Origin of the sequence: Thalassospira sp. (assembly GCF_030690045.1) — a bacterium.
Taxonomy (GTDB): Bacteria; Pseudomonadota; Alphaproteobacteria; order Rhodospirillales; family Thalassospiraceae; genus Thalassospira.
In genome coordinates this window covers 1-115343 of sequence record NZ_JAUYHK010000001.1, presented here as the reverse complement: position 1 = coordinate 115343, position 115343 = coordinate 1, and the positions used below count along the sequence as shown (strand labels likewise).

Sequence of the window (115343 nt, the reverse complement as noted above, 5' to 3'; positions counted from 1 at the left end):
TTCAGCCAGCCGGGTATGGCCGATAAAGCCTTTGCGTTCTGCAATGCGGGCGGCTTCAAGGCGGGTATCGGCGCTGGCATTGCGACTGTTGACCAGCCCCAGAATGGAAACCGCGTCATCACGGTCCAGATTGCTGACCGGCAGGCTTTGCCCGGCCAGTTCCAGCATCGCGATATCAAGCGGTTGCGGATCGGTCAGAAGGTCGGCATCGATACTGGTATTGTTGCGGCTTGCTGCGACCAGTGCAAAAAACAGCCGGTCGCTTTCGCCTTCCATTTCGCGCACCAGATCAATGCTGAAGGCGGCACTGGATTGATCCGTGCTGCGCAATTGGCAAAATACGCTGGCCTTAAGCCAGAAAACATCGCGAAAACCGCCGCTATACCCATTAATGGCGGCGCAGGCCGCGTCATCCTGCCCGGCGAGCAGCAGGGCATTGACTTCGGCCCTTGCCAAATCTTCGGGGCGGTTGTTTTGCGGTGTTGCTGCTACAAGTGCGGCGGCGGCATCCAGTTCCCCCATCACAATCAGGCGGTTGACCCGTGCGGCCAGCAGATTGTCGTCCGTGTTATTACCGGCGGGGGCGGTGGCAATGGTTTGCAACAAACGGGCGGCAAGGTTGTGTGCCGTTGGGCTGGGGGTGGTGGCAGGCAGGCCATCGACCAAGCGTATGGCAAGGGCGCGGTTGATGCCCTGCCACATGTCAATATTCAGGCCGCTTCTGCTGCTGTCGATAATGCCGGTCGATTCGCTATCAATCGCGCCGAGTGACAGTGCTTGCACCGCATCGGGATTGCTTGAAAAATCGGGGGGGGTATCGGATTGAACCGGGGGCGGTGTCAGGATGATGGTGTCCGGTGCCGTGTTCTGATCGGCAGGGGCGGGGCGGTTCTGCATGAAAAGCGGCACCGGGGCCTGCTGGGCCAATGAAAGGGAAGCTGTGCCGGTCAGGCCCAGCCCTGCAAGGCCGACAGCCAGGCAGGATCGCATCAGCAGGCGGGTGCGCAAACGCATGTCAGTTGAACCTCGAATTGGGAATGATTTCTTCGATTTGCGATGTCGGGGCCGGTATGTCCCATGCAATCAGAAAAACAGCGCCGCCAACAATCGTGGCGAGAACAAGGAACAGAATGAGGCGTGACAGAAATCTCATGGATGTGAACCGCTTTGCTCGTGATGTTCAATTTGTTTTTTCAGGGTCAGAACCCTGCACTTTGTTACGCTTGAACTGCCATCCTAATTCGTCAGAACCAAGGCAGTCCAGACGGTATTGGCAAAATTGACCGTAACGTGTGCAGGCCCAGATTGCCCTATAAATACGGATAAGTTGTTAAGGTCCGGCCCCAAAATGACGACAATTGATGATTTTGCGATGTGGTTTACTTGCGTTCGAGGCAAGCGTGGCCTAAAGAATTGAACAACAGTGCAACGCACAGATATGGGTTGTTTGACCCTCACGACATGCTGAAACAGGACTGCAAACCGTTCATGGAAACCAACAAAACCGATTCGGTTTCGCATGAAGATGTGATCGCCAGAGTGCGCGCCCGACTGAATGGCAAGCCAATGGTTTTTATTGGTCTGATGGGGGCCGGCAAAAGCTGCATTGGCCGGATGGCGGCCAAGGTGCTGGATTTGCCTTTTGTCGATGCCGACCGCGAAATTGAAGAAGCGGCAGGCTGTAGCATCGGTGACATCTTCAGGCTTTATGGCGAAGAAGCGTTTCGCGATGGCGAAGAGCGCGTCATTCACAGGTTGCTGGATGACGGACAACTGGTGTTGGCGACCGGGGGCGGGGCTTTTATTCGTCCGGCCACGCGGTCGCTGATCCTTGAAAAAGGGGTGTCGGTCTGGCTGCGCGCCGATCTGGATTTGTTGTTGCAACGCACCGCCGGTCGGTCGCACCGGCCCTTGCTGAACAGTGGTGACCCCCGTCAGATCATGGCCGGGCTGATCGAACAGCGTTACCCGGTCTATGCCCAGGCCGACATTATTTTTGATTGTGATGACTCGTCGCAGGAAGAAACCCTGAATGCGGTCCTGAATACCATTGCGCAATCTGTTCCCCAACCGCGATCCCATGCAGAACACAGGAATTCCCCACGGTGAATACGCCCGAAACCCTTCGCGTCGAACTTGGCCCCCGCAGTTATGACATCGTGGTTGGCAGCAATATTCTGGCCGATGCCGCCGGTTTTATTGCGCCGTTTGTCAAACCGGCCGGGGTGGTGATCATCACCGATGCGGCGGTGGCAGCCCTGCATCTGGGAACTGTCGCCGCGTCGCTGGACAGGGCTGGGATTGTCCATCGTACAGTTGCCGTGCCATCGGGCGAAACATCCAAAAGCATGGCGCAGTTTGAAGATATCCTTGAAAACATTCTGGCCGCAGGTATCGAACGGTCCACCCTGATTGTTGCACTGGGCGGCGGGGTGGTGGGCGATCTGGCCGGGTTCGTTGCGGCGGTGGCGTTGCGCGGGCTCGATTTCGTGCAAATCCCGACCACTTTGCTGTCACAGGTGGACAGTTCGGTCGGCGGCAAGACCGGGATCAATTCAAAATCGGGCAAAAACCTGATCGGGGCATTTCATCAGCCGCGGCTGGTGCTGGCCGATAGTGCGGTGCTTGATACCCTGCCGCGCCGGGAATTGCTGGCGGGTTATGCCGAAGTTGCCAAATATGGCCTGATTGACGATCCGGATTTTTTTGACTGGCTGGAAATTCATGCTACTCAAATTCTGGATCATGATGGGCCTGAACGCCGCGAGGCAATTGTACGCAGCTGTGCCGCCAAGGCGCGTATCGTGTCGCAGGATGAACGCGAATCGGGCAAGCGTGCCCTGCTTAATCTTGGTCATACCTTTGGTCATGCCTTCGAGGCAGAATGCGGTTATGGCGGCCGGTTATTGCATGGTGAGGCGGTGGCAATCGGCATGGTGATTGCGCATGATGTCTGTGCGGCGATGGGTATGGCCCCGGCGGGTGACAAGGACCGCATCGTGCGGCATTTGCGGGCGGTGGGCCTGCCGGTTATGGCAAAGGAAATCAGTGGTATGCACTGGGATATCGACCGTCTGATCGGCCATATGGCGCATGATAAGAAAGTGCAGGACGGGCAACTGGTGTTTGTGATGACACGCGGGATTGGCAAGGCATTTACATCGCGCGCGATGGATGTGGAAAAAATGCGTGCCGCCCTGATGCGTTCCTGCCACGGTTAAATGACGTAAAACAGACTGATAGTGATTTATTTTTTGACGAGGATCCCTGAATGACGATCACGATCATCGTGATTTTTTTCCTGCTGATGCTGTCGGCGTTTTTTTCCGGTTCGGAAACGGCGTTAACGGCGGCATCGCGTTCTGTGATGCATCACAAGGAGCAGGACGGAGATCAGCGTGCCGGGATCGTCAACCGCCTGCGGGAACGTCAGGAACGGGTAATCGGCGCGATTTTGCTGGGCAATAATCTGGTCAATATTCTGGCCTCGGCGCTGGCGACATCGTTGATGATTACGCTGTTTGGTGAAAATGGCGTGGTTTATGCCACGGCAGCGATGACGGCACTGGTTCTGATTTTTTCGGAAATCATGCCCAAAACCTATGCCTTGCAGAATGCCGACAGTCTGGCCCTGCGGGTGGCCGCTCCGATGCGGATTCTTGTCGTTATTTTCGCCCCGATCACCGAAACCATTCAGGTGATCGTTCGGGCGACCTTTCGTCTGTTTGGCGGGGGGGCCGGGCCGGGTATGGATAGCGAACGCGAATTGCGCGGTGCGATTGAGCTGCATGCCGATGATGTGGTGGTTGGCGACCATCATGCCGAACGCGCTATGTTGCACGGTATTCTGGATCTTGAAGATGTCGGGGTTTGGGAAATCATGGTGCATCGGCGCAAGGTGCAGATGATTGATGTGACCAAACCGGTCGATGAAATCCTTGAAACCGTGATGGGCAGCCCTCACACCCGAATTCCGATTTATGAAAAAGACCCCGACAATATTGTCGGGGTGTTGCACGCCCGCGAATTGTTAAAGGCGGTGGTGCGCGGTGCGCGGCCACAAAATGCGCAGGAAGTTCTGGAACTGGCATCACCCCCTTGGTTCATCCCCGATTCCACGACGCTGGCCGATCAGTTGAAGGCCTTCAAGGAACGCCACGAACATTTTGCAATTGTTGTCGATGAATATGGCGTGTTTGAAGGTGTGGTGTCGCTGGAAGACATTCTGGAAGAAATCGTCGGCGATATTGCCGATGAAACCGATGTCGAAGTCGTGGGCGTTCAGCCGCAGGCTGACGGGTCGGTCATTGTGCGCGGCGATGTCACCATTCGCGATCTTAATCGCCGGTTTGGCTGGCGTCTGCCGGACGAAGAAGCCGCGACCATTGCCGGTTTGCTGTTATATGAAGCGCGCCGTATTCCCGATGTCGGGCAGCAATTTCGCTTTCACGGTATGGAATTTGAAGTGTTGCGACGGGTGCGTAATCAGGTAACGCGGATCAAGATGCGGCAGGTTGGCGATCAACCGGTTGATGGTACGGTGACGGCCTGACTGGCAGGGCTATTTTTCTGCCATCGCGTTATATGGTCGTCTTCATTCTACTTTTGCGGTAAGATTCCGATTAAGGTTTGGGTGGGGCAGGCCATTGCCCCGCAATAACAACAACGATCCGCAGAGAGAGAACATGGATATAAAAATCGTTCCGGGCGTCGTTAAAGAGCAATCCCTTGCGACACTGATCCCGACCGACACCGTCGCCGATGCCGTTGCCCTGATGTGTGAACGCAAGATTGGCGCGGTCATTATTCTGGACGAAGATGCCCGTCTTGCCGGGATTTTCACCGAACGCGACCTAGTCAACCGGGTGGTTGGCAAACATCGTGATCCGACGAAAACCGCGCTTCAGGAAGTCATGACCAAAAGCCCCGATACTTTGGCCCCGACCGATACGGCGCGCAATGCCCTGGAACTGATGAGCGCACGGCGGTATCGCCATTTGCCGGTTGTGGAAAATGACCGGGTGATTGGCATGGTGTCGATTCGCGACCTGTTTGCCGTGGTCAAGGCGCAGTTGGAAGAAGACCTGCGGGAACGCGAAAAATTCATCTTTGGTTCAGATTACGGCGTCGCCTGATTGGACCTTGGGAGTTGACAGGACAAGCGGTTCCGGCTTTACGTTTACGTAAAGGAGAGAATCATGCCCCTGTCAGCCCCGACCGACCGTGCGCATCTTCATACCCGAAACATTACCTGTACCGGCTATCGCCGTGCCGATGGGTTGTGGGATATTGAAGGCCATATTACTGATGTCAAAACCTATGGGTTTGAAAACAACGACCGTGGCGAAATTCCGCCGGGGGTGCCAATCCATCAGATGTGGCTGCGCATCACGCTGGGCGATGACATGGTGATTACGGCGGTCGAGGCCGTCACCGACCACGCGCCTTTTAACGCCTGCGATGAAATTGCCCCGAATTATACAAAACTTGTCGGCCTTAAAATCGGCCCCGGCCTAAAACAGCAAATCCGCGAACGGGTTGGCGGTATTTATGGTTGCACCCATCTGACCGAATTGATGGGGCCGGTGGCGACCACGGCCTTTCAAACGATTTTTCCAATCCGGGCGCGCGAGGCCGAAGACCGCCGCAAACAGGCCGCCGCCCAAAACCCGGATGATGCATCGGAACAGCCCAAACGCCGGTCCCCCCTTGTCAATACCTGCCACGGTTGGCGCAGTGACGGGGCGGCGGTCAAACGTATTGCCCCGGATTCCTATACGGGTGACTAAACGCCCGGCCTTGTAAGGCCGTGTGCGGTTGCCAATATCAGGTTCTACTTACCGTCGTTCAATGTCAGGTGATGTATGGACCGCTTTTCGGTCTCCGGCCATGAAATATCCAGACTGCGGACGGCCTTTATGGCTGTCGGGCGACGGGTTTTGCTGGTGGTGATCTTGATCGTTACGGGCGGGGTGCAGGCACAGGAAAACAACGATGATTTTGTCATGCTGCAAACCAATTTGCAGCCGCCCTACCAACATTTGCAAAACGGCCTGTTGCAGGGATATTCGATTGGCGTTTTGAATTGTGCCTTTGACCGCATCGGGGTGGATTATGGTATTGCGATTGCCCCGCGCCAGCGTAACCGTGAAATGGTGCGCAATGGACAGGCCGATGGGTTTTTTCTGGCGGAACTTTCCCCGACCATGAACGATCATGCTGAACCCAGTCTGCCGCTGGCGCTTGAAAAATGGGTTTGGATATCAGCCGGACAGGCCACGATTGCTGATGGAAGGTTTCCTGAACCGGGCAAACTGGTAACAGTTGGCGCGGTTTTGGGATCGAGTGAGGCGGAATGGATCACCGGGCAGGGATATGGGGACGTGGTGCGCCCGCCTTCTGTTGAAACCCTGATTTCACTGGTACGCAATCGCCGGATTGATTTTGCCCTGATCGACAACCAGACCTTTGATCAGGCCCGGATCGAAATGGGCTTGCCAATTGGTGGGTTTTCTCGGCGGTTTGAACGTTATGCGCCGCTGGTGGTGTATTTTGCCCGCGATTATGTTGCCCGTTATCCACAAATGCTGCGCAATCTGAATGCGGCGATTCCGTCTTGCGGGACCATGCCGATGGTTCTTGAAGACTGGGAACGCGGTGCCATTCTGGCCGAAGAAGCCGCGATGATCCGCAAATGGGCGGAACAGCCGGATCTGGTGGCCGCGGTGCGCGAGATGGTGACTGCCCCGGATGCAAAACACACGGACGCACAGATTTCCGATATCAACCGGCGCTGGGAACAGGTGGCGGATGAAGGTGAGATGTTGCCCGAAGCCCGGCAACTTGCGCAAAACCGTCTGTCGGAGATTTTGCGTGGCATGAATGGCGATCTGTCGCGCAGCATTGCCGAAATCTTTGTTTTTGACAAGCGTGGCCTGATTTTGGGGATGAACCGCCTGACCAGCAATTATGACCAGTCGGGCGAAGACAAATACAAAATCTATGCTGATACGGCACGCGACAAGGCCAGTGCCATCAGGATTGCCGATATCGCCTTTGATGCCTCGACTGGCAAGTTTCTATCGCAGGTCACTGTGCCGGTGATTGACGATAAAACCGGTGCCGTGATTGCCGCGATGACCGTCGGTCTGGATGTTTCCGCTGCTTTGCGCCCGCAAAGCTGACAGGTTATTGTGGCGCTATAATTTCAAGTTTGACCGCAGCATACCAGTCGGCAATGTCGCGAATTTCAGTGTCGGTCAGATCGGCGGCAATGGCCGACATGATGTCGTGACTGCGTTTGCCAGACCGGAATGCCTTTAACTGGGTATCGATATAGATATTGGTTTCCCCGGCAAGGTTGGGCGCATCATCGGTTTCGGCAATCCCGGTGACACCATGACAGGCAACGCACAGTTCGGGGGCGTCTTCGGGTTTTGCCTTGGCGGGCAGGGTGGCGGTGATATCAAAATGCCCGTACCATGTCGCAACGTTGCGGATTTGCGCATCGCTTAACCCCTTGGCGACAACGCTCATCATTTCATGTTCGCGTGCCCCCGACCGGAAGGCTTCCAGTTGGTTAATGATGTAATCAACCGGTTCGCCGCCGATATGCGGGGCAATGGGGATTGATGAAAACCCGTTCAAACCATGACAGGTGCGGCACATCCCGGCGACCTTGCGCCCGTCACGCACTTCATTCGGGGATTGGGGCAAGGCATCCCCGGCGAGGAAAACCCCGCCGAGGAAAACAAGCATGAACAGGCGCATCAATTGCCCTCATACCAGATGCGATACAGTGCGCCCGCCAAGTCATCCGATACCAGAATCGACCCGTCGCGCAATTGCGCCACATCGACCGGACGGCCCAGATATTCGCCGTTTTCATCGATCCAGCCTTCGGCAAAGGGTTCGCTGGTGGCGTTTCCTTCTTCATCAATATAGGTGACGATTACCCGTGCGCCGACCGGTTCTGTGCGGTTCCACGAGCCGTGCTGGGCAGAAAAAATTGCATTGCGGTATTTGGCCGGAAACATCTTGCCAGTATAGAATGTCATACCAAGGTCTGCGGCATGGGCAATGGTTTCGACCGCAGGCATGACGATGTCATAGGGTATTTCTTCGCCTGCATATTCGTTGGTGCGGACATCACCACCGCCATACCACGGATGGCCGAAATGTTGTCCGGCGGCGGTTTGGCGGTTGATCTCACCGGGTGGGATATCGTCGCCCATGCCGTCCACCTGATTGTCGGTCCACCACAATTCGCCGGTGACAGGATGGAAATCATGACCTACCGAATTGCGCACGCCATAGGTATAAACCTCGCGACCGGTGCCATCATTGTTGATACGAATGATACCGCCCATCCCGTGCTGGCGGTACAGGTCCAGTTTATCGGCCGGTGCAACGTTAAAGGGTTGCCCCAGCGAGATATATAATTTGCCATCCGGGCCAAGTTTACAGACCCGGGCAGTGTGGTTGTAACTTTCTTCGGAAGGCGGAACCAGTTCGCCCTGCTTGACGACGTTAAACGCCGCAACATCGGGGCTTTCATAGAAAAATTCTGCCGCCGGGAAGGTCAGGACCCGGTTTTGTTCGGCGATATAAAGCATGCCATCGGGCGAAAAACACGGCCCGTTGGGGATGGCGAATTTAAGGGATGGTGCGAAATCCTTGACCTCGTCCGCGATCCGGTCCTTGTTGCGGTCAGTCACCGACCACACTTTGTCCTTGCGGGTGCCGACAATGGTGACAATGCCCTGCGGACCGACTGCCATATGGCGGGCATCGGGTACGATGGCGTAAAGGCTGATTTTAAAGCCATCGGGCATCTTGATGCGGTCCAGCGTCTTTTTGATGCCGTCGGCATAGGGGCCGGTTTGCTCGATAAAGCTGAATTCGGTGGTGCCGGTTGATTGGAAATTGGACAGTTTTTCAAGATTGTCGGGTGCAGGGGCCTGCGCAGACGCAGTTCCGGCAGCAAACAGGGCGACAACCGCCCCGAAAAGGCGCGTTTTCATGGAAGTCCTCCCGTTATTTTGATTTTAACGGGCCGGGATTGTGCCAGCCCGCCAAGGCTGCATCGGGCTTTCTGCGGCTGTATGCGGCCTTTCAAATATTATAATTGTAAAAATAACGGTCTCAAAAGTTGATTTTCACGATGTGGAATAACCTTTGGGTTATTTGTCCGTAAGGACGGTATATTCCGCCGGAGTCAGGGTGCGTAGCGCCAGCGCATGCACCCGATCTTTCAATAACTGATCCAGCGCGCCATAGACCATGCGTTGCCGGTCGACACGGTTCTGACCGTCGAATTTTTCCGTAACGATGATGACGCTGAAATGGGATTCGCCACGCGCATCGGCCCCGGCGTGACCGGCATGTTTGGCCGAATCATCAATAATCTCAAGATGGATCGGGGCGAGTTCGGCGGTCAGAATATCGTTGATCTGTCGGGCAATCTGCATGAAAAAATGTCTTTCAATCTTTGGGAGAAATTAAAGAGGATATTTTATCGTTAAACCTGTTTTGGGGGATAAAATTCGGTTTTCAAGTCTTTCGTCACCGCAAAACCACTCGTATTATGTTGCGCTGGGCTATCGATCAGAACATATAGACCCCGATGAACAGAGCGCAACGCAACAAACGTAAAACCCTTTATTACAACGAGCCCCCCCGGCGCGATTGTGACTGGCCGGGCTGTGAAGGCCACGGGGAATTTCGTGCGCCCAAAGACCGGAAATTGAAGGAATATTATCTGTTCTGTCTGGAACATGTCCGGGAATATAACAAATCCTGGGATTATTTCAGTGGCATGAAAGAAGGCGATATCGAAGACCAGATTCGCAGTGATTCCCGGTGGCAACGTCCGACATGGCGGTTCGGTCGCAACCGTGCTGCCAAACGCCCGTTTGATTTCAAATTCAATGACGGTTTTGGCTTTTTCAACGAAGACGGCGAACAGACCCATCACGGGCCGGGTGAAAGCGCACGCGCCAAAAGCCAGCGCGACACCGCCGATGCCGCACGCCGTGCGGGAAAACTGGGCATGCCCGACGAACAGCAACAGGCAATGGCCACCCTTGATCTGGGCTGGCCGTTTTCCAAGGACGAATTGAAAAGCAAATACAAGGCCCTGTCGAAAAAACACCATCCCGACGCCAATGGCGGCGACAAGGCATCCGAAGAACGGTTCAAGGTGATCAGTGCGGCCTATGCCAGTCTGATGGGGTATATCCGCGATCTTGAGGCACGGGTGACGCTATAGCCCGGTAAAAGCGGCGCGTGATCTGACCTGATTTCCCGGCTTGGTCGTATGATAATCGTCTGATACGGTTTTTTTTAATCATCTTTCCTTTCAGCAGCCGATCTTACCCGTTATTAATGGCGGGATTAATGAATGGGCGGCCGGAAACAGCCGGTCCGAAAATTGCGCGAGAAGTCATGAGCCAAAGTTACGAAGCCACAGGTACTGCTGCCGAACATCCGCTGGATGCGCCCGATATCACAATTTCCGTGCGCGAAGCCTTCGGTATCGATTCCGACATGCAGGTTCCGGCCTTTAGTCTGGGCAGTGAACATGTGCCGGAAAAAGACCCGACCTATCGGTTCGATCGGGATACGACACTGGCGATTCTGGCCGGTTTTGCCCATAACCGCCGGGTGATGATTCAGGGCTATCACGGGACGGGCAAGTCAACCCATATCGAACAGGTTGCTGCCCACCTCAACTGGCCGCTGGTGCGGGTCAATCTGGACAGCCATATTAGCCGGATCGATCTGATCGGCAAGGATGCGATTGTTTTGCGCGATGGTAAACAGATCACCGAATTTCGCGAAGGCATCCTGCCGTGGGCGTTGAAACGTCCGGTGGCGATGGTGTTTGACGAATATGATGCCGGGCGTCCCGATGTGATGTTTGTGATCCAGCGCGTGCTTGAGGTGGATGGCAAACTGACATTGCTTGATCAGAACAAGGTCATTCATCCGCACCCGAATTTCCGGCTGTTTGCGACGTCAAACACGGTGGGTCTGGGTGATACCACCGGCCTTTATCACGGCACCCAGCAGATCAATCAGGCCCAGATGGATCGCTGGTCGATTGTGGCGACCCTCAATTATCTGTCGGTTGCCGATGAAACCAATATTGTGACGGCCAAGGTCGCAAGTTTTGACAATCCCGAAGGTCGCCAGAAGATCGAGGCGATGGTCGCCCTTGCCAATCTGACCCGCCAAGGCTTTGTCGCCGGTGATATTTCCACGGTAATGAGCCCGCGAACCGTGATTACGTTGGCAGAAAATGCCGAAATTTTCAATGACATCGCCTATGCCTTCCGGGTGACATTCCTTAATCGCTGTGACGAAGTGGAACGTCCGATTCTGGCGGAATATTACCAGCGTTGCTTTGGCGAGGAATTGCCGGAAAACGCGATTAATGTGATGATGCGCTAGCTTTTTGGCGCACCATTAACCCGCCCTGTCCTCCCGCCAGATGAGATATGTGATGAAAAACGACGAAGCGCTTTCCGGATTTTTGCGCGGTACAGCAGCGACCTTTCGCGCGCTGGCCGGTCGCAATGATCTGGAGGTCGGTTTTGTCAAGGGCGGGCGTCCGGGCGGGTATGGCGAACATGTGCGATTGCCGATGCCCAAACAGACCCTGCCCAAAGACGAAGTCGCCGATCTGCGCGGCATCGCTGATGGCTGGGCCTTGAAAATGCGGCATCACGATGAAGCCTTGCATCAAAAACGCATGCCCGAAACCGCCGAGGCCCAGTCGGTTTATGATGCGCTTGAAACCGCCCGGTGCGAGGCAGTTGGATCGCGTTATTTCCCCGGTGTGCGCCAAAATTTGCGCGATCATGCCGAAACCGAATGCCGGGCGAAAAACTACCATCGTTTGACGTCACGTGACGATGCGCCCTTTGCCGATGCCATTGCCATGCTGGCCCGCGAGGTTTTCACCGGCCAACCGGCCCCAGAATCCGCTCGGCCCCTGGTTGATTTATGGCGGACGCATATCGAACAGAAAGCCGGGCCGGATCTGGCCGATTTGGCCGGGATGGTTGATGATCAGGAAGCGTTTTCACGCGGGCTGCGCCGGTTGTTGGACCATTTGTCGCTGGAAGACGACATGTCGGACGAACCGCCGGAAGATGCGCCCGATGAAGACAATCCCGACGGCGAAACCGATCCGGATGCCCAGCAGGACAGTCAGGGCGGCCAACAGGGCGAAACCGACGATACCCAACCCGATGGCGAGGACCAGCAACAGGAAGCCGGAAGCGAAGATGCCGAAGCCAGTGAAGGTGATGTTGATGACCAGCAACTGGAATCGCAGGCCCAGCAGGAACAACCGGCTGGACCGGGTGAACATCCGGAATTTGATGGTCGCAATGAACCGCTGGAACGTGGTTATGAGCCCTTTACACGCGATTTTGATGAAATCGTCGGGGCAGAAGATTTATGCGATGGCATGGAATTATCGCGCCTGCGGGCCATGCTCGACAAGCAACTGGCGAATTTGCAAAATGTTGTATCGCGGGTGGCGAACCGCCTGCAACGCCGCCTGATGGCGCAGCAAAATCGCGGCTGGGATTTTGACCTTGAAGAAGGCATCCTTGATGCTGCCAAACTGGCGCGCATTGTTGCCACACCGTCAACGCCACTGTCGTTCAAACTTGAACATGATACCGATTTCCGCGATACGGTGGTGACCCTGCTGATTGACAATTCCGGATCGATGCGCGGGCGACCGATTACCATCGCCGCCCTGTCGGCCGATATTCTGGCGCGGACGCTCGAACGGTGCGGGGTCAAGGTTGAAATCCTTGGCTTTACCACCCGGCAATGGAAAGGCGGGCAGTCCCGCGAAAAATGGGTTGAAACCGGCAAACCACCCAAACCGGGCCGCCTTAATGATTTGCGCCATATCATCTATAAGGCCGCTGATACACCGTGGCGTCGGGCGCGCAAGAATCTGGGCCTGATGTTGCGCGAAGGATTGCTGAAAGAAAATATCGATGGCGAGGCGCTTTTGTGGGCGCATGAACGGCTGATTGGCCGCACCGAACAACGCCGGATTTTGATGGTGATTTCCGATGGTGCGCCGGTCGATGATTCAACGCTTTCGGTCAATTCCGGTAATTATCTGGAACGGCATTTGCGCGAAGTCATCGGCTGGATCGAAACCAGATCGCCGGTGGAACTGCTGGCGATTGGTATTGGCCATGACGTGACCCGTTATTATCAGCGTGCGGTGACCATCAACGACGCCGAAGAACTGGGCGGGGTAATGTTGCGGCAATTGTCCGACATGTTTGACGAGCAGGGCGCACGCCAGCCCAAACGCCCGATCCGCAAGGTGCCATCGGATACCGCCCCGCGCGACAAGGCCGTCGGAGATCGGGATCGCTGGTAACGCAGAACAGGCAGGGCAGGTTGGCATGACGGCATCCACCATCACCCGTTTCGCGCCCAGCCCGACCGGTTATTTACATCTGGGCCATGCGGCGTCTGCTTTGTTTGCCGTCCGAAATGCCGGGCCGGATGGGCGATTTTTGCTGCGGATTGAGGATATCGATCAGACTCGCTGCCGCCCGGAATATGTTGCGGCAATATACGAAGACCTTGCGTGGCTGGGTTTGCGCTGGAAAACGCCGGTGCGGGAACAATCGCACCATATGGCAGATTATCAGGCGGTACAGGATCGTCTGTACGAAATGGGGTTGCTATATCCGTGCTTTTGCACGCGCAAGGATATCCAGGCCGAAATTAACCGTATCGGCAATGCCCCGCACGGCCCGGATGGTGCACTTTATCCAGGCACCTGTCGTCATATCGGCGCGACAGAGCGTGCGGACCGCATCGCGGCGGGGGAAAGCTATGCCCTGCGGCTGAATATGGCGGACGCCTGTCGTTATGTTGCCGGTCCGTTATTCTGGCAAGATCGGGTTGCGGGCAAACAGATAGCCATCCCGGAAATCTTTGGCGATGTCGTGCTGGCACGCAAGGATACACCGACCAGTTATCATCTGTCGGTTACCCATGATGATCATCTACAGGGCATATCATTGGTAACACGCGGCGAAGATTTGTTCTTCGCCAGCCATTTGCATCGCCTGTTGCAGGAGTTGCTGGGGTATGACGTGCCCGACTATCACCATCACCGCCTTTTGACCGGGCCGGACGGCAAACGTTATGCCAAGCGTGATCAGTCAAAAACATTGCGGGCAATACGGGCAGAAGGCATTGCGGTGGCCGATGTGATGAGACAGGCTTCTCAGGTCTGACGGGTTTCCAGCAAATCAGGCCGGGCGTAAAACCAGTCGCGGATGAAATCGATCAGAAGGCGGTTTTTGACCGGTAGGCTGCCCTGAAACGGATAGACCAGATAAATCGGACTGCGTGGGGAATGCCAGTTTTCCAGCCGGGGTGCCAGCCGCCCGGCATGAATTTCAGGCAGGGCGATATAGCGTGGCAGGCGCGCCACCCCAAGACCCGCACAGGCGGCATTGCGGATCAGCGGGTAATGATTGAGGCGCAAGGTGCCTGACACCAAAACCGATTGCGGCCCGTTGGGGGCAAAGAAAACCCATGTGTTGTCCTTGCAGTAATGAAAATTGATCATGCAATTATGGGCGGTCAGATCTTGCGGGACCATGACCGGCGCATGGTTTTGCCAATAATCCGGGCTGGCGCAAACCAGTTCGGATAATTCACCCAACGGAAGAGCCACCTGATCGGGGTCGCTGGTCAATCCGGCGCGGATCGCGATATCAAGCCCGGATGATTTCAGATCGCGATAGCGGTTTTCCAGTTCCAGTTCGACCGTGATGCGCGGATGCAGATTTTGAAAACCGGTGATGATGTCATGCAGGAATATTTCGCCAAACGATACCGGTACGGTCAGGCGCACCGTACCTGCCGGGGTGCCGCGCAAGGCAGCGACAGCCTCGAATGCGTCATGGGCATTGCGGGTGATCTGTCGGCAATAGGGCAAAAAGGCAGCGCCGGTTTCGGTCAGTTCCTGTTTGCGGGTGGATCGAAACAGCAATTGCGCACCCAAAACCGTTTCCAGACGCCGGATCTGCTGACTGATCAGGCCTTTGGATACGCCGGTTGCCCGGGCTGCGGCGGTAAAGCCGCCATGATCGATCACGGCGGCAAAGCTGCGCATTTCGACAAGATATTCTTTCATTGTTTATCACATTAAACAAAGTGTTTGGATAATGCCAGATTATCGTGCCGAAGGTTTCATGTCAGGTTGTGTCCATCGCAAGTTTTTATAGATGGAGGCACAGGATGAAAATTTTACTAGTCGGGGCTTCGGGCATTATCGGGCGGGCTGTGGCGACCGAACTGGGCGCACGGCACGATATCATTACCGCTGCGCGAACAAGTGGCGATATTCAGATTGATGTCACGGATATCAACAGCATTCGCTCGGCCTATGCAAAGGCAGGTCGGGTTGATGCGGTGGTATCTACCCTTGGAAAGGTGCATTTTGGTGATTTCGCGGAAATGGATGATACCAAATACCGCATCGGCATTGATGACAAGCTGATGGGGCAGGTCAATCTGGTGCTGGTCGGGCGCGATTATGTCGCCGATCCGGCATCCTTTACCCTGACCACCGGGATTCTCAGCAAGGACCCGATCCGTTATGGCAGTTCTGCCTCGATGGTTAATGGGGCGCTGGAATCCTTTGCCCGTGCGGCGGCGATTGAAATGAAACCGGGGCAGCGGATCAATGTCGTCAGCCCCGGTGTGATCCTTGAGGCGATGGAAGGTTATGGCCCTTATTTCCGGGGTCATGACCCGGTGCCTGCCGCCCGTGCAGCTCTTGGCTATGCCAAATCGGTCGAGGGGCTGCAAACCGGTCAGGTGTTTGAGATTTTTTGAGGAATACCTCAAAAAAAACGGCCTGTCGCAAGGATATTGCGGCAGGCCGTTGATCTGATAGCAGGGCCGTATTTTTAGCGACTGAAATCAAACATGATCAAAAAGGCGACCGGCACCAGCGCCAGTGCGACATAAAGCCAGATTGAGGCGAATGGCACGCCGAAATGGCCAAGCACATAACCGGCGAGATACAGAACCAAGCCGATAACGGCGACCAGCAGAATGCCCAGCAATGGCAGGGCGACTTTAATATCGGTTTTCATGGTGCGCGGTGCTCCCCAAGGCGCTTGTCGATAAGGGGCATGCCCCTGAATTCGCACATATCCTAACACTGAAAGGGGCAGGGGGTTTTGACAAGGATCAATATTGGGGCTATGGCGTTCGGGCTTGCCGGGGAAGCTTGGTGGGTTTTGGCGGCCGTTGGGTGAAAAGATCCCTTTTCTGCGGTAAATTGATGCAAGAAGGCTTGACGCCTTATCTGCGACAGGCTAATAACCCCGCTCCAAGCGCGGGCCTGCATGTCAGGCCAAGCGTCATTTGCAAATTTCCAGACCAGGAGATCAGGTCATGGCACGTCGCTGCCCGGTATCCGGCAAAGGCGTTTTGGTCGGCATGAATGTGAGCCACGCTCACAACCGTACCAAACGTCGTTTTCTTCCGAACTTGCAGCCGACTTCGCTGCTGAGCGAAGCCCTTGGCCGTTCGGTGCGTCTGCGTCTGACCACCAATGCCGTCCGCACCATTGAAAAACGTGGTGGTCTGGATGCGTATCTGCTCGGTACGGCTTCTACCAAGTTGCCGCTCGAGCTGGTGAAGATCAAACGCCAGATCGTTACTGCTGCTGAGGCGAAGGCCGCTGCCTGATTAGCAGTCCTTCCTTTCAGAAGAATTCTACGAAGGTCCGCCACAAGCGGGCCTTTCGTTTGTCTGGACGCCGGATTTGTCCGGATCGGGTGGGACTCGCAAATGCCGGTCATGTTGCCGGATTGCAAACTCTTTGCGACTCGGCATAACAGGGCCTTTGCGCTTTTGCAAAAATACCCTATACTCAGTTCCATCAGTGGTTTAAGTGGCCGTGTCGCCTTATCTTGCGAATCGTCATTTTATCTTCATCAACGGCGATTGGCAAAACTGCTAAACAGACAGTGCGACTCGGTTAACACGGTGGAGCGGATGATATGTATATATCACCCAATGCGTGTCCGGCACTTGTCCTTAACGCCGATTTCAGGCCGTTAAGCTATTTCCCGCTGTCTTTGTGGTCCTGGCAGGATACGCTAAAGGCAGTGTTTCTCGACCGTGTCGATGTCCTGTCGGAATATGACCGCGAGGTTCATTCCCCCTCCTTTACCATGAAACTGCCCAGCGTGATCTCGCTTCGGGAATATGTCACACCCAAAAGCAGCCCGGCATTCACCCGGTTCAATGTCTTTTTGCGCGACCGGTTTAGTTGCCAATATTGCAATGATCGCCTGCCGACCAGTGAACTGACCTTTGATCATGTGGTGCCCCGGTCGCGGGGCGGGCGCACCAACTGGACCAATATCGTGACGGCTTGTGCCGATTGCAATCTGCACAAGGGCAGCCGTTCGGTGCGGGAATCAGGCCTGAGGCTGCACAGGCAACCCGAACAGCCGACCATGCACGAGTTGCTGCGCAACGGACGCTCCTTCCCGCCAAACTATCTTCATGAAAGTTGGCGGGATTTTTTATATTGGGATACCGAACTGGATTCCGATTTTTGATCACACGATACGCACTAAAAAAAGGCCGACGGAGCAATGCTTCGTTGGCCTTTTGTAAGGTCTGATGTAAGGATCAGAAATCGGCAGTCAGGGCCAGTTTCACCGTCAGCGGTGCGCCAGCTGTGATATATCCGATCGAGTTGCCCGCCGTTTCCCAATAATCATTGTTGGTCAGATTTTCGATATTGGCACGCAGTGTCACAGGATAATTGTGAACTTCGGTGACATAGCGTGCGCTGACATCCAGCCTGGTCCATGACGGTATTGAGGCCGTATTGCTGGCGGTAACATATTGTGAAGCCGTATGGATAATGCGACCCCCGATTGTTACCCCGTCAAGGAAGGGGAGGTCATATTCCGCACCGAGTGTCAGTTGATAATCCGGAACGCCAGGTGCGGTGTTCCCGTCATTGGTGCCGTCCTCTGTTTTGACAAGTTCGGCATCAATGAATGTGATGCCGCCCAGAATACGTGTGCCTGTGACCGGCTCACCATAGGCTGTCAGTTCAATGCCGCGATTTCGCTGTTCGCCATCGGTGGTAAAGACATTGCTGCTGTTTTCATAGGCAGAAGGTTTTTCGGCCTCAAACAACGCAATACCCGCGCCAAAGGTGCCGAAATCAAGTTTCGCGCCGATTTCATATTGTTTGGTCTTGTAGGGGGCGAGAGTTTCTCCCCGGTTGGTTGCTGTGGCGGAAGTAACGGTTTGGCCCTGTGACAGGCCTTCGATATAATTGCCATAGACAGACAAATCGTCGGTGACATTGCCGATCACGCCAACCATTGGCGAATTTGCGGATGAATCATAGGCCGAGCTTTTTGCGCCTGTCGTAAGGTCATAGTTTCTAACCTTGACATTCTGGCGGCGGATGCCGCCGGTCAGGTGGATTTTGTCTTCAAGGAAGGTCAGGGTATCGGCAAGGAAATAGCTGCTGAGGATATTGGTCGAGCTCAGTTTGGGGTCGCCCGGATCGCCAAAAGCGATGCCGGTCGGGCCCGAATTATAGATATTGCCGCTTTCGCCGGTCAGGGAAGCCCAGTTCTGGTGTACTTCCTGCCACATCCCGGTGGTTCCGGTATTGACTTCGTGTTTGACCGGACCGGTTTCAAATGTTTGCCGGATACCCAGCGTCCCGGTAACGTCGTCACGCTGATACACGTTCGCAAAGTTCCCAAAATCAGCGGAACCGTCAGAACCGCTCAGCGTTGCAGACGCATAGTTGTTGATTTCATCAGAATTATGACCGCCGATGGCTGTGTATACCATAGTGCTATCTGTCACATCATATTCAAGCCGGATCTGCGCAAACTTGTCTTCAAGGTCGCTATAGGTGCCTGCTGCGGCAAAATTGTGGGATCCTGATGGGGCACCGGGCAATGATGTTACCGTCCCCACTGATACGGTTGGGCGTCCGTTTTCGACACGCAGCTGGTTGATACCTGCATCAAAGGTCATGCGTGCATTGTCACCGCGAAAATCAAGGGCCAGTGCCGCCAGCTTCGTTTCGCGGTCTTCATCCTCGATTGCGCCTTCCCCGTCGCGATACATCAGGTTGGTTCTGACGCCGAACTGGTTGTCATTTCCAAACCGTCGCCCTGCATCAAGATGCCCGCCAAACTGGCCCGTGGAGCCATAGGTGCCGGTCACACTGGTCAGCGGGTCGTCCGTCGCGCGTTTGGGCACAAGATTGATGCTGCCGCCAAGTCCACCCGAACCGGGAGCCATACCGTTCACAAATGCGGAGGCTCCCTTGAGGACTTCGACGCGATCAAACATTTCTATGGCCACCGATTGACGCGGTGCTGTACCGTAAAGTCCGTCAATGGACACTTCGTCGGAAGTCAAATCGAAGCCGCGGATCGTAAAGCGGTTGGCAAAGTTGCCAAAACCCGATGTGTTGACGACAGATGGATCATTATCCATGACATCGGAAATATCTTGCGCCTGCTGATTTTTGATCAGTTCTTCGGTGTAGCTGGTGGTGGAAAACGGTGTATCCAAGATATCGCGGTTGCCAAGGGCACCAACCCTGCCACCTGTTGCAACCTGACCGCCAGCATAGACGGGTGGCGTCGGGTCACCTGCTCCGGACTCTGCGCTGTCCTCAATAACAACGGCCTCCGTCTGTGTTTCAGTCGCGTTCTCGACCGTTTCGGCCTCGGTTGCGGTTTGTGCCCATGCATAGGTTGGTACTGCGATGGCAAGGATGCTTGCCGTGCCGAGTAAAAGATATCTCGACGATTTGTGGTTTCTGAAACGCATTTGGGGGTTCCTGTATCGGTTGTCGTGCCGGACGACCTTTGCGATTTCGCGATCATCCCTGAACTCGACACATCCGATAACACGCAGGCGAAACCGGAATATTGAAGCATCTTTCGCTGTATTGAACGGATTTTGGATTAATTTCAGGCTGCGCGTTCGCGGCGCCATGCGCCTGGGGTTGTGCCGACAATCTGGCGGAAAACCCGTGTTAAATGGGCTTGATCGGCAAAGCCAGCATGGATGGCAACACTGGCCAGCGGCATGTCGCTGTTGGCCAGTTGTGCCTTGACCGTATCAATCCGGGCTTTCATTTGCCATTTATGCGGGGGCATACCGGTGGATGCCCGAAAGGCAGAACAGAAATAAGTCTGGGACAGACCGGTCAGTTGTGCCAGTTCGTCCAGACGAATGGTACGGGCGCAGTTTTGCGTGATGTAATCGACCGATTTGCGTAATTGATAGGGAGCCAGTTGCCCGCGCGATGGCGTTGTTTCCGGTTGCGGGCCAAGCAGGGCGGCAATCATGGCTGTGATCAGGCTTTCGCCATACAATGCATTGGTGTTGTCGGGATTGCGGCATTCATCGGCAATCAGCCGGGCCAATGTCATCAGGCGCGGATCGGTAAAACAAATGCGCGGTGTTTCCAGTGCTTGCCGGTCAATGTCATAGGCGCAATGTTCGACAATCCGTCGGACATCCAGATGAATGTCAAGATGCGTCAGTTCGCAGGCATCGCTGGTGTGTGATGACAGGGGCATACCAGCCGGAACATAAAACAGATTGCCGTTCGGGTTGCTGTCCTGTGATTGGTCGTGATCCGCACTGTGGGATACCTGAAATTCACCTGCGCCGGATTTCGCCAGTATCGCCACCAGTCTTGGCGCATGCGATACGTAGGACCCCGATGTGTGCCGGGCGCAGGACACATGCCAAAGATCGGTAATGGCTGAATTCCAGCGTTTATAACGCAAATTATCCAGTAACGTGACGCCTTCGACCCGGCTGGTCATGTGGGGGTGGAATGTCATTGTCGGCACTCCTGCGCAATCCTGTTCTATCTGGCCCGGTTGCCATAAATCGGCTGTTGCGTGCCACTGCCTTTGGTTTTGTTTTGCAATGCGGGACTATAGCGCAGAATGATATGCAAACAAGAGTTATTATCATTATCAACGGAAATGAATATTGTAGCAGCGAGATCAGAGAGCTTATGCGCATGTCAAACGACCCGCCCGACAGAATGCCGGGCGGGTCGTTTGATTATTTTCGACAAGGATGTTTCAGAAATGTCTGGAAACTGTTGCGGGCGTTTGCATCCAGCGATTGGGTGCGATAAAGCACAGGGTGGCCAGCAGCAGCGAAAACCCGACATTGATCATCGGCATCGTCACGCCAAACAGGGCCCAGTCTATTTTGTCGCAGCGAATGATCGGTTGCGCCATCAATTGCGCCTGTAGCGTCTCGATTGATGTTGCACCGCTGGCAACGCCGCCGCACATTGCCGGACCTTCCCACCATAAATACTGAACGCCGACATGATAAAAGGCGATGACCGCCCCGGCCAGAAACAAGGCCCCACACAGATAAACCAGCATGCGGGCCGCACCGGGGATGCGGAGCACCAACAGGGCAATAATGGCAATGCCACCGGCCGCGTAAAATGGCACGCGTTGATACAGGCACAGGACGCAGGGCATCAGTTTTTGGACATATTGCGCATAAAAGGCAAAACCGATGCTGCTTGCGGATGCCAGCAGAATGGCAATTGGGGGCAGGGCAGGAAGATAACGGCGGCGAAAAAACGTGGCAAGCATGGTCATATTCCGTGTGTGTTAGCGCAAACCGGTCAGGCCAGAAGTTTCAGGGCAGAAATTTAAGGGCAATGAACCCGCCGACAAGAGCCACGATAAATACGGTAAAAACAAGGCCCAGTCGCCGTTCGATAAATTCCTGGACCGGCGGGCCGAATTTCCAGATCAATCCGGCGACAACAAAAAAGCGCAAGCCGCGTGCCAGCACCGAGGCAATGGTGAAAACCCCGACATCAAGGGCGGTTACGCCCGACAGGATGGTGATGACCTTATAGGGAAAGGGTGTCACCCCGGCGATAAACACCGCCCATGCGCCCCATTCATTATAATAGGTGGCAAAATCGCCGAATTTCGCGGCATAGCCATACAGTTCCAGTACCGGCTTGCCGATGCTTTCAAACAGGAAAAAGCCGATCCCGTATCCGGCCATACCGCCCAGAACCGACCCGATCATGCAAATCAGGGCATAGCGCCACGCCTTGTCTCGGGCGGCAAGTACCATCGGGATCAGCAAAACATCCGGCGGGATCGGGAAAACCGAACTTTCAATAAAGGCGACAATAAACAGGGCAGGCGCCGCATGACGATGGGCGGCAAGACGAAGAGTCCAGTCATACAGGCTGCGTAACACGAAACCGACCTTTGGCTGAATGGGCAGGAAAGCTAACCGGCCTGTTGGCCGCAAAACGGGATGATCTAACCGCTTTTGCCCTGTTGCTGCAATGCCGTTGTCACCGGGCGGCAGAATGTGAAATTTTTGTATAAAGCCCCATTGACCCAGAAATTTTTGCAGCTATTATCCGCCCCGACGATGACAGGCGATTATTCGCTGGTGCGCCCCTGTGGCGGAATTGGTAGACGCGGCAGACTCAAAATCTGTTTCACTATGTGAGTGGGAGTTCGATTCTCCCCGGGGGCACCATCGTTCTTTCCGCAAAATAATATGATGACATGATACCCGGTGTTATGGCTCCGGGTTTTGTCGTGCCTTTTCCGTGCCTAAATGTCACTGACCCGGATGCAGGCGCCGCCCTGTGCGACCAGCGTGTCGCAGACATAGGTGGCCTCGTCTTCGGACAGGCCGACCAGTTGCGAGCGATACAGTTCACCCGATGATGTTGAGACTTTCCACATCTTGAATTCGGCGGTTTGCAAGACATGCAGGACCATTTCACGCGCCCGTTCTGCCGCACGGCGGCTGCCATCGGGTGAACTGAACGCCCCGACCTGAACACCCCATGTACGGGAGGCGGAAGACGTGGGGGCAGGCAGGCTTGCCGTTTGTGTCGGCTGCGGTCTGGTCAGGATCGGGGCCGCGGTTGTGGCCGGTGTCGGAGCCGGAAGCGGTGTGGCGCTGATGGTGGCCGCAGGGGGCGGTGTGCGTGATGGTGCCGTCGTTTGGGGCATTGCGGCGGCGACCACGGTGGTTTGTGGTTGGCCGGTGGCCTGCGCGATCAGGGTTTGACCCTTGATCAGATAATTTTGCGTTTCAAGCGGCAGGGAGCGTTCGCCAGCCAGATAGGAACCATAACATCCCGGCCCGCAATTATAGGCAGCCAGAAAACCCGGATAACCATAAATGTCGTGCATTTCGCGGATATAGGCTGTTCCGGCCAGAATATTGGCGCGGGGATCATGCGGGTCATTGCCCAGATTATGCTTGCGGCTGAGTTCGCGGAAGGTCGGGGGCATGACCTGCATCAGGCCCATCGCGCCGGAGCGGCTGGTGATCGGGCGGCCATTCATCATGGTACGCCCGCCACTTTCAATCGTCATGACCGAGCGGATATAGGTTTCGGGCACGTTAAAGCGCAGCGATGCCTCGCGGATATGATGTGACCACTGATCGGTGCCGGAGGTGGACATAACCGGGCTTTGTTGCGGTGCCGGGGCAACGAGCCGGGGCGATGACGAACATGCGGCCAGTAACATCAATGTCACCGTGCTGAAAACGATGTTTCTGAACTGGCGCATGTTGAAAATTCCGAACCCCGTTGTTTCTGGACTGTCCCGGGGTCGATTCTAAACCGTTTTCGTCAATAAAAAGCAAACGCGGCAGGGGGATGTGCAAATTCAAAGAATGCGGGCATAAATGGCGCGTGCATCGTCAAATGTCATGTCCCGTGGATTGTTGATCAACAGTCGTTCAACCTTCATGGCGTCGGTTGCCAGACGGTCCAGATCGTCCTTCGTTACGCCCACATCGCGCAACCGGTGCGCAAAGGGCATGCGGGTGGTCAGATCGGCGATAAAGGCGATAAACCGGTCACAGGCCGTCACATCATCGACCGCGGCAAGATCGGGCAAGAGGGCGCGACCCAATTCGCCATAAAGTGTTTGGGCGGCATCCCGGTTGAATTTCAAAACCTCGACCATGACAAGGGCATTGCTTAGCCCGTGGGGGACATGAAAATGCCCGCCCAGCGGATAGGCCAGTGCATGTATTGCGGCCACCGGCGCGTTGGCAAAGGCCATGCCCGCCATCATTGATCCCTGCAACATCGCCTCGCGGGCGTTGCGTCCGGGGTTGGCCGAAACCGCATCGTCAATATGGCGGGTCATCAATTGCAGGGCGCGAATCGCAAGGCCGTCCGACAGAACGTTCTTCTTGTGTTTTGTCGTATAGGCCTCGATCGCATGGACCATTGCATCAATCCCGGTCATCGCCGTGATCGGAGCGGGCAGGCCCATGGTCAGGCTGGCATCAAGCAGGGCAATATCGGGATATAGCAGCGAGGATACCACGCCCTTTTTTTCATGGGTGGGCGTGGTGACAATCGAAATCGGGGTGACTTCGGACCCGGTGCCTGCGGTGGTTGGTACCTGTATCAGGGCAAGGCGCGGCCCGTGCGCAAGGCCAATTCCATAAATATCGGCAAGGTTTTGCGGGCATCCGGCCAGCAGGGCAACCAGTTTGGCGGTATCCATCGAACTGCCACCCCCCAGCCCGATGATCATATCGGCCCCGAATGTGCGGGCATCTGCGACAGCAGAAAGAATGCCGGTTTCCGGTGGGTCGGCCTGAACCTGTGCCCACAGCAAACAGTCGATTCCGGCCTGTTTCAAGGCGGCCAGCGGGGCGTCAATCACCCCGGCCTTTACCAGCCCCGGATCGCTGATGATCATGGCGCGGTGTTTGCCGGTTTCGGCGCACAGATCGCCCAGTTTCAGGGCCCCTTCAAATGCACAGATCACGCGTGGTGTGGTTTCAAAGACAAAATCGGACATGGGGCCTCCCTGTATGTCGCCCTGTTGCCACCGGCTTTATTTCGCCGGATTATTGATATTGTCGATACACCGAACGTCCCGATTGCACCAGCTTTGGCACAAAACACCCCAAACAAAAACGGCGGGCCAAAGCCCGCCGCAAATGTGACTGATCCCGGATGGATCAGGAAAAATCAAGGGCCCGGTCGCCATTGGCATCTTTGATCCGGGTCGGGAGACCCATTTTGTTCAGAAGATCAAGGAACGGTTTGGGCGGCAATTCTTCGACATTGGCCATTTTTTTGACATCCCATGCGCCATTGGCAATCAGGAGGGCCGCGGCCACCGGCGGCACGCCTGCGGTATAGGAAATGCCCTGGCTGCCGACTTCTTCATAGGCTTCCTTGTGATCGGCGATGTTATAGATGAACACCTCGGCTTCCTTGCCGTCCTTTGTGCCCTTGACGATATCGCCAATGCAGGTCTTGCCGGTATAATCGGGGGCCAGCGAGGATGGATCGGGCAGCACGGCCTTGACCAGTTTCAGCGGCACAACTTCCAACCCTTCGGCGGTTGTTACCGGTTTTTCCGACAGCAGGCCCAGATTGTTCAGGACCGTAAAGACATTGATGTAATGATCGCCAAAGCCCATCCAGAAACGGACATTGGGCACATCAAGGTTTTGCGAGAGGGAATGAACCTCGTCATGGCCGGTCATGAAGGTCTGGCTGGGGCCGACAACCGGCAAATCCCAGACCTTTTTGACTTCAAACATCTTGTTGGTCTGCCAGGCATTGTCCTGCCAGGAATAGACCTGCCCGGTGAATTCGCGGAAATTGATTTCCGGGTCGAAATTGGTTGAAAAATAGCGGCCGTGGCTGCCGGCATTGATGTCGATGATGTCAATCGAATCGATTTTATCGACATATTCATCGCGGGCAAGGGCGGCATAGGCATTGACCACACCTGGATCAAATCCGATGCCCAGAATGGCCGTGATGCCGTTTTTCGCGCATTCTTCGCGGCGTTTCCATTCGTAATTGGCATACCATGGCGGCGTTTCGCAGATTTTGTCCTGTTCTTCGTGAATGGCGGTATCGAGATAGGCCGCGCCGGTGGCGATACAGGCAGACAGCACCGGCATATTGATAAAGGGCGATCCGACATTGATAACGATCTGGCAGCCGGTGGATATGATCAGCGCCTTGGTCGCGTCGATATCGGTGGCGTCAAGGGCATGGGCCGTAAATACGCCATCGGTTTTCAGGTTTTTTTTCTCATAGACCGAGTCAATGATCTGGCGGCATTTTTCGATGGTCCGCGAGGCGATATGCAAATCGCCAAGCACGTCATTATGCTGCGCACATTTATGGGCGACGACCTGTGCAACGCCACCGGCACCAATGATCAGAACATTTTTCTTCATCTCGGGTCAAAAACCCCCTTTGTTTCAGGTAAATCCAGACAATCCTGCCTTACGACAGGGCTGCCACGAAATCGTCAAACGTGAATTCCCGCACCAGTCGTTCGGTGCCGTCCAGTTCGCGGATGGCAATTGACGGCATCCGCACGCCGTTAAACCAGTTTTTCTTGACCATGGTATAGCCCGCCGCATCGTCAATCGACAGGCGGTCGCCAATCTTGATGTCGTCCTTGAAATTGAATTCGCCAAAAACGTCACCGGCAAGGCAGGATTTGCCGCAAATCATATAGCTGTGCGGGCCGGTATTCGGCGAGATTTTGGCACTTTCGCGGTAAATCAGAAGATCCAGCATATGGGCTTCGATGGAGCTGTCCACGATGGCAAGATGTTTGCCGTTATAAAGCGTATCAAGGACGCTGACCTCAAGGCTGGTGCTTTTGGTGATCGCGGCTTCGCCCGGTTCCAGATAAACCTGAACGCCAAACCGGTCGGAAAACGCCCGCAGCCGGTCGCAGAATTGATCCAGCGGATAGCCATCGCCGGTGAAATGAATGCCGCCGCCCAGGCTGGCCCAGTCAACCTGGGACAGAAGATTGCCGAATTTTTCCTCGATCTGGCCCAGCATGTTGTCAAACAGATCGAAACTGGCATTTTCGCAGTTATTATGGATCATAAAGCCGGAAATGCGGTCGATCACGGCTTCGACCTTGCGGGCATCCCATTCGCCCAGCCGCGAAAACGGGCGGGCCGGATCGGCAAGGTCAAAGCTGGAGGTGCTGACACCGGGATTAAGCCGCAAACCGCGCGTGATATGGGCCGAGGCATCGGCAAAACGATCCAGCTGGCTGATGGAATTGAAAATGATCTTGTCGGCATGATCAATGACTTCGGCGATTTCATCATCGCCGTAAGCCACGCTGTAGGCATGGGTTTCGCCGCCAAATTTCAGCTTGCCCAGCTTGACCTCATACAGAGAGGAGGACGTCGTGCCGTCCATATAGGGGGCCATAAAATCAAAGACCGACCAGGTGGCAAAGCATTTCAGCGCCAGCAAGGCCTTTGCCCCGGATTTTTCGCGCACATAGGCGATTTTTTCCATGTTGCGCACAAGCTTTGACTTGTCGATCAGATAATAGGGCGTTTTGAGCATGTATTGATCTCTGACATATTTTACCGGCACGGACAAAAGGCACGGTAAATCGGGATGGCCCAAGGGTGTCTTGGCGGCGATCACAAACAATTCGTGCGGCACCCAATATCAGTGCTGTTATGGCGGGTCAACAGCGGGGCGGTATCGGCATGCGGTGAAAACCGGGCCGGGCGGGCGGTTTGGCCGGAAATCCGGGCCGGTTTGCGATGCCACGAGCCGCTGTTTCCATAGTGTTTCAGCGCGAATGACGTTTATCGGTTGCGGTTCTGTTAAACCTTGCGGCGGGTGTGCCGTGGGGGCGTTACAGGATGCCGATAACTTTTTTTGATTTTTGGCAAAATAGTTCTTGATTTGTTCTTTTCGCTGTGGCATAACAGAAAAGTCAAGGGGATAAATCCGCCCGGTCCGAAACCCGCAAGGCCTTGTGTCTTGCGGTTTTTTTGCGTTTGGCGGCAGGTGAAAGAGGCGATGATGATGCAGCGATATAAACACAGACAGGATGGCGGGCGGACCACCCGCAAGAGGATGACCGGCAGATGGAAAAGCCATTACGGAGGCCCTGCGCGGGTCCGCTAACCCGGCCATTTGTCAGGACGCCCGAGTTGCGTCTTGTTGGTGGCGCGTCCTGCCCGGATCGGGGCGGGAGCTATCCGGCCATGCCGGGGGTGGCAGGAGCGGGGGACGGGTCCGTTGGTGAGGCTGACGGATGCCCAAGGTGCGCCTTGTGGCTGGCCGTGCCTGCCCGGATCGTGGCGGGAGCTGTCCGGCCTTGCCGGGGGTGTTGCACGGCGGGCGGAAGCCCGAGGTTTGCCCGGTTCCCGTGGTGACGGGAAAGGCGGACCATGGCTGGATTGCGGTTTTGTCGCCACAGCCCCGAAAGCGGGGGCATGGTGCGGCGGGGCTGGTGTGAGCGGGGTGGAAGCCCGACGACGGAAGGAAGACCCAAGCCTGCATTTTCGGATGCGGCTTGTGAGGCAGACGGGGGTATGGGCGCCATATCAGGTACCCCTGATGGAGCCTCGCCAAAATCCCACGGGGGTAGTCCGTCTTGTTTGCATCGGTCCTGCCGGGTTGGCGATTCGGGGGCCGTCACAGCCGTTATCTGGCGGTTCTCCGGGGCGGAGGGGTGTGGTGCGGCAATTTTTCCGGGTGTTTTCAGGGATCACGATTGATTGCTGAAAGCGAGTCGGCGAGGCCAGATTGTTTGATTTCATTAATCGGAAGTGATCATTGAAATGACAAGGCGGAAATATACCAGATCATTGAGATCAAGGCAGGAAGACGGAACCCGTCAAAAGATCATGGATGCAGCGTTGGAGCTTTACGGTCTTTGCGGCCCGCCCCCATGAGCAAACCCGAAGGCTCAAAAAGCATGTGTATGCTTTGGCATGCGTTCGGGTATCGGTATTGGGCGGGGATTGTGATAGGCTTTAGGGTGTGGATCCATAAATATGACCGCAATGGTCGATCAGATTTGTGCGGATACGCGAAGCGAAATTGCAGGAAGATATATATCTTTCAAGATTTCGCGACAAAGTAGCCCGTGCAAATCTGACCGATCCGTAGGACACCTGATATGACCGCGAACTCCGGCGTCAAATCCCTTGACCGGGATGGCAACCCGCTCTGCGGGCTTTTCCTTGGATTTCGCGGTCATATCAGGTGCCATTACGATCATATTTATGGGTCCACACCCTAAGTCCAGACAGTGACAAGGCAAGGAGGCGCATATGCCACCCGCACCGTTTCGTGTTGATCATCTGGCCTTTCCGGCCCGCGATCTGGCCGCGACCGATGATTTTTATTCCCGTGTACTCAAGGCCCGGCTGGTCCGTGCCGAAAGCGGTTACAGCCCGGCATGGAAAAGCGATTATTTGCTGATCACCTTTGCCCTGCCCGATGGCACGCGCCTGTCTTTTTATGACTGGCCTGCCGACAGGGGGCCGTATGCCGACGATCCCGACATGCCCGAAACCGTTTTTCACATCGGTTTGTGCTGTGGTTCGGCGCAGGATGTGATTGCGTGGCAGAACCATCTGTTTACACACAAGGTGGTTTATCACAACGAAGATGACGGCACGTCGCGCCGCCTTTATATCCGCGATCCCAACGGCATCCGGTTTGAAATTTTTGCCGATGGCACCCGGCGCGAACAGGCGGTTGTCGATCAGGATGACCGCGCCCGGGCGATTTACGAACAATGGCGGCAGGCCGGGGGCGGGTAGGCGAATCTTGCGTCAGATAGCCCTTCTTTTGCTTAATAACCTTAAATCAGATTCTGAAAGTTAGTTGGTGCTTTGGTGGTGGAGGGTGGCAATTGAAAATAGAGCGTCCGCAAGAGATTCTTGAGATTCCGACTGGTGTTAGAGTTTCAAAGAGGAATCTTTATGACCTCATACAGTATTCCAAGGTTGAAAATTCAGAGTATTGGGGAGGGGAAGACTTCGCAATAGGAAATACACCTCAGCAGGGCATCAATTGGATTGGGAAATTTCCCAACATATATGGCGCAATTATCAAAGTTCGACCTGGATCGTATGATCACGATGGTTGGTTGGACCAGTATCAGAATACATATCGATACTCATTAAAGGCACGGAATTCGGTAGTTTCATTCGAGGAGACGGCAAATCGAGTCCTCATCTCTCAGCCACAGTTTTCTTATCCGATATTGCTTTTTGTTGAGGAAAAGGCTGAATGGATATTCGAAGGTAGATTTATCGTGTCAGAGATAAAAGATGTTTTCGTTGTGTTGGAGAGGCATAACGAAATCGTGTATGAAGTAGAAGAAAACAATGACATAGCCTTTATGGAAGGTGGTCGCCGACATGCAACTCACCTCCTTGTTGAGCGGAGCAAGAGTTTAACAAATCTTCTAAAATTGGTTTCAGATTCTACTTGTGATATTTGCGATAGTGATTTTTTTAACCGATATGGTGTTGCTTACATAGAAGCACATCACAAAATCCCACTATCTACATTTGAGAAATCTTATCAAGTAAGGCTAGATGATTTGGCGCCGCTTTGTCCAAGCTGCCATCGAGCAACTCATATTTATATGAGGCAGAACGGACTGGAATATGAGGAAATAAAGACGTTGCTTCGTTCAAGAATGTGCCTCTAAGTTGCAGTAAAAACAATTTTAGCCTATGGCGATTGGTTGTTGAAGCGCCGGTCCGTGACTGTATTTCCGCTCAACGAGCCCGCGTCAAAACAAAAATGAAAATGCCATATTATGGCAACTCAGTTTCAAATATCTTCAGGGTTCAATAGGGTTATCTTTTAGCTCAATAGACCAAGTGCCTACGAATGTGCGCACGAATTCATTGAGGCGGAATTGTTGATAATTCCGGATCGCATCGACAGGTGTTTTATAGGACAAGTCGGGGCAAACACCTTATGTGCCATGCCTCTCTTCACCGTCTCGAACAGTTGCTGGCGGCCCGTTTCGGGACCGCGAAGCATAAAGAAGAGATTGTGAACATGATAGAAACAGCGATGGTGATCGGGATAGATGTGTTGTGTCCCGCGACTGGCTCGATGGAAGAGGCGTTCATATCTGAGCCTCCTTCTCCAGCAGCGCACGTTTGCGTTCGACGCCCCAGCGATAGCCGGACAGCGCGCCGTCCGTTCTGACCACGCGATGACAGGGAACCGCGATGGCGATCTTGTTGGCGCCGCACGCTTGGGCGACAGCCCGCACGGCTTTAGGTTCTCCGATCCGTTCGGCGATTTCGGCGTAGCTGACCGTCTGGCCGACGGGGATTTCTCTCAATACCTGCCAGACCCTTTGCTGAAACGCGGTTCCGCGAATGTCGAGCGGCAAGTCGAGGCCAATGCCGGGGGTTTCGACAAACCCCACAACCTGGGAGACCAACTGCTCAAATACAGCATCGCCACCGACCAGACGTGCCTTCGAAAAGCGATCCTGAAGGTCGCGAGCCAACGTATCCGGATCGTCTCCCAACAGGATCGCACACACGCCTTTCTCGCTACACGCCACCAGTATGGAACCGAGCGAACATTCGGCGATGGCGAACCTGATCTCCGCGCCGACACCGCCGTTCCTGTATGCGGTCGGCGTCATGCCGAGCGTCGCGGTGGATTTTTCGTAGAAACGGCTGCTCGAATTGTATCCGGCGTCATAGATCGCCTGTGTCACCGTGCTCTGCGGATCAGTTAGCGCCGCACGGACGGTTTTCGCGCGATGGGCGGCCGCATATGCTTTCGGCGTCAGTCCCGTGATCGCCTTGAATTGGCGATGAAAATGGAATGGACTGATGCCGACAGCATCCGCCAGCGTGTCGAGTTTTGGAAGTTCCTCGGAGGTTTCGATCAGGCGACACGCCTCGCTGACGGCTGCCGCGCTTTTCCCGGAAATTGAAACGCCATTGGGGTTGCATCGTTTGCAGGCTCGAAACCCAGCCGTTTCGGCAGCCTGGCAGTCTGAAAAGAAGGCGACATTCTCTCTTTTCGGAAGTCGCGACGGACAGCCTGGCCGACAATAGATGCCGGTTGATTTCACGGCATAGAAGAACTGGCCCTCGGATGCCGTATCCCGGCGAACAACTGCATCCCAATACTGGCTTTCATCAGCGTGACCAGATGGTCTGGTGCCGTTCTGTTTGACGGGCCGCATGTCCGTTCCCTCTGAAAAATCATTGTCCTGTCTTCAAATGCACATCGCCCGGCTCTGCTCGCAACCCGATTTATGCGCGTTTATCGCGTCTCTCTAGCAGCCGGCGAGACGACCGGAACTCCGCATCTTGCTTTCAAACCCCGCCCCGAGCGACCCACCGTCAGCGGCCCTGCGCGTCGCACGGCAAGCAATGTTTTGACCGCAAGAAGCGGAGTGGTTGGCGGATCAAGCCCGAGTATATCTCTGCCATTAACGAAAATAGAAGGGATGTTCGAGATATGAATTTACTTGAAGGCAAGGTTGCGATTGTTACCGGGGCGTCTTCCGGCATCGGTCGTGCGGTTGCGCGGATGTTCGCCGAGCACGGAGCGGCAGTCGTCCTGACCGCGCGACGCCAAGCTCGGCTGGATGAAGTGGTGGACGAAATCCGCACCAAGGGAGGCCGCGCATATGCGTCCGTCGGCGACATCGGTCTCCCCGAAACCCATGAACGCGTTGTGGCGGATGCGATACGCGAATTTGGCGGCCTCGACATCGCAATCAACAATGCCGGCACAGTCGGACCGGTAAAGCCGCTTGCCGAAATCGCGCCGGAAGACTGGCACCACACGCTGACCATCAATCTGACGGCTGCATATCTGGGTGCGCGCAGCCAGATACCCGCGATGCTTGAGCGCGGCGGCGGCTCTATCGTGTTCATGTCCAGCTTCGTCGGCACCAGCGTCGGTCTTCCCGGCATGGCCGCCTATGGTGCCTCGAAAGCTGGATTGATGGGCTTGGTGAAAGGCATAGCCGCCGACTATGCCGCCCAAGGGATCAGGGCTAACGCCCTTCTGCCGGGCGGCACGGATACCGAGATGGCAGGCGACCAAAGTCAGAAGGATTGGGCGGCCGGACTCCATGCGATGAAGCGGATCGCCCAACCCGAGGAACTCGCATCTGCCGCTGTTTTCCTTGCCAGTTCCATGGCCAGCTTCGTTACCGGGTCAGCTTTGTTCGCCGATGGCGGCAACGCCGCCGTGAAGTAGCAGGCGGTTAGCCTGGAATGCGGAGACGGCGCCTCAAGGGCACGCACCACCTGCAATCGTCTCCGCTTCTCCAGACGCATTCCTGTGTTCAGTCCCGACACGGGCCGGTGCTGTTGCGGATGATCAGTTCGGTCGGGACGATGACCGGATTGGCGCGGGCGGGGGCATGGGGCAGGCTGGTATCGAGGCGTTCCAGCAGCAGGGCAATTGCCTGTTCGCCCAGACGGCGGCGCGGCTGGCGCACCGTGGTCAGGGGCGGGTCGTAATTGGCCGCCAGGTGAATATCGTCAAACCCGAAAACCGAAATATCGTCGGGCACGCGCAGCCCCATTTCCTTGGCCGCCACAATCACGCCAATCGCCATGCCGTCACTGGCGCAGAAAAAGGCGGTGGGGCGGTTTTCGGGGCGTGACAACAAGGCCCGCCCCGCCGCAATCCCCGATTCAATCGAATAGTCGCCGCCATAGATCAGGCTGGCATCGGGGGTGATCCCGGCGTCGCGCAGGGCCTGTTGATATCCGGCGATGCGGTCCGTGGTCAGGATATTTTGCGCCGGGCCGGCGACATGGGCAATGCGGCGATGGCCCAGATCCAGCAAATGCCGGGTGGCGAGAAAGGCCGCCCGTTCATTGTCAATGATCACGGTCGGCAAATCGCAGCCGGGAATGCGTTCGCAGGCAATCACCACCGGGGGCCGCTGGCCGCGTCCGGCCCGTGCCAGCGGGGCGGGCAGGGTGCCATTCAGAAGGATCATGGCATCGGCCTGATTGCTGCGCAGATAGGCGGCATAGGTTGCCTCGCGTTCCGGGTCGTTCTGGGTGTCGCCGATCAGGACATTGTACCCGGCCTTGCTGGCCCCCTGTTCGATGCCCGACAGAATCGCCGAAAAAAACGGATTGCCGATATCAGGCACCAGCAACAGGATCATGCCCGACCGGTTGAGGCGCAAATTGCGCGCCGCCACATTGGCGGTATAGCCGGTGGCGGCAATGGCCGTTTGCACCCGTTCGCGGGCCTTGGCCGACACCATTTGCGGTTTGTGCAAGGCCCGGCTGACGGTGGCAATCGATACCCCGGCCTGTTGGGCAACGTCCTCTATTGTCGCGATTTTTTCGATCATGTCTTTTCCTACTCTGACGCTACCGGGCTGTCCAGCGGCATCACGGGAAGGGATTGAGGGTGATATTGCGGCCAAAATTGAGAATGTAAAGGTTTACATAAAAAATGAAAACGTTTACAAAAAGGATAATCAAGAGTTCACCGCGCAAAAGCGGGGCAGGGAGGTCCTATCCATGAAGAATGCGGCAAAAAATGCCGCTGAACCCGTCGTTTCGGGTCAGTTGCGACTGTCTGCACGCCAGATATGCAAATCCTTTGGTGCGGCACAGGTGCTGTTTGATGTTCCCATCGATCTTTATGCCGGTGAAGTGCATGCGCTTTTGGGGGAAAATGGCGCGGGCAAATCGACGCTGGTCAAGATCCTGTCGGGGTATCATGCGCCTGACAGTGGCGAGATCGTGCTGGACGGAAGCCCGGTATCCTTTGACAGCAGCGAGGATGGCGAGGCGCGCGGTATTATCCTGATCCATCAGGAATTGAACCTGGCCGATCAGTTGACGGTCGAGGAAAACATTTTTCTGGGTCGTGAAATGACCCGTGGCTGGTTTCTGGACAAGGCCGCAATGCGCGATGAGGCCGCCCGGCTTTTGGCCGGATTGCAGTGTGATATTGATCCTTGCACCCGTATTCGCGATTTGCCGGTATCGGACCGGCAAATGGTTGAAATTGCCAAGGCACTGTCGAAACAGGCCGATATTCTGATTCTGGATGAACCGACCGCCGTTCTGACCGGGCGCGAGGTGGATATTCTGTTTGACCAGATCCGCCGCCTGCGCGAGCGCGGGGTGGCGATCCTGTATATTTCCCACAAGCTGGACGAGATCAAGGCGATTGCCGACCGCGTTACCGTTTTGCGCGATGGCAGCCATATCACGACACAGGCGGTTGCCGGTCTTGAAAAGGACGATATGGCGCGGTTGATGGTCGGGCGCGATATCGCCCAGATGTTCCCCGACCAGATTGCCGATCCGTCAGCGCCCGTGGTGTTGTCGGTGCGCAATCTGTCGGTGCCCGGACAGGTTTATGATGCCGGTTTTGATTTGCGCCGGGGCGAGGTTTTGGGGTTTGCCGGGATTGTCGGGGCCGGGCGCACGGCCCTGATGGAGGCGATCATTGGCCTGCGCCCGCGTAGTAGCGGCGCGATTTTGCGCGATGGGCAACCGGTTGTGATTGACAATCTGCGCGATGCCGGGCGGTGCGGGATTGCCTATCTGACCAAGGATCGCAAGGGCAGCGGGTTGTTGCTGAATATGGAGATGCGGCCCAATCTGACCTTGCTGGCGCTGGACCGGTTCGGGCGGTTTTTGCTGAACCGCAAGGCAGAGGACGCCGCCCTTGAAAAGGCGATTGCCGCCTTTGACATCCGGGCGGCAGACCGCACGACCAAGGTCGGGGATTTTTCCGGTGGCAATCAACAAAAACTGTTGCTGGCCAAGGTGATGGAATGCAACCCCGATATCGTGATTATCGATGAGCCGACACGCGGCATCGATATTGGCACCAAAAGCCAGATTTATCATTTCATCGGCGATCTGACGGCACAGGGCAAATCGGTGATTTTGCTGTCGTCGGAAATGACCGAAATGCTGGGGCTTTCGGACCGGATCATTGTGATGGCCGCAGGCCGTATTACCGGCATTCTCGACGGCGAAGACCGCACCGAACATCAAATCATGCGGCACGCCACAGGTATTTCAGACAATCAGGGAGTGTCTGTTCATGGGTAATTCCGGGCGCAGCGCGGGTCGCACCGCCGCCGGACGGTTTATTGATTTCAAGGCAATGGGGCCGTTTATGGCCCTGGTGGCGCTGTTTGTTCTGGGGGCGCTGATCAATGATGCGTTTCTGAGCAGCGGCAATCTGTCGAATATTTTTACCCGGTCGGCCTTTATCGGCATCATTGCGGTCGGGGCGACCTTTGTGATCACGGCGGGCGGCATTGATTTGTCGGTCGGGTCGATGGCGGCGTTTATTTCCGGTGCCATGATTGTGGTGATGAACACCCTGATTGCCACCCTTGGCGCGGGGGTGGAAACCGTGTTGCTGGGCATTGCGGTCAGTGTGGTTCTGGGCGTTGCCGCCGGGGCGATCAACGGGTTGGTGACGACACGCGGCAAGATCGAGGCCTTTATCGTCACCCTTGGCACGATGGGGATTTACCGGTCACTGGTGACCTATATGGCCGATGGTGGCACGCTGTCGCTGGATTTTGCGATCCGCGATACCTATCGCCCGCTGTATTACGGCGATATTTTGGGAATTCCGGTGCCGGTGGTGGTGTTTTTTGCGGTGGCGGTCGGCGGGTATGTGTTGCTGAACATGACGCCGTTTGGCCGCAAATGTTTTGCCATCGGGTCCAATGAACAGGTGGCGCGTTATTCGGCCATCCATGTCGACCGGATCAAGACCCTGACCTATGTCATTCAGGGGCTGTGTGTGTCGATTGCCACGATCATTTATGTGCCGCGTCTGGGGTCTGCATCCTCGTCCACCGGGGTTTTGTGGGAACTGGAGGCGATTGCGGCGGTGATCATTGGCGGCACCATGCTGAAAGGCGGTTATGGCCGCATCTGGGGCACGGTGATCGGGGCGATCATGCTGACCACCATTGGCAATATTCTCAATCTTACGGACGTTATCAGCAACTATCTGAACGGGGCTGTTCAGGGGCTGATCATTATCGTCGCGGTTTTGCTGCAACGGGGCGACTGGCGACGCAAGAAAAACTGACGCGGGCGGTCAACACCCGGTCATCGCGACAAATGATCCATCATTTTGTTCATCAGTGAGGAAACACCATGACCATAAAATCCAAATTCCTGCCCGGTATATTGGGTGCGGCCTGTGCGGTTGCCCTTGGTTTTGCGGCAACCGCCGCACAGGCGCAGGAAAAAATCAAAATCGGGGTTTCGATCCCGGCGGCGACCCATGGCTGGGCCGGGGGTCTTAACTGGCACGCAGGCGAGGCCGAAAAACGTCTTGAGGCCGCCTATCCCAATCTGGATATCATCATTGTGACCGCCAATGGCGCGACCGAACAGGCCAATGACCTGGAAGACCTTGTGTCGGTGCAAAATATTGATGCGCTGGTGGTTTTGCCGTTTGAATCCGATCCGTTGACCGTGCCGGTCCAGCAGGTCAAACAGGCGGGCAAATTTGTGACCGTGGTGGATCGTGGTCTTTCCCTGCCGGGGATCGAGGATGTCTATGTTGCGGGCAATAATCCCGAACTGGGCCGGGTATCGGGCGAATACATCAAGGGCCGTCTGGATGGCAAGGGCAAGATCGTGATTTTGCGCGGCATTCCGACCGTGATTGACGAAGAACGGGTTGAAGGGTTCCTTGCCGAAATCGAAGGCACGGATATCGAGGTTCTGGATATGAAACACGCCAACTGGAACCGCGATGACGGGTTTGAAGTCATGCAGGATTTCCTGTCGCGGTTTCCACAAATCGATGCGGTCTGGGCGCAGGATGACGACATTGCGCTGGGCGTGATCGAGGCGGTCAATCAGGCGGATCGTGCCGATGAAATGTTCATCGTCGGCGGGGCCGGGATGAAAGACATCATCAAACGGGTGATGGATGGCGATGCGCTGGTGCCGATTGATGTGCTGTATCCGCCATCGATGATTGCCACCGCGATGGATATTACCGCGTTGAAATTCGTTTCCAACGGGGCGGTCGAAGGCCGTTACATTCTGGGCGCGACAGTGGTGACCCAGGAAAATGCCAGCAATTTCTATTTCCCGGATTCGCCGTTCTGAGTGGTGACTGATCCGGGTGGGGCTGTCGCCTGTCTGTATTTTCTTCCTGTGCGGGCAGGCGGCGGTTCCCCATCATCCTCAAGACGACAACATACGAGGTCACGATGAAGACTCTCAAGGGACCGGCCATTTTTCTGGCCCAGTTTGCCGGGGATGATGCCCCGTTTGACAGCCTTGACCATATTGGCCGCTGGGCCGGGTCGCTGGGCTATAAGGGTGTGCAAATGCCCAGTTGGGACAAGCGCCTGTTTGATCTGGAAAAGGCGGCAACCAGCAAGGATTATTGCGACGAGGTCAAGGGCACACTGGCGCAATACGGGGTGGAACTGACGGAATTGTCCACCCATCTGCAAGGGCAACTGGTGGCGGTTCATCCGGCCTATGACGAGATGTTTGACGGTTTTGCCGCCCCCGAAGTGCGCGGCAATCCCAAGGCGCGGCAACAATGGGCAGTGAAACAGCTTTTACTGGCGATCAAGGCGTCTGAAAATCTGGGTATTGGGGATCATGTTACTTTTTCCGGGGCGCTGGCATGGCCGTTTGTCTATCCGTGGCCGCAACGCCCGGCGGGGTTGATCGACACCGCCTTTGACGAACTGGCAAAACGGTGGTTGCCGATTTTGAATGCCGCCGATGCGTCGGGGGTCAATATCTGTTATGAAATCCATCCGGGTGAAGATCTGTTTGATGGTGCAACCTTTGAGATGTTTCTGGACCGGGTCAAGGGACATGCGCGGTGCAACATCCTGTATGATCCCAGCCATTTCGTCTTGCAGCAGCTTGATTACCTTGATTTCATCGATATTTACGCAGACCGGATCAAAATGTTCCATGTCAAGGATGCGGAATTCAATCCGACCGGGCGACAGGGCGTTTATTCCGGGTATCAGGGATGGGCCGGGCGGGCCGGGCGGTTCCGGTCGCTGGGCGACGGGCAGGTGGATTTCGGGGCCATTTTTTCCAAACTGGCGGCCCTTGATTTTGACGGCTGGGCGGTTCTGGAATGGGAATGCGCCCTGAAACATCCCGAAGACGGGGCGCGGGAAGGGGCGGAATTCATCAAAAATCACATCATCCGGGTGACGGAAAAAGCTTTTGACGATTTTGCCGGGGCGGGTGCGGATGAGGCAACCAACCGGCGGCTTTTGGGTCTTGGATAACCAAATTATCGGAACGGAGACGGCAATGATAACAGCAAGCAGCAACAAGACCGCGCCCCGTCGCCTGCGTCTGGGCATGGTCGGCGGTGGCAAGGGGGCGTTTATCGGGGCGGTGCATCGTCTGGCCGCCCGGATGGATGACCGTTATGAACTGGTGGCCGGGGCATTGTCGTCAAAACCCGACATTGCCCGGGCGTCGGCACAGGAACTGTTTATCGACCCGGATCGCAGTTATGACAGTTTCACCGAAATGGCAAAGCGCGAGGCCGCCCGCCCCGACGGCATGGATGTCTGTGCGATTGTCACCCCCAATCATTTGCATTTCCCCGCCGCGATGGCGATGCTTGATGCCGGTATTCATGTGATTTGTGACAAGCCGCTTTGCCTTGATCTGGCCGAGGCGGAAAAACTGGCGGCAAAGGTTGCGCAAACCGGGTTGCTGTTTGCCCTGACGCATAATTACACCGCCTATCCGATGGTGCGCGAGGCGCGCGATATGGTGCATGGCGGCAAGCTGGGCACGATCCGGCTGGTGCAGGTTGAATATCCGCAAGGTTGGATGGCGACACGGGTTGAAGATACCGACAACAAACAGGCGCATTGGCGGGCCGATCCGGCACAGGCCGGGATGGGCGGGGCGCTGGGCGATATTGGCACCCATGCCCATAATCTGGCCTGCTTTGTCAGCGGGCTGGAGCCCCACGAACTTTGCGCCGATCTGTCGCGCATGGTGGAGGGCCGGGTTCTGGATGACAATGTGCAGATTTTGCTGCGTTATAAAAACGGCGCACGCGGCATGTTATGGGCCAGTCAGGTGGCGATTGGCCATGAAAACGGCCTGCGGTTGCGGGTCTATGGCGACAAGGGGTCGCTGGAATGGGCGCAGGAACATCCCAATCATCTGCATTTCAGGCCGCTGGCCGGGCAGCCGCGCCTGTTGACCCGCAACGGGCCGGGAATCGGATCGGCGGGATTGCATGGCGTGCGGGTTCCGTCCGGCCATCCGGAAGGATATCTGGAAGGTTTCGCCAATCTTTACAGCGATTTCGCCGATCAGCTTTGCGCCCGCCTGAATGACACGCCGCCGCCTGCGGCGTCGCTTCTGGTGCCGGGGATTGCCGAAGGGGTCAAGGGGATGCGTTTTGTCGAGGCGGTGGTGGCATCAAGCCAGCGCGGGGCGGTCTGGACGATGCTTTAACCGGTCAGACCTTTTCCGGGATGCGGAATAATATGCAAAGGCCCTTGTGGATTGGTTCCATTTGGGCCTTTGTTTATGGACGGAAAATTTATGGGTCACACCCTAACAAGAAGCGCAAAGCTTCATCCGGGAGGCAATGATGACTGGGAAACCGGTGCTTTTGATCACACGCAAATTGCGTGATGTTGTGCAGGCACGCGCGAAGCAAACCTATCAGGTGATCCTGAATGACGATGATCATGTGTTTGATGCCGATGAACTGATTGCGCGGTGTCAGAATGTCGATGCGGTGTTGCCGTGCCATTCCGAACATTTCAGTGCCGATGTCATTGCGGCCCTGCCCAAGCGCCTGCGCATTATCGCCAATCATTCGGTCGGGGTTGATCATGTTGATCTGGCAGCGGCCAAGGCGGCGGGCATTGTTGTGACCAATACGCCCGATGTGTTGTCGGATGCGACGGCGGAAATCGCCATATTGTGCATGTTGGGGGCGGCCCGGCGTGGGGCCGAAGGCGATGCGATGATCCGCGCCGGGAAATGGGATTTCTGGTCGCCCGCCTTTATGGTCGGACGGCAGGTGAGCGGCAAGCAGTTTGGCGTGCTGGGCATGGGCCGGGTCGGGCAGGTGACGGCGGACCGGGCGCGGGGGTTTGGCATGGAAATCCATTATCACAATCGCACCCGTTTGCCGGAACATCTGGAAAAAGGCGCTGTGTTTCACGATACGGTCGCGGGACTGTTTGCGGTTTCCGATGTTTTGTCGCTGCATTGTCCGGCCACCCCCGACACCAGAAACATCATCAATGCCAAAACGCTGGCCCTGTTGCCGGACCGGGCGATCCTGGTCAATACGGCACGCGGCGGCCTTGTGGATGAGGCGGCCCTGATCGACGCCCTGCAAAGCGGCAGGCTGTTTGCCGCCGGTCTGGATGTGTTTCAGGTGGAGCCGGGGGGGAATCCTGCGCTGGCGGCATTGCCGAATGTTTTTTTGTTGCCGCATATCGGATCGGCCACCGAAGAAACCCGCGATGCGATGGGGTTCCGCGCCCTTGATAATCTGGATGCGTTTTTTTCGGGGCGCGCGCCACAGGACCGGCTGGTCTGAGCGGGACATTGCGGAAACGACGAAGGTTACAGGCGAAACTATCCTTGGTTGTATTCCACATGGTGGAAAGATCTATATTCGATGGTGCTTGTGTTGCCAAAAAGGCTGTGTAAAGCTAATGGGATCATGGGACTTCCGCCGTATGGTTGCTGACCATGGTTATGAAATCCGGGAGGAAAAAATGAAAAATTTACCGAAAACGGAACACACCAAACCTGAAAATCTGTCACGTCGTTCGTTCCTGAGTAAAGGGGCGACCGGTGTTGTTGCCGGTGGCGTTGCCGCAACCGGCATGTTTGCGGCGCCGGCTGTTTTGGCGCAGGCACCGCTTGTTGTTAAAATGCAGACCTCGTGGCCGGCATCGGACATCTGGATGGACTTTGCCCGTCAATATGTCGAACGTGTCGAAGCCATGTCGGGGGGCCGTCTTAAAATCGATCTGTTGCCTGCGGGTGCCGTTGTTGGCGCGTTTCAGGTGCTGGACGGTGTGAATGACGGCGTGATCGATATCGCCCATTCAGTGCCGGTTTACTGGTATGGCAAGAACAAGGCCGCATCGCTGTTTGGCACCGGTCCGGTGTTTGGCGGTTCGGCCACCACCATGCTGTCATGGTTCTATGCCGGTGGCGGCGAAGAATTTTACCGCGAACTGACCCAGGATGTGATGGGGCTGAACATTGTGGGCCTTTTGGGCTTTCCGATGCCGGCCCAGCCGTTTGGCTGGTTCAAGGGTGAAGTCAACACGGTTGCCGATATTCAGGGCTTTAAATACCGCACCGTCGGTCTGGCGGCAGATTTGCTGCAATCGATGGGGATGAGCGTCGCACAGCTTCCGGGCGGCGAAATTGTGCCGGCGATGGAACGCGGTGTGATTGACGCCTTTGAATTCAACAATCCGTCTTCTGACATGCGGTTTGGCGCGCAGGATGTGGCGAAAAACTATTATCTGTCGTCCTATCACCAGGCGTCGGAAAGCTTTGAATTCCTGTTTAACAAGGATTTCCTTGAAGATCTCGAACCCGATCTTCAGGCGATCCTGCGCTATGCGGTTGAAGCGGCATCCACGTCCAACACGTCGCTTGCCCTTGATAATTATTCGGCCGATCTGCAAAAACTTCAGAATGAATCGGGTGTGACCATCCACCGCACCTCGAACGAAATTCTGGCAGCACAGCTTGAAGCCTGGGACAAGTTGATCCCTGAACTGGAACAGGATGCGTATATGAAACGTGTTCTGGACAGCCAGCGCGCCTGGGTCGAACGGGTGACATACTACGAATTGATGAATTCGCCTGACTACGTACTGGCCTATGATCATTACTTCCCGGGTAAATTGAAACTTTAATCTGTTTCAGTTTGTCTAACTGACAAGGTAGCCCCGCAAGCGTTTGATGCGTCTGCGGGGCTGTCCTTCCGGCTATGGAATTTTTATGATGATCCGGTTTATTCAATTCGCCGACAATCTTTCGGCATGGTTTGCCAAGTCCTTTGGCTGGGTGATCATTCTGATGACACTGGGGATGAGCTACGAGGTTCTCGTACGCTATGCCCTGAATTCCCCGACAACCTGGTCGCTGGATGTGTCGTTTATCATGTATGGCACATTATTCATGATGGGCGGGGCTTATACCCTGTCGCGCGGCGGGCATGTCCGGGGCGATTTCATTTATCGTTTATGGCGGCCCCGAACCCAGGCGAAAGTGGACCTGGTTCTTTATCTCTTTTTCTTTTTCCCCGGTGTTACGGCGCTGGTTCTGACCGGCTGGAAATATTCGGCCCGGTCGTGGGGATATGGCGAGGTCAGCGTCAACAGCCCGGCGGGGGTGCCGATTTACCAGTTCAAAACGGTGATCGTCGCGGCAGGATTATTGCTGTTTATTCAGGGCATTGCCCAGGTGATGCGCTGTATCCTGTGCATGCGCGAGGGGTATTGGCGCGAAGCCGAAGAAGATGTGCGGGAAACCGAAGAAATCTTGATAAAGCAGCGCGCCGAAGGCGACCTGTGACCGCCAGCATCATAAACCTCATAACCGGTCTTGAACGGAGCTGTAAACGTGGTTGATCCCCAAGTTGCCCTGTTGATGCTTGGCATCTTCATCATCCTGGTCTTTCTGGGCTTTCCTGTCGCCTTTACGTTGATGGCGCTGGGCATCGGTTTTGGCTATTACGCCTATTTCGACGATGGTCGCATGTGGCGGGCCTTTAACCGTCTGGGCGAAGATGCCGATATCTGGACGTCGATAACGACATGGGTGGAAGGCGCTTTTAACAGCCGTATCTTTGACCTTTTTATCAACCAGACCTATACGGTGATGTCGAACGAGGTTTTGACCGCCGTGCCGCTGTTCCTGTTTATGGGGTACATCGTTGAACGGGCCAATATCGTCAATCGCCTGTTTTCCACCCTGAATATCGCGGCGCGTAATATTCCCGGTTCCCTTGGTGTGGCGGCCCTGATTACCTGTGCGTTGTTTGCCACGGCAACCGGGATTGTCGGCGCGGTGGTGACCCTGATGGGGTTGCTGGCCCTGCCTGCGATGCTTAAGGCGCGGTACGATAAAAGTTTTGCCGCCGGGATCATCTGCGCGGGCGGGACGCTGGGCATTCTGATCCCGCCGTCGATCATGCTGATTGTTTATGCGGCATCGTCCGGGGTGTCGATTGTGCGGCTGTATGCCGGGGCATTGTTGCCGGGCCTGACGCTGGTTGGTCTTTATCTTCTTTATGTGGTGGGCCGGGCGGTGTTGCAGCCGTCCGCCGCCCCGAAACCCAGCAAGGAAGAAGTGCCCGAAGTGCCGCTGTTGCAGGTTTTGTGGATGCTGTTCACATCCTTTTTCCCGCTGGCTTTCCTGATTCTGGCGGTTCTGGGATCAATCCTGTTCGGGTTTGCAACCCCGACCGAGGCGGCATCCATCGGGGCACTGGGCGGGATGGTTCTGGCATTCGGCTATCGTGCCATGACGTTTCAGCGGTTGCGGGAATCGGTGTATCTGACCGTGCGGACATCGGCGATGGTGTGCTGGCTGTTTGTGGGGTCCTATACTTTTTCGTCGGTGTTTTCCTATCTGGGCGGCGAACATGTGATTGCTGAATTTGTCAGCAGTCTTGATCTGACGCCGTTGCAATTCCTGCTGATGGCGCAGCTGATCATCTTTTTGCTGGGCTGGCCGCTGGAATGGTCGGAAATCATCATCATCTTTGTGCCGATTTTCCTGCCATTGTTGCCGCTGTTCAACATTGATCCGCTGTTTTTCGGTATTCTGGTCGCACTCAATCTGCAAACCTCGTTCCTGACCCCGCCCATGGCGATGTCGGCCTATTATCTCAAGGGGGTTGCGCCGCCGGGCTTGCAACTGACAGAGATTTTCAAGGGCGTCATGCCGTTCCTGTTCATGGTGATTGTCAGCATGGTGATTATGTATAATTTCCCGCAAATCGTCTTCCACCTGCCGGATGCGTTCTATGGCGCCCGGTAAACGCGAAAAATCCGCCAACCCTGTTCTGGCGCTTGGCGCGGTCGAGGTGCGGGACCGTCTGGCATCGGGTGCCTTGCGGGCGGTGGAATATGCGCAGGCCTGTCTGGACCTGATCGCCGTTCGGGAACCGGAAATTCAGGCATGGGCGTGGCTTGACAGCGACCATGTTCTGGCACAGGCGGCGGCCCTTGATGCCCGGCGATTGTCGGGGGCACCGATCGGGCCGCTGCACGGGGTGCCGGTGGCGTTAAAGGACGTCATCGACACGGCCAAAATCCCGACCGAAAACGGCACCCCGATTGATGCCGGGCGCGTGCCTGACAAGGATGCCGTGATTGTGGCCAAACTCAAGGCGGCCGGGGCGATCATTATGGGCAAGACGGTGACAACCGAACTGGCCTTTATGCATCCGTCCAAAACCCGCAACCCGCATAATTCCGCCCATACGCCGGGCGGGTCTTCGGCGGGGTCGGCGGCGGCCGTGGCGGCCGGAATGGTGCCATTGGCGGTGGGAACGCAAACCGGCGGGTCGGTGATCCGGCCTGCGGCTTTTTGCGGGATTACCGGGTTCAAGCCGACCTTTGGCGCGATCCCGCGGACCGGCATTTTGCCGCAATCGCCCAGTCTTGATACGGTGGGTGTTTTCGCCCGCACGGTCGAAGACGCCGCCCTTTTGGCGGAAATTTTATTCGGGTATGACCCGCAAGACAGTGCGACCGAACCGGCCCCGACACCGCGCCTGTTATCGGTGGCGGGCAGCAACCCGCCAGTGACCCCGACCCTTGCCTTTGTCCGGGTGCCGGGGTTTGACGATGCGGACGCACAAACGCATCTGGCGATGGCCGAACTGGTCGAAGTTTTGGGTGAATATTGTTTTGAGGCCCCGCTGCCTGCCGTGTTTAACGAGGCGGCGGATATTCGCGCACGGATCAATGCGGCGGAAATGGCCAAATGTTATTACAGCCTTGAACGGCGGGGCCGCGACAAAATGTCGCCGGAACTGACCCGGATGATGGACAAGGGCAAGGATATTCTGGCCCGCGATTACATTGCCGCCCTTGATTGGCGGGAATTGTATAATGCGGCCCTGAACGAAATTCTGGATCGGTGTGATGCCATCATCACCCCGGCAACCCTTGGCCCGGCCCCCGAAGGGCTGACAACAACCGGCAATCCGGTCTTTAACGGTTTGTGGACCCTGTGTGGGACACCGGCGGTGACCATACCGGTATTTTGGGCCGAAAATGGCATGCCGATGGGGGTGCAACTGATTGGGCGACGGGGTGATGATGCGCGGCTTTTGCGCACGGCACGCTGGTTGGCCGATCATATCACATCGCTTGGCGACAAAGGAGAAACCGCATGACCAACCGTATCATGGCGCTGTTTGCCCTGATCATGCTGCTGGGTTTTCTGGGCATTCTGGTGTGGCATGTGCCGCGCTGGGATTTGGGAATTGTCATCGCGATTACGATGGCGCTGGCCGGGTATGATTTTCTGTTGGGCGCACGCCGCAAAAAATCCTGATTTCGGTTCCGATATTTTGATCCGGCCGCGGTTGATCTTTGGAGATCAGCGCGGCCGGAACTGTTTGCCATCCACCGACAGGATCGTGCCGTCATAGCGGCACGGCACGGTGGCACCGGGTGCGCTCATGGTTTGCAGAACCTGCCCGGTGGCGGCGATTTTGTAGGTTCCCTGCCCGTATTGATAGGTGATGCTGTCGGCTGTGGTGTGATAGCGCAGGGTAATGTCAAACTGATAGCGGGTGGCCCCGCCTTGTGTATATTGCACAAATCGTCCGGGGCCGCTGCCGGTGCCGTCAAGGTCCAGTAATGTATCCCCGCCATCGGCAACAAATTTGCCGCCGACGGTCTGGCACCCGGTTGGCGTGGTGGCTTGTGCTGTTTCGGTCTGTTTTTGTTGTGCGGCTTTGGCGGCTTCTTCGGCGGCCCTTGCGGCGGTGATCTGACGATCTTTTTCGATCAGAGCGGCCAGTTCGCCTGCCGATTCCAGTTTCTGGCCGCCGTAATAATAACAATCCCCCATTGCGACATTTTCATCGCCGCAGACAAATTCACCGGTCTGGAGCGGATAGGTCGAGGCATCTGTAAAATCCATCCATCCGCCTTCCCACCAGGTCAGACGACCTTGCCCCGCCGGTTTGCGTTGGCGTACCGGCCCCTGCCAGACATTGCCATCGGCCATGTGCAATGCACCTTCCAGCGGATCGAACGCCTGATAGGTGCCGGTAAAGACGGTTCCATCCGGCCAGCGGGTCGTGCTGCCCGGTGTCAGTTGGTGGGTGTTGGTTTGATAAACGCCATCAACCTCGCGGCCATCGGCATATTCGATATCGCCGGTGATGGTTTCATCGGTGATTTCGGCATTCAGGATTTCGGCAAAGGGCTGACCATTGCGGGTGATTTCGACCGTTCCCTCGCCAACCAGATTGCCGTTGTTTTGCGGGCCGGTATAGTCGGCGCGAAATCCGTTTTCGTTAAAAAGCGTATCGGGTCCGTAAGTGGTTGATATCGGCACGCGCCATGCGGTTGTATCAATGGTGGGATCAATCCGTTTCGGGTCGGGTTGCCGGCTGATGGCAATATCGTCGGTAAACAGGCCGGTATCGGCATAAACCACGGTGGTTTCGCCGGGATAAACATCGACCCAGCCGCTATATTTCAGATCGCCCAGACGATAGACATTCACCGTATATTTGTCGGCCCAAAGCGCATATTCCTTGATCTGCCCGGCGGATAATTGGTCGGTGATGAAGGGTTTGAAACCCTTGTTGCTCGCGGCCTTTGTTACTTGCATCTGCCAGCCGTAATAGCCGCCGACACCGGCTGGGCTGATTTTGAACTGAATCGCACCGGGATCGGAAACGCTGGCGCTTGGGATGTTGTATTGCATCTGTGCGGGCGGGGCGGGCTGGGGGGTGCTTGTGGTTTGACAGCCGACAAGGCCCAGCCCAAGCAGGCTGAGCATGGCCCATTTTGTCATGGTTTTTACACACCCCGTATCCATGCCGGTTCCCCCCGAAAATGGCGATGCCAAAAAGCCATTTCGCCATAATTTCAGGGGGAAGGAAAGCAGATAGATGTTGTGAGCGGCGGGTTATTTTCCGCGCACCGGCGGGTCCAGCAGGCTTTCAAGCGGCGGGAAGGGTTCGGATTTAATTTTCTTGGTGACGATATAGGTGAAATAGCGGTCAATGCCGATATTGGCGACCAGAAGCCGGTCAATCAGCCGTTGATATCCATCGACATCGCGGCACAGGATTTTCAACATATAATCCACCCCGCCGCCCAGTGCGTAACATTCCACAATTTCCGGGATGTCCTGCACGGCTTTTTCAAAAATCGTGAAATCTTCGTGTTGATGATGGCGCAGGGTGACTTCGGTCATCACCAGGGTCGGTTTGACCAGTTTTTCCAGATTGATGTGGGCGTTATAGCCCGAAATCACGCCCAGATCTTCCAGACGTTTGAGGCGTTCCCAGCACGGGCTGGGCGACAGGTTGACCGCCTCGGCCAATTTGACCTTGGTGATGCGCCCTTCGCGTTGCAGGGTCAGCAGGATTTTAAGATCCTGTTCGTCCAGACGGATCATGAATCCACCATTGCTGCAATCACCGCCAGACAATCGCCGGTCTTGATCAGGCCGGGGAAATGCCGGGCGGCCAGAATGCCGTCACGCCGGGCGAAATATTCGGTCATTTTGCCGCCGGTGCGTTCAATATCATAAACCCGTGCGACCAGATCATCCTTGCGAACCTTTGCCCCCAGATCGACACAGGGTTCAAACAGGCCGGTGACCTCGCTGGCGATGAAGCAGTCATCACCGGGCATATCAAGCATCCGGGTCGGTTCCGGGATATCGAGTTTATCGGCCAGAATCCCGGCATGGATCAAAAGATTGCGTACCCCGCGATCCGCAATGGCCACCCGTTCGGCGGTTGTGCTGCCGCCGCCGCCCAGTTCGGTGGTGACGAATGTTTTACCGGCATCCTCGACCACGGTGTCAAACATGCCCACCGCATCAAGTTCCAACATCATCATCGACCAGGGCGCACCAAACGCCTTCATCGCGGCAATGCAGGCGGCCTCCTGTTTTTTGTCGGGCAGGACATGCACGGCGGCAAACGGGATGAAATCGAGTGTCTTGCCGCCGGAATGGATATCGAGAACGATATCGGCCAGCGGGACAAGATGGCGCAAAACATAATCGGCGATTTTTTCGGTGACGGTGCCATCCGGGCGACCGGGAAAGGTGCGGTTCAGGTTGCCGCGATCAATCGGCGATATCCGGGTGGCGGCGCAAAATGCCGGATAATTCATCGCAGGCAGGATAATCACCCGGCCCCTGATTTCGCTGGCGGCCAGATGATTGGCCAGTTTGAACAGGGCAACCGGGCCTTCATATTCATCGCCATGATTGCCGCCGGTCAAAAGGGCGGTGGGGCCATTGCCATTGCGAATGACGGTGATGGGAATCATCACAGCCCCCCACGCGGAATCATCGCGCGAATAGGGCAGTTTCAGAAAACCGTGATGCACCCCGTCGACATCCAGCGGGATGGTCGGGGTGATGGGTGATTTTTTTGTCATAATGGCCGTTTCCTTGCGTGGGCGGGGCTGCCGCGACCGTCGGCAGCCCCGGTGTGGGCATGACACCTGCGTCAGTTTTTAACAAAAAGCTGGCGCGGGAAATTGGTCAGGGTCTTGCACCCGGTTTCGGTGATCATCAGGCTTTCGGTAATTTCGATCCCCCAATCATCAAACCACAGGCCGGGCATGAAATGGAATGTCATGCCCGGTTCCAGAACGGTGCGGTCGCCCGGACGCAGGCTCATGGTGCGTTCGCCCCAGTCCGGCGGATAGGACAGGCCAATCGGATAGCCACAGCGGCTGTCTTTTTCGATGCCGTATTTTTGCAGAACGCCAAAAAAGGCATGTGCCACATCCTCGCAGACATTGCCCGGTTTGGCGGATTCAAGCCCGGCCTGAAGCCCTTCGATCAGCGCGCTTTCGGCATCAAGGAACCGCTGATCGGGATCGCCCAGAAACACGGTGCGCGACAGCGGTGCGTGATAGCGTTTATAGCATCCGGCGATTTCAAAAAACGTTCCGGCATTGCCCGGAATCGGTTTGTCATCCCAGGTCAGATGCGGCGCACTGGCATCGGCCCCGGATGGCAAAAGCGGCACAATCGCCGGGTAATCGCCGCCAATACCTTCGACCCCGACAATGCCGGTGCGGTAAATTTCGGCGACCAGTTCGTTTTTCTGCATGCCCGGTTCGACGATTTCCAGAATGCGTTCATGCATATGTTCGACAATGCGGGCCGCCTGGCGCATATAGAAAATCTCGGTTTCGGATTTGACCGCGCGTTGCCAGTTCACAAGGGCGGTGGCATCCTTGAATTTGGCATTGGGCAGGTGGGTTTGCAGTTGCAGGAAACAGCGGGCCGAAAAATAATAATTGTCCATTTCCACGCCGATGGTGCGATTGCCCCATCCCCGTGCATTGATCACATCGGCCAGATAATCCATCGGGTGATGGGTGGTCGATTGCACATAATAATCGGCATAGGGAATGATGCGGTCATGGGTCATGTAAACGGTGCGTTTGGCCCCGTTGGCATCCTGTGACCGCCCATACCAGATCGGGTCATCCTCGATCGGGATCAGAACGCATTGATGGACATAAAACGACCAGCCGTCATAGCCGGTCAGCCACGCCATGTTGGACGGATCGGTCACGATCAGAAGATCGATGCCCTTTTCCACCATGGATGCCTTGGTTTTTTCCAGACGCTCGGCATATTCTTCGCGCGTGAAGTTCAATTCAACCTGACTCATTGCAGGCCTCCAACGTAGGGCTTGTGCCCTTTGTTATGATACGGTCCCGGTGCCGGTGGCAGATGCATCGCATCTTTGCCGGGCGAGGGTGGCGATCGCGGTGTCCTGGACACCTGTACCGGTTAGGTCGCATACCGTAATCTGACTGGCATCGGTGCGACCCGTTGCCTGTCCGGTAATGACCTGTCCCAGTTCTGCAAAGCTGTGATCGGCCGGGATCAGACCGGCATCAATGGCATGATGAAGTTCGCCAAGGATGCGGCATTGCGCCAGACTGTCACAGACATAAAGACCGGCCTGCGCAATCAGCGCAGGATCAATTTCGTTTTTGTGTTCGGCATCGGACCCCATCGCGGTGATATGCGTCCCCGGTTTGATCCAGTCGGCCAGAAGGATCGGCTGACGCGCCGGGGTGGTGGTGACGATGATATCGGCGGCACTGGCGGCCAGCGCACCGTCATCGGTTGCCACAACCTTGATACCGAGTTGTGCCGACAGGGCATCGGCGGTTTTTTGCGCCTTGGCGACATCGCGGGCCCAGATGGTGGCCGATGCGATATTGCGCACCAGCGTCAGGGCATGCAGTTGCAAATGCGCCTGCATGCCGGCGCCAAAAATGGCGACATGGCGGGCATCGGGGCGGGCCAGATGACGGGCGGCAACCCCGCCTGCGGCGGCGGTACGGATATCGGTCAGATAGCCATTATCGAGCATCACCGCCTCCAACAGGCCGGTGCGGGCCGAAAACAAATTCATCAAACCGTTGACCGATGCCAGACCCAGTTTGGGATTGTCAAAAAAGCCGGGGCTGATTTTGATGGCGAAGCTGTCGATGCCCGGCACATAGGCGGTTTTGACATCGACCTCGCCGTTGAATTCGTCGATATCCAGCCGCAGGATCGGCGGCATTTTGACCTTGCCCCCGGCAAGGGCGACAAAGGCCTTTTCGATGCAGTCGATCACGTCACCATCAAGGGTGACGACATTGCGCAAGTCGCTTTCGGTCAGGATTTTGAGATGGGTCATGTTGTGGCTCCTGCCCCTTTGGCGGTGCCAAGATCGACATTTTCGCCGCCGGTAATGCGCCGGTGCAGGGCCATGTCGATATTGCATCCGGTTGCCAGAACCACCGTGCGACCGGGATTGTCGATCAATCCGGCGCGCAGGGCGGCAATGCCGACCGCCCCGGCACCTTCGAGAACATATTGGTCATCCTGATAGGCGGCCCGGATGGCATCGGCGATCTGGGTTTCGTTGACCAGAACAAAATCATCGGTCAGATCGGCGCACATATCGAAGGTATATTGATTGTTCAGGCCAATGCCACCGCCCAGTGAATCGGCCAGTGTCGGCAGTTCTTCGACCGACACCGGTTGTCCGGCCTGAAGGCTTTCGATCATCGCACAGCCGCGTTCCATCGAAATCCCCACGACCCGGATTGCCGGATTGACCGATTTGGCCGCCAAAGCCACCCCGGCCAGCAAGCCGCCCCCGGAAAGCGGCACCAGAAGGGTTTCGGCATCGGGCAAGTCTTCGAGAATTTCAAGGCCCAGTGTGCCTTGCCCGGCGATAATGTCGGCATGGTCAAAGGGCGGCAACATCGTCATGCCGTGTGTTGCGACCAGACGATCCACTTCGTGCTGGGCTTCGTCCTGGCTTTTGCCGGTGATGCAAATTTCGGCCCCAAGGGCACGAATGGCATCGACCTTGTTGGCGGGGACCAGTTCGGACATGCAAATTACCGCCCGCACCCCGGTTCTTTGTGCGGCATAGGCCAGGGCCCGGCCATAATTGCCGGTGGAAACGCCGACAACGCCCTTGTGTTTCTGGTCATCAGTCAGTTTCAAAACCGCATTCAGCGCCCCGCGCAGCTTGAAACTGCCGGTATATTGCAGATGTTCGCATTTGACCCAGACCGGGCTGTTGACGACATCGGACAGGGATGCCGAAGGCCGCAACGGGGTGCGGACAATCTGCCCGGCAATGCTTTTGCGGGCCGACAGGATATCGCCAAGGGTAATCGGGTCTTTCATCGGGAACTCGCACGGCCGGAGGTTTCGGGGGCATGGTCAAACAGGCGGCCAAAGCCGGTAACCGGTTTGTCAAAGGCCAGCAAATGCAGGGCGTGCCAGACCAATGCCTGATTGCTGGTGATCACCGGTTTGCCGATCAGGCGTTCGGCCCGTTCGACCATTTCGGCGGCACGGATGGCAGTGCAGGACACAAACACCGCATCGGCATCGTCAGAATTGGCCTGCAAGACGGCGGCCAGCAAGGCATCGGGGGGCAGGGCGGTCATATCCGGGTCAGTTTCCAGCCCGAATGTCAGAATGCGGGTGATTGCAAACCCGTCGGCGGTCATGCCATCGGCGACCGATTGGGTGACCGCCGGGATATAAGGCGCAACCAGCGCAATTTTGCGAGCCCCGACGGCACGCAACGCCAGTTGTGATGCCAATAACGGGTTGGTCACGGCACAATCGGGCAGACTTTGCCCGATCAGACCGGCAATCCGTGCGGATCCATTCACCGCCGTTCCCGATGTGCAGCCGAAAATGACCACATCAACGCCGTATCCGGGTAACAGGGTGCGGGCGGCACGCGGCAAATCATCGGCCATGGCGCGCAAATGATCGACCGTGACCGGATTGGCGTTTTCAATGCGGGTGGTGAACAGGCCGACATCGCCGGGCAGGATGCGGCGCAAATCATCTTCGCTGTTAAAATCGGTGGCCAGCGTGATCAGGCCAATCCGCCCGCCCGGTGCGACCGGATCGGGACGAAAGGCAAGATCAACCATTTCTGGCGCAACCACAGGGGTAACGGGCATCGTTCTGAGATCCTTGAACGAAGAGGGTTATCATCAACAAATTTTGGTTTCGCCGTGTCTGCCGGACGGGGGCGTTAGCGGAACGCCATCGTCGGCAGGAACAGGGCAATATCGGGGAACAGCACCATCAAAACCCCGACCAGAAGCAGGATCAGGATGAAGGGCGGCGTTCCCTTGATCACCTCGAAATAAGGTCGTCGGAAAATCGCAATCGCCGTGAAAATATCGCAGCCAAAGGGCGGCGTTGCCGATCCGATGGCAACCTGAAGGGTGATCAGGGTCCCGACCAGAACCGGGTCCAGCCCCGCCATATGCACAAGCGGCATGAAAATCGGCGTCAGGACCAAAATCACCACAATCGGATCGACAAACATGCAGCCGATAAAAAAGGCCGCCGAAATCGCCAGCAAGACCAGATAGGGGCTGGCGTCATCAAGGCCAAGACCGCCGATCACCGCCTGCGGAATCTGGGCAAAGGAAATCACGAATGAAAATGTCGTTCCCGCCCCGACCAGAATAAACACAACAGCGGTGATGAGGCCGGTGGACCGGGCGATATGGAGCAATTCACCCCATTTGACCGACCGGAAAATCAAGACTTCAAGGATGACGGCATAGAGCACGGAAACAGCGGCGATTTCGGTCGGGCTGACCCAGCCACCGTAAATTCCGCCGACAATCAGCACCGGGAACATGATGGCCGGTCCGGCCTTGCGCACCGCAATCATCCGGTCTTTCCAGCCAATGCGCGGGATGGTCGGGATGTTGTTGACGGTGGCGTAATACATCGAATAGGCCGAAAACAGGATCAGGATCAAAATCCCCGGCCCGATCCCGGCCAGAAACAGTTCGCCAATCGATACCTTGCCGACCACGCCAAAGACGATCATGCCAATCGAGGGCGGGATCAGCATGGCGATGTCGCTGGCATTGATCACCAGCGCCATTGTAAAGCTGTCCTTGTATCCGGCCTGCAACATTTTGGGTCGCAACGGGCCGCCCATTGCCACCACGGTCGCCTGGGTGGAGCCGGACACCGCACCAAACAATGTACAGCCAAGGGCGGTGGTAACAGCAAGGCCGCCGCGCATATGGCCGACAAAGGTCATCGCCAGATCAATCAGCCGGTTGGCGGTATGCCCCTTGGTGATGATGTCGGCGGCAAAGATAAACATCGGCACCGCGATCAGGGCGACCGGGCTGATGCCGCTGATCATTTGCTGGATGATGATGTCGGTTTTGATCGGCATGAAAAAGGCAAAGGCGACAACGCTGGCCGTGGCCAGCGGCACCATCATCGGAAATCCCGATACCAGCAGGACCAGCATCACGATTAATATGGTTGTTCCAAGATCCATTGTCGCTGCCCCCTTTAAATATGGATTTCGTCGATATCGTCCACATCGGCGAACTTGTCCTCAACCCGGTAGGATAAATGCACCCCCGGTTTGAGAATGTTCGTCGCAGCGGCGAACAGAAACTGGATACCGGTCATGGTCAGACCAAACGGCACCCACAGCAGCGTGATATAGACCGGAACCCGCAGGGCAGGCGTTACGCGGTTTGATGTGGCAAGCGATGACACATAGCCGACCGCATACCATGCCAGCAAAAACATCAGGGACGCGGTGCCCAGTGTGATGATGATCATCATCACCTTGCCCGATTTCGGGCCCAGCATATCGGTGAAGGCCGACATGCGAATATGGCGGCCCATGCGGGCGGCCTCGCTGATGCCGACAAAGGTCACCAGAATGATCAGGAACTGGTTGAGTTCCTCGGAAAAAAACAGACTTGAATCAAACACCAGCCGCATAATGACATTGGCAATGGTATTGACCGCCATGATGATGATGCTCCAGCCCAGAAGCTGACGCTCGATCACCGACAATCCGCCGTCGATTCGTTTGAGAATGGCTAGTGCCCCGCCTGTCGGCGCAGGGGCCTCCCCGTGTGTTCCTGACATACGACCTCCTTGATGCGCGCGCGGGTTATCTGTTTGAACGTCTGGTGAAGACCAAATGTTCCCTCCGCGCACCTTGCCCGCTTCGCGCCAGAAAATCAGAATAGAAACACGCTTTGAAACGGTTCAATCAGATTTATGTCATGAGACAAAAATCAATACATGACGTCGAAGGCGTGAACACCGGGCATCTGATCCATATTCTGACGGATTTGCAGCAGGGCATGATGCAGGGAAGGCGTATCGGGGGCACCGCCGACACAAATGCGGATCGCATTGGGGCGCGGCATCTTGATGGTCATGAACGGGTCGGAAATGGTGACGGCAACACCGTTTTTACGCAATTCCGAGGCAAACCATTCTTCCTGCCAGTGTGGTGGAATGCGCACCCAGGCGCTAAGCGATGTCGGATGATGACGGATCACGGCATCGCCCAGAATATCGGCAACCAGGCTTTGGCGTTCGCGCATCAGGGCGCGTTGGACGGTCACGGCCTGATCGACGGTGCCATCGGCGATCCAGCGTGCCCCGATTTCCGCCATTAACGGCGTGCCCATCCAGCCGGTCACGCGCAAGACGCTGCTGGCCCGGATCGACAAATGCGGCGGCACCACCAGAAAACCGGTGCGCAGGCCGGGCATGACGATTTTGGTCAGGCTGGTGACGTGAAACCCCAGACGTGGCAGGAAACTGGTGACCGGGGGCAGGTTTTGTTCCAGCAAGGGCCGGTAGACATCATCCTCGATCACATAAACCCCATGTTGCCCGGCGATTTCGGCAATGCGTTTGCGCCGTTCCAGCCCCATCAGGCAATTGGTCGGGTTGGTATAGATCGGGGTGATGACAAGGGCGCGGATGGCGCGGTTCTGGCATTCTTTCTCAAATGCTTCGGGCAGAATGCCTTCGTCATCGGTTGGCAGGGCCCCCAGTTTAAAGCGCAGGACGCTGGCGGTGCCAATCACGCCATGATCGGTCAGGTTTTCGGTCAGGACGACATCATCGGGCTGCACGATCGAGGCAAGGGCGGTGAAAACCCCCTGTGCCGCGCCATTGGTGATCAGGATTTGCGGCACATCGGCATTCATGCCCATGCCTGACAACCATTTGGCCCCGATTTCGCGATGATATTCAAAACCGGCCACCGGGCGGCAGGATTCCATCCAGCCATGATGAGGTTCTTCGGCCAGACGGGCATGGATTTGCCGGGACAGGTCATTATGAAATTCGGTATAGGCGGCGCGGACAATCGACAGATCAATCAGGTCGGGTTGGCGGTTATCGAGGATAAAGGAGGATGCCCGGTCGGTCAGGCGGGCCTGAACAAAGGTGCCGCGTCGTCGTTCGGACCGTAAATAGCCCTGTCGTTCGACTTCCTTATAGGCGGCACTGACTGTCTGGACACTGACGCCGACCCGAAAGGCCAGATCGCGGTGGGTGGGCATGCGGACATCGTGGCGCAATCGCCCCGACTCGATATCGGTGATAATGGCCTCGACCAACGCCTTGTATTTCGGGCCGTTGTCGCCGCTCATATTGGTTGTAGGCAACCACATATTTCTATTTCCACCCAATAATTTTGTCCTGACCCTAACACAAAGCCGATGGATTTGGGTAGGGGGCTTGTATTTTTGTCATGATACAAAACGGACATTGACCTGATGCAGGAACATTTCAAAACTTTGAACGTTCAATACATACGACGTTCCACCAAACGCCGCCGGTCCTGCTTTGTTGCACCGTGATCGTAGCGGCAAAACAGGGAGACTTCTTATCATGAGTATGAAAAAGTTTTTGACGGCATCGCTGTCTGCGACGGCCCTTCTGATCGCGTCGGGCATGGCGGCCCAGGCCGAGGAATGGAAATTCGCCCATGAAGAAAGCCCGGGCGATGTGCAGGATATCTATGCCCAGGAATTCAAGCGTCTGGTCGAAGAAAAGACCGACGGCGATGTGACGGTGACCATCTACACCTATGGTCAGTTGGGGACGGAAAACGACATTACCGAACTGACGGCATCGGGGGCGGTGCAGTTCTCGAATGCATCGCCGGGGCATCTGGGCACCTTCGTTCCGGAAATTCAGGTGTTTGGCGTGCCGTATCTGTTGTCGCAGGATCCGGAAGTCAACAAAAAGGTTCTGTCTTCCAGCCCGACAATTTACGAAAAAATCGGACCGGATTTTGAAAGCCAGGGCCTGAAGCTCTATACCATGTATCCGGAAGGTGAAATGGTCTGGACCACCAAAAAACCGGTGACAGAACCCGCCGATTTCAGCGGTGTGAAATTCCGCGTCATGACCTCGCCGATCCTGATCGAAAGCTATAAATCCTTTGGTGCCAATCCGACGGCCCTGCCGTGGGGTGAAGTTTATTCGGGTCTGCAAACCAGCGTGATTGATGCGCAGGAAAATCCGATTTTCTTCATCGAAAGTGCCAAATTTTATGAAGTGACCGATTATCTGATCTATGCCGGTCAGCAGGAATACACCACCACCGTGGTCTCGAACGCCGATTTCTATAACGGCCTGTCGGACGAACACAAAGCGCTTCTGGCCGATGTGAAATCCGAACTGGATGATTTCATTTTTGATGCCCAGGCAGAGGCCAATGCGGCGTCTCTTGAACGCATTCAGGCTGCGAAGCCCAGCATTGAAGTGATCCGTCTTGACGAAGAACAGCGTGCCAAATTTGCCGAAGCCTCCAGCGGCATTGGCGACAAGCTGGTTGAGATGGTTGGTGGCGACACCGCCGAAGTGCTTGAAGCCCTGCGCAAGGAATTTGGCACCGACATGTAATCCGGCCTGTCGGCAGATATTAAAAACCCCCGCAAGTTGACCTTGCGGGGGTTTTGCATTTGGTCGCCGGGAATTATTTACCTGCGGCGACTTCGTTTGCCACCGCATCCACCGCCTGTTTGGCGATGTCGATCACCTTGTCGATTTCGGCTTTGGTAATGCACAATGGCGGGGCAAAGCCCAGAATGTCGCCATGCGGCATCGCACGGGCAATCATGCCGCGTTCAAGACAGGCCGCCGAAACCCGCGGGCCGATTTTGGCATTGGGGTCAAAGCGTGTCTTTTTGTCCTTGTCGGCGACGAATTCAAGGGCGGCCATCAGGCCAACCCCGCGGGCTTCGCCCACCAGCGGGTGATCATTGAAGGTTTCGCGCAGCAATTTTTGCATATAGCCGCCGGTATCCCGCGCATTGCCGGTCAGATCCTCGCCATCGACGATATCGAGATTGGCATTGGCCGCCGCCGCACAGACCGGATGGGCGGAATAGGTCCAGCCATGACCAATCGGCCCCATTTTGTCCGATCCCTGTTCCAGAACCTTCCACACCCGTTCGCCAATGATCACACCCGACAGCGGCAAATAGCCCGATGTCACACCCTTGGCAATCGTGATCAGGTCGGGTTTCATGCCGTAATGATCCGATCCGAAATAGCTGCCGGTACGGCCAAAGGCGGTCACGACTTCATCGGCAACCAGCAGGATATCGTATTTGTTCAGGATTTTCTGGATCGCCTCCCAATATCCTGCGGGCGGGGTGATGATGCCGCCTGTTCCCATCACCGGTTCGCCGATAAAGGCGGCAACGGTTTCCGGGCCTTCGCGCAGGATCATTTTTTCCAGATCGTCGGCACAACGTTTGGCAAAATCGGCCTCGGATTCACCTGATTCGGCGTTCCAGTAATGATGCGGGCAGGTGGTGTGCAGGATTGGCGCACGCGGCAGATCAAACGCATTATGGAACGCGGCAAGGCCGGTCAGGCTGCCGGTCATGATGCCTGATCCGTGATAACCGCGCCAGCGCGAGATGATTTTCTTTTTTTCCGGGCGACCCAGAATATTGTTGTAGTACCAGATCAGTTTGATGTTGGTTTCGTTGGCATCCGACCCGGACATGCCATAATAGACGCGCTGCATGCCTTTGGGGGCGGATTTGACGATGCGGTCCGACAGGCGGATGACCGGTTCGTTCCCGTGCCCGACATAGGTGTGGTAATAGGCCAGTTCCTTGGCCTGTGCATAAATCGCCTCGGCGATTTCGGTGCGGCCATAGCCGATATTGACACAATACAGCCCGGCAAAGGCATCCAGGCTTTCGCGGCCTTCGGTATCGTGAATGTAAATGCCCTTGCCGCCGCAAATGATGCGGTTGGGCAATTCGCCGTCGGCATGCTGACGCATATGGGTGGACGGGTGCATGAAATGGGCGCGGTCCATCTTTTGCAGATCGGCAGTGGTGTTTTTGATCATGTTCATTGGTCTTCTCCGTTAATGGATGTGCCGGGGCCTAGATCGCAGCGCAGACATATTTCAGTTCGGTAAATTCTTCGAGGCCGTGGCGCGATCCTTCGCGGCCCAGACCCGATTGTTTGACGCCGCCAAACGGGATCGGCGCGCCGGTGATTTTCACGCAATTTAATGCCACCATGCCATGTTCCAGCGCATTCGCCACCCGGTTGGCACGGGAATGATCGTTGGTGAACAGATAGGCGCACAGGCCATATTCGCTGTCATTGGCGCGGGCAATCACATCTGATTCGTCGTCAAAGGGCAGGACGGCGGCAACCGGGCCAAAGGTTTCCTCGCGGTAAATCTGCATGGTGTCGTCGATATCGGCCAAAAGGGTCGGGGCATAAAACAGCCCGCCCAGTTTTTTGCCGCCAACAATCACCCGTGCGCCCTTGTCGCGGGCATCACTGACATGTTCGTCGCATTTGGCAACCGCCTGTTCATGCATCAGCGGCCCGATATCGGTGGTGTCATCCAGACCATTGCCAACCCGCAATTTGCCAATTGCCGTGGCATAACGCGCGACAAAATCATCATAGATATCGCGATGAACAAAAATGCGGTTCGCCGCAAGGCAGTCCTGCCCGCTGGTGGCGAATTTGGCGTTGATGGCGTGATTGACCACCTGATCCAGATCACAATCGGGAAACAGGATGAAAGGCGCATGACCGCCCAGTTCCATCGACATTTTTTTGATGGTCTGCGCCCCTTGCGACAGCAACAGCCGCCCGACACGGGTGGAGCCGGTAAAGGACAGGGCGCGAACATCGGAATTGCCGCACAATTCCCCGACAACCGGCACCGGGTCGCCGGTAACAACGTTAAAAACCCCGGCGGGGATGCCCGCACGTTCGGCCAGTTCGGCCAGGGCGGTGGCCGAAAAGGGTGTTTCGGCGGCCGGGCGGACAATCATGGTACATCCGGCGGCAAGGGCGGCGGCGGCCTTGCGCGTGATCATGGCACAGGGGAAATTCCACGGGGTGACGGCGGCGGTGACCCCAATCGGTTCGCGCCGCACCGTCATGGCGCGGTCGGGCAGATGCGATGTGATGTTTTCGACATTCACCCGTTTGGCTTCGTCGGCATAAAAATCGATAAAGCTGGCGGCGTAGTTGATTTCACCACGGGATTCGGCAATCGGTTTGCCCTGTTCCAGTGTCATCAAAAGCGCCAGATCTTCGCGGTTTTCCAGCAACAGATCATGCCAGCGGCGCAGGCGGGCAGCCCGGTCCTGTGGCAACAGGGCGGCCCATGCCGGGAAGGCATCACGGGCGGCGGCAATCGCATTTCGGGTTTCAGCCACGCCCATATTGGGGACGGTGCCCAGAAAGCTGCCGTCAAACGGATTGGTGACGTCGATCACCTGCAAATTATCGGCCGAACACCAGCGCCCGTTGATATAGGCATGTTCGCGCAACAGGCGCAGGTCGGACAGGTCGCCCAGATGGATGCAACGCTGTTCTTTCAATTGTGCCGTCATCGCGTGTCTCCTGTGATTGCCGACCTGTTTCAGACCCGCATCGGTTTTGAACTGCATGCAGAGTACCAACAGCACGGCAGAGGAGGTGTCCGAAGACAGCACGATTTGATGTGTTTTTTTTGGCAACAGGGGTGGAAAAACGATGATTTTTTCTGTGATCAGTCCGGATCATCATCGTCAAACGCCCGATATTGGTGGCGCTTGCGATATTTTGCGCGTCCGGCCCGGATCAGGATAATCGCAAAAAACAGGGCAATCAGCGATGTTGTCATGGGAAAAGCCAGTGGCAATCCGATGACAAACATTACGGCCCCCAGAAGGCCACCGCCCACCGCCAGACCGATCCCGCCAAGGATCAGCAGGGCGAAAATACCGGCAATCAGGAAGGCGAGCAGTCTGTTCATGTGCAGTTTATTTATGTGCAGTCTGGCTATTTTTCGGGGGGCTGGTTCCGGTTGACAAGCTGTTTGGTGGTTTGGTCCAGCCGCCCGGCCAGAACCCGCAGCAATTGCAGGGATACGGCCTGGTCATCGCGGATCAGACCCAGAAATTCGGTTTTATCGAGTTTCAGGACGGTCATATCCTCGGTGGCGCGAATGGTGGCGGAACGCGGTGCATCGACCAGAAGGGCAATCTCGCCAATGACTTCCTTGGCCAGAACATCGCGCAGCTTGATGGTTTTGGCTTCTTCGGTGGTCAGCCAGATTTCACCCTTGCCCGAAATCACGACAAAGGCGGCATCGCCCGGTTCCCCCTGCCGCACAATGATTTCACCGCGTTTATAGGTCAGGCGCGGGCTGGTAAAGGCCAGAAGTTTCAAGACATTGGGATCAAGACCGGAAAAGAGCGGGATGGTCCGCAACAGCCGGACTTCCTCGTCAATCGAACCATCATCAACCGGGCTTTCGGGTGTGTCGCTGCCATTGCCCGTTGTCGTGCCATTGACGGTTTCTTCACCCTGATCGTCCCCGGCCTGTTTGCGCCGGACGATCTTGCCGTTCGACATATGCAGGAAGGTTGAAAATCCGTCATTTTCAATTTCGTCACCATCGACCCAGATGATGCTGCGCGTGTCGGATTGCCGGGTGAGGAACGCGATGACCTGATTGCGGGTTTCGCGGTCCAGTGCCGACAGGGCCTCGTCAATGACCAGAACATCCGGGTTCTTGATCAGGGCGCGCACCAGCGCGATTTTCTGGCGCAGGCTTTGGGGAATGCGGCTTCCGGCGACACCGACATCGGATTCAAGGCCAAGCGAAACCAGGGCTTCGTACAGGCCGCCATCGCGGGCGATTTCAAACAGAACATCCCCCACCCGTTCCTCGGAATGGGCGCGGCCATAGGCAAAGCGGCCATAAAGCAGGTTATCGAGCACCGGGGCGGCGGCGGTATAGGTGTCGGCCTGAAAAAAGTCGATCCTGTCGGCCAGTTCCGGCGGTAAATCCTGATGGAATTTGGATCGTGCCTTAAGGATCAGATTGCGGAATTCGTCATCAATCACCCGCAGGCGGTGACGCGCCGGGGTCAGGGTCATGGCGACGTCCAGCAATTTTGTCCGGTCCTGATCGCTGATATCATCGACATTCTTGCCGCTGATGCGTTTCAGCATATTTTTGATATCGGGCAATTCATCGGCCGAGACGAAACTGTAACGGTCGAAAAAGTCGTGGCCCGGTGGCAGGCCGGTAAACAAATCGATCATCAGTTCCAGCGTTTTGCGGCCCATTTCGATCAGGAGTTCATACAGATCGTTTTCGCGCAAAACTTTCAGGAAATAGGGATCGGTCAGAAAATCAAGCCGTTGAAAATCCGGATTGGTGGCCACACCGAACACCAGATTGATGGCAACCGATGCGTTGTCGTTATAACGGTTGATGTCATAGGGTTCGACCAGATCCGACAGGCCGCGTTCGGCCAGAACCTCGCGCAGGCGCGGACGGGCGACCAGAACGGCCTTGGCCAGATCGGGGCTTGTCGCCGGATTGATACGCCGTTGCAGACCGATGCGATAAACATCGCGATCCAGATGGACCACCGCCAGAAGCCGCAACAATTCGGCATGCAGGGCGTCAAGCGATTCATATCCCGGCCCGATATAATCCAGCCATTGCCCGGCGGGATCATGCGGGATATTGCCCGATTCGTGGATTTCATCCAGCCACACGGCGGTCATGTTCGGCGGCAAATCGGTGGGCGATGCCAGGGTGATGCTATCGACCAGTTTCGGGGGCGGTGCCAGTAACTTGATTTCGCCAGACGGATTTTCACCCTCATTGGCAACCGGTTCGGGCAAGGGGCGGTGTTTCAAACCATACAACAGATTATCGGCAATCGATCCGCGAAACAGATAGGCATCGGGCCCGACATAGGACATGCGTTGCCCGATGGCGGCATCGGGCAGAGCGGCAAGATTGGTATTGTCAAACTGAATGCGGCCAGTGGTCGGGGTCAGCAGACGCACCAGCAACCGCGCCAGTTGCGATTTGCCGCTGTCTGAGGAGCCGGTCAGCAAGGCACTGCCGGGCAGCGGCATGTTAAAGGACACATTTTCAACCGCGCGGGTGCCATCATCATCCACCCATGACAGGGCATTGACATCCAGTGGCCCGGCAAGACGTTCTGCCGGGGGTGTGATGATTTGGTGTTCGGGGGCCAGATCAGGCAATTCAAACTGTTCATGCAACTGTTCATATTTGATGATGGCATCGGCAAGCCGTTGATAATAGGCCAGCAATTCTTTCCACGGTGCCGACATATCCTTGTAGGCGGCAAGGGCCGCGACCAGGGCGCCAAACGACAGATCGCCCATGATCACCAGATAACCGCCAATCGAATAGAAAAAGAACGGCGTGATTTGCGAGATGAAGTTATTGAGGAATTTGATAAAAAATTTGCGAAGGTAGATTTCCTTGCGGATTTCAAAAATCCGGCCCAGGCGCTGGGTGAAATGCGATAATTCAAAACCCTGTGTTTCATGGGCGCGGATATCGGTTGCCCCGGTGACACTGTCGCCAATATGTTCGGACAGACGCCGGACATTCTGCACGCGGTCCTTGCCCAGTTTGTTGACCCGGCGTTGCAATTTCGGGATCACATAACCTTGCAGCGGATAAAACGCGACAGCCGCCAGACCCATCAAGGGGTCCTGAATGAAAATAAAGGCGGAAATCGTGATCAGCATCCCGCCCTGATACAGCGGCAATGAAAAGGCCTCGCCGAAAAAACCGCCCAGCGGTTCGGCTTCGGCGGTGATCATGGAAACGATTTCGCCCTGACTGGTTTTGCGGAAATGCGGCACCGGAAACCGCAACATGCGTTCAAACAGAATATAGCGAATACGCCGCAACAGCCGTTCGGCCATGATGCCGGTATAGACATTGATGAAATATTTGAAGCCGCCATTGACGAACACAAGGGCCAGGAAAATCCCCGACAGCACAAACAGATATTCAATCTGGCTGAAATCGATGCCCAGAATCTGATATGGCTCGCCCGCCCCGCCAATCGCCTCGTTGACGATCATTTTCGGCAGGTCCAGCGAATAATACAAAAACGGAAAAGACAGCAAGGTGATTGCTGTCAGAAAAATCTGCTGGAGGCGGCTATATCGCCAGATATAGGCAAAGACCGACTTTGGCATATACGGGTTCCGTTTGTTACGCAGTCCTGACGGTGCGAAAAAGCGTCAGGTCAGATCAAAACTTTGTCGAGGTTGAACAAACCCGCAAAAGCCATCGGCCTTTGCATCGGGTTGATCATAGGCCTGATAATGGTAAAGCCACATTTTGTTTTTGATATCGTCGGGCAGGGTGCGAATCTGATCATAATGGGCATGGACCCCGGAATGGCGCGGGCCCAGTTCGCAATCCTGAAAAATGATGTCGGCCTTGCGATAATACGGCATATGGATTTCGGGACTAAACCGGGCATCGGTGGTCAGGAAAAACCGTTTTGACCCGCAATCGCCAAACAGACCATAAGACAGCATGACCCCCTGGGGTGTGACAACATGTTCGCAGGGCACAATCGTCATGGCGACACCGTGGAAATCAAAACCGCTGTCGGCCGCAAGCGCATGAACATCGAAATAGGTGGCCAGGGTGCTGTTGCCCTGATCGCTGATTTCAAGGCCGCCGCGCAAGCTATGCTCCCATAATGGTTCCAGTAATTCCTGCATGGCATAAAGGCTGGTGCGATGGCCGCCGCACAGAAAATAATTCGACAGCGCCACCCATTCCAGACCGCCAATATGATCCGAATGCAGATGGCTGATATAAATGGCATCCAGATCGTTGGGCGCAAGCCCCATCCGTCGCAACGAATGACGCGCATCCGATCCGCAATCAATCAGCAACCGCTGTGGCCTGGCTTTGCCGGTTTTTGCCACCGGCACTTCCAGAACCATGTTGCTTTGGAAATTGTCGGCACCCATACAAAATGCCGACCCCGTACCGGCAAAAGTGATCTTCATCCCCGATCTCCAATCCTTTTATCGCAAGATTAGACGAGGAACGGGGCAAAGGACCACCCCCTTTATCAGATTGGGGCATTTTCCTTGCAAAGAACGGGCGAAATCAGGGCAGATCGGGGCGATTGGCATCGCGATGATCCGCCAGACGGGAAACTTCTTCGCGCAGGGCGCGCAATTCCCGCATGACCTCGGCATGGTCAATCGTGATGACCTCGCGGGTTTCTTCTTCCTCGACATCGACATGGGTGGACATGGCATCGACCACAATGGCGATAAACAGGTTCAGTACCGCAAATGTCGTCACCAGAATGAAAGGCACAAAGAACAACCACGCCAGCGGGTATGTTTCCATCACCGGGCGCACGATCCCCATCGACCAGCTTTCCAGTGTCATGATCTGGAACAGCGAGTAAAACGATGCACCGATAGAGCCAAACCAGTCGGTATAGGTCGCGCCAAACAGCTTGGTCGCCATCACCGCACTGACATAAAACACCAACATCAACAGGGTCAGGACCGATACCATGCCGGGAATGGCGCGCATCAGGGCTTCGACCACCTTGCGCATCGACGGTACGGCGGAAATCAGGCGCAAGGCACGCAGGATGCGCAGTGCGCGCAACACCGACAATCCTTCGCCCACCGGCATCAGGGTTATGCCGACAATGATAAAATCAAAGACGTTCCATGCGCTGGTGAAAAACCGCAACCGGTAAACCGCAAGTTTCATCAACAGTTCAATGACAAAAATCGCCACTGCAATCCGGTCCAGCGCGACCAGAACCGGGCCCGCAACATCCATGATGGTTGGGGATGTTTCCATGCCCAATATCACGGCATTCAGGGCAATGACGGCGATGATAAATTTTTGGAACTGTGATGATTCCACAATCCGACGCAAGACATGCATGATGACATCCGTTTACGGTGCGACAGATTAACGGCGCGAACCATCAGGATTCGCGCCGTTTTTCCGGGATCAGTTCAGGCTGTGACGGCCCATATCGATAAATTTCTGGCGACGGCGGGCTTTTAAAACCCCGCCTTCCAGATCGTTCATCGACATCAGGGCTTTTTCAATCGCATCGCCCACCTTCTGGCAGGCATCATGCGGGGCGCGTTGGGCGCCGCCCAGCGGTTCGGGGATGATATCGTCAATCACGCCCAGTTGTTGCAAATCCTGCGCGGTCAGGCGCAGCGCCTCGGCGGCGGTTTTGGCCTCGTCGCCGGACCGCCACAGGATCGAGGCGCAGCCTTCGGGCGAAATCACCGAATAAATCGAGTTTTCCAGCATCAGGACGGTATTGGCTGCCGCCAGCGCAATTGCCCCGCCCGACCCGCCTTCGCCGATGATCACGGTTACCAGCGGCACCTTGATATCCAGACAGGTTTCAATTGACCGGGCGATGGCTTCGGACTGGCCGCGGGCTTCGGCGTCGGCACCGGGAAAGGCACCGGCGGTATCGACCAGCGTAATCACCGGAATGCCAAACCGTTCGGCCATCCGCATCAGGCGGATCGCCTTGCGATAGCCTTCGGGCTTTGCCATGCCGAAATTGTGTTTGACGCGGGTTTCGGTGTCGTGGCCCTTTTCATGGCCGATGACCATGACGCTGCGTCCGCGCAACCGTGCCAGCCCGCCAATGATCGCCTTGTCTTCGCCATAGAGGCGATCCCCTGCCAGCGGCGTAAAGCCGTCAAACAGATGTTTGATATAATCGACAAAATGCGGACGATCCGGGTGACGGGCGACCTGGGTACGCTGCCACGGTGTCAGGCGGCCATACGTGCTTTGCAGCAGTTTGGTCAGCTTGTCTTGCAGGCGTGAAACCTCATCGGCGATGTTGACTTCATCATTGCCGGTCAGGTGGCGCAATTCTTCGATCTTGCCTTCAAGTTCGGCGATCGGCTTTTCAAAATCCAGAAAGTTGTGCATCTGGGCATCAAATCCGGCTGGGAAACAATGGGGCGGAACATACGTGATCGACACGCCACGTCAAGGGTTGAGGATTTAAACCCTCATAAATTACAAACACCGATCCTGTATAAAGCATATTCTGCACTGCATCATCACCCATTTCATACGGTTTATAATGTTGCCCAATTATATGATTTTCCGGCCGGAAAGCCCGGCAGAAGTCCCGTTTGACCGCCTTGTTGCGATTCTGCATACCGCCTTTGCGGTGCAGGACGGCATTGTTGATCCGCCCAGTTCGGCCAAATCGGTCGATATTGCCGAACTGCAAGGGCGGTTTGCGCGGGATGTTTTGTTGCTGGCCCGCGATGATCAAAACCGCATCATCGGTCAGATCTGGATCGAAGATACGGGGCAGGATGCCTATCTGTATAAATTGTCGGTCGATCCCGACATTGCGCGGGGTGGCATCGGAACCGCATTGGTGCGGGCCGCCTGTGATCATGCGGCCCGTGCCGGAAAGCAGGCAATACGCCTGCATGTCCGGGTTGAACTGACGGGGAATATCGCGTTTTTCAAATCGCAGGGTTTTGCGATTGTCGGTGAAGGGGTTCATGAAGGTTATGACCGCACGACATTCTGGAAAATGGCACGGTCGTTGCTTTTGATCAATGAGGTCTGATCGGATCAGGCCATCTCTGTTTCAGGTTTCCGGGCATAATAAGGCACATGGGTTTCGCCCCAATCCTTTAGCGACAGAATGATCATCCGCAGGGTTTCGCCCTTGGCCGTCAGGCTGTATTCCACACGCGGCGGGACTTCGGCGTAAACTTCACGATGGATCAGCCCGGCTGATTCCAGTTCGCGCAATTGCCGGGTCAGCATGCGTTGGGTGACACCAGGCATGGATCGACGCAATTCGTTGAACCGTCTGGTGCCTTGCATCAGGTGAAACAGCACAACGCCTTTCCATTTCCCGCCAATTATTTCCAGCGTTCCTTCAACCGGGCAGCCAAGGCTGTGATTGGGTGGGCATCTTTCCATCGTTTGATCCCTTTAAAAGGTCAACAGTATACAAATTGACACTATATGCTAAAATTGTGCGTACTTATCATATCCAACATAATTCCCTACACCAAGAGCCATAGTGCAATTTCACGATAAGGATTTTTGTAATGAAAGCTGTTGGTCTGACCCGTTACCTGCCGATTGATAACCCGCAATCCTTTCTGGATGTCGAGGTGGTGACACCTGCACCGGCGGGCCGCGACATTCTGGTGCGCATTCATGCGGTTGCAGTTAATCCGGTTGATTTCAAGGTGCGCCGCCCCAAAGATGCGGTTGAAGAAATCCCGCGCATTCTGGGCTGGGACGCCGCCGGGATTGTCGAGGCGGTGGGCGAAAATGTCACCCTGTTCAAGCCGGGTGATGAAGTTTTCTATGCCGGGGATATCACCCGACCCGGATCAAATGCCGAATATCAGCTGGTTGATGAACGTATTGCGGCGTTAAAACCCCGCAGCCTGTCCTTTGCCGGGGCGGCTGCCCTGCCGCTGACCGCGATTACGGCGTGGGAGTCGCTGTTTGAACGGCTGGCGCTGGATCGTTCCGATATGGCGGGTAATGCAGGCAAAACCTTGCTGATCATCGGGGCCGCAGGCGGGGTGGGGTCGATTGCAATCCAGCTTGCCAAACTGGCGGGACTGACGGTGATTGCCACAGCATCAAGGCCTGAAACCATACGCTGGGTCCGTGATCTGGGGGCGGATCATGTGATCAATCACCGTAATCCGTTAAAGGACGAACTGGCAAAAGCCGGGTTTGCCGATGTGGATTACATCCTGTGTGCCGCCGATACCGACCCGTATTTCGCGGCCATGACCGACATCATTTGCCCGCAGGGCAAGATTTGCGTGATTGTCGAATCCGCCCTTCCGCAGAATATTGATCTTTTGAAAATGAAATCGGTGACATTTGTCTATGAAATGATGTTCACCCGTTCGATGTTTCAGACCCCAGACATGATCGAACAGCATCATTTGCTAAGCCATATCGCCCATCTGGTGGATCAGGGCAAAATCACCACCACCTTGCAGGCCGATTACGGCACCCTGTCGGCAGAAACCCTGCGCAAGGCACATGCAATGCTGGAATCCGGGGCGTCGATAGGTAAAATCGTGCTGCACGGTATCGGCGTTTAGGACCGGGCAAGAGGGGGCGATGATGGCCCCCTCCTGCGTTATTAACCGGCGGTCTTTTTTGCAATCGCCTCGGCCTGGCGGACCATGACTTCGGCCTGTTTGATCGAGGCGATGTCGATCAGGCGGCCATCAAGGGCAACGGCGCCTGCCCCTTCGGACTGGGCCTTTGCCATGGCCTCAAGAATGCGTTTGGCCTTGGTGATTTCGGCGTCGGACGGGGAATAGACATCATTGGCAAGGGTGATCTGGCTGGGATGGATCGCCCATTTCCCTTCGCAGCCCAGCACCATTGCCCGCGCCCCTTGCGCCCGATAGCCTTCGGGGTCGGAAAAATCGCCAAACGGGCCGTCAATCGGGCGCAAGCCATTGGCACGGGCGGCGACCACCATGCGGGCAATGGCGTAATGCCACATGTCGCCCCAGTGATATTGCCGTTCGGTATCGCCGTCCTTGTCGGTCAGAACACCATAATGCGGGTTGGGGCCGCCAATGCCGGTTGTCATTGCCTTGGTCGAGGCGGCGTAATCCGCCACCCCGAAATGCAGCGATTCGTTGCGGGGCGAGGCGGCGGCAATTTCATGGATATTCTGCATGCCCAGCGCGGTTTCAATGATCAGTTCAAAGCCGATGCGCTTTTTGCGGCCCTTGGCCATTTCAATCTGGGTGGCGAGCATATCCAGGGCATAAACATCCGATGCCGTGCCGACCTTGGGGATCATGATCAGGTCAAGACGGTCGCCTGCCTGTTCGAGCACATCCACCACATCGCGATACATATAATGGGTATCAAGGCCGTTGATCCGCACCGATAAAACCTTGTCGCCCCAATCGATGTCATTGATCGCGGCGATGATGTTTTTGCGGGCCTGTTCCTTGTCCGACGGGGCGACCGCGTCTTCCAGATCCAGAAAAATGGCATCCGCCTTTGATTTGGCGGCCTTTTCAAACAATTCGATCCGGCTGCCGGGCACGGCCAGTTCGGACCGGTTGAGGCGGGCCGGGGCGGTGCGGGGGATGGTGAAACTCATGATTATTCTCCAAAAACCTGTTCTTCGGGTTTGCATGGGCAAACCCGTCTGGCGTGATGATTTTAACCGTGGCCGCCGTGACAGCATTTTTGCCTGCGATCATTTTGCGCCGCAGGATAATTTGCGCGGATGCTAACAGACATGCCGCCCTGTCGTCCAATAAGACAATGGTCGCGCCCGGATTTTTGGCTGTTGGCCGATAAAACTGTGCGATGGATGGATAAAGCAATGGCTCCCCGGCGGTCCTGTCGCTAGATTGGCGGGATTCCGCGTGTCATTGCGGATCGGGGGAATAAAAGGCAATCATCGGGCCCATGCGTCAATCATTCACCAGTCTGATTTCTGCCAGTTTTGCGCCGTTGCTTGTGCTGGGCTCTTGCCTGATGCTGGCGCTGTCGCCCGGTCTGGTGCCCGATGATTTGTCCGGTCTGGTGCGGCATGGCCCGTTTGTTCTGGCGGTGCTGGGGGCGGCGATTGGCCTGTGGTTCGGGCGGGGACGCGCTGTTTTTGTCATGGTGTTGCTGTTAGTCTGTTATGGCGTTCTGGTTGCCAATGGCGGCGGATTTTCGGCAGAGGGTCTGGCATTTTTGCGGTTGGCGACATTGTATCTGGTGCCGGTCAATCTGGTGGTGTTGGGGTTTGTTGCCGAACGCGGGGTGCTTAACCCGCGCGGTATTGCCCGCATGCTGTTTTTGGGACTGCAACTGTTCATCATGGTGATGCTGGCCGGGCAGGCCGATGTCGGGGCGGCATTGCGGGCCATTCTGGCGTTTCAACTGGTTGATGCCGGGCCGTTATTTGCCGATGTGCCGCAACCGGCCTTTATCCTTGCCCTGTTGTCGGTCGGGATTTTGATCGCCAGCCGCCGTCCGCTTGAAATCGCCTTTGCCAGTGCCATCATCGCCATTGTCGCCGCCACCCTTGCCGGGCCGGGTTATTTACGGTTTGGCTATCTGGGGGCAACCGGGGTGGTTCTGGCCGGGTTGGCGCAAGAAGCGTGGCGGATGGCCTTTGTTGATGATCTGACCGGCCTGCCGGGGCGGCGTGCCCTTGGCCATGCGCTGGCCGAACTGGGCAATCAATATGCGGTGGCGATGCTGGATGTCGATCATTTCAAGAAATTCAACGATACCTATGGCCATGATGTTGGCGATATCGTGTTGCGCCGGGTGGCCCGCGAACTGGCCCGTGTGGGTGGCGGGGGCAAGGCGTTCCGGTATGGCGGCGAAGAATTTACCGTGATTTTCCCGGGTCGTCCGGCAGATCGGGCCAAATCCCCGCTGGAAGATTTGCGCAAGCGTATTGCTGCCATCAAAATCAGCCCGCCCGATAAAAACAAAACCGTTTCGGTGACGATTTCCGTCGGCATTGCCGAACGCACCGATGATGTTACCGATCCGTGGGCGGTGCTGAAAGAAGCCGATCAGAAACTTTATGCCGCCAAGCAGGCCGGGCGGAACCGGGTGGTCCTTTAAAGCCCGATTGGCGAAATCAAGATGTTAAGGAAGGTCGTGCCTTCTTTGAAGCGGTGATGTGCTGGTGACGTGACAGTCACCGCAAAGAATTTGCAATTTTGATCGAAAATTGTACTTAATTTTAAGTGTTATTTACCTTTTTTCACTCGCCTTAAAGGGGTAGCGTTGTGGTGATTTCATCACATCAGCAGGAGTTCCCCATGGCACGTATCATCGGTACCAATGAAAACGACATACTGCATCAGGCCTCACGCGGGCGGGATGTCATCTATGGCCTGGACGGAGATGATCAGATTCATCTCGGCAGCGGAGATACCGCGATTGGTGGAGCCGGGGCTGATACCTTTATGGTCAGTGAAAGTGGGACGTTTACCCTGTCTTATGCCGGGTCCGATGCGCCCGTGAATTTCCGGTTTTACAATAATGAAGATGTCCCGCCCGGCGAACAGGTGGCGCAGCTTGATGTCAGTGGGGGCGATGCGGCGGGTGACCGGCTGGTCGTCCATGAATACCGCGTTCATGTGGAGCAGAAGGTCGGGGTGATCGGCACCAGTGCGGATGATTATTTTGAGGGTGAAATGGTAATGGTCGAAGGAGGTGCCGGGGCAGATACCATCGTTTTTGACCATCGCGACGTGCATTCCACGCTTATCGAGCCGGGCGTCGCCTATGGTTCGTCGAATGAGGCGGTTTATTTCGATCAGGATAGCATGACCGGCTTTGGCGGTCATGCCGACGGAGACCGAATTTCCTTTGTCGGTGAAGAAGAAAGCGGCGACTTGAATCGTCTGAATGTACGCGGATCGAACCACGATGACATCCTTGTCGCCGGGGAAGACCGCGAAGGTGTTCTTCTGGGGGCAGGTGGTGATGATTTGCTGATCGGCAGCAGCAGTGGCAATGAGTTGAATGGCGAATGGGGCAACGATGTTCTTTTGGGGCATGGCGGTGATGACACCCTGACCGGGGGAAGCGGTGCGGATTTCATGGATGGCGGTGACGGAATTGACGAGGTTCAGTATCTGGGATCAAGTGAAGCCGTGGAAATAGATCTGCGGAACGGTACAGCGAATGGCGGTGATGCCGAAGGCGATGTTATCCGGAATGTCGAGAATATTACCGGATCGCAGCACCATGATGTGCTGATCGGTGATGACGGAAATAACGTGATTGATGGTTTTTTTGGCATTGATACCATCTATGGCCATGGCGGGGACGATACCCTGTCCGGTGCGCAAGTTTTCGGCGGCGACGGTGATGATATTCTTTACGGCAGGCAGCACGGCATGGATGGTCGGGACATCCTTGATGGAGGTGCCGGGGACGACATCATTTATGGCAATGATGAGGGGGACAGCCTGATCGGGGGCGAAGGTGATGATATCCTGATCGCCAACAACATTCACTACGATGATTTTTTCGAGGCCGATAGGACATATTTGTACGGGAATGAAGGCAACGACAAGCTTTATGGCGATGTTGCCGACGACCTTCTGTATGGCGGTGATGACCGCGACCATATGTATGGCGGCAGTGGCAATGACTGGCTTCACGGTGAAAACGGCCACGATGTTTTATATGGCGAAGCCGGCAATGACCGTCTCCAGGGTGGAGATGGTAACGATCTTATGACGGGTGGCAGTGGCAATGACTGGCTTCACGGTGAAAACGGCCACGATGTTTTATATGGTGAAGCCGGCAATGACCGTCTTCAGGGTGGAGATGGTAACGATCTTATGACGGGTGGTGGCGGGCGGGATGATTTCATCTGGACCCATTTTGAAGGCGGGGCGGAACGTGATCGCATTACCGACTTTCAGACAGGCGAGAATGGCGACCGGGTTCTGCTTGGCAAAACCTTCCAGCAAAAAAGCGGTATCGATGATTTCGATGATTTCATTGCCCATGCGCAACAGAACGACACGGGCGTTTACATCGATTTTGCCGACGGGCGGCATTACGGTTATGGCTTGCAGATCGACGGGATCGAGATTGCCGATCTGGACGAAGGCAATGTCGTCTTTGAAGATATTTGATGATGATTGGGGCGCGGTCTGACCCTTTTGCCTTGTCTTGAGGGCAAAAGGGTCAGAGTTCAACAAACCGGAACACCAGCCGCAACGATCCGGCCGTATTGGCAAGGGTCGCCAGACAATTGGCCGCACGGTCTGTCGGGATGGCGACGGCAAAGCGGGCGGTATAGACGCGGGTGTCTTTTTCGCTGCTGGCGCTGGCGGAAAGTTGCACGATATTGGCGTGATATTCGATAAAGATTTCCGACAGCCGTGCAATCAGGCCGGGCTGATCCACGCCGGAACATTCAATCAGATGGGTTGCCCCCGGTGCGCTGGTCAGTGGCGCGGTTTCGGGCATGGATTCTACCGTGATGTCGGCTTTTTCCATGGGTAATTCCCGCAAGGCGGCCTCGCATTCGGCCAGCGGGCAGGTGTCGGGCAATTCGCACGATGTGGCGAAACCGGCGCGCCCGTGATCCAGCACAAAACTGGTCGCGCCGAGATTGGCCCCAATGTCAAACAGCCGCCCGGTAATGTCGGAAATCAGACCGACCCGGTCGGTGCAGGAAACGGTGATGCGGGTATTGGCGTTCATGCTGGCCTCGTTCACTGGACGCGGGGAATATCTGATATTTGATCATAGCATTGAAAAGACGGGATGTATTGATGTTGCGCAAGCGGGCGGTGCGGCAACATGGTTTGACCCCATAAGATACCTGTACGGGGTGCCGGAGAAGGTCGATGGCCGGGGCATGATCACTTTTATATGAATGAACTGTTTGCAGGTGGGGCGGCGTACGCAGTGCCGTGACCGACAGAAACCCCAACGCAAACAGGAGACGACAATGTCTGGATTTAAAAAACTTTTCGCAGCCACCCTTGTTGCCGGTGCAACCGTCCTGGCGAGCCTTCCGGCAAAGGCCGCCGATATTGTAGATACGGCGGTTGCCGCCGGGTCGTTCAATACGCTGGTTGCCGCCGTTCAGGCCGCCGGGCTGGTCGATACCCTGAAAGGCGAAGGCCCGTTTACGGTTTTTGCCCCGACCGACGAAGCCTTTGCCAAATTGCCCGCCGGAACGGTTGAAGGCCTTCTGAAACCGGAAAACAGGGACAAGCTGGTGGCGATCCTGACCTATCACGTCGTGCCGGGCAAGGTGATGGCCGCGGACATCGCAGGCAAGGAAATGGCCGTTGCCAGCGTGCAGGGCGATATCATTGATGTGAATGCGACCAATGGTGTGATGGTGGACAATGCCACCGTGGTCACGGCGGATGTCGAGGCCGATAACGGTGTGATCCATGTGATCGATACCGTGATCATGCCGGGTATGTAATTTGCACGGCGGGTTTTTGCCCTGATTTCCTGCAATCCTTGTCGCGGCCCCGGTTGGCAATACCGGGGTCGTTTTGTTTTAGGGATGGCCGGGGATTGGATATTCTGGAAATGACAAAGGCCCGACGCGCTAACGTCAGGCCTTTGAAAATGGTGCGCCCAGAAGGATTCGAACCTCCGGCCTTCTGATTCGTAGTCAGATGCTCTATCCAGCTGAGCTATGGGCGCTTTGCCTTGTGTTTCCACCGGTTTGCAGTGCTCCCCGTCGGCGGAGCGGAACTTATGCAAAGCGCCGGGGCATTGCAAGCGGTAAATTTCAAAAAACCGTATTTTTTCCTGACAGTTCAAAAAGCCCAAATATTCAGCCATTCTGATGGTCCGATCATCATAATATGACCATTATACCAATGCCCGGATAAAAAAGCGGCAAATGCGTCTTGTTCCTCAAGGAGTCGTCTATTAAGATGCACCCAATCCCGGGGGAGCAGGGGCTTGTTTTCACTATAAGAATGCAGGCCTTGGGAGATTCGCTTATTCCTAGTTTAGGTAATTGATCGAAATGGCCGTTCGCAAAACCTATCTCGCCGTTATTGGCGCCGTCCTGATGCTGGGCGGGTGCTCATTTTCTTCCGAGGCCCTGTGGCCGTCACTGAGTGGCGAGCCGACGGGCAGCCAGGAAACAATGGCTGCCGATGGCAGCAGCACCCCGGCGGTGGGGTCCGCCGGGATGGATCGCAGTTCGCAGCCGCTTGTCGGCATGTCGCAGACCGGGACCTTTGTCGGCACCCGTGTTGACAGCATGCAGGTCGAACTGAACCGGCTCAAGACTGCGCTGGATACCCACAACAACACCTTGCAGCAATTGCGCGCCCAGACGGTGCGCAATTCGCAGGCCTATCACGGTACGGTTGCCGCGATCAGTGCGCGCCTGCAAGTTGGCACAACGCCGGGCAACCCGGTGTTGGTGCAACAATGGAATCAGGCCCAGACCGAACTGGATCACGTCAATGACGACATTGCGGCGATGAATTCGCTGGCGAATAATGTGTCGGCAGACTCGACTCTTTCGACCTTCCTTCTGGAATCGGTTCGCTCGGCCTATCAGGTTTCCGGTGCGGTGGACGAAGATCACCGTCAACTGGCGTTTCTGGAAGACGAAACCAACCGCACGACGGTGCAGATTGATCGTCTTCTGAATGAAATCAGCGACGATCTGGCCCGCCAGACCGGCTATATTTCCAACGAGCGGTCCAATCTGAATGCGCTGGCCCTTGCAATCAAGAATGGTGAAATCTTTGGCGAATCGCTTGCCAAACGGTCGATGCAGGCGCAACCGAGCGCCTCGAACCGCGCCATGCCGACCGCAAATGACAAGCCGTTGGTTGTGATCCGCTTTGACAGCGAAAGCGTTAAATACGAACAGGCGCTTTATAATGCGGTCAACCGGGCGCTGGAACGTCGCCCGGAAGCCACCTTTGACGTTGTTGCCGTCACCCCGAACCGGGGTACCCCGGCACAGGTCGCGCTGAACAGCAACAAATCCAAACGCCATGCGCAAAGCGTGTTGCGGTCGCTGACCGATATGGGCATGCCCGCCAGCCGGGTGCGTGTCTCGGATGCCACCAGCCCGTCGGCATCGGCCAACGAAGTGCATATTTTCGTCCGCTAGGACGGAGTATGTAATTTAAATATCTGTGAACGGCCTGAAACGGGTGCTTTGGTGACAAAGCGCCCGTTTTGTCTGAAGGGGGAGATTTTTCATGGCTGATCTTGTCAATCTGCGGCAGGTGCGCAAGCGCAAGGCCCGTGATGAAAAATCCCGGCAGGCGGATCATAATCGTGCGGTTTTTGGCCGCCGTAAATCGGATCGTGACAAACAGCAGGCAGAACGCGATCTGGCGGCGCGACGGCTGGACGGGCATCTGCGCGATGTGGCCGAAATTCCCGGTGATACTGTTGCGCCAGCGTCCGGCGCGACAGACATTTCCCTTGAAATGCCAGTGCTGACCGAGGCTGCCATCGTGCCGTTTACCGGGCGTCACGGGAAGGGTGACGCCGACGATGATGACGTCCCGGCAGGCTGATCGGGTGTTTTGACCTAACTGTCGAGTGTTTCGCGTTCGCGCTTGGCCTGATCCAGTGCCTCGTCCCATCCCATCAGCCAGTCTTCATGATCGCGGCAATCGGATGGATAGGGGTTTTCGGTCAGACGCATGGCATGAATTCCGGCCGAAAAGCCCGATCCACAAGCCGGGCTGGGCGTTGGGCGTCCCTGAATTGTCGGGGCATTATCCGTATAAATCCGGTTGCGAAAAGCCGGAAGCGAACACAAAACGCCGTCATCAATACCCAGCGGATAGGCCATCATCATCGCCTGTCCCAAAGACGTGATCGACAAAAAACCGCCATCTGCAACGCGGATCAGACCGGCCATCTGCAAATGGGCAATGGCATTGTCAATCCGGCGGCGTAAATCGGGGGTGTCGGTGACGGTGATTTGCCGCCCGTCCTCGTCACTGCAAAACAGCGCCAGAACACGTTCAAACAAAACAGCATGATCAAGATGGTCGCTGGCGGTGCGCAACACCGTCAGCATCAGGGCGGGTTCGCCTGGAACAAAATCGGTTGCTGTGGACATGGCGTCCTCCGTTTTGATGTAAACGACTCTCCTCCCGGAAACCGGGTGACGCGATCAAACGCCCCGGTTGCTTTTTTGTTATTATAGTTTGCAGATATGTTGCGAAGTTGTGAAGAACAATAGGTCACCAAGCGCACTTTTTGGTGAAGCGGCCGGTTTTATCGCAAACAGGATGGGGATTGTTTACGGGGTGCTTTGAGGAGTCTGGCCGCGATCCCTGGCGCTGCGCCAGACGCGCACGCGGTTGCGACCGGCCTGTTTGGCGGCATACAGCGCCTTGTCGGCCTTTTCGATGGTTTCGGCGGTGCTGCGATTGTTGGCCACCGGCGATGCACCGATCGAGGCCGTGACCGGCAAAATCAGGCCATTGCCCGGCTGGACCGGTGTGGCTTCGATCACACGGCGCAAGCGCTCCAGAATCCGGGCGGCTTGCCGCATATCGGCATTGGGCAGGCTGATCAGGAATTCCTCACCGCCATACCGGTACACCTTGTCAAAGGGCCGGACATGGGATTGCAATATTCCGGCGACGGTTTGCAGCACCATATCGCCAATCTGATGGCCGTGGGTATCGTTGACGGCCTTGAAATGATCCAGATCGACCAGGGCAATTGCCGCCGCCGTGCCATTGCGGATGGCGCGTTCGCGTTCGCTGTCCAGATCGGCCATCATTGTCTGGCGGTTATAGGTGCCGGTCAGTGGATCGACATCGGACCGGGCAATGCGAAAGGCGCGTTCAAGGCGGCGGATCTGGGCGAAAAACGATTCGGCGCGCAGGGCCATCTGGTCATATTCACTGGCATCAACCTGACCGGTGGCGTCGTGATGGGCCAAAAGGCGTCGGGCGCTGCCATGCAGTTGATCGTGGGTGGTGGCAAGGGACCGCATGGCGGGTTGATCAATCAGGCCGTTATGGGCATTCAACGCATACCATGCGCCAAAATTGCAATCATGATCGCCCTGACTTTCAGGATCATGATCGCCAAAATCCCTTTCCGGCACCTTGTCCGGGGCGGTATCGCTGTTGGGGTCAACCAGCAACCGCCGGTTCCACGCCAGCAGCAAGGCAATATGTTCGGACAGGGCCGTATCGAGTTCGACCAGAATGTCGCGGTCGGCATCCGCCATATTGCCGCGTGCGATGCTGTCGGGCATTTCGGTGCCCCGGTTTTTGGGGCCGGGATGCCCTGAGGGATCATTCTGTCTGGCGGTCATCGGGGATTCCCGGGAAAATATCGGCAAAGGTTTGCTGCAACACATGGTCCAGTTCTGCCATTGTGACATGCAGGCCCAGATCCGCAAGGCTGGTCACGCCATGTCCGGCAATGCCACAGGGCACGATGCCGCCGAAATGGGATAAATCCGGGTTCACATTGATCGCAATGCCATGAAATGTCACCCAGCGGCGCACACGCACCCCGATGGCCGCGATTTTTTCCTCGCGCCCGTCATCGCGCACCACCCAGATGCCAACCCTTCCATTGCGCCGTTCGCCGGTAACGCCCAGCAGCGCCAGTGTGCGGATGATCCATTCTTCCAGATTATGGACATAGGCCCGTACATCGCGCCCGCGCACCCGCAAATCCATCATCAGATAGGCGGTGCGTTGGCCGGGGCCGTGATAGGTATATTGCCCGCCGCGCCCGGCGTCATAGACCGGGAAACGGTCCGGATCGACCAGATCGTCCGGGGCGGCACTGGTGCCAGCGGTATAAAGCGGTGGATGTTCGACCAGCCAGACCAGTTCGCCGGCCGTTCCGCCATAAATGGCATCGGCGCGGGCTTCCATTTGCGCAAGGGCATCGGGATAGGGAACCTGTGCCGGAGCGATGCGCCATTCGGGCTTTTGTGCGGGTATTATGATGCTTTTCATCTTTCCTGACAAATAAATGAAAACTCCCCTTGATCAGGGGGGGGCTTTTTGCTATCTCCCTTTGCGCCGGGAGGCAAGCCCGCTATGATACGCTTTGGCGGACTTTGATAAACATATTATGCGGTCGTGGCGGAATTGGTAGACGCGCAGCGTTGAGGTCGCTGTGGTAGAAATACCGTGGAAGTTCGAGTCTTCTCGACCGCACCATATGACAGGGGGTTCCTACCAGACCCCTCGTGAAAAAGACCCGCCAGAAATGGCGGGTTTTTTCGTTTGCGTGCTGCCTTTTGCAGGACTAGGCTGACAGCCCCGCTTATGTAACAAAATCAGGACTTAACCATTAAAAGGTTAAGGTGTATTAAGTACCTGAAAATAAAGGTATTATAATGGCCAACAGAAATGACAAGCTGCGTGAAGCGGCCCTGGATTATCACCGGTATCCCACGCCGGGGAAATTGTCTGTCACGGCAACCACCATGCTTGCCAATCAGCGCGATCTGGCCTTGGCCTATTCGCCGGGGGTGGCCTTTGCCTGCGAGGAAATCGTCAAGGACCCGGAAACGGCATCGCTTTATACCGCGCGTGGCAATCTGGTGGGCGTAATTACCAACGGTACGGCGGTTTTGGGTCTTGGTGCGATCGGGTCGCTGGCCTCCAAGCCGGTGATGGAAGGCAAGGCGGTTCTGTTCAAGAAATTCGCCAATATCGATGTGTTCGATCTGGAAGTGAACGAACTTGATCCGCAAAAATTCATAGATATTGTTGCCGCCCTTGAGCCGACATTCGGGGGCGTTAACTTGGAAGACATTAAGGCCCCGGAATGTTTCATCATTGAAGAAGAATTGCGCAAGCGCTGCAACATTCCGATTTTCCATGATGACCAGCATGGTACGGCGATTTGTGTCGCGGCGGCGGTGCGCAATGCCCTGCGCGTGGTGGGCAAGGATATTGCCAATGTGCGCCTTGTGACATCGGGTGCCGGGGCGGCGGCGCTGGCCTGCCTGAATTTGCTGGTATCGATGGGATTGTCGCGGGAAAACATTACGGTCACCGACCGTTTTGGCGTGGTGCACAAGGGCCGGGTCGAGGAAATGGACCCGTGGAAAGATGTCTATGCCATTGAAACCAATGCCCGAACCCTGGATGACGTAATCGAAGGGGCGGATATTTTTCTGGGTCTGTCGGCGCCCAATGTGCTGGGTGCGGAACAATTGATGAAAATGGGCGAACGTCCGATCATCATGGCGTTGGCCAACCCGACACCGGAAGTTTCGCCGGAACTGGTGCGTGAAATTCGCCCCGATGCGGTGATGGCGACCGGGCGGACCGATTACCCAAATCAGGTTAATAACGTTCTGTGTTTCCCGTTTCTGTTTCGGGGCGCGCTGGATGTGGCGGCGACCGAGATTAACGAGGCGATGAAAATCGCCGCGGTCGAGGCGATTGCCGATCTGGCCACCGCCGAGGTTTCCGATATCGTGGCAACCGCCTATGGCGGCGAAGCCTTGAAATTTGGCCCGGAATATCTGATTCCCAAGCCGTTTGACCCGCGTTTGATGCTGGAAATTCCGCCGCGTGTCGCCAAGGCGGCGATGGATAGCGGGGTTGCCAAACGCCCGATTACCGATTTCGATGCCTATCGCCAGCAACTGGAAGGTTTTGTGTTCCGGTCCGGTCTGGTGATGAAACCGGTGTTTGATGTGGCACGCAGCCACAAAAAACGGGTGGTTTATCCCGAAGGCGAATCGCGCCGTGTCTTGCAGGCCTGTCAGGTTCTGGTCGATGACGGGGTGTGCCATCCGGTTCTGATCGGGCGGCGTGATGTCATTCTGGAACGGATTGCCGAACTGGGGCTGCGTATTGTGCCTGATGTGCAGGTCGAAATTCATGATCCGGAGGATAACCGCCATTTTGAACAGGATTGGCAGGATTTCCACACCATCATGGGCCGTCGCGGCATCAATCCGGAATATGCGCGGGCGATTGTCCGGACCCGTCCGACGGTGATTGCCTGTCTGATGCTGCGCCGGGGCGAAGTCGATGCGATGGTATGTGGCTGTCAGGGCGGGTTCCTGCGCCATTTGCGCTATGTCCGCAATCTGGTCGGCGTGCAAAAGGGTGTGTCGGATTTCTCGACCGTCAATATGATGATCATGAAACACGGTACGTTCTTTTTGACCGATACCTATGTGTCGGTCGATCCGACGCCTGAACATGTTGCCGAAACCGCCATCATGGCGGCCGATGTTGTCAAACGGTTCGGGATCACGCCCAAGGCGGCGCTAATTTCGCATTCCAATTTCGGCAGCCACGAAAATGCGTCTTCCTGCAAGATGCGTGATGCGCTCAAACTGATTCGCATTCAGGCCCCCGATCTGGAAATTGACGGGGAAATGCATGCCGATGCGGCGATTTCCCAGGAAATCCGCGACCGTATTTTCCCCAATTCGATGTTGAAGGGGACGGCAAATCTTTTGGTGATGCCAACCCTGGATGCGGCCAATATTTCGTATAATATGGTCAAGATGCTGGGGGATGGGTTGCCGGTCGGGCCGATTCTGGTCGGGGCGGCCAAGGCGGCCCACGTCGTCAGTCCGTCAATCACCGTGCGGGGATTGGTCAATATGAGTGCGATTGCCGTGGTTGATGCCGTCGGGCGGGAACAGGGCAGTCATTAAATCGTGTAACGGACCCCGGCCACGGGTCAGGGCTTGACCCGTTCGCAGCGATAGCGCAGAAACAGCCGTGCCGGACAGTTATGTCGGGCACGGCTGTTTGTCGCAAATCGACACCGGATCAACAATAATCAGGGGGCGCAGATGACCGATGATGTCACACAAGCAGATCGCGCGACGACTGCGCCCGCATCCGGCGACGATTATGTCGATTTGACCCCGGAATATGCCCGCGAGATTCTGGATGCCCTGTATGACGAGGATCTTGTCCGGGTCGAGGAACTGGTGGGTGAACTGCATTTTGCCGATATCGCCGATCTTTTGGGATGGGCAGGCAGTGCGCAACGCCAGCAACTTGTCGAAATCATCCGTGCCGATTTCGATCCCGAACTTCTGACCGAACTTGATGATGAACTGCGCGAGGAAGTCATTGGGCAACTGGGCACACAGGCCGTTGCCGAGGCGATTTCCGAGCTGGATTCCGATGACGTGGTCGAAGTCATCGAGGATATGGAAGAAGAAGACCAGCGGGAATTGCTGGGCGCGTTGTCCGATCTGGAACGCGCCCGGATTGAAGAAGCGCTGTCTTATCCGGAATATACCGCCGGGCGCATCATGCAGCGCGAACTGGTGGCGATTCCCGATTACTGGTCGGTCGGCCAGACCATCGATTTTCTGCGGTCGGCCAAAAACCTGCCCGAAGATTTTTATGACATCATTGTCGTTGATCCGCGCTATCGCCCGGTGGGGATGGTGCCGCTGTCGCGTGCCATTCGGACCAACCGCCCGGTGCTGATCCGCGATGTCATGGAAACCGACAATATGCGGACGATCATCGTTACCGATGAACAGGAAAATGTCGCCCATCTGTTCCGGCAACGCGACCTGATTTCCGCACCGGTGGTCGATGACAGCGGTCGTCTGGTCGGGGTGATTACGGTCGATGACGTGGTGGACGTGATTGACGAAGAATATGAAGAAGACATGATGCGTATGGCCGGTGTCGGCGAGGAAGATGACCTTTCCAGTGCCATTTTTGATACCACCAAATCGCGCTTTACCTGGCTTTTGGTTAATCTGGGCACGGCGATTGCCGCATCGGCGGTGATTGGTGCCTTTGAAGGCACGATTCAGCGTCTGGTCGCCCTTGCCGTTCTGATGCCGATTGTTGCCTCGATGGGCGGTAATGCCGGGACGCAAACCCTGACAGTGGCAGTGCGTGCCATTGCCACCCGTGAATTGACCAAAACCAATGCGTGGCGGGTGGTACGCAAGGAACTTTCGGTCGGGGCGCTGAATGGTATTGCCTTTGCCATTCTGGCCGGGGGGATCACATGGTGGTGGTTTGATGATGTGCAGCTGGGGGCGGTGATCGGGGCGGCGATGATCATCAATCTGGTGGTCGCCGGATTGTCCGGGGCGCTGATTCCACTGGGGTTGGAACGCGCCGGGGTTGACCCGGCGGTGTCCTCGTCGGTGTTTCTGACCACGATCACCGATGTGGTCGGATTTTTCGCCTTTCTGGGGCTGGCGGCGATTTTCCTGCTGTAACTCCGGTCTTCTTCAGGTTTAGGCAGGCTTGGTTTTCTTTGCGGGCTTGATGTCTGGCGCGGAAATTTTGGTGAGAAACGATGTGGTTTCATCGCCGCTGACCGGGCGGGCCAGCAAAAATCCCTGCAATTCATCACAATCAGCGGATTTCAACATTGCCAACTGATCCTCGGTTTCAACCCCGACGGCGACCACCCGGCGATTAAGGCTTTTGCACAGGCGGATGGCCGGATTCAGAACACCGTTTTCCGGCTGCTCGTCCAGTTCCATGTCAAACAGGGTCTTGGACAGTTTGATCCGCTGTACCGGGAACCGTTTCAGATAGCGCAGCGACGACGAATTGGCCCCGAACTGATCCAGGGTCAGGCCAATGCCAGCCTCGGCATAGCGATAAAACTGGCCCAGCGAACGTTCCGGGTCGCGCATCGCGATTTCTTCGGAAACCTCGATTTCAATCATGCCCGGTTGTATGTCGGTGCGGGTGGTGGTCTCGACAATGGTTTTGACCAGATCGGCCTGGATAAATTGCCGTCCCGATACATTCAGGGCAATCGGTACCTCGACATATCCTTCGTCGCGCCATGTGGCGATCTGTTCACAGATTGTTGTGACGATCCAGCGTCCCATCGGGGCCAGCAGGCCGGTACGGTCGGCAACGGCAAGGAAATCGGCGGGCAGACGCAATTTGCCGCTGTCATCTATCCAGCGCAACAAGGCCTCGAACCCGGTGAGGCTGCGGTCCGAAATCCGGAAACGCGGCTGATATTCCAGAACAAAACGGTGTTCATCCACCGCACGGCGCAACTGCGTTTCCATCGACAGGCGGGCATGCATCACATTGTTCATGGTCTCGACAAAGAAACAATAAGACGATTCCGCCGATTTCTGGGCGCGATACATGGCGGCATCCGCATTGGCCAGCAATTGCGACGGCGCACGCGCATCATTGGGATACAGGGCCACACCGACACTGACATGCAGGCGGATTTCATTGGTGCCCGCCGGGATCGGTTGCGATACCGCCTCGACAATCCGTTCGGCTACAAGGGCGGCGCCTTCGGCCTCGGACAGGTCGGTGGCGATGATGGCAAACATGTCGCCTGCAAACCGCCCACAGGTGTCTTTTTCACGGACGGTCGCCCGCAGCCGCCCGGAAATGGTGCGCAGGGCCTCGTCCCCGACAGCGGACCCGAAACGATCATTGATGGCGCGGAAATTGTCGATATCAACCACCAGAACGGCCAAAAGTTTTTCATAACGTTTGGCATGTGCCACTGCCTGATTGAGGCGATCATCAAACAGCGCCCGGTTGGGCAATCCGGTCAGCGGGTCGTGGGTGGCAAGATAACGCAGCCGGTTTACAGCCGCATTGGCCGCTGGATTGTGATGCAGAACGATATCCACGCAATCGGGAAAATGTTTTGACGGGGTAATCGCCAGATCACAGACGACATGAATTCCCTCGGCACTTCGGACCACCCATTCACGGCGGATTTCATCTTCACCGTTGCCAATCGCCAGCAACATTTTTTCCTGGGCGCGGCGCGATGCCGTCCCATCGGTTTGAAATTCCGGGGCCAGATTGTAAAGCCGGATAAAGCCATAATCTTCTTCGCGCAAATCAAAAAATTCGGCAGTTTCCGGTGACATAAATTTCAAATGGCCGTCGGCCCGGGTCAGGGTCATGGCCAAATCGCTGATATTTTCGTGGGGCCGAAAATGATGGAGTTTACGCCGATCAGTTGAGGGCATGCGATTGGCCAGCCAAAACACAAATACCCCGAACAGGATGCTGAGGACGCCGCCACCCACGCCAATCATGTCGGGCGTCAGGCTGCCTTCGGCCAGATAGGCCGGATCGGTTGAGACATCAATGTGCCAGATGCGCCCGGCGACATCAATGGTTGCGGTTTCAATGATCGAGTCGTTTTGCCCTTCGCTGATCAGTTCAAACAGCACGGTGTCCTTTTCGCGAATGCGGACTGTATGATTGGACACATAGCTTTCATTCAGAACCTCGCCCAGCAACGAGCGAATGCGCACCACACCATTGATGATGCCAATCACCTGACCTTCGGCGGACAGTACCGGAATATAGGTGGCAAAACCACGCCCGCCCTGCAACAGTTCGATGGTCGGGGTGACCTGGGTGCGGCGCTGATCGAATGCCATGTCCAGAACCGGTCCGGCAACCGGATGGCGTTTCAAATCGGCCCCCATGGCCGGAACATTGCCCTTGATCGGAGCGACATAGAGAATGATGTAATTCGGGGTGATCCAGTTGATCGCCTGCAAGGCCGGAAACCGGGACTGAAGCGGGGTGGCGATGCTCAGATAGCTGCGTTCATCGACCGGCGGGCCAGCCTGCCAGTTATCGGCAAAACTTTCGAGCAGATAGATATTGTTCTGTACCACCCGTGCGATCTGCTGTCCCAGACTGTCGGCCAGTATGCGTGCGGATGATGTCAGAGATGTATTGCGGGTATCCTGCACATTGCGCCAGACAACCCATGTCGCACTGGCAATGACCAGACAACTGAGCAAGGCGGCCAACACCGCCTGTACCCGGATGCGCGGGGTTTCGGAACGGCGTTCTTCGTCCGGTGTCTGGTCGGTTTCTTCCATGATTTCCCTGCGATATTTTTATCTTTTTATCAAAGTGTTTCCGGTTCCCCGATCTCACTGACCTGAACTGGATCATAAATGTCGTGCCGCGACAATGCCGCTCCGACATTCGGCCGGTTGGTGTCAAATCGGTCAAAACGGAAAACAATGCCCCCGAAGCATTCCTGATCTTATCGGATTTATTGGGTCTTTTGTCGCGAAATTAAAGCCCCTGAAACGCCATAAGAGCAAAAAAACATGGTTTGCACATGGATATTGCACAAGAACAGGCCGGTTTTTGCGTAATGCCCTAGGCAGAAGCGCCCCGGCACCCTATAAAACCCGACAAAACCGGCCAGACCTCCGCCCGCGGGAGTGTCGGCCCGACAGGATAGAGAGCCAGCCATGATGACCCGCCAGCGTGCCCCCCGTTTACGGGGCGGCAAACGAGGACGCCAGACCAAACGTGACCCTTTGATCGGGACGGAAACCGATGCCATCATCGCCGAAATCGGCGGTCGGGGCGACGGCATTGCCCATGTCACGCTGGCCGATGGCAAGGAAATCATCGCCTATACCGACCATGTTCTGCCCGGCGATCATGTGCGCCTGCGCCTGACGCAGCGGCGCGGCGATGGATATGGTGCCAATGTGGTGGCGGTTCACAACCGCCCGCACCCCCATGCCGCCGCCCATTGCAGCCATTATGAAAAATGCGGCGGGTGCGCCCTGCAACATCTGCCCGATGCCGATTACCGCACATGGAAACGCAGCCGTGCCTTGCAGGCGGTGATGCGTGCCGGTATTGCCAACCATGAACAGGCGGAAAAAATTGTCGGCGAACTGGCGGTGTCGGCCCCGGCAACCCGTCGTCGTGCCGGATTTTCAGTTCATTGCGGCCAAACCGGGGTTAGTGTCGGTTTCGCCGAACGTTATAGTCATCATGTGGTTGATTTGCAGGATTGCGCCGTGTTGCATCCGGCCCTGATGGTGTTTCGCGGGGCGTTGCAGGCTTTTTTGTCGGCATGTGAACCGGCGGCAGCCAAACAGGTTTCCGAGGCCTTTGTAACCTTGTGTGAAAACGGTCTGGATGTGGTGCTGAGTGCCTCGGGCGAACCGGATTTAACCCTGCGTCAGGGGTTGGCCGAACTGGCCGAACAACAGGATCTGGCACGGTTAAGCTGGAAAATCGGGAATGGCGTGCCCGAACCGGTTGCAATGCGCCGCACCCCGCAGGTGCATTTTTCCGGCATTGCCGTGCCGCTCCCGGCGGGCGGATTTTTGCAAGCGACACAGGACGGGGAAACCGCCCTGACCACTGCGATTTCCAATGCCCTGCGCGATATTCCGGCCCGCCATGTGATTGACCTGTTTTCCGGGATTGGCAGTTTTACCTTTACGCTGGCACTGGCAGGCGACCGTCGCCGGGTGATGGCGGTCGAAAGCGATCTGGCGGCGGTACGAAATCTGCAATCTGCCGCCGGGCAGTCCAAGGCGACGATTGATGTGCTGCAACGCGATCTGTTTCGCCGTCCGCTGAATGCCGATGATTTCAAGGGGGTTGATCTTGTGCTGTTTGACCCGCCGCGGGCCGGGGCGCAGGCACAATGTGAGATTCTGGCAGTTTCCGGGCCGGAATGGATCATTGCCGTATCATGCAATCCGGCAACTTTTTCCCGCGATATCAAGGAATTGCGGGATGGTGGTTACGAATTGTCACAGGTGATTCCGGTTGATCAGTTTTTATGGTCGCCGCATCTTGAACTTTTTGCCGTGCTGCATCGTACGCGCAAGGCCGCATAAACTGTTTAACCCTGGATAGAACAGGTATATCATACCTGTATAGACGTATTGATTTTCCGCCGGACGCCAGGAAGGCCGATCCTGTCGGGCAGGGGCCCGACAGACAGGCACGTAGCCGTAGATACCGGCTTGTTCGCAGCGGAAACGAAACGTGCAGCTATCGGGTCATTCCATTGGCTTTCAAACAGCCACGGCACGCGCCATCGCGCCGTATAACCGGTATTTTGCCTCTGAAACCCATGATGCCCGTCCGCCGGTTACCGATAGCTTGCGGATCAACAGCCTGCGCAATGCGGGCGAAACCCTTAATAGCGGACGCAACAATGCTGGGGCAGGCACCGCCCTTGTCTCGACGGCAATCGATGGCCTGACCGATATTGCATCGGTGCTAGATGAGATGGATCGTCTTGTTACCATCGCCGAAGAAAGCGATACGCTGTCGCGGACCGACCGGGCGATTCTGAACGATACCCTGTCGCAATATCTGGCCGATATTGATGCGATTGCCGGACGCACAACGCAAGACGGCATCACGGTTTTGGCCGAAGACCGGCAACTGCAATTTCAGGTCGGCGCCGGAACAGATGGGAACAACCGTATCAGCGTTGATTTTCAGGCAGCCGATAGTGAGTCCTTGCAGGCGGGGCTGTCGGAAATTCGCCTTGATGACGGGGTGGCGGTGGCGAATGCCCGCACCCTTGTCGATGCGGTGACGGTCGAAGTGGGCGGGCGGATTTCGCGGATGGAAGCAGATCAGCTTCGTCTGGCCAGTGCCCGTTCCCAGACCGGTTTTTCGCAATTGGGCGGGGCCACAGTGATCGAGGCCCAACTGGCCGCAGGGCGCGAAAGCCCGATGGACCTTAATCGACAGGAAATCACCGATGCCTTGCAAGGTTTTCTGGCGACCATTGCCCGTACGATTGCGGTTCAGTCCCTGACATTGCCGGGTGTCCCGACCTTGCCCGAACCCAAACCGCAGGATGCCCTGACATCGATCGTTTCCGATGACAAGACGGCAGAGAAAAACAATCCCCGGCCTTCTTTTGAGCCTGCGGCAAATGTGAAGATGTCTTCGTCTGGCGGGGTGTCCAAAAATATCGGGGCGGCGGTTTCGATTACCGCCTGATTACGCCTATTCGATCACTTCCTGATCATAGACGCCCCAAAAGCCGGTGCGGGGTACCCATCCTTCAAAGTCACCAAAACGGATTTTGCACCAGTCGGTGGATTTCGGGCAGGTATCGATCCGGCCATTCATGCCCTGACCGATCAGGGCGATTTTGCGGGCCTTTTCATCGGCGGCGGCATACATCGTGATGGTTTCCGCCGTCACAATGACCGAACGCGCCCCGATCAAAAGACTTTGATGCACCCAGCCTTCGCTGCCTTCCCAGTCGCGCAATTTGCGCCATGTATCAAATTCGGAAATAACTTCCATTGGCAAATTGCGTCGCTGATATATCCAGACCTTGGGATAGCGCAGGCCGGGACCGGACCGCAGATGAACCTTGTCGGACCGCAAGGTCACAAACCGCGGAATCGGCAAGCCCGATTCCTGTGCGGTTGCGACCATCACCGTACAGAAAGGGAAAATGAAACTGCCCAATATGATGACGGCGAGGAATTTGCGTATTCCGGAAGGCATGCGATTTTGGTCCCTTGATATGGATATGGATAAGAAATAAAATTACAAAAAAGACGTCAAAATACTTGCTTTCGTACCTTGTGGCATGGCATCACTGCATTGCGGCATGATGTTTTGGGCCGAAAAAACCATCATGCCCGCAAAAGAGTTAAAAGACCGCATAGGAACGGCAGATGACCAAGAAAAAACCGCTCGTCATCGTAACCCGCAAACTGCCGGAAGCGATAGAAACCCGGATGATGGAACTGTTTGACGCCCGTCTGAATATTGACGATGCGCCAATGGACAAGGCCGCCCTGATTGAGGCCGTGAAACAGGCCGATGTTCTGGTGCCAACTGTTACCGACCGGATTGACGCGGCGATTTTGGCCCATGCCGGCCCGAATTTGCGCCTGATCGCCAATTTTGGCACCGGGGTTGATCATGTCGATCTGCAAACGGCGCGGTCACGCGGCATTACCGTCACCAATACCCCCGATGTCCTGACCGAAGACACCGCCGATATGACCATGGCACTGATCCTTTCGGTTTCGCGTCGTATTGGCGAGGGTGAACGCCTGATCCGCAGTGGTGACTGGGCGGGTTGGGGGCCGACCTTTATGCTGGGCCATCGCATTTGGGGTAAACGTCTGGGCATTCTGGGTATGGGGCGGATTGGCCGTGCTTTGGCCCGGCGCGCACGGGGGTTTGGCCTGTCGGTGCATTATCATAACCGCCGCCGGGTACACGAAGATATCGAGGAAGAACTGGGGGCCACCTGGTGGGAAAGCCTTGATCAGATGTTGGCGCATGTCGATGTTGTTTCGGTCAATTGTCCGCATACCCCGGCGACCTATCATTTATTGTCGGCCCGTCGTTTGAAACTGTTGCAACCCCATGCGATTCTGGTCAATACGGCACGCGGCGAAGTGGTTGATGAAACAGCTTTGACCCGGATGCTGGCCAATCGTGAAATTGCCGGGGCGGGGCTGGATGTGTTTGAACATGAACCGGCGGTAAACCCGAAATTGCTGGAACTCGACAATGCCGTATTGCTGCCGCATATGGGATCGGCAACCATCGAAGGCCGGGTTGATATGGGCGAAAAGGTTCTGATCAATATCAAAACCTTTGTCGATGGTCATACCCCGCCCGACCGGGTGATCGAAGGGTTGCTGTAGCCAAATCTTTCGGGATCATCGATTGAAAAGCCAAACCCGCCATGCCGTACTGGCGGGTTTTGGTTTTTTTCCAAACTGGATTGATCTGGCACAAGCCATGTGCGGGCGCAGCATTCTACTATTGGTTTCTGAATTTTGATGACAGAAACGGGTAATGCAATGTCAGACCAGAAGACAACCGGTCCGGAAATCCATCCCGCAGGCGTCGGTGATATTCCATGGCATGCAAAGGAAGTTGACGCCGTTTTTGACGGAATTGCGTCGTTGGAAGATGGCCTGTCGGATGATCTGGCGGCACAGCGCCTGATCCGGTTTGGTGCCAACAGCCTGCCCCAACCACGCCCGCGTCCGGCCATCATGCGTTTTTTGGCGCAGTTCAACAATTTGCTGATTTATGTGTTGCTGGTGGCATCGGGTGTGACGGCCCTGATGGGGCACTGGATCGATACGGTCGTTATTCTGGCAGTGTGTTTCCTTAATGCCATTATCGGATTTGTGCAGGAAGGCAAGGCCGAGGAAACCCTGCGTGCCATTCGCAATATGTTGGCCCCCAAGGCTGTGGTTCTGCGCGATGGTCATCGTTGCAGTATTGATGCCGGTGAACTTGTTCCGGGCGATGTGGTGCTGCTGGAACCGGGCGACCGGGTGCCTGCCGATATCCGGCTTTTCAGGGTCAAGGGATTGCGGGTTCTCGAAGCCGCCCTGACGGGCGAATCGGTTGCGGTGGGGAAACACAGCGCCGCTGTCGATGCCGGGGCGGCATTGGGCGACCGGACATCAATGGCCTATGGCGGCACCCTGATTGCCAGCGGGCAGGCGCGTGGTGTGGTGGTTGCCACCGGGGCGAAAACCGAAATTGGCCGGATCAATGCCCTGTTGCGGGATGTTACCGACCTGACCACCCCGCTTTTGCGGCAAATGTCGCATTTTGCCAAGGGTTTGACCGGCGTGATTTTGGCGTTGGGCCTTGCGGTTTTTGGGTTTGGTGTCTGGGGCCGGGGGCTTGGCATTGACGAGACCTTTATCGCGGTGGTCAGTCTGGCGGTTGCCGCCATTCCCGAAGGCCTGCCCGCGATCCTGACGGTGGCGATGGCGATTGGCGTACAACGCATGGCGTCACGCAACGCCATTATTCGCCGTCTTCCGGCGGTGGAAACTTTGGGGTCGGTATCGATCATCTGTTCGGACAAGACCGGCACCCTGACCCGCAATGAAATGACGGTGCAAAATGTCATATGCGCAGGCGCCAGCGGTCTGGAGACGGTCGGGGTTGATGGTATTGGATATGCACCACATGGCGGATTTACCATCGGGGATCATGATGTTACCCCCGATGCCGTCCCGGGATTGATGGAGATGATCCGGGCCGCGGCCCTGTGCAATGATGCCCATCTGATCGGGCAGGACGACCAGTGGCGCGTTGAAGGCGACCCGATGGAAGGCGCGTTACAGGTTCTGGCGATGAAGGCCGGATTTGATCGCCATATCGAAGACGAAAAATGCCCGCGTACCGATGTGGTGCCGTTTGATTCCGAATATAAATTCATGGCGACCCTGCATCATGATCATGCCGGTAATGGCATGATTTTTGTGAAAGGTGCGCCCGAAAGACTGATTGCCATGTCCGCGACACAACGGGGGGCGGATGGTGATCATCCGGTCGATGCGCAAAAATGGCTGGCGGCGATTGATGATCTGGCAAAATTTGGTCAGCGGGTGCTGGCAGTTGCCGTCAAACCGGTGTCATCGGGAAAACGTGAACTGGATTTTGACGATGTTAGCGGTGGTTTGGTGATGCTGGGCCTGATTGGCCTGATTGATCCACCGCGTGACGAGGCGATCACCGCCGTTGGCGATTGTCATGCCGCCGGGGTGCGGGTCAAAATGATCACGGGTGATCATGGCGGCACGGCACGCGCCATTGCCGCAAGGCTGGGCCTGATCAATACACTGGATGTTTTGACCGGCCCGCAGATTGACGATCTGGATGATGCGCAATTGCGTGCCTGTGCGGTGGAAACGGATGTTTTCGCCCGCACTAGCCCGGAAAACAAATTGCGTCTTGTCATGGCCTTGCAGGCCGAAGGACATGTGGTGGCAATGACCGGGGATGGGGTGAATGATGCCCCGGCGCTGAAACGATCCGATGTGGGCATTGCAATGGGGATTTCTGGCACCGAGGCGGCCAAGGAAGCCGCCGAAATGGTGCTGGCCGATGATAATTTTGCCTCCATCGTCAATGCGGTGCGCGAAGGCCGTACGGTTTATGACAATCTGAAAAAGGCGATTGTCTTTTTGTTGCCGGTCAATGGCGGGGAATCTCTGGGCATTATCATTGCCATTCTGCTGGGACTGACCTTGCCGATTACGCCCTTGCAAATTCTGTGGGTCAATATGGTCAGTTCGATTGGGCTGGCCCTGGCGCTGGCCTTTGAAAAGACCGAAGAAAATGTCATGCAACGGCCGCCGCGCCCGGCAGGCGAACCGATCCTGTCGGGGTTTCTGGTCTGGCGGATTGTTTTTGTGTCGATGCTGTTTGTCACCGGGATTTTTGCGACTTTCACCACCGCCACCGCCTATGGGCTGGACGAGGCAACGGCACGGACCCTGACGGTCAATGCCCTGGTGTCGATGGAGGTTTTTTATCTGTTCAGTGTGCGGTATCTCGGCGGGACGTCGCTGACCCTGACCGGGATCAAAGGCACGCGGCCGGTCCTGATTGCCGTTGGCATTGTTCTGGTATTGCAGGCCTTCTTTACATGGACACCGGTCATGCAGATGCTGTTTGACAGTCGGTCGATCACAATGGTGCAGGGCATGATGATCATCGGGGTTGGTGTGGCGTTGTTTGTCATTCTGGAAATTGAAAAAATGGTGCGCAAGCTGTTAGGGCCATCTTCTTCCTGACAGTTCCTGACAGGACAGCGGGGGGAACGGACGGCTTGTGTGTCGCGGGCATTTCCTTTTGGGCGTCAATTGGCTACACAGGACTTATAATTCTGTCCCCGATTGAAACGCCGGAGAAACAGCGTGCCCCAAATCTTTCCCCTTTGGCCGATCACCACCGTTCCGGTTGATGGCAGTGATGCCGTTTTCCCCGTTCGCCGTATTTTCTGTATCGGCAAGAATTACGCCGATCATGTGCGCGAAATGGGATCGGACCCGGCGACCACGCCGCCCTGCATTTTTATGAAACCGTCCGATTGCCTGAAAGTGGGCGATGGCGATCTGGCCTATCCATCGGCCACCGATGACCTGCATTATGAAGGCGAACTGGTGGTGGCCCTGTCGGCGGGGGGCAAGAACATGGACCGTGCCGCTGCCGAAGCCGCGATTTTTGGTTATGCCGCCGGTCTGGATATGACCCGGCGCGATGTGCAGGCCGACCTCAAGGATCGTCGTCTGCCGTGGGATATGGCAAAATCATTCGATGATTGTGCCGCCATTTCCGCCATCCGTCGCAAGGAAGATTGCGACAATCCGCAGGCAACCAATTTGAAATTGTCGGTCAATGATGCGGTCAGGCAAAACGACACCACGGCGAAAATGATCTGGCCGGTTGTCGATGCCCTGATGCATCTTTCCACCCTGATTGAACTGAAAGCCGGTGATTTGCTGTATACCGGCACCCCCGAAGGGGTGGGCGCGGTCCATCGCGGGGACCGGATGGATGTTGTGATCGAACATGTCGGTGCCCTGTCGGTCACCCTGAAATAAACCTTAGCCGGGACGGAGCAGGATTTTGAAAATCGTAAGCTGGAACATCAATTCGGTGCGATTGCGCATCGAACAGGTTGGCCGTTTTTTGCAGGATCAACAACCCGATGCCCTGTGTTTGCAGGAACTGAAATGCCCGGACGAGTTTTTCCCGCACGAAGCATTCGAGGCGCTGGGCTATACCCATCGTCATGTGCATGGCATGAAAAGCTATAACGGGGTCGCGATCCTGTCGCGCCTGCCCTTTGTCGAAACCACGACCAAATCCTTTTGCGACAAGGATGACCGCCGTCATTGCATGGCAAAATTTGAAAACGGCGTGGAATTGCACAATTTCTATATCCCGGCCGGGGGCGATGAACCCGATCCGGCGATTAATGTGAAATTCGCCCACAAATTGTCATTCTTGCAGGAAATGACCCAATGGTGGGGTGAACAGCGTGCGGCAGGCGACCGCAAGGCGGTTCTGGTCGGGGATTTCAACATTGCGCCATCGGAAAATGATGTCTGGTCGCACAAACAGCTTTTGAAAGTTGTCAGTCACACCCCGGTCGAGGTCGAGGCGCTGGAACGGTTCCGCAAGGCCGGTGATTTTATCGACTCGGTACGCGAAGTCGTGCCGGAACCGGAAAAACTGTTTAGCTGGTGGAGCTATCGTTCCAAGGACTGGCGCGAATCCAATCGCGGGCGGCGTCTGGATCATGTCTGGATGACGCCCAATCTGTCGGGCACAGTGACCCGTGCATCGGTCTATGACGGGGCACGCGACTGGGACAAGCCATCCGACCATGCGCCGGTGATTGCCGAATTCAATTTTTAACCGGTCGGGCCAGATTGCCAGACCGGGCGGAATTTGGTTTTAACCGTCTGGTAAATGTGGGAAAGTTTCGCGGCATCCTTCAGAAATTTTCCGGTAAAAAGAACGGAACGGACAAATGAAAAAAATCCTGATTGGTTTGACGGTTATCGTTCTGCTGGTCGTGGCCGGGCTTGTCTATGTTTATGCCAATCTTGACAGCATCGTCAAAAGCACCATCGAAGAAGCGGGAAAACGGGTGACGCTTGCCGATGTCAGCGTTGATTCCGTATTGATTGAAACCACGCAAAATTCGGCATCGATTTCCGGTCTGGTGATTGGCAATCCCGATGGGTTCAAAACCGACGAGGCCTTTTCGCTGGGCATGATCCGGGTACGGATTGACGGTTCGACCCTGACCAGCAGCACCATCCGCATTGAAGAAGTGGTGATCGAATCCCCGCGTGTGACCTATGAACTGGCACAGAACACCTCGAACATCGCGACCATTCAGCGCAATGTCGAAAGTTTCGTCGCCCGCATGGCGGGCGGGGCGGGCAGTTCCCAGACCACATCGGACGAGGGTGATACCAAAATCGTTATCGACAATCTGTATGTCCGTGGTGGGGCGGTCAATGTATCGGCGGCCATTCTGGACGGGCGTTCATTGTCATCGGGCCTGCCGGATTTGCACCTGAAAGACATTGGCAAACAGGATGGCGGGGCAACCCCGGCACAGGTGGCCGAAGAAGTGATTACGGCCCTGAATGGCGCGGTGTTCAAATCGGTCGCCAGCCTGAATGTTGATGGGCTGCTTCAGGGGGTTGGTGGCCTTGGTATGGGGGTTATTGATACGTTGGGCGGGGCTGCGTCAAGTGGTGGCGGGGCTGTTGGAAATGCGCTTGATGGCGCTGTAAAAGGGTTGTTTGGCGGGTCTTCGGACTGAACATTCCACAATCAGACTGTAACCTTTTCAAGGAGACGATGACTGTGAAAGCAAAACTTTTCCTTGCTGTTGGTGCCGTGGCTTTTTTGGGGGCCTGCGCCAATATGAATATTGATGGCGTGCGCAACATGCCGGCATCGGGTGGCAGCTTTGACGCCGCCCTTCAGGCGCATTATGCCGATCTTGCCCAGATGGAATATGATGAAGCCGATTGGTCGGATGCGCGTTATTTCACCAACCGCGCCAAGATGGCAGCGGCAGGGGCCGATAATGGCCCGCAATTGTTGGCAGATCGTGATTTGCCCGAGGACAGCAAGGCCGAACTGGGCGTTGCGCGGGCCGATCTTGTTGCGGCCCTTGAGGGGGGTGCGAAAACCACTGTCCCGCAGGATGCCGCCCATGCACAGGCGATGTTGGATTGCTGGTTGCAGGAACAGGAAGAAAATTTCCAGCCCGAAGACATCGCGTGGTGCCGTGACCGTTTCTATCAGGCGATGACGCTGGTACAGGCGGCCCTTGCCCCGGTATCCCCGATGACCGAAACCACACCGATGGATATGCCGGTGCCGATGAATGTTTATTTCGCCTTTAACAGTGCGGAAATAGATGGCAAGGCACAGGCCGTGATTAACGGTATTCTGGAGGCGGACAAGAAATTCAGCCCGAAAAAGGTCAAATTGACCGCCTATACAGACCGGGCTGGTGATGCCACCTATAACGATATTCTGGCAAAATCGCGGGTTGATGCCGTCGCAAAGGCCTTGTGGAGCAATGGTATTCGTCCCGCCCGTCTGGAAATCAGCATCAGCGGCGAAGCCGATGTTCCCGTGCCGACCGCCGATGGCGTGCGTGAACAGGGCAACCGGGTCGTCGTCGTGGAATTCACCAACGATATGTAACGGGGGTTTCCCCGCAACAGGAAAGATATCTGAATGCGTCTTTTGATTGCGATTTTTCTGCCGTTTTTGCTGTTTTTTACCATCGGCAGGCCGATTGCCGGGATCATTTGCCTGATCCTGCAACTAACCCTGATTGGCTGGATTCCGGCTGCAATCTGGGCGACCTATGCCCTGAGTCAGTATCACACGGACAAGAAAATCGATGCCGCAATGGGCGGTGGTCGCGGATAGTTGCGATCCTGATATTCTGATATAATGGTATGGAAATGGCGGACCTTTGGTCCGCCATTTTCTTATCCGCCGCGAATATCGTGTGCCAGACGGGTGGCGAAATCATCGGTCATGCCGGAAATGTAATCAAGGATTGCCAGATACAATTCATACAGCCCGGCATCCAATGGCAGGGCATCGGCCCCGATCAGTTCGCGCACCCGTGTGGCGCGATAGGACAAATCATCAATGCCGTTGGCCTGATGGATTTCCAGGGCGGTCTGACAGAAAATATCCAGCAGGGTGGCAAGGCAGGCAAAGGCCCCGACCTCAATCTGGACCTTGCGGCGATTGAGGATGATCTGTTGGGTTGAAAAGGCCTTGGCCTCCAGAATCATGTCATTATATGGCCCGCCGACCTGTGACAGAAGATCGCCGGTCATTTCACCCGCCATCATCTGTTCTTCGTGGGTGACGAAACAATCCGATAATGCCTGAATCAGGCCGGTCATGATCCGCCCGCGCAAAAAGCTCATTTTGCGGCTTTGGCTGGTTTCGCGGTGATATTCGGCGGGCAGGGAAACGTCCTTCATGCAGGGTTTCAGCAACCCTTCCAGCACCGAAAAATCCACCAGTTCCAGTTCAATGCCGTCTTCGATATCAATCAGGGCATAACAGATATCATCGGCCGCCTCGACCAGATAGACCAGTGGATGGCGGCAATAACGATCCGGGGCAACCTTGATCAGGCCGGTGGCGTTTGCGACCTCGGCCAGAAGGGGCATTTCGCTTTGAAAGGCACCGAATTTTCGGGTGATTTTGTCGGGGCTGGCACTGGCCGACCACGGATATTTCACAAAACTGGCCAGAGTGCCATAGGTGAGGCGCATGCCGCCGTCATAAAGCCCGGTGCGTTTGTTGGTCAATAACCGGAACCCCTGCGCATTGCCTTCAAATGTCAGCAAATCTGCGCACTGAGCAGTGGTCAGCGGGGCCAGAAATTTCGGGTCGGCCTCGGCGAACCATTGGCGGATGGCATATTCCCCGGCATGGCCAAAGGGCGGATTGCCAATATCATGGGCAAGGGAGGCCGCCTGAAGAATGGCGGCAAGATGGTCGGGATCAATCCCGTCGGGCAGGCGTTTGTTTTCTGCCAGATGATGGCCAACCGTCAGGCCCATCGACCGCGCCACACAGGAAACTTCGAGGCTGTGGGTCAGGCGAGTATGGATATTGTCATTTTCCGGTAGGGGATGCACCTGCGTCTTGCGTTGCAGGCGGCGAAATGCCGACGAAAAAATGATGCGGTCATAATCCTTGTGGAAATCCGACCGGCCAAAAGACCCGACCGCCGAGTGCCGGGTGCCAAGCCGGACCGGGGAAAGCAGTTTTTGCCAGTTCATCATGGATCAGGTCTTTCGTCTGGAAATATCGCAATCCGCCAGTTATATGCCGGGCTTTGGTAAAGAACCGTTTTAAATTTATCCTGTACCAAAAGAAAACGGCGCATCGAATGACGCGCCGTTTGTCAAAATCAGGCAGGATGGGCGGGTTTAGGCCCCCAGACCTTTTTCCATCACCAGATCAAGGCGGCGGGCAAAGGCCACCGGATCGGGCAGGGCTTCGCCTTCCAGAATGCGGGCCTGATCCAGCAACAAAAATGCCGCATCATGCAGGATAGCGGCCTTGGCATCGGTGGCGGCAAGGTCCGACAGTTTTTTGATCAGGCTGTGTTTCGGGTTGATTTCCAGAATGCGCGGGCTGATATCATCGACCCGGTTATGCTGTTTCATCAACCGTTCCATCCGCAAATCCATGCCGGTTTCATCGGCAATCAGGCAACAGGCAGAACTGGTCAGGCGGTCCGATTCCCGAACATCCTTGACCCCTTCGCCCAGCGCGATCTTGATGGCGGCAATCAGGATATCGAGCGATGCGTCTTTGGCCGCATCGTCTTTTTTGTCATCGGCATCCGCTTCTGCCTTGTCTTCGGCCTTGACCTCGTTCAAATCCGCCCCGCCGCGCGTGACCGATTTGAAATCTTTTTCGTCAAAGGACGGGATCGATTGCAGCCAAAACTCATCGACCGGATCGGTAAACAGCAGAACCTCAACCCCCTTGGCGGCAAAGCCTTCAAGTTGCGGGCTGCGTTTCAGGGCGGCAACGTCTTCGCCGCTGATGTAATAAATGGCCTTCTGGCCTTCTTTCATGCGGACGACATAATCGGCAAGGCTGGTCCAGCCATCAACGCCCGTAGACCGGAACCGTGCCAGTTTCAGGATTCGGTCGCGATTGGTATAATCTTCATACAGCCCCTCCTTGACGACAGAACCAAAGGCTTCCCAGAATTTGGCAAAACCGTCGGCATCCTTGGTCGCGCTGCTTTCAAGTTCCGACAGCAGTTTTTTGGTCAGGCCGTTTTTGATTTTGGTCAGGACCGGATTATGCTGCAACATCTCGCGTGAGATGTTGAGCGGCAAATCCTGGCTGTCCACCACGCCCGACACAAACCGCAACCATGGCGGCAGTAATTCATCGGCGCCTTCGGTGATGAATACCTTGCGGACATACAGTTTCAGATGACCCTTGCGGGCCGGGTCATAAAGATCGAACGGGCGCATGGTCGGGATATACAAAAGCCCGGTATATTCAATTGCGCCTTCGGCCTGATAATGGATGGTTTTCCACGGATCATCAAAGGCGTGGGAATTGTGTTTGTAGAATTCCTGATACTGTTCGTCGGTGATGTCCGATTTCGGGCGTGTCCACAGGGCGGATGCTTCGTTCAGGGTTTCATCCTGGCCGTCGCCCTTCATCAAAATTACCGGAATGCCGATATGGTCGGAATAGGTTTTGACGATGTGGCGCAGGCGGAATTCCTCGGTAAAATCTTTCGAGTCGTCATTCAGATGCAGGGTGATTTGCGTGCCGTGGCCTTCCATGTCGGCCTCGGCAATCGTGTATTCACCCTTGCCATCCGAGGCCCATTTCCATGCCTGGCTGTCACCGGCCTTTTTGGTGACGACCTCGACCTTGTCGGCGACCATGAAGGCGGAATAGAACCCGACGCCAAACTGCCCGATCAGATCGACATTTTTGGCATTGTCGGATTTTGACAGGGCCTCGACAAATTTGGCAGTGCCGGAATTGGCAATCGTGCCCAGATTGGCGACCAGATCATCGCGGTTCATGCCGATACCATTATCAATAATGGTCAGGACATGACGCACATTGTCGGTCAGAAGCCGCACCTTGAATTCGCTGTCACCTTCCAGAAGGTCGGGATTGGCAATTGCTTCGTAACGCAGTTTGTCGCAAGCATCCGAGGCATTGGAAATGAGCTCGCGCAGGAAGATGTCCTTGTTGGAATAAAGCGAATGGACAACGATATCGAGCAGGCGGCTGACCTCGGCCTCGAACCGCATCTTTTCTTCCGTCATGACCTCTTTTTCTCCTGTATTTCAACGAATTGACGAAAATATTGCATGGGGTTCAGGGTGTTTTCCTGAAACCCGAACCGCGCTTGATATGCGTCAACACACCTTGCAACGCAAGTCCTGTATCCTACATGAAAGAATAGCCGGTTTGTCGCGGGGGGACGGTTAAACTGCTGCCCCGCATTCTGCCCCGGGATGATTTTCCCGGTTCTACGCAAGGTGCAATGCCTTGTGCCCGTCAAAAAGGCTCTATAGGAGGCCACACATGAAGGTTCCCGTTCAAATCACCTATCGTGACGTTGATCAGTCGGATGCATTGGATGAACGCATCCATTTCAAGGTGCAGAAACTGGAAGAAACCTTTGACCGCATGACATCCTGTCATGTCGTTGTGGAAAAACCCCATTCGTCCCACGCACAGGGCAACCGCTATTCGGTGCATTTTGGCATTCAGGTGCCGGGCAAGGAGATCATGGTCCGGCGCGACAGTGCCGATCACGCGCATGAAGATGTCTATATCGCGCTGAAAAACAGTTATCAGGCTGCACGGCGGCAGCTGAAGGACTATGTCGAGAAAATGCGCAATCACTGACATATTGTGCAGAATGTCGGAAAACGGGGCGGTCATGGGCCGCCCCGTTAGTGTTTGCAAGATCCTTTCAAACCTCGCCGGATCGCCAGATCGCCTGAAACAGGCCGGGCGATGGCGGTTCGATCAGGAGGCGGACCCGCGCCAGATGTTCGGCAAAAAGATCGGATTTTTTCCAGTTTTCAAGATCATCGCGGCTTTCAAAGCGTGCCATGATGATCAAGGATTTGCCGTCTTCGGCCCGCAACAGCCGCCCGCCCAGAAGCCCCGGAATTTTGCCTGCCATGCTTTCCTGAAAACGTCGTTGGATGTCGATAAAGGTATCGAACTGGCCGGATTTGGGAATGACGTGACTGACGGTGACAATGCTGGTGTCGTCCTGATGGGCAATTGTCATGATGCGGCGGCCTCCAACGGGCGGGATGTGACGTGTGGATAGCGGGCTTCGCGCAATGCACAGCCCCACCATTTCAAATCGGCGGTCAGACGCAGCAGGGCGGCATCGGCATTGACCGGATCAACCGGTTCGCCATCCGTACCAAATTTGTCCCAGACATTATGAAAACTGACGGTTTCGCGCAGGGTCGCGACATGTTGTTCGGCAAAGACCAGCCGCAAATGTTCCACCGCCCGCAAGCCGCCGGAAATCCCGCCATAGGAAATAAAGGCCAGCGGTTTGTTTTTCCAAGGGGTGCGAACGGCATCAATCAGCAATTTCAGTTCGCCGGTGAAGCTGTGATTATATTCGGGAGTGACGACGATAAAGCCGTCGGCCTCGCCAATCGCCGTGCATAATTCATCAATGCCCGGATGGCTGTCGCCAACATGGCGGGCGGGCAAATTCAGCCGGGCGGGGTCAACTGTGTCGATGCACAGATCAGGATCGGTTTGCAGGCGTGATAATGCCCAATTGACGACTGTGTCGCAAAACCGCCCTTCGCGGGCACTGCCATATATGACGGCGATATTGAGTTTTTCTTTCATGATGTTCTCCTTTGCGGGTGTTGCCCGATCAGGAGTCCTTCTATAAAACCTTAACTATAGTTTAGGTCAAGGAGGTTTTGATGGCCGGGACCCTGTCCGCAAAATTCCAACGTTATTTAAGTGTTGGCGAGGTCGCCAGACGTAGTGGCGTTGCCGTTTCAGCGATTCATTTTTACGAACGCAAGGGACTGATCCACAGCATCCGCAGCGAAGGCAACCAGCGGCGCTTTGGCCGTGATGTCTTGCGTCTGGTGTCGATCATCAAGGTGGCGCAACGCACCGGCATTCCGTTGGCCGAAATTCGCGATGCCCTTGCGAATCTGCCCGATGGCCGATCGCCGTCGGCGGGGGACTGGCAAAAATTGTCGGCCCGCTGGCGCGACGATCTGGACGCCCGTATTGCCCGCCTGACACGGCTGCGCGATCAGTTGGGTGATTGTATCGGCTGTGGCTGCCTGTCGATGAAAGATTGCCCGTTGCGCAATCCGTGGGATGAATTGGGCGAAGACGGGCCCGGGCCGCGATTGCTGGACATTTCATAAATCTGTTTTATTGGCCCGTCGGTCTGCCGGATTGCTTGACAGATGGCTGTGCGGGTGTTGAAAGGCCTTACACAGGCGGTTTCGATTCCCGGCACCGCCGCCGGATTTTGTGTGCATGCAGATTTCAACCCGAAGCGGTCCCCGTATCCTTGCCATATTGGGGCCGACCAACACCGGCAAGACGCATCTGGCAATGGAACGGATGCTGGCGCACACATCGGGCATGATCGGTTTTCCGTTGCGATTGCTGGCGCGTGAAAATTATGACCGGGCGATCAAACGTGTTGGAGTGGGGGCGGTGGCCCTGATCACCGGCGAGGAACGCATCCTGCCGAAAAATGCGCGCTATTATCTGTGTACGGTCGAAGCAATGCCGGTCAATCTTCAGGTGGCATTTCTGGCGGTTGATGAAATCCAGATGTGCGCCGACCCGGAACGCGGCCATGTTTTTACCGACCGGTTGCTCAATGCGCGCGGCACCAGCGAAACCATGTTTATGGGGGCGGAAACCATTCGCCCGGTCATCTGCCGCCTGATTGAAAATGTTGAATTTGATAGCCGGGCGCGATTTTCGACTCTGTCCTATCTGGGGGCAAAGAAAATTCAACGCCTGCCGTCGCAATCGGCGGTGGTGACATTTTCCGCCCAGGAAGTGTATGCCGTCGCCGAACTGGTCCGACGCCAGAAAGGCGGGGCGGCGGTGGTTCTGGGCGCGCTTAGCCCGCGCACCCGCAATGCCCAGGTACAAATGTTCCAGAATGGCGAGGTCGAACATCTGATCGCCACCGATGCCATTGGCATGGGCCTGAACCTTGATTTGCAACATGTTGCCTTTGCCGCCCTGCATAAATATGACGGCCAGTTCAATCGCAGCCTGTCGCCCGCCGAACTGGCGCAAATCGCCGGGCGGGCCGGACGGCATATGAATGATGGCAGTTTCGGTGTGACCGGCAATCTGGTGGGGATTGATCCCGATATTATCGAGCAGATCGAAGCCCATCAGTTTGAACCGCTGTCTAAAGTTTACTGGCGGGCCGCCAATCCGGATTTCCGGTCGGTCGGCGCGTTGCAAAAATCGTTGCGCCGCTTGCCCGATAATCCGACCCTGATCCGGGTGCGCGAACCAGTCGATGAAATCATGCTGGAATATCTGGCGCGCAACGAGGATGTGGCAAAGGTCGCCAATACGCCCGACCGGGTGCGTTTATTGTGGGAAGTCTGCCAGATTCCGGACTTTCGCAACATCCATACCGACGCCCATCCGCGCCTTTTGACGGCCATCTATACCTTCCTGACGCGGGGCATTGGCAAACTGCCAACCGACTGGATGGGCGAACAGGTCTTGCGCCAGGACCGTTATGATGGTGATATTGATCAGTTGTCGTCACGTTTGGCGGGAATTCGCGTCTGGACCTATGTGTCGCACAAGCATCACTGGCTGCATGATGCAAATCATTGGCAGGAACGCACGCGCGCCATTGAGGATCGGCTGTCAGATGTGCTACACGAACGTCTTACCCAAAGGTTCGTTGATCGGCGAACCTCGGTTTTATTGAAAAGTCTCAAGGACAAGTCTGAACTCATGTCTTCCATCACTGCGAATGGTGAAGTCCAGGTTGAAGGTGAATTTGTTGGTCGTCTTGAAGGATTCCGCTTCATCGCCGACGAAACCGATGCCGCCTTTGAAGGCAAGGCCATCGCCAGCGCCGCACGGCGTGCCCTGACCGGCGAAATCGCCCAACGGGTCAAACAACTCGAAACCGACGAGGACGTCTCGTTCGCCGTTAATGGCAAACTTGAAATCCTGTGGCGTGATGCCCCGGTTGCGACCCTCAAAAAGGGGGACACTGTTCTGACCCCCGAGATTACTGTGATCGACAGTGAATTTTTTGACGGGCCCATCCGTGAACGTGTGCGCGTCCGCGTGCAGACCTGGCTGAACGACCATATCGAAACCCGCCTGAAGATGCTGACGCGCCTGCGCGATTGTCAGTTGTCGGGCGCGATTCGCGGTTTGCTGTTCCAGTTAAACGAAGGTCTTGGCTGTGTGCCGCGTGCCGAACTGGAAGGCCTGATCAAGGATTTGTCCGACGAAGACCGCAAGGCGCTGGCCAAACTGGGCGTGCGTCTGGGGGTTGAAACGGTGCATGTGCTTGATGCGCTGAAACCCGATCCGGTTGAATTGCGCGGTATTTTGTGGGCTGTGGCCCGCGAATTGCCCGAACGTCCGGAATTGCCGCCTGCGGGTCGGACCTCGGTCCCTAATGACCGCGAAAATTCCAAGGGATTTTATCTGGCAGCGGGCTACATGCCGGTCGGGCCACTAGCAGCGCGTGTTGATATGCTGGAACGCTTTGCCGCCCTTCTGCGCCAAAAGGCGCGGGAAAACGAAGGCAAGGTCAAACCCGAGCCCGATCTGTTATCCTTGTTGGGCTGTACGGTTGAACAGGCCGAAGGCGTGTTTGTCTCGCTGGGCTGGCGGGCGGAAGAAGATGCCGAAGGTGCGAAATTTTTTGTTCGTGTTGATCGGCGCAAACGCAACCCGGCCCCTCGCCCTGAACGCGATGCGTCGGGCGAAAACAAGGGCCGCGGCCCGCGCAATGCCGCACGATCCGGCAAGCCGGGACAAAAAGGTGGCCCACGGGGCAATGCCGGGAAACCGGCACAGGACCGCGCCCCTGCGGCGGCCAAGCCCGCCACGGTTAATGAGGATTCCCCGTTTGCCAGACTGAAAGAAATGATGGCTGCCAAGGGATAATCTTTGGGGATGTAAAAGCACGGCGATCCTGCCTCGCAGGGTCGCCGTTTGCGTTGGAAACGATATGAACGACACTGCAAAACCCGCCGATAATGGCAAGGTCCGCATCGATAAATGGTTGTGGTTTGCCCGGTTTTTCAAAACCCGGTCATTGGCCAGCAAGGCCTGTCAGGCGGGCAAGATCGTTTTGAATGGTGATGCGGTTTCCAAACCCAGCGTCGCCATCAAGCCCGGCGACCGGGTGCAGTTTTTTCAGGGCACCCATTTGCGGATTGTCGAAATTCTGGAATCCGGCACCCGTCGCGGCCCGGCCCCCGAAGCCCAGACCCTGTATTGCGACCATTCCCCGCCGCGTGTGACGCGGCAGGAAACGGCATCGGACATCCGTACCGCTCCGACCGCGCAACGCGAAGCCGGATCAGGTCGCCCGACCAAGGCTGACCGCCGGGCGATTGACCGCCTGAGGCCAGACGACGATGATCAGGGTTGATTCGGCGTGGAAACACAAGGTGCAGGTCTTCTATCTGCAAATGTTCCCGCAGGCAGGCTTTGCCTTGTGTTGGTCTTGCAATAAGTATATATGATCCCACTTATCGTATAGTAACTATACTTTTAATTATACTTTTTCCAGACGCCAAAGGTAACGCGACGTAATGGCACGACGTAAAAAATTGCAAATCGGTGCCCTCTCGCACCTGCGATCTGGTCGGTTTTCTGTCGTTATTGGTGCGCTGTCGATCAATTTGCTGTCGTTGGCGCTGCCGGTTACCCTGCTGCAAATCTATGACCGGGTTTTGCCCCACCATTCCATCCCGACCCTGACGCTTTTGATTCTGGGGGTGTTCGGGGCTTTGGTGCTGGAATCGCTCCTGCGGCTTGGTCGGGCCTATATTTCTTCTCTGTCGGCGGCACGGTTTGAGCATGAAAGCATGGTGTCGGCCCTGCATCATCTGGTATCGGCCAGCCTGAATGATTATGAAAAAGTCGCATCGGGTATTCATTTGCAACGTCTTAACAGCTTGAATGCCCTGCGGGATTTTTATGCCGGGCAGGCGATTGGCGCGGTCATTGATTTGCCCTTCATTGTACTGTTTCTGGCCCTGATTGCGTTGATTGGCGGGCCGCTGGTGCTGGTGCCTGCCGGCATTCTGGTGGCGTTTTTGGTGATGGCGGCGGTTTTGGGCCGCGGATTGCGCAAGGCACTGGATGCACGCAGCCAGGCCGATGAACGGCGTTATAATTTTATCATCGAAACGCTCAGCGGGGTTCACACCATCAAGGCAATGGCGATGGAAAACCTGATGATCCGCCGTCATGACCAGTTACAAATACAGTGTGCCGCCGATGATCTTGTCGCGGCGCGCAGTGCCCATGCGGCGATCAATGTCAGTGCGCTGTTTTCAACCGGCACCATGGTTCTGGTCGCCGGGTTTGGCAGTTTGCTGGTGATTCAGGGCGGGTTGACGGTTGGTGGACTTGCAGCCTGCACCATGTTGGCGGGGCGGGCGATCCAGCCTTTGCAACGGTCAATGGGTCTATGGACGCAGTTCCAGAATATCCGGGTTGCCCGGGATCGTTGCCGCGAACTTTATGAACTGGCACCGGAAAATCCCGACCACGCCCCGGTCATGCCGCAGCTTGAAGGCAAGATCGAACTGCGCGATGTGACATTCCGTTATAACGATGCCAGCGATACGGTATTTGACCACCTTGATCTGGTGATCGAACCGGGCGAAACCGTGGCGATTACCGGTGATAACGGCACAGGCAAGACAACGCTTTTGTGGATGTTGATGGGGGCCTTGCGCCCGCAATCGGGTGCGGTGTTGCTGGATGGCAAATCGCCGCAGGATTATGCCGCCGTGTCAGTCCGTCATCAGATCGCCTATCTGCCGCAACATGGCGTGCTGTTCAAGGGATCGATCCTTGATAACATTACCTCGTTCCGCAAGGATATCAGCCCGGAACGGGTGGTGGAAATTTCGCGCAGGCTGGGGCTGGACGCCATTGTGATGCGCATGCCCGAAGGTTATGACACCGAAGTCGGCGGGCAGGCATCCGAAAGCATGCCGCGCGGAATCAAGCAACGCATCGCCATTGCCCGCGCCTTGATTGATTATCCGCGCATCGTGCTGTTTGACGAAGCCAACAGTTCGCTTGATATCGCCGGTGATAATATTCTGGCCGACGTCCTGACCGAATTGCGTGCGCATTGTACGCTGGTGCTGGTGTCGCACCGCCCGTCGCTGATTGCGCTGGCGGATCGCAAATATCGCCTGATCGACAAACGGCTGGTGCCGGTTCTCAAACGCCGGGCGGTTGTAGCAACTGCCCCCGAAACGTCGCCTCGCCAAAGGGCCAGTGGCGCAAAGGGGGCATCGGCATGACCCTTGAAAACATGGCATTCTCGCTGAATTACCGCATGGGGCTTGAAGTCACCGAAGAACAATCGGATTTTGACGCTTGCCTGTGGCCCTTGTTGCAGGCATTGGGCTGGCGCGGTTTGCCGCGTCAGGTGGCCGAGGCGCTGCCGCATCTTGATGATGCGCTGGATCTGACGGATTTTCGCAATGTGTTTGCCAATCTGAATTTCCGGTCACGCGAAATCGAAACGGCATTTGACCGGATTGATGACCGGATGATGCCCTGCCTGTTTGTGCCTGATCATGGCAATGCTTTGGTGGTGTTGCGATTTGACGGCAATGGCGTGCGGGTGTTTGACGGCGGCACCGGGCGCGAACGGGTGATCCGGGCACAATCCTTTGCGGGGAAACTGTATCAGTTTACCCGTGCCGATGCACAGGAACGCCATTTTGAAACCGACCCGCGTGGCTGGTTCGGGGGGATTGTTGACCGGTTTTCGCGTCTGGGCGGACAATTGTTAACCATGACGCTGGTGCTGAATATTCTGGCGCTGGCGACCCCGATTTTTGTCATGGGGATTTATGACCGGGTGATTGGCACGCGATCCATCCCGATGCTGGTGCAATTCGGAATTGGCATGGCGATTGTTCTGATTCTCGATTGGGTGTTGCGCACCCTGCGCAGCCAGATTGTCGCGCATTTCGGGGCGCGGCTTGATACGCTGGTCAGCAACGCGATTTTTGAACGGTTATTGTCCCTGCCGCCTGCCTATACCGAACGCGCCCCGGTCGGGGTACAAATTTCGCGTATTCGGGATTTTGAAAGTGTGCGCGATTTCTTTACCGGGCCGATGGCGCTGGTGATGCTGGAATTGCCGTTTGTGCCGATTTTCCTGATTGTCATGGCGGTTCTGGGCGGTTGGGTGGCGGCGGTGCCGCTGGCCCTGATTGCAGTTTTTGCTGTGTTGGGCATGGTGTTTTTCCCGGTGATTGCGCGCCGGGTGTCCGAACTGGGACAGGCCGGGGCCAAGCGTCAGGAATTCCTTGTTGAAACTGTCGGCAAGATGCAGGCCCTGAAATATACCGGGCTTGAAGATCGCTGGATGGGGCGGTTTCGCGATTTGTCTGCCGATGCGGCCCATGCCGGATATCGTGCCGCGATGATGAACAATGTCGTCAGCACATTGGCGCAGATGTTGATGATCTCAGCCGGTGCGCTGGTGCTGGTGGTTGGGTCGATGGGTGTGATGTCGGGCACGATGACCATCGGCGCGTTGGTGGCATCAATGATGCTGGCATGGCGGGTTTTGGGCCCGATCAATAGCGGCTTTGTCGGTTTGCCGCGTCTGGCGCAATTGCGGTCCAGTGTGCGGCAGATCAACCGGCTGATGTCGCTGAAGCCCGAACGGGATCTGGTGCCACGGTCGGTCGGGTATCGTCGTTTTGAGGGGCACATCACCTTTTCACGGGTCAGTTTCCGTTATAGCCCGGATGCCGATCCGGCCCTGATGGGGGTCAGTTTTGACATCCCGCCGGGCGAGGTGGTGGCGCTGGTCGGGGCGAACGGGGCGGGCAAATCGTCACTGATCAAACTGATTGCGGGAATGTATCAGCCACAGGCGGGGGCGGTGCTGATTGACGGGGCCGATATCCGGCAGATGGACCCGCAGGTCTTGCGGCAATCGATTTCCTATGTGCCGCAGGATGTTGAATTTTTTCGGGGCTCCATTGCCCAGAATTTGCGCCTTGCCAATCCGGTGGCGACACCGGATGAATTGCGCATGGCCTGCATGTCGGCCGGGGTTCTGGCCGAGGTTGAAGCCCTGCCCGATGGTTTTGGCACCCGGCTGGGTGATCAGCATTCCGGGCATTTTTCGGCCAGTTTCCTGCAACGTCTGGCGCTGGCGCGGGCTTTTGTCCGCGAAGCGCCGATCATTTTGTTTGACGAACCCACCAACGGGCTGGATCAAAAGGCCGACCGGGCATTTCAGCAGACGATCAATCGTCTGCGCGGGGGATCGACGATTTTCCTGATTACCCATCGTCCCAGCCATCTTGATCTTGCGGATCGTATTCTTGTTCTTGAGGCCGGACAATTGCGTGCGGATGCACCCCCGGCCCGTATCAGGCAGCAAGTGCTTGACGGAGGTTTCCTATGAGTGACGCAGTGTCCGGCTTGCCGCAGTCGCAAACCGATACGGCCCTTGCGCGGTTTCGCAAGTCGCGCCGTATGGCGCGCTATCTGTCGCATGCTGTTTTGCTGGAAGAAGGTGGCATTTCGGTTTTTGTCCGCGCGGCGATGGTTATTCTTTCTGTCGGGTTTCTGGCGATGATCGGCTGGGCCGCTACCACGCAAATCAAGGAATCGGCCATTACCTTTGGTCAGGTGACGCCAATTGGCTCGGTCAACAAGATCCAGCATCTTGAAGGTGGAATCGTTGCCGAAATTCTGGTGCGCGATGGCGATCTGGTCGAGGCCGGTCAGGTCTTGCTGCGTCTGAAACCTGATGCCGCCCAAGCCGAACTCAGCCAGGCCGAAACCCGCCTAGCCAGCCTGATGCTCGAAGCGGAACGCTATCGCAGCCTCGCACGCGGTACCGAACCCGATTTCAGCCTGTTGCGTGAACAATATGGTGAACTGGCGGATAATCAGGCGGCGATCTATCGGATCAAGACCGAACTTGAATCCAGCCAACGGGAAATTTTGGAAGTTCAGATCAAGGAACGCAACGCCGAACTGGTGCAACTTGAACAGCAACGCGGAACCCTTGCACGGTCGCTGGCGCTGTTGGACGAAGAAGTCACCATGCGCCGTTCGCTTTATGAACAAGGCCTGAATTCCAAGGTGCTGTTCCTCAATATCCAGCGTGAACTGAATGAGGCACAGGGTAATCTTTCAGGCGTGACGGCGGAAATGGGCCGGGCACGCGAATCGATTGCCGAGGCGCAATTGCGCCTGATCGAACTGGGCAACAGTCAGCGTGAAGAAGCCCTGAGCCGCATTGGCGAAATTGGCTCCGAACTGGCGCAGGCCCGTGAACTGATCCGCAAGCTGCGGGATCGGGTGTCGCGCCTTGAAATTGTTGCACCGGCACGCGGTTATATTCAGGGGCTGGTTTTTACCACGGTGGACGGGGTGATTGCCCCGGGACAACTGGTGACGGAACTGGTGCCGGTGGATGATGTGTTGCTAGCCGAAACCCGGATTTCGACCGAGGATATCGGTCATGTTCATGTCGGGCAGGCAGTGACGGTCAAGGTCAGTGCGTTTGACTATATACGATATGGTAGTATAAATGGCACTTTGGTATCAATTTCTGCATCAACCTATATTGATGATGAAGGCAGACCCTATTATAAAGGCAGGGTGGCGCTTGAAAACGACTTTGTCGGTTCCGGCGGCCTGCGGCAGCAAATCATCCCGGGCATGACCGTTCAGGCGGACATCCAGACCGGGGAGAGGTCGCTGCTGAAATACTTGCTAAAGCCGGTATATGTTTCGCTGGATCAAGCATTTAGCGAACGTTGAATATCTGGTCCCGCTGGGAATGGTCATACCCGTTCCTACTGCCTGGCCGAATGTGTCTTTTGATATTTGTCAAAAGAGCGCGGTGGGAATCCCTGCCCGCTTTCGGGAGTTCAGGATAAATGGCGGACAAATTTTCAGATACGCAAAGCCGTGACGGCATTTCGACAGACGGAGAGGCCAACGACGCGGCCGCCCGTGAGGAATTGCTGCGCGAAGACAGCCCGCTTGACGGTAATGGCGAACTGATCGAGTTGCAGCGCGAAGGTGTTGACGATACTCCGCGTGAAAACCAGCAACTGGGATCGGTCCATTATGGCACCCAGGTCGATGTTGCTGAAAGCGAACAGCAACAGGAATTCCGCCGCCGCAATATGTCCGAACAGCAGGCCGAAGAACGTGCGCTTTCTGGTGATACACGGCCTCTGGTTCTTCCCGACGATACCGGAAACGAGAATGCGGCAGAGACTTTCGATTCGACGTCGGAAACGGCACTGCCGACACCTGTTCCTGATCCGCTATCGCTGAACCGGGACCCGATTGTTGCCGATGATGCCGCCGGGGCATCCCCTGTTCCGGTCGGGCGTGGCGGCCGGGCGGCCGCACCGCTTGATATCGGTTTTGGTGCGAACAGTGCGATTGAGGCACCGATCGCCCGTCAGGACACCGCCCCGGCATCGCAAAGCGACCAGAATGCACCGTCAGATCGGACGGAAACCGCCGAAAACGTGATCGCTGAAATCGTGCCAAAAGTTGCCGATGCGCCGATTTTGCAGATCAATAACGTTACCGGGGCCGAAGACACTGCGATTGCGCTCGATATTCGGGCGGCCCTTGATGACCGTGATGGTGGTTCTGAAACCCTGTCGGTGACGATTTCGGGTGTGCCCGAAGGGGCCACTTTGTCGGCGGGAACGGATAATGGCGATGGGACATGGAGCCTGTCTGCCAATGATCTGGCCGGGCTGACCCTGACGCCGCCGGAAAATTTCTCGGGCGATTTTAATCTGACAATCATTGCAACCAGCACGGAAAGAAATGGTTCGGTCCGTTCTGTAACCGCCGATATGGCGGTCGAGGTTACCGGGGTTGCCGACGGCGCGACGCTTGCCGTTGAAAATGCGGGCGGATCAGAAGACTCGGCGATTGCCCTTGCCATTGATACCGAACTTCTGGATGGCTCGGAAAACATCAGTGTGACAATCTCCGGCGTGCCGGATGGGGCGGATCTTTCTGCCGGGACTGATATGGGAGATGGCAACTGGACGCTCGACCTTGCCGACCTCACGGGGCTGACCCTGACACCCCCCGCCAATTACAGCGGCAATTTTGACCTGACTATCTCGGTCACCACAACCGATGGCGCGGATAGTGCTGTTGTGGTGGATGTGTTGCGGGTTGATGTGGCCGGGGTGGCTGATGCGCCGGTGCTGGATGTGCGTAATGCCAGCGGCGCGGAAGATACAGCGATTTCCCTTGATATCGATGCAGCTTTGACAGATGCGTCGGAAGTTTTGAGCATTACCCTTTCTGGTGTTCCGGATGGTGCGGTCTTGTCCGCCGGGACCGACAATGGCGATGGCTCATGGTTGCTGACACGGGATCAGCTATCCAGCCTGACGATTACACCACCGGCTGATTATTCAGGTTCGTTTGATCTGAGTGTCACCGCGACCTCGGTGGATGGTGAAGATGTTGCGTCGGTGTCGGATACGATCACGGTGGATGTTACCGGTGTCGCTGATGCGCCGGTGCTGGATATCTCCGATGCCAGCGGCACGGAAGACAGTGCGATAGCACTCGATATCAATGCTGCCCTGACCGATGCATCGGAAGTTTTGAGCATTACCTTTTCTGGTGTTCCTGATGGTGCGATTCTTTCAGCCGGGACCAACAATGGCGACGGCTCATGGTCGCTGACACCGGACCAGCTATCCGGCCTGACGATTACACCACCGGCTGATTATTCAGGTTCGTTTGATCTGAGTGTCACCGCGACCTCGGTGGATGGTGAAGATGTTGCGTCGATGTCGGATACGATCACGGTGGATGTTACCGGTGTTGCAGATGTGCCGGTGCTGGATGTGCGAAACGCCAGCGGCACGGAAGACAGTGCAATTGCACTCGACATTGATGCGGCGCTGACGGATAGCAGCGAAGTTCTGAGCATCACGATTGGCAATGTGCCGGAAGGTGCAACCTTGTCCGCCGGGACGGACAACGGTGACGGATCGTGGTCACTGACGTCGGATCAGTTGTCCGGCCTGACGATCACGCCACCGGTTGATTATTCGGGTTCGTTTGATTTGAGTGTTACCGCGGCCTCGGTTGATGGTGAGGACGTAGCTTCTGTTTCGGATACGATTACGGTGGATGTTGCCGGTGTGGCGGATGAACCGACGCTTGAGGCTGGTAATGCAACAGGGGCCGAAGATACAGCCATTGCACTCGATATCGATGCAGCGCTGATAGATGCATCGGAAGTTCTGAGCATCACCATTTCTGGCGTTCCTGACGGTGCGACCCTTTCGGCAGGTACCGATAACGGTGACGGTAGCTGGACATTGTCGCCAACCGATCTTGACGGTTTGACGATCACGCCACCGGCTGATTATTCGGGTTCGTTCGATTTGAGTGTCACGGCGACTTCGGTTGATGGTGAGGACGTAGCTTCTGTCTCCGATACGATCACGATTGATGTTACCGGTGTGGCTGATGCGCCAACCTTGGAAACTTCCAATGTGTCTGGTAACGAA

General features: G+C 56.1%; 99 protein-coding genes, 3 tRNA genes and 1 pseudogene (1 of these 103 running past the window's edge). 56 read left to right on the top strand and 47 right to left on the bottom strand.

Translation table 11 applies throughout. The features are described from left to right. On the bottom strand, positions 1-1014 hold the 5' portion of the coding sequence (locus tag Q8O73_RS00515) for an antifreeze glycopeptide (protein ID WP_305553249.1). It extends 939 nt beyond the left edge of the window; the window shows 1014 of its 1953 coding nt (coding positions 1-1014); its start codon is at positions 1012-1014; its stop codon lies beyond the left edge, outside the window. 1 nt (position 1015) lies between these two features. Beyond that, positions 1016-1153, bottom strand: coding sequence for a hypothetical protein (locus Q8O73_RS00510; RefSeq protein WP_305553247.1), 138 nt, complete (start codon positions 1151-1153; stop codon positions 1016-1018). Between the two features lie 335 nt (positions 1154-1488). Here Q8O73_RS00510 and Q8O73_RS00505 point away from each other — a divergent pair, with 335 nt between their 5' ends. The 6 genes from Q8O73_RS00505 to Q8O73_RS00480 all read left to right on the top strand — a co-directional run bounded on the left by Q8O73_RS00505 (position 1489) and on the right by Q8O73_RS00480 (position 7184). Then, entirely contained in the window at positions 1489-2109 is a 621-nt protein-coding gene (locus Q8O73_RS00505; protein ID WP_305553245.1) for a shikimate kinase, read from the top strand. After that, entirely contained in the window at positions 2106-3221 is a 1116-nt protein-coding gene (gene aroB / locus Q8O73_RS00500) for a 3-dehydroquinate synthase (RefSeq protein ID WP_305553243.1), read from the top strand. The genes Q8O73_RS00505 and aroB overlap by 4 nt, the downstream gene beginning before the upstream one ends. Positions 3222-3271: 50 nt before the next feature. Then, complete coding sequence (locus Q8O73_RS00495; RefSeq protein ID WP_305553240.1) at positions 3272-4552, top strand: HlyC/CorC family transporter; 1281 nt, start codon at positions 3272-3274, stop codon at positions 4550-4552. 133 nt (positions 4553-4685) lie between these two features. Then, complete coding sequence (locus Q8O73_RS00490; protein ID WP_305553237.1) at positions 4686-5135, top strand: CBS domain-containing protein; 450 nt, start codon at positions 4686-4688, stop codon at positions 5133-5135. Between the two features lie 63 nt (positions 5136-5198). After that, the gene (locus Q8O73_RS00485; protein WP_305553234.1) at positions 5199-5789 is read left to right on the top strand and encodes a DUF2889 domain-containing protein; all 591 of its coding nucleotides are present in this window, start codon (positions 5199-5201) and stop codon (positions 5787-5789) included. 129 nt (positions 5790-5918) lie between these two features. Next, positions 5919-7184 (top strand): hypothetical protein, encoded by a 1266-nt coding sequence (locus Q8O73_RS00480; RefSeq protein WP_305553231.1) that lies wholly within the window; start codon positions 5919-5921, stop codon positions 7182-7184. A gap of 4 nt (positions 7185-7188) precedes the next feature. Here the strand turns inward: Q8O73_RS00480 and Q8O73_RS00475 are convergent, their stop codons facing one another. The 3 genes from Q8O73_RS00475 to Q8O73_RS00465 all read right to left on the bottom strand — a co-directional run bounded on the left by Q8O73_RS00475 (position 7189) and on the right by Q8O73_RS00465 (position 9470). Then, positions 7189-7770 (bottom strand): cytochrome c, encoded by a 582-nt coding sequence (locus Q8O73_RS00475; protein WP_305553228.1) that lies wholly within the window; start codon positions 7768-7770, stop codon positions 7189-7191. Next, on the bottom strand, positions 7770-9023 hold the full coding sequence (locus tag Q8O73_RS00470; RefSeq protein WP_305553226.1) for a sorbosone dehydrogenase family protein: 1254 nt from the start codon (positions 9021-9023) through the stop codon (positions 7770-7772). Before Q8O73_RS00470 ends, Q8O73_RS00475 begins: the two co-directional genes overlap by 1 nt. A gap of 159 nt (positions 9024-9182) precedes the next feature. After that, complete coding sequence (locus tag Q8O73_RS00465) at positions 9183-9470, bottom strand: BolA family transcriptional regulator (protein ID WP_305553223.1); 288 nt, start codon at positions 9468-9470, stop codon at positions 9183-9185. A gap of 155 nt (positions 9471-9625) precedes the next feature. Between Q8O73_RS00465 and Q8O73_RS00460 the strand changes: the two genes are divergently transcribed. The 4 genes from Q8O73_RS00460 (at position 9626) to gluQRS (ending at position 14294) form a co-directional block, all read left to right on the top strand. Continuing rightward, positions 9626-10270 (top strand): DnaJ domain-containing protein, encoded by a 645-nt coding sequence (locus tag Q8O73_RS00460; protein ID WP_305553220.1) that lies wholly within the window; start codon positions 9626-9628, stop codon positions 10268-10270. A 176-nt stretch (positions 10271-10446) separates the two neighbouring features. Then, the gene (gene cobS, locus Q8O73_RS00455; RefSeq protein ID WP_305553389.1) at positions 10447-11454 is read left to right on the top strand and encodes a cobaltochelatase subunit CobS; all 1008 of its coding nucleotides are present in this window, start codon (positions 10447-10449) and stop codon (positions 11452-11454) included. 52 nt (positions 11455-11506) lie between these two features. Next, positions 11507-13423: a cobaltochelatase subunit CobT gene (gene cobT / locus Q8O73_RS00450; RefSeq protein WP_305553217.1), complete on the top strand. Its 1917-nt coding sequence runs from the start codon at positions 11507-11509 to the stop codon at positions 13421-13423. Between the two features lie 25 nt (positions 13424-13448). Further along, positions 13449-14294 carry a tRNA glutamyl-Q(34) synthetase GluQRS gene (gene gluQRS, locus Q8O73_RS00445; protein WP_305553214.1) on the top strand — a complete coding sequence of 282 codons (846 nt, stop codon included), beginning with the start codon at positions 13449-13451 and terminating at the stop codon, positions 14292-14294. Here the strand turns inward: gluQRS and Q8O73_RS00440 are convergent. Continuing rightward, entirely contained in the window at positions 14285-15202 is a 918-nt protein-coding gene (locus Q8O73_RS00440; RefSeq protein WP_305553211.1) for a LysR family transcriptional regulator, read from the bottom strand. The two genes, gluQRS and Q8O73_RS00440, sit on opposite strands and share 10 nt — an antisense overlap. 104 nt (positions 15203-15306) lie before the next feature. On the opposite strand from Q8O73_RS00440, the gene Q8O73_RS00435 reads away from it, so the two are divergent. Beyond that, on the top strand, positions 15307-15906 hold the full coding sequence (locus Q8O73_RS00435) for a short chain dehydrogenase (RefSeq protein WP_305553208.1): 600 nt from the start codon (positions 15307-15309) through the stop codon (positions 15904-15906). A gap of 74 nt (positions 15907-15980) precedes the next feature. On the opposite strand, the gene Q8O73_RS00430 is transcribed toward Q8O73_RS00435, so the two are convergent. After that, the gene (locus Q8O73_RS00430; protein ID WP_305553205.1) at positions 15981-16169 is read right to left on the bottom strand and encodes a hypothetical protein; all 189 of its coding nucleotides are present in this window, start codon (positions 16167-16169) and stop codon (positions 15981-15983) included. Positions 16170-16473: 304 nt separating this feature from the next. Between Q8O73_RS00430 and rpmB the strand changes: the two genes are divergently transcribed. Both rpmB and Q8O73_RS00420 read left to right on the top strand, forming a co-directional pair. Next, the gene (rpmB, locus tag Q8O73_RS00425; RefSeq protein WP_305553202.1) at positions 16474-16770 is read left to right on the top strand and encodes a 50S ribosomal protein L28; all 297 of its coding nucleotides are present in this window, start codon (positions 16474-16476) and stop codon (positions 16768-16770) included. 314 nt (positions 16771-17084) lie between these two features. After that, on the top strand, positions 17085-17651 hold the full coding sequence (locus Q8O73_RS00420; RefSeq protein WP_305553199.1) for an HNH endonuclease: 567 nt from the start codon (positions 17085-17087) through the stop codon (positions 17649-17651). A gap of 73 nt (positions 17652-17724) precedes the next feature. Here Q8O73_RS00420 and Q8O73_RS00415 read toward each other — a convergent pair whose 3' ends face one another. The 4 genes from Q8O73_RS00415 to Q8O73_RS00400 all read right to left on the bottom strand — a co-directional run bounded on the left by Q8O73_RS00415 (position 17725) and on the right by Q8O73_RS00400 (position 22353). Next, positions 17725-19914 carry a TonB-dependent siderophore receptor gene (locus Q8O73_RS00415; RefSeq protein WP_305553196.1) on the bottom strand — a complete coding sequence of 730 codons (2190 nt, stop codon included), beginning with the start codon at positions 19912-19914 and terminating at the stop codon, positions 17725-17727. 143 nt (positions 19915-20057) lie between these two features. Next, on the bottom strand, positions 20058-20942 hold the full coding sequence (locus tag Q8O73_RS00410; protein ID WP_305553193.1) for an AraC family transcriptional regulator: 885 nt from the start codon (positions 20940-20942) through the stop codon (positions 20058-20060). 249 nt (positions 20943-21191) lie between these two features. Continuing rightward, a complete protein-coding gene (locus Q8O73_RS00405; protein ID WP_305553190.1) occupies positions 21192-21725 on the bottom strand; it encodes a disulfide bond formation protein B in 534 nt (177 codons plus the stop codon). Between the two features lie 46 nt (positions 21726-21771). Further along, positions 21772-22353, bottom strand: a complete 582-nt coding sequence (locus Q8O73_RS00400) for a YqaA family protein (protein WP_305553187.1) — start codon at positions 22351-22353, stop codon at positions 21772-21774. Between the two features lie 205 nt (positions 22354-22558). On the opposite strand from Q8O73_RS00400, the gene Q8O73_RS00395 reads away from it, so the two are divergent. Continuing rightward, positions 22559-22644: transfer RNA gene (locus Q8O73_RS00395), tRNA-Leu, on the top strand. A 77-nt stretch (positions 22645-22721) separates the two neighbouring features. Here the strand turns inward: Q8O73_RS00395 and Q8O73_RS00390 are convergent. The 4 genes from Q8O73_RS00390 to Q8O73_RS00375 all read right to left on the bottom strand — a co-directional run bounded on the left by Q8O73_RS00390 (position 22722) and on the right by Q8O73_RS00375 (position 27502). Continuing rightward, on the bottom strand, positions 22722-23696 hold the full coding sequence (locus Q8O73_RS00390) for a lytic transglycosylase domain-containing protein (protein ID WP_305553184.1): 975 nt from the start codon (positions 23694-23696) through the stop codon (positions 22722-22724). A gap of 99 nt (positions 23697-23795) precedes the next feature. After that, the gene (locus tag Q8O73_RS00385) at positions 23796-24950 is read right to left on the bottom strand and encodes an iron-containing alcohol dehydrogenase (RefSeq protein WP_305553181.1); all 1155 of its coding nucleotides are present in this window, start codon (positions 24948-24950) and stop codon (positions 23796-23798) included. A gap of 163 nt (positions 24951-25113) precedes the next feature. Beyond that, entirely contained in the window at positions 25114-26355 is a 1242-nt protein-coding gene (locus tag Q8O73_RS00380; protein WP_305553178.1) for a saccharopine dehydrogenase family protein, read from the bottom strand. Between the two features lie 49 nt (positions 26356-26404). Beyond that, on the bottom strand, positions 26405-27502 hold the full coding sequence (locus Q8O73_RS00375; RefSeq protein ID WP_305553175.1) for a carboxynorspermidine decarboxylase: 1098 nt from the start codon (positions 27500-27502) through the stop codon (positions 26405-26407). Between the two features lie 1730 nt (positions 27503-29232). Between Q8O73_RS00375 and Q8O73_RS00370 the strand changes: the two genes are divergently transcribed. Together Q8O73_RS00370 and Q8O73_RS00365 are read left to right on the top strand one after the other, a co-directional pair. Then, positions 29233-29727 (top strand): VOC family protein, encoded by a 495-nt coding sequence (locus tag Q8O73_RS00370; protein ID WP_305553172.1) that lies wholly within the window; start codon positions 29233-29235, stop codon positions 29725-29727. A 92-nt stretch (positions 29728-29819) separates the two neighbouring features. Further along, the gene (locus tag Q8O73_RS00365) at positions 29820-30626 is read left to right on the top strand and encodes an HNH endonuclease (protein ID WP_305553169.1); all 807 of its coding nucleotides are present in this window, start codon (positions 29820-29822) and stop codon (positions 30624-30626) included. A gap of 429 nt (positions 30627-31055) precedes the next feature. Here Q8O73_RS00365 and ada read toward each other — a convergent pair whose 3' ends face one another. After that, positions 31056-32141, bottom strand: coding sequence for a bifunctional DNA-binding transcriptional regulator/O6-methylguanine-DNA methyltransferase Ada (gene ada / locus Q8O73_RS00360; protein ID WP_305553166.1), 1086 nt, complete (start codon positions 32139-32141; stop codon positions 31056-31058). 278 nt (positions 32142-32419) lie between these two features. On the opposite strand from ada, the gene Q8O73_RS00355 reads away from it, so the two are divergent. Next, entirely contained in the window at positions 32420-33169 is a 750-nt protein-coding gene (locus Q8O73_RS00355; RefSeq protein ID WP_305553163.1) for an SDR family oxidoreductase, read from the top strand. Positions 33170-33257: 88 nt separating this feature from the next. Here the strand turns inward: Q8O73_RS00355 and Q8O73_RS00350 are convergent, their stop codons facing one another. Further along, the gene (locus Q8O73_RS00350; RefSeq protein WP_305553160.1) at positions 33258-34289 is read right to left on the bottom strand and encodes a LacI family DNA-binding transcriptional regulator; all 1032 of its coding nucleotides are present in this window, start codon (positions 34287-34289) and stop codon (positions 33258-33260) included. Between the two features lie 172 nt (positions 34290-34461). On the opposite strand from Q8O73_RS00350, the gene Q8O73_RS00345 reads away from it, so the two are divergent. The 11 genes from Q8O73_RS00345 (at position 34462) to Q8O73_RS00295 (ending at position 46521) form a co-directional block, all read left to right on the top strand. Continuing rightward, complete coding sequence (locus tag Q8O73_RS00345) at positions 34462-36015, top strand: sugar ABC transporter ATP-binding protein (RefSeq protein WP_305553157.1); 1554 nt, start codon at positions 34462-34464, stop codon at positions 36013-36015. Next, positions 36008-37018 carry an ABC transporter permease gene (locus Q8O73_RS00340; protein WP_305553154.1) on the top strand — a complete coding sequence of 337 codons (1011 nt, stop codon included), beginning with the start codon at positions 36008-36010 and terminating at the stop codon, positions 37016-37018. Before Q8O73_RS00345 ends, Q8O73_RS00340 begins: the two co-directional genes overlap by 8 nt. Before the next feature lie 68 nt (positions 37019-37086). Then, the gene (locus tag Q8O73_RS00335) at positions 37087-38055 is read left to right on the top strand and encodes a substrate-binding domain-containing protein (RefSeq protein WP_305553151.1); all 969 of its coding nucleotides are present in this window, start codon (positions 37087-37089) and stop codon (positions 38053-38055) included. 104 nt (positions 38056-38159) lie between these two features. Further along, complete coding sequence (locus Q8O73_RS00330; protein WP_305553148.1) at positions 38160-39215, top strand: sugar phosphate isomerase/epimerase; 1056 nt, start codon at positions 38160-38162, stop codon at positions 39213-39215. Between the two features lie 25 nt (positions 39216-39240). Beyond that, positions 39241-40413, top strand: coding sequence for a Gfo/Idh/MocA family protein (locus Q8O73_RS00325; protein WP_305553145.1), 1173 nt, complete (start codon positions 39241-39243; stop codon positions 40411-40413). A gap of 139 nt (positions 40414-40552) precedes the next feature. Further along, a complete protein-coding gene (locus Q8O73_RS00320) occupies positions 40553-41518 on the top strand; it encodes a D-glycerate dehydrogenase (RefSeq protein WP_305553386.1) in 966 nt (321 codons plus the stop codon). A 181-nt stretch (positions 41519-41699) separates the two neighbouring features. Further along, on the top strand, positions 41700-42863 hold the full coding sequence (locus tag Q8O73_RS00315; RefSeq protein ID WP_305553142.1) for a TRAP transporter substrate-binding protein: 1164 nt from the start codon (positions 41700-41702) through the stop codon (positions 42861-42863). A gap of 88 nt (positions 42864-42951) precedes the next feature. After that, positions 42952-43524, top strand: coding sequence for a TRAP transporter small permease subunit (locus Q8O73_RS00310; RefSeq protein ID WP_305553139.1), 573 nt, complete (start codon positions 42952-42954; stop codon positions 43522-43524). 48 nt (positions 43525-43572) lie between these two features. Further along, positions 43573-44994: a TRAP transporter large permease subunit gene (locus tag Q8O73_RS00305; RefSeq protein WP_305553136.1), complete on the top strand. Its 1422-nt coding sequence runs from the start codon at positions 43573-43575 to the stop codon at positions 44992-44994. Further along, on the top strand, positions 44981-46360 hold the full coding sequence (locus Q8O73_RS00300; RefSeq protein WP_305553133.1) for an amidase: 1380 nt from the start codon (positions 44981-44983) through the stop codon (positions 46358-46360). The genes Q8O73_RS00305 and Q8O73_RS00300 overlap by 14 nt, the downstream gene beginning before the upstream one ends. Next, positions 46357-46521 (top strand): hypothetical protein, encoded by a 165-nt coding sequence (locus Q8O73_RS00295; protein WP_305553131.1) that lies wholly within the window; start codon positions 46357-46359, stop codon positions 46519-46521. Before Q8O73_RS00300 ends, Q8O73_RS00295 begins: the two co-directional genes overlap by 4 nt. A gap of 45 nt (positions 46522-46566) precedes the next feature. On the opposite strand, the gene Q8O73_RS00290 is transcribed toward Q8O73_RS00295, so the two are convergent. The 10 genes from Q8O73_RS00290 to Q8O73_RS00245 all read right to left on the bottom strand — a co-directional run bounded on the left by Q8O73_RS00290 (position 46567) and on the right by Q8O73_RS00245 (position 57206). Beyond that, entirely contained in the window at positions 46567-48000 is a 1434-nt protein-coding gene (locus tag Q8O73_RS00290) for a hypothetical protein (protein ID WP_305553129.1), read from the bottom strand. A gap of 114 nt (positions 48001-48114) precedes the next feature. Then, positions 48115-48609 (bottom strand): Lrp/AsnC family transcriptional regulator, encoded by a 495-nt coding sequence (locus Q8O73_RS00285; protein WP_305553127.1) that lies wholly within the window; start codon positions 48607-48609, stop codon positions 48115-48117. Further along, positions 48606-49607 (bottom strand): N(2)-acetyl-L-2,4-diaminobutanoate deacetylase DoeB, encoded by a 1002-nt coding sequence (gene doeB, locus Q8O73_RS00280; RefSeq protein WP_305553125.1) that lies wholly within the window; start codon positions 49605-49607, stop codon positions 48606-48608. The genes Q8O73_RS00285 and doeB overlap by 4 nt, the downstream gene beginning before the upstream one ends. 71 nt (positions 49608-49678) lie before the next feature. Continuing rightward, a complete protein-coding gene (gene doeA, locus Q8O73_RS00275; protein ID WP_305553123.1) occupies positions 49679-50860 on the bottom strand; it encodes an ectoine hydrolase DoeA in 1182 nt (393 codons plus the stop codon). A gap of 33 nt (positions 50861-50893) precedes the next feature. After that, complete coding sequence (gene eutC / locus Q8O73_RS00270; RefSeq protein ID WP_305553121.1) at positions 50894-51886, bottom strand: ectoine utilization protein EutC; 993 nt, start codon at positions 51884-51886, stop codon at positions 50894-50896. Next, a complete protein-coding gene (eutB, locus tag Q8O73_RS00265; RefSeq protein ID WP_305553119.1) occupies positions 51883-52893 on the bottom strand; it encodes a hydroxyectoine utilization dehydratase EutB in 1011 nt (336 codons plus the stop codon). The genes eutC and eutB overlap by 4 nt, the downstream gene beginning before the upstream one ends. Next, the gene (locus tag Q8O73_RS00260) at positions 52890-53690 is read right to left on the bottom strand and encodes an Asp/Glu racemase (protein ID WP_305553117.1); all 801 of its coding nucleotides are present in this window, start codon (positions 53688-53690) and stop codon (positions 52890-52892) included. The genes eutB and Q8O73_RS00260 overlap by 4 nt, the downstream gene beginning before the upstream one ends. 74 nt (positions 53691-53764) lie before the next feature. After that, complete coding sequence (locus Q8O73_RS00255; RefSeq protein ID WP_305553115.1) at positions 53765-55048, bottom strand: TRAP transporter large permease; 1284 nt, start codon at positions 55046-55048, stop codon at positions 53765-53767. Positions 55049-55062: 14 nt separating this feature from the next. Continuing rightward, positions 55063-55656 (bottom strand): TRAP transporter small permease, encoded by a 594-nt coding sequence (locus Q8O73_RS00250; protein ID WP_305553113.1) that lies wholly within the window; start codon positions 55654-55656, stop codon positions 55063-55065. A 152-nt stretch (positions 55657-55808) separates the two neighbouring features. After that, a complete protein-coding gene (locus tag Q8O73_RS00245; protein ID WP_305553111.1) occupies positions 55809-57206 on the bottom strand; it encodes a PLP-dependent aminotransferase family protein in 1398 nt (465 codons plus the stop codon). A 220-nt stretch (positions 57207-57426) separates the two neighbouring features. Between Q8O73_RS00245 and dctP the strand changes: the two genes are divergently transcribed. After that, entirely contained in the window at positions 57427-58446 is a 1020-nt protein-coding gene (gene dctP / locus Q8O73_RS00240) for a TRAP transporter substrate-binding protein DctP (RefSeq protein ID WP_305553109.1), read from the top strand. Between the two features lie 73 nt (positions 58447-58519). On the opposite strand, the gene Q8O73_RS00235 is transcribed toward dctP, so the two are convergent. From Q8O73_RS00235 to Q8O73_RS00205, 7 genes are all read right to left on the bottom strand, one after another. Further along, a complete protein-coding gene (locus tag Q8O73_RS00235) occupies positions 58520-59920 on the bottom strand; it encodes an aspartate aminotransferase family protein (RefSeq protein WP_305553107.1) in 1401 nt (466 codons plus the stop codon). 31 nt (positions 59921-59951) lie between these two features. After that, positions 59952-61433 carry an NAD-dependent succinate-semialdehyde dehydrogenase gene (locus Q8O73_RS00230; RefSeq protein WP_305553105.1) on the bottom strand — a complete coding sequence of 494 codons (1482 nt, stop codon included), beginning with the start codon at positions 61431-61433 and terminating at the stop codon, positions 59952-59954. A 158-nt stretch (positions 61434-61591) separates the two neighbouring features. Next, positions 61592-61837, bottom strand: coding sequence for a hypothetical protein (locus tag Q8O73_RS00225; protein WP_305553103.1), 246 nt, complete (start codon positions 61835-61837; stop codon positions 61592-61594). 26 nt (positions 61838-61863) lie between these two features. Beyond that, positions 61864-65073, bottom strand: a complete 3210-nt coding sequence (locus Q8O73_RS00220; RefSeq protein WP_305553101.1) for an ABC transporter transmembrane domain-containing protein — start codon at positions 65071-65073, stop codon at positions 61864-61866. A 45-nt stretch (positions 65074-65118) separates the two neighbouring features. Beyond that, complete coding sequence (locus Q8O73_RS00215) at positions 65119-65904, bottom strand: MBL fold metallo-hydrolase (RefSeq protein ID WP_305553099.1); 786 nt, start codon at positions 65902-65904, stop codon at positions 65119-65121. A 103-nt stretch (positions 65905-66007) separates the two neighbouring features. Then, complete coding sequence (locus tag Q8O73_RS00210) at positions 66008-66814, bottom strand: ion transporter (RefSeq protein WP_305553097.1); 807 nt, start codon at positions 66812-66814, stop codon at positions 66008-66010. Between the two features lie 69 nt (positions 66815-66883). Next, positions 66884-67840, bottom strand: coding sequence for an acetyl-CoA carboxylase carboxyltransferase subunit alpha (locus Q8O73_RS00205; protein WP_305553095.1), 957 nt, complete (start codon positions 67838-67840; stop codon positions 66884-66886). 157 nt (positions 67841-67997) lie between these two features. On the opposite strand from Q8O73_RS00205, the gene Q8O73_RS00200 reads away from it, so the two are divergent. Beyond that, positions 67998-68501, top strand: a complete 504-nt coding sequence (locus Q8O73_RS00200; RefSeq protein ID WP_305553093.1) for a GNAT family N-acetyltransferase — start codon at positions 67998-68000, stop codon at positions 68499-68501. Positions 68502-68506: 5 nt separating this feature from the next. On the opposite strand, the gene Q8O73_RS00195 is transcribed toward Q8O73_RS00200, so the two are convergent. Continuing rightward, positions 68507-68863 (bottom strand): helix-turn-helix domain-containing protein, encoded by a 357-nt coding sequence (locus Q8O73_RS00195; protein WP_305553091.1) that lies wholly within the window; start codon positions 68861-68863, stop codon positions 68507-68509. Positions 68864-68994: 131 nt separating this feature from the next. Here Q8O73_RS00195 and Q8O73_RS00190 point away from each other — a divergent pair, with 131 nt between their 5' ends. Beyond that, positions 68995-70020, top strand: a complete 1026-nt coding sequence (locus Q8O73_RS00190) for a zinc-binding alcohol dehydrogenase family protein (protein ID WP_305553089.1) — start codon at positions 68995-68997, stop codon at positions 70018-70020. Between the two features lie 41 nt (positions 70021-70061). Here the strand turns inward: Q8O73_RS00190 and Q8O73_RS00185 are convergent, their stop codons facing one another. After that, complete coding sequence (locus tag Q8O73_RS00185) at positions 70062-71048, bottom strand: CoA ester lyase (RefSeq protein ID WP_305553087.1); 987 nt, start codon at positions 71046-71048, stop codon at positions 70062-70064. A 314-nt stretch (positions 71049-71362) separates the two neighbouring features. On the opposite strand from Q8O73_RS00185, the gene Q8O73_RS00180 reads away from it, so the two are divergent. Together Q8O73_RS00180 and Q8O73_RS00175 are read left to right on the top strand one after the other, a co-directional pair. After that, positions 71363-72523: a diguanylate cyclase gene (locus tag Q8O73_RS00180; protein WP_305553085.1), complete on the top strand. Its 1161-nt coding sequence runs from the start codon at positions 71363-71365 to the stop codon at positions 72521-72523. A gap of 200 nt (positions 72524-72723) precedes the next feature. Beyond that, positions 72724-74559, top strand: coding sequence for a calcium-binding protein (locus tag Q8O73_RS00175; RefSeq protein ID WP_305553083.1), 1836 nt, complete (start codon positions 72724-72726; stop codon positions 74557-74559). A gap of 52 nt (positions 74560-74611) precedes the next feature. On the opposite strand, the gene Q8O73_RS00170 is transcribed toward Q8O73_RS00175, so the two are convergent. Beyond that, positions 74612-75133 (bottom strand): glycine cleavage system protein R, encoded by a 522-nt coding sequence (locus Q8O73_RS00170; RefSeq protein ID WP_305553081.1) that lies wholly within the window; start codon positions 75131-75133, stop codon positions 74612-74614. A gap of 250 nt (positions 75134-75383) precedes the next feature. Between Q8O73_RS00170 and Q8O73_RS00165 the strand changes: the two genes are divergently transcribed. Then, on the top strand, positions 75384-75872 hold the full coding sequence (locus tag Q8O73_RS00165; RefSeq protein WP_305553079.1) for a fasciclin domain-containing protein: 489 nt from the start codon (positions 75384-75386) through the stop codon (positions 75870-75872). Between the two features lie 150 nt (positions 75873-76022). Here Q8O73_RS00165 and Q8O73_RS00160 read toward each other — a convergent pair. Further along, positions 76023-76099: transfer RNA gene (locus Q8O73_RS00160), tRNA-Arg, on the bottom strand. A 331-nt stretch (positions 76100-76430) separates the two neighbouring features. Here Q8O73_RS00160 and Q8O73_RS00155 point away from each other — a divergent pair. Then, positions 76431-77540 carry a hypothetical protein gene (locus Q8O73_RS00155; RefSeq protein WP_305553077.1) on the top strand — a complete coding sequence of 370 codons (1110 nt, stop codon included), beginning with the start codon at positions 76431-76433 and terminating at the stop codon, positions 77538-77540. A gap of 91 nt (positions 77541-77631) precedes the next feature. After that, the gene (locus Q8O73_RS00150; RefSeq protein WP_305553075.1) at positions 77632-77955 is read left to right on the top strand and encodes a DUF4169 family protein; all 324 of its coding nucleotides are present in this window, start codon (positions 77632-77634) and stop codon (positions 77953-77955) included. 14 nt (positions 77956-77969) lie between these two features. Here the strand turns inward: Q8O73_RS00150 and Q8O73_RS00145 are convergent, their stop codons facing one another. The 3 genes from Q8O73_RS00145 to lipB form a co-directional block, all read right to left on the bottom strand. Then, a complete protein-coding gene (locus Q8O73_RS00145; protein WP_305553073.1) occupies positions 77970-78509 on the bottom strand; it encodes a hypothetical protein in 540 nt (179 codons plus the stop codon). A 183-nt stretch (positions 78510-78692) separates the two neighbouring features. Further along, a complete protein-coding gene (locus Q8O73_RS00140; protein ID WP_305553071.1) occupies positions 78693-79724 on the bottom strand; it encodes a diguanylate cyclase in 1032 nt (343 codons plus the stop codon). Continuing rightward, positions 79705-80382 (bottom strand): lipoyl(octanoyl) transferase LipB, encoded by a 678-nt coding sequence (gene lipB / locus Q8O73_RS00135; protein WP_305553069.1) that lies wholly within the window; start codon positions 80380-80382, stop codon positions 79705-79707. The genes Q8O73_RS00140 and lipB overlap by 20 nt, the downstream gene beginning before the upstream one ends. Before the next feature lie 120 nt (positions 80383-80502). On the opposite strand from lipB, the gene Q8O73_RS00130 reads away from it, so the two are divergent. The 3 genes from Q8O73_RS00130 to mgtE all read left to right on the top strand — a co-directional run bounded on the left by Q8O73_RS00130 (position 80503) and on the right by mgtE (position 84608). Further along, a tRNA-Leu gene (locus tag Q8O73_RS00130) sits at positions 80503-80589 on the top strand. 179 nt (positions 80590-80768) lie between these two features. Further along, on the top strand, positions 80769-83060 hold the full coding sequence (locus Q8O73_RS00125; protein ID WP_305553067.1) for an NADP-dependent malic enzyme: 2292 nt from the start codon (positions 80769-80771) through the stop codon (positions 83058-83060). A 141-nt stretch (positions 83061-83201) separates the two neighbouring features. After that, the gene (mgtE, locus tag Q8O73_RS00120) at positions 83202-84608 is read left to right on the top strand and encodes a magnesium transporter (RefSeq protein ID WP_305553065.1); all 1407 of its coding nucleotides are present in this window, start codon (positions 83202-83204) and stop codon (positions 84606-84608) included. An 18-nt stretch (positions 84609-84626) separates the two neighbouring features. On the opposite strand, the gene Q8O73_RS00115 is transcribed toward mgtE, so the two are convergent. Next, complete coding sequence (locus tag Q8O73_RS00115) at positions 84627-87233, bottom strand: EAL domain-containing protein (RefSeq protein WP_305553063.1); 2607 nt, start codon at positions 87231-87233, stop codon at positions 84627-84629. A gap of 384 nt (positions 87234-87617) precedes the next feature. Between Q8O73_RS00115 and Q8O73_RS00110 the strand changes: the two genes are divergently transcribed. Both Q8O73_RS00110 and Q8O73_RS00105 read left to right on the top strand, forming a co-directional pair. Beyond that, a complete protein-coding gene (locus tag Q8O73_RS00110) occupies positions 87618-89015 on the top strand; it encodes a class I SAM-dependent RNA methyltransferase (protein ID WP_305553061.1) in 1398 nt (465 codons plus the stop codon). Positions 89016-89166: 151 nt separating this feature from the next. Continuing rightward, complete coding sequence (locus tag Q8O73_RS00105) at positions 89167-90141, top strand: flagellin (protein WP_305553059.1); 975 nt, start codon at positions 89167-89169, stop codon at positions 90139-90141. Positions 90142-90147: 6 nt separating this feature from the next. Here Q8O73_RS00105 and Q8O73_RS00100 read toward each other — a convergent pair whose 3' ends face one another. Continuing rightward, the gene (locus Q8O73_RS00100; protein ID WP_305553057.1) at positions 90148-90660 is read right to left on the bottom strand and encodes an SH3 domain-containing protein; all 513 of its coding nucleotides are present in this window, start codon (positions 90658-90660) and stop codon (positions 90148-90150) included. Between the two features lie 173 nt (positions 90661-90833). On the opposite strand from Q8O73_RS00100, the gene Q8O73_RS00095 reads away from it, so the two are divergent. From Q8O73_RS00095 to Q8O73_RS00065, 7 genes are all read left to right on the top strand, one after another. After that, the gene (locus tag Q8O73_RS00095) at positions 90834-91820 is read left to right on the top strand and encodes a D-glycerate dehydrogenase (RefSeq protein ID WP_305553055.1); all 987 of its coding nucleotides are present in this window, start codon (positions 90834-90836) and stop codon (positions 91818-91820) included. 159 nt (positions 91821-91979) lie between these two features. Then, a complete protein-coding gene (locus Q8O73_RS00090) occupies positions 91980-94727 on the top strand; it encodes a cation-transporting P-type ATPase (protein WP_305553053.1) in 2748 nt (915 codons plus the stop codon). Positions 94728-94850: 123 nt separating this feature from the next. Next, the gene (locus Q8O73_RS00085) at positions 94851-95537 is read left to right on the top strand and encodes a fumarylacetoacetate hydrolase family protein (RefSeq protein ID WP_305553051.1); all 687 of its coding nucleotides are present in this window, start codon (positions 94851-94853) and stop codon (positions 95535-95537) included. A 25-nt stretch (positions 95538-95562) separates the two neighbouring features. After that, positions 95563-96357, top strand: a complete 795-nt coding sequence (gene xth / locus Q8O73_RS00080) for an exodeoxyribonuclease III (RefSeq protein ID WP_305553049.1) — start codon at positions 95563-95565, stop codon at positions 96355-96357. A 115-nt stretch (positions 96358-96472) separates the two neighbouring features. After that, positions 96473-97279, top strand: coding sequence for a hypothetical protein (locus tag Q8O73_RS00075; RefSeq protein WP_305553047.1), 807 nt, complete (start codon positions 96473-96475; stop codon positions 97277-97279). A gap of 44 nt (positions 97280-97323) precedes the next feature. Beyond that, on the top strand, positions 97324-98178 hold the full coding sequence (locus Q8O73_RS00070; protein WP_305553045.1) for an OmpA family protein: 855 nt from the start codon (positions 97324-97326) through the stop codon (positions 98176-98178). Between the two features lie 33 nt (positions 98179-98211). Next, entirely contained in the window at positions 98212-98409 is a 198-nt protein-coding gene (locus Q8O73_RS00065) for a YqaE/Pmp3 family membrane protein (RefSeq protein ID WP_305553043.1), read from the top strand. 62 nt (positions 98410-98471) lie between these two features. Here the strand turns inward: Q8O73_RS00065 and Q8O73_RS00060 are convergent, their stop codons facing one another. After that, positions 98472-99794 (bottom strand): deoxyguanosinetriphosphate triphosphohydrolase, encoded by a 1323-nt coding sequence (locus Q8O73_RS00060; protein WP_305553041.1) that lies wholly within the window; start codon positions 99792-99794, stop codon positions 98472-98474. 147 nt (positions 99795-99941) lie between these two features. Then, complete coding sequence (gene htpG / locus Q8O73_RS00055; RefSeq protein WP_305553039.1) at positions 99942-101828, bottom strand: molecular chaperone HtpG; 1887 nt, start codon at positions 101826-101828, stop codon at positions 99942-99944. 262 nt (positions 101829-102090) lie between these two features. Here htpG and Q8O73_RS00050 point away from each other — a divergent pair, with 262 nt between their 5' ends. Next, positions 102091-102417 carry an HPF/RaiA family ribosome-associated protein gene (locus Q8O73_RS00050; protein WP_305553037.1) on the top strand — a complete coding sequence of 109 codons (327 nt, stop codon included), beginning with the start codon at positions 102091-102093 and terminating at the stop codon, positions 102415-102417. A gap of 67 nt (positions 102418-102484) precedes the next feature. On the opposite strand, the gene Q8O73_RS00045 is transcribed toward Q8O73_RS00050, so the two are convergent. Both Q8O73_RS00045 and Q8O73_RS00040 read right to left on the bottom strand, forming a co-directional pair. Beyond that, on the bottom strand, positions 102485-102811 hold the full coding sequence (locus tag Q8O73_RS00045) for an antibiotic biosynthesis monooxygenase (RefSeq protein WP_305553035.1): 327 nt from the start codon (positions 102809-102811) through the stop codon (positions 102485-102487). Then, positions 102808-103398 (bottom strand): NADPH-dependent FMN reductase, encoded by a 591-nt coding sequence (locus Q8O73_RS00040; RefSeq protein ID WP_305553033.1) that lies wholly within the window; start codon positions 103396-103398, stop codon positions 102808-102810. Before Q8O73_RS00040 ends, Q8O73_RS00045 begins: the two co-directional genes overlap by 4 nt. Positions 103399-103478: 80 nt before the next feature. On the opposite strand from Q8O73_RS00040, the gene soxR reads away from it, so the two are divergent. The 7 genes and pseudogenes from soxR to Q8O73_RS00005 all read left to right on the top strand — a co-directional run. Beyond that, on the top strand, positions 103479-103940 hold the full coding sequence (gene soxR, locus Q8O73_RS00035) for a redox-sensitive transcriptional activator SoxR (protein ID WP_305553031.1): 462 nt from the start codon (positions 103479-103481) through the stop codon (positions 103938-103940). A gap of 115 nt (positions 103941-104055) precedes the next feature. Further along, positions 104056-106698 (top strand): helicase-related protein, encoded by a 2643-nt coding sequence (locus tag Q8O73_RS00030; RefSeq protein ID WP_305553029.1) that lies wholly within the window; start codon positions 104056-104058, stop codon positions 106696-106698. A gap of 64 nt (positions 106699-106762) precedes the next feature. Continuing rightward, positions 106763-107188, top strand: coding sequence for an RNA-binding S4 domain-containing protein (locus Q8O73_RS00025; RefSeq protein WP_305553027.1), 426 nt, complete (start codon positions 106763-106765; stop codon positions 107186-107188). 163 nt (positions 107189-107351) lie between these two features. After that, on the top strand, positions 107352-109085 hold the full coding sequence (locus Q8O73_RS00020) for a peptidase domain-containing ABC transporter (RefSeq protein WP_305553025.1): 1734 nt from the start codon (positions 107352-107354) through the stop codon (positions 109083-109085). Next, entirely contained in the window at positions 109082-111220 is a 2139-nt protein-coding gene (locus tag Q8O73_RS00015) for a peptidase domain-containing ABC transporter (RefSeq protein WP_305553023.1), read from the top strand. The genes Q8O73_RS00020 and Q8O73_RS00015 overlap by 4 nt, the downstream gene beginning before the upstream one ends. Next, entirely contained in the window at positions 111217-112590 is a 1374-nt protein-coding gene (locus Q8O73_RS00010) for an HlyD family type I secretion periplasmic adaptor subunit (RefSeq protein ID WP_305553021.1), read from the top strand. Before Q8O73_RS00015 ends, Q8O73_RS00010 begins: the two co-directional genes overlap by 4 nt. Before the next feature lie 119 nt (positions 112591-112709). Next, positions 112710-115343 (top strand): annotated as a pseudogene (locus tag Q8O73_RS00005) (hypothetical protein); the annotation flags it as partial.

Excerpts from the sequence above, each read along its gene's own strand:
- Q8O73_RS00510 (WP_305553247.1), bottom strand. The coding sequence starts at position 1,153 with ATGAGATTTCTGTCACGCCTCATTCTGTTCCTTGTTCTCGCCACGATT.
- Q8O73_RS00505 (WP_305553245.1), top strand. The coding sequence starts at position 1,489 with ATGGAAACCAACAAAACCGATTCGGTTTCGCATGAAGATGTGATCGCC.
- Q8O73_RS00495 (WP_305553240.1), top strand. The coding sequence starts at position 3,272 with ATGACGATCACGATCATCGTGATTTTTTTCCTGCTGATGCTGTCGGCG.
- Q8O73_RS00490 (WP_305553237.1), top strand. The coding sequence starts at position 4,686 with ATGGATATAAAAATCGTTCCGGGCGTCGTTAAAGAGCAATCCCTTGCG.
- Q8O73_RS00485 (WP_305553234.1), top strand. The coding sequence starts at position 5,199 with ATGCCCCTGTCAGCCCCGACCGACCGTGCGCATCTTCATACCCGAAAC.
- Q8O73_RS00480 (WP_305553231.1), top strand. The coding sequence starts at position 5,919 with ATGGCTGTCGGGCGACGGGTTTTGCTGGTGGTGATCTTGATCGTTACG.
- Q8O73_RS00475 (WP_305553228.1), bottom strand. The coding sequence starts at position 7,770 with ATGCGCCTGTTCATGCTTGTTTTCCTCGGCGGGGTTTTCCTCGCCGGG.
- Q8O73_RS00470 (WP_305553226.1), bottom strand. The coding sequence starts at position 9,023 with ATGAAAACGCGCCTTTTCGGGGCGGTTGTCGCCCTGTTTGCTGCCGGA.
- Q8O73_RS00465 (WP_305553223.1), bottom strand. The coding sequence starts at position 9,470 with ATGCAGATTGCCCGACAGATCAACGATATTCTGACCGCCGAACTCGCC.
- Q8O73_RS00460 (WP_305553220.1), top strand. The coding sequence starts at position 9,626 with ATGAACAGAGCGCAACGCAACAAACGTAAAACCCTTTATTACAACGAG.
- cobS (WP_305553389.1), top strand. The coding sequence starts at position 10,447 with ATGAGCCAAAGTTACGAAGCCACAGGTACTGCTGCCGAACATCCGCTG.
- cobT (WP_305553217.1), top strand. The coding sequence starts at position 11,507 with ATGAAAAACGACGAAGCGCTTTCCGGATTTTTGCGCGGTACAGCAGCG.
- gluQRS (WP_305553214.1), top strand. The coding sequence starts at position 13,449 with ATGACGGCATCCACCATCACCCGTTTCGCGCCCAGCCCGACCGGTTAT.
- Q8O73_RS00440 (WP_305553211.1), bottom strand. The coding sequence starts at position 15,202 with ATGAAAGAATATCTTGTCGAAATGCGCAGCTTTGCCGCCGTGATCGAT.
- Q8O73_RS00435 (WP_305553208.1), top strand. The coding sequence starts at position 15,307 with ATGAAAATTTTACTAGTCGGGGCTTCGGGCATTATCGGGCGGGCTGTG.
- Q8O73_RS00430 (WP_305553205.1), bottom strand. The coding sequence starts at position 16,169 with ATGAAAACCGATATTAAAGTCGCCCTGCCATTGCTGGGCATTCTGCTG.
- rpmB (WP_305553202.1), top strand. The coding sequence starts at position 16,474 with ATGGCACGTCGCTGCCCGGTATCCGGCAAAGGCGTTTTGGTCGGCATG.
- Q8O73_RS00420 (WP_305553199.1), top strand. The coding sequence starts at position 17,085 with ATGTATATATCACCCAATGCGTGTCCGGCACTTGTCCTTAACGCCGAT.
- Q8O73_RS00415 (WP_305553196.1), bottom strand. The coding sequence starts at position 19,914 with ATGCGTTTCAGAAACCACAAATCGTCGAGATATCTTTTACTCGGCACG.
- Q8O73_RS00410 (WP_305553193.1), bottom strand. The coding sequence starts at position 20,942 with ATGACATTCCACCCCCACATGACCAGCCGGGTCGAAGGCGTCACGTTA.
- Q8O73_RS00405 (WP_305553190.1), bottom strand. The coding sequence starts at position 21,725 with ATGCTTGCCACGTTTTTTCGCCGCCGTTATCTTCCTGCCCTGCCCCCA.
- Q8O73_RS00390 (WP_305553184.1), bottom strand. The coding sequence starts at position 23,696 with ATGCGCCAGTTCAGAAACATCGTTTTCAGCACGGTGACATTGATGTTA.
- Q8O73_RS00385 (WP_305553181.1), bottom strand. The coding sequence starts at position 24,950 with ATGTCCGATTTTGTCTTTGAAACCACACCACGCGTGATCTGTGCATTT.
- Q8O73_RS00380 (WP_305553178.1), bottom strand. The coding sequence starts at position 26,355 with ATGAAGAAAAATGTTCTGATCATTGGTGCCGGTGGCGTTGCACAGGTC.
- Q8O73_RS00375 (WP_305553175.1), bottom strand. The coding sequence starts at position 27,502 with ATGCTCAAAACGCCCTATTATCTGATCGACAAGTCAAAGCTTGTGCGC.
- Q8O73_RS00370 (WP_305553172.1), top strand. The coding sequence starts at position 29,233 with ATGCCACCCGCACCGTTTCGTGTTGATCATCTGGCCTTTCCGGCCCGC.
- ada (WP_305553166.1), bottom strand. The coding sequence starts at position 32,141 with ATGCGGCCCGTCAAACAGAACGGCACCAGACCATCTGGTCACGCTGAT.
- Q8O73_RS00355 (WP_305553163.1), top strand. The coding sequence starts at position 32,420 with ATGAATTTACTTGAAGGCAAGGTTGCGATTGTTACCGGGGCGTCTTCC.
- Q8O73_RS00350 (WP_305553160.1), bottom strand. The coding sequence starts at position 34,289 with ATGATCGAAAAAATCGCGACAATAGAGGACGTTGCCCAACAGGCCGGG.
- Q8O73_RS00345 (WP_305553157.1), top strand. The coding sequence starts at position 34,462 with ATGAAGAATGCGGCAAAAAATGCCGCTGAACCCGTCGTTTCGGGTCAG.
- Q8O73_RS00340 (WP_305553154.1), top strand. The coding sequence starts at position 36,008 with ATGGGTAATTCCGGGCGCAGCGCGGGTCGCACCGCCGCCGGACGGTTT.
- Q8O73_RS00335 (WP_305553151.1), top strand. The coding sequence starts at position 37,087 with ATGACCATAAAATCCAAATTCCTGCCCGGTATATTGGGTGCGGCCTGT.
- Q8O73_RS00330 (WP_305553148.1), top strand. The coding sequence starts at position 38,160 with ATGAAGACTCTCAAGGGACCGGCCATTTTTCTGGCCCAGTTTGCCGGG.
- Q8O73_RS00325 (WP_305553145.1), top strand. The coding sequence starts at position 39,241 with ATGATAACAGCAAGCAGCAACAAGACCGCGCCCCGTCGCCTGCGTCTG.
- Q8O73_RS00320 (WP_305553386.1), top strand. The coding sequence starts at position 40,553 with ATGACTGGGAAACCGGTGCTTTTGATCACACGCAAATTGCGTGATGTT.
- Q8O73_RS00315 (WP_305553142.1), top strand. The coding sequence starts at position 41,700 with ATGAAAAATTTACCGAAAACGGAACACACCAAACCTGAAAATCTGTCA.
- Q8O73_RS00310 (WP_305553139.1), top strand. The coding sequence starts at position 42,952 with ATGATCCGGTTTATTCAATTCGCCGACAATCTTTCGGCATGGTTTGCC.
- Q8O73_RS00300 (WP_305553133.1), top strand. The coding sequence starts at position 44,981 with ATGGCGCCCGGTAAACGCGAAAAATCCGCCAACCCTGTTCTGGCGCTT.
- Q8O73_RS00295 (WP_305553131.1), top strand. The coding sequence starts at position 46,357 with ATGACCAACCGTATCATGGCGCTGTTTGCCCTGATCATGCTGCTGGGT.
- Q8O73_RS00290 (WP_305553129.1), bottom strand. The coding sequence starts at position 48,000 with ATGACAAAATGGGCCATGCTCAGCCTGCTTGGGCTGGGCCTTGTCGGC.
- Q8O73_RS00285 (WP_305553127.1), bottom strand. The coding sequence starts at position 48,609 with ATGATCCGTCTGGACGAACAGGATCTTAAAATCCTGCTGACCCTGCAA.
- doeB (WP_305553125.1), bottom strand. The coding sequence starts at position 49,607 with ATGACAAAAAAATCACCCATCACCCCGACCATCCCGCTGGATGTCGAC.
- doeA (WP_305553123.1), bottom strand. The coding sequence starts at position 50,860 with ATGAGTCAGGTTGAATTGAACTTCACGCGCGAAGAATATGCCGAGCGT.
- eutC (WP_305553121.1), bottom strand. The coding sequence starts at position 51,886 with ATGACCCATCTCAAAATCCTGACCGAAAGCGACTTGCGCAATGTCGTC.
- eutB (WP_305553119.1), bottom strand. The coding sequence starts at position 52,893 with ATGAAAGACCCGATTACCCTTGGCGATATCCTGTCGGCCCGCAAAAGC.
- Q8O73_RS00260 (WP_305553117.1), bottom strand. The coding sequence starts at position 53,690 with ATGCCCGTTACCCCTGTGGTTGCGCCAGAAATGGTTGATCTTGCCTTT.
- Q8O73_RS00255 (WP_305553115.1), bottom strand. The coding sequence starts at position 55,048 with ATGGATCTTGGAACAACCATATTAATCGTGATGCTGGTCCTGCTGGTA.
- Q8O73_RS00250 (WP_305553113.1), bottom strand. The coding sequence starts at position 55,656 with ATGTCAGGAACACACGGGGAGGCCCCTGCGCCGACAGGCGGGGCACTA.
- Q8O73_RS00245 (WP_305553111.1), bottom strand. The coding sequence starts at position 57,206 with ATGTGGTTGCCTACAACCAATATGAGCGGCGACAACGGCCCGAAATAC.
- dctP (WP_305553109.1), top strand. The coding sequence starts at position 57,427 with ATGAGTATGAAAAAGTTTTTGACGGCATCGCTGTCTGCGACGGCCCTT.
- Q8O73_RS00235 (WP_305553107.1), bottom strand. The coding sequence starts at position 59,920 with ATGAACATGATCAAAAACACCACTGCCGATCTGCAAAAGATGGACCGC.
- Q8O73_RS00230 (WP_305553105.1), bottom strand. The coding sequence starts at position 61,433 with ATGACGGCACAATTGAAAGAACAGCGTTGCATCCATCTGGGCGACCTG.
- Q8O73_RS00225 (WP_305553103.1), bottom strand. The coding sequence starts at position 61,837 with ATGAACAGACTGCTCGCCTTCCTGATTGCCGGTATTTTCGCCCTGCTG.
- Q8O73_RS00220 (WP_305553101.1), bottom strand. The coding sequence starts at position 65,073 with ATGCCAAAGTCGGTCTTTGCCTATATCTGGCGATATAGCCGCCTCCAG.
- Q8O73_RS00215 (WP_305553099.1), bottom strand. The coding sequence starts at position 65,904 with ATGAAGATCACTTTTGCCGGTACGGGGTCGGCATTTTGTATGGGTGCC.
- Q8O73_RS00210 (WP_305553097.1), bottom strand. The coding sequence starts at position 66,814 with ATGCATGTCTTGCGTCGGATTGTGGAATCATCACAGTTCCAAAAATTT.
- Q8O73_RS00205 (WP_305553095.1), bottom strand. The coding sequence starts at position 67,840 with ATGCACAACTTTCTGGATTTTGAAAAGCCGATCGCCGAACTTGAAGGC.
- Q8O73_RS00200 (WP_305553093.1), top strand. The coding sequence starts at position 67,998 with ATGTTGCCCAATTATATGATTTTCCGGCCGGAAAGCCCGGCAGAAGTC.
- Q8O73_RS00195 (WP_305553091.1), bottom strand. The coding sequence starts at position 68,863 with ATGGAAAGATGCCCACCCAATCACAGCCTTGGCTGCCCGGTTGAAGGA.
- Q8O73_RS00190 (WP_305553089.1), top strand. The coding sequence starts at position 68,995 with ATGAAAGCTGTTGGTCTGACCCGTTACCTGCCGATTGATAACCCGCAA.
- Q8O73_RS00185 (WP_305553087.1), bottom strand. The coding sequence starts at position 71,048 with ATGAGTTTCACCATCCCCCGCACCGCCCCGGCCCGCCTCAACCGGTCC.
- Q8O73_RS00180 (WP_305553085.1), top strand. The coding sequence starts at position 71,363 with ATGCGTCAATCATTCACCAGTCTGATTTCTGCCAGTTTTGCGCCGTTG.
- Q8O73_RS00175 (WP_305553083.1), top strand. The coding sequence starts at position 72,724 with ATGGCACGTATCATCGGTACCAATGAAAACGACATACTGCATCAGGCC.
- Q8O73_RS00170 (WP_305553081.1), bottom strand. The coding sequence starts at position 75,133 with ATGAACGCCAATACCCGCATCACCGTTTCCTGCACCGACCGGGTCGGT.
- Q8O73_RS00165 (WP_305553079.1), top strand. The coding sequence starts at position 75,384 with ATGTCTGGATTTAAAAAACTTTTCGCAGCCACCCTTGTTGCCGGTGCA.
- Q8O73_RS00155 (WP_305553077.1), top strand. The coding sequence starts at position 76,431 with ATGGCCGTTCGCAAAACCTATCTCGCCGTTATTGGCGCCGTCCTGATG.
- Q8O73_RS00150 (WP_305553075.1), top strand. The coding sequence starts at position 77,632 with ATGGCTGATCTTGTCAATCTGCGGCAGGTGCGCAAGCGCAAGGCCCGT.
- Q8O73_RS00145 (WP_305553073.1), bottom strand. The coding sequence starts at position 78,509 with ATGTCCACAGCAACCGATTTTGTTCCAGGCGAACCCGCCCTGATGCTG.
- Q8O73_RS00140 (WP_305553071.1), bottom strand. The coding sequence starts at position 79,724 with ATGACCGCCAGACAGAATGATCCCTCAGGGCATCCCGGCCCCAAAAAC.
- lipB (WP_305553069.1), bottom strand. The coding sequence starts at position 80,382 with ATGAAAAGCATCATAATACCCGCACAAAAGCCCGAATGGCGCATCGCT.
- Q8O73_RS00125 (WP_305553067.1), top strand. The coding sequence starts at position 80,769 with ATGGCCAACAGAAATGACAAGCTGCGTGAAGCGGCCCTGGATTATCAC.
- mgtE (WP_305553065.1), top strand. The coding sequence starts at position 83,202 with ATGACCGATGATGTCACACAAGCAGATCGCGCGACGACTGCGCCCGCA.
- Q8O73_RS00115 (WP_305553063.1), bottom strand. The coding sequence starts at position 87,233 with ATGGAAGAAACCGACCAGACACCGGACGAAGAACGCCGTTCCGAAACC.
- Q8O73_RS00110 (WP_305553061.1), top strand. The coding sequence starts at position 87,618 with ATGATGACCCGCCAGCGTGCCCCCCGTTTACGGGGCGGCAAACGAGGA.
- Q8O73_RS00100 (WP_305553057.1), bottom strand. The coding sequence starts at position 90,660 with ATGCCTTCCGGAATACGCAAATTCCTCGCCGTCATCATATTGGGCAGT.
- Q8O73_RS00095 (WP_305553055.1), top strand. The coding sequence starts at position 90,834 with ATGACCAAGAAAAAACCGCTCGTCATCGTAACCCGCAAACTGCCGGAA.
- Q8O73_RS00090 (WP_305553053.1), top strand. The coding sequence starts at position 91,980 with ATGTCAGACCAGAAGACAACCGGTCCGGAAATCCATCCCGCAGGCGTC.
- Q8O73_RS00075 (WP_305553047.1), top strand. The coding sequence starts at position 96,473 with ATGAAAAAAATCCTGATTGGTTTGACGGTTATCGTTCTGCTGGTCGTG.
- Q8O73_RS00065 (WP_305553043.1), top strand. The coding sequence starts at position 98,212 with ATGCGTCTTTTGATTGCGATTTTTCTGCCGTTTTTGCTGTTTTTTACC.
- Q8O73_RS00060 (WP_305553041.1), bottom strand. The coding sequence starts at position 99,794 with ATGATGAACTGGCAAAAACTGCTTTCCCCGGTCCGGCTTGGCACCCGG.
- htpG (WP_305553039.1), bottom strand. The coding sequence starts at position 101,828 with ATGACGGAAGAAAAGATGCGGTTCGAGGCCGAGGTCAGCCGCCTGCTC.
- Q8O73_RS00050 (WP_305553037.1), top strand. The coding sequence starts at position 102,091 with ATGAAGGTTCCCGTTCAAATCACCTATCGTGACGTTGATCAGTCGGAT.
- Q8O73_RS00045 (WP_305553035.1), bottom strand. The coding sequence starts at position 102,811 with ATGACAATTGCCCATCAGGACGACACCAGCATTGTCACCGTCAGTCAC.
- Q8O73_RS00040 (WP_305553033.1), bottom strand. The coding sequence starts at position 103,398 with ATGAAAGAAAAACTCAATATCGCCGTCATATATGGCAGTGCCCGCGAA.
- soxR (WP_305553031.1), top strand. The coding sequence starts at position 103,479 with ATGGCCGGGACCCTGTCCGCAAAATTCCAACGTTATTTAAGTGTTGGC.
- Q8O73_RS00030 (WP_305553029.1), top strand. The coding sequence starts at position 104,056 with ATGCAGATTTCAACCCGAAGCGGTCCCCGTATCCTTGCCATATTGGGG.
- Q8O73_RS00025 (WP_305553027.1), top strand. The coding sequence starts at position 106,763 with ATGAACGACACTGCAAAACCCGCCGATAATGGCAAGGTCCGCATCGAT.
- Q8O73_RS00020 (WP_305553025.1), top strand. The coding sequence starts at position 107,352 with ATGGCACGACGTAAAAAATTGCAAATCGGTGCCCTCTCGCACCTGCGA.
- Q8O73_RS00015 (WP_305553023.1), top strand. The coding sequence starts at position 109,082 with ATGACCCTTGAAAACATGGCATTCTCGCTGAATTACCGCATGGGGCTT.
- Q8O73_RS00010 (WP_305553021.1), top strand. The coding sequence starts at position 111,217 with ATGAGTGACGCAGTGTCCGGCTTGCCGCAGTCGCAAACCGATACGGCC.